Below are 114,129 nucleotides of genomic sequence, written 5' to 3' on the forward strand. Positions count from 1 at the left end.
ACATCATTTTTGGTGTAATAGCATTCGTTTTGACAACACATGTTGTGTATCGATCAAACACCGCACCGCATGTTGTTTCACAATCGAAATCGTTGTCGCCAGTCCCCCGTATCGTGGCGGGGGCATCGCCCATCACTGCGGAGAAAACCTATGGGACGTCGTTCCTTCCTGATGTCTGTCGTTGCAATCGCAATGTTCGGCACAAGCATCGCCCACGCGCAAAACAAAGAACTGATCGTCGGCACCGACACTTCCTTCATGCCGTTCGAATTCAAGCAAGGTGACAAATACGTCGGCTTCGACCTCGACCTGTGGGCCGAAATCGCGAAAGACCAGGGCTGGACCTACAAGATTCAGCCGATGGACTTCAGCGGCCTGATTCCCGCGCTGCAGACCCAGAACATCGACGTAGCCCTGTCGGGCATGACCATCAAGGAAGAGCGCAAGAAAGTCATCGACTTCTCGAGCCCGTACTACGACAGCGGACTCGCTGCGATGGTGCAGACCGATAACACGACCATCAAGTCCATCGACGACCTGAACGGCAAGGTCATCGCGGCAAAGACCGGCACCGCAACCATCGACTGGATCAAGGCCCACCTGAAGCCCAAGGAAATCCGCCAGTTCCCGAACATTGACGAAGCGTATCTGGCGCTGGAAGCCGGCCGTGTCGACGCGGCCATGCACGACACGCCGAATGTCCTGTATTTCGCCAACACAGAAGGCAAGGGCAAGGTGAAGCTAGCCGGCGATCCGGTCAGCGGCGACAAGTACGGCATCGGCTTCCCCAAGGGCAGTCCGCTGGTGCCGAAGGTCGACGCAGAACTGGTCAAGCTCAAGGCGGACGGGCGCTACGCCAAGCTTTACAAGAAGTGGTTCGGCTCCGAGCCGCCCAAGTCGTAATCGTCTGAAAACGGGGGCGCGGCGGCCATAGTTGCCGCGCTGCCAGTGAAACAACAGGAGCGGTTTGTGGAATTCGATTGGTCTGTTATCTGGACGGCGCTTCCAGACCTACTGGAAGGCGTGAAGCTAACCGTATTTATTGCATTTGTAGGACTGCTTGGCGGATTCCTCGTCGGCATGATTGCCGGCATGTTTAGAGCCTACGGGCCGGTTGTGCTCAATGTACTCGCTCAGGTCTATGTCGAGCTGATTCGAGGCACGCCGATTGTCGTGCAGGTGATGTTTCTCTATTTCGCCCTGCCCTTGCTGGCGCACATCCGCATCGACGGACTGAGCGCCGCCATCATCGCGATCACGGTCAATTCCGGCGCCTACCTTGCCGAAGTGGTGCGCGGCGCGCTGCTGTCGATTCCCAAGGGGCTGATGGAAGCCGGTCTGGCCATGGGACTCTCCATGCCGCGCGTGCTGCTGAAAATCGTCGGGCCGCTTGCCTTCCGCCGGCTCATTCCGCCGCTTGGCAATCAGTGCATCGTCAGTCTTAAAGACACCTCGCTGTTCATCGTCATCGGCGTTGGCGAACTGACCCGCCAGGGACAGGAGATCATTGCCGGAAATTTTCGTGCGGTAGAAATCTGGACCGCGGTCGCCCTGATCTATCTGGTTCTGACCGGTGTGATGACAATCACGCTGCGTCTCGTTGAAAAGAGGATGCGCATACTATGAGCATGGTCGAATTCCAGGGCGTCTCGAAGAGCTTTGGTCACGTGCCCGTCCTGAAGGACATCGATCTGCGCATCGACAGCGGTGAAGTCGTTGTGGTGGTGGGTCCGTCGGGATCGGGAAAGTCCACCATGCTTCGTTGCATCAACGCGCTCGAAAAGATTACCAGCGGAGAGTTGCTGGTCGACGGCCAGAGCGTCAAGGGCAACGCTTCCGTCATTCGCACCATTCGTCTGGAAGCGGGGATGGTGTTTCAGCAATTCAACCTGTTCCCGCAGATGACGGCGCTCGAGAACGTCATGTTCGGCCCGATTCAGGTACGCGGCTCGTCGCGCACCGAGGCACGTGACCAGGCCATGGCACTGCTGGACAAGGTCGGTCTCGAATCGCGTGCCAATCACTACCCCTCTGAACTGTCCGGTGGTCAACAGCAGCGTGTGGCGATTGCGCGAGCGCTCGCCATCCGGCCCAAGCTGATGCTCTTCGACGAGCCGACCTCCGCACTGGACCCGGAACTGCGTCACGAAGTGCTCAAGGTCATGCAGGATCTGGCAAGTGAAGGCATGACCATGATTGTCGTGACGCACGAGATCGGCTTTGCCAAACGGGTCGGCACGCGTCTGCTGTTCATGGACCAAGGCGGGATTGCCGAAGATGGACAGCCGGGCGAGCTTATCGATAACCCGCCCACGCAGCGGTTGAAGGACTTCCTGAAGCACGTGTCATGAAAAATCCCCCTTGGTATTAGCGAACACCAAGGGGGATCGTGACGGCGAACGGCTTGCCGTCCTACCTGCGAGTCATCACCGAAGCTTCATCTGCTTCAGCACCTCATCCACAATCTCATCCGGCGACAGCTCGATACTCACCGTAATCGCCTCATCCGGGCCCGGCTCTTCCAGCGTATCCAGCTGGCTCTGCAGCAACGACGGATCGAAGAAGTGCCCGGTACGCGCCCCCAGGCGCTCGTGCAGCATTTCGTATGAGCCCTTCAGATAGACGAACACCACATCCTTGTCGCCACCGCGCAGGACATCACGATACGAGCGCTTCAACGACGAGCATGTAAACACCGCCGTCTCGCCCGCGCGCTGCTTCTCCTCGATCGCCGCGCGTATCGTCTTCAGCCACGGCCAGCGGTCCTCGTCGGTCAGCGGAATGCCGTGGTGCATTTTGTCCTTGTTGGCCGCGCTATGAAACGCGTCTCCGTCGGTGAAGCTGCATTGCAGGCGTTCCGCCAGCATTTCGCCAATCAGCGTCTTGCCGGCGCCCGACACGCCCATTCCGATCAGAATCATTCAATACTCCTTACACGACCGTCGCGAGTGCGAAGGTCAAAGCCAAGCCCAATACGGAAATGATGGTTTCGCAGAGCGACCAGGTCTTGAACGTCTGCCCCACCGTCATTCCAAAGTACTCCTTGATCAGCCAGAAGCCACCGTCGTTGACGTGCGAGAAAATCAGCGAACCGGAACCCGTAGCGAGCACGAGCAATTCCGGCGTCACCTGCGCCCCACTGGCCGCCGCGATAGGCGCAACAATGCCGCACGCGGTCGTCATGGCAACCGTTGCCGAGCCGGTAGCAAGACGGATCAGCGCCGCCACCAGCCAGCCGAACAACAGCGGCGACAGATGCGCCGAGGTCGCCACGTTGACGATCTCCTTGGAAATGCCGCTATCCATCAGCACGCGGCCAAAACCGCCGCCGGCGCCGACGATCAGCGTAATCCCCGCAATCGGCGCGAGACAGTCGCCGCAGAACTTCTGGATCTGCGCACGGTTGAAGCCGCGCTGGGCGCCGAAGGTCCAGAAGCTGACCAGCACGGCAATCAGCAACGCCACATCCGAGTTGCCGACGAAGTGCAGCAGATTGTTCGGCAAGGTTTTGGGCGTGAACACCAGGTCCGCCCAACTGCCGATCAGCATCAGGATGACGGGCAGCAGGATCGTGAACAACGTAATGCCGAAACCCGGCAGTTCGCGCTTGCTCGCAGCGTCTTTATTCGCTTCCGCAGACCCGAGAAACTGCGCAGCGAGCGGGTTGTGCTCCGGCAGCTTGATATAGCGGCTGACGAGGAGCGCGAACAGCGGCCCCGCGACGATCGCCGTCGGCACGCCGACGATCAGCCCGTAGGCGATCGTCTTGCCGATATCGGCGTGATACGCCTGGACGGCGAGCATCGCCGCCGGGTGCGGCGGAATCAGGCCGTGGACGACTGAGAGACCTGCAACCATCGGCAAGCCCACCAGCAGCAGCGATTTATTGGTACGCTTGGCGACGTTGAACGCAATCGGAATCAGCAGCACGAAGCCCACTTCGAAAAACACCGGCAAGCCGACGATGATCGCGACGACCATCATGGCCCAGTGAATGTGCTTTTCGCCGAAGCGCGCAATCAAGGTCGTGGCAATGCGTTCCGCACCGCCCGATTCGGCCATCATCTTGCCGAGCATCGTGCCAAGGCCCACCACGATCGCAATGTGGCCAAGCGTGTTGCCGTTGCCGGTTTCGAACGACTTGACGATCGTGTCCATCGGCATGCCGGATACCAGCCCGAGCAGCAGCGAAACGATGATCAGGACGAGGAACGGATAGACCTTGAAGCGCGTGATCAACAGGATCAGCGCGGCGATCGCGATCACCGCGTAAATCAGCAGCAAGCTGCCATGGCTAGCTCCCATGGAGCTCCTCCTTTGTCATTGTTGGTTCTGGACAAAAACGCAAGATACAGATGCTGTCGCGCTGCCTGTCTCTACGTCTCACGCGAAGCCGGACCCTCCCGGCAAATGCGCGGACGCTGAATTTTACTGTTTGTTCGCGTGATGAGCGCGTGAAACGCCCAAGATAAAAAAGGGGCCTCGTTGTCGCAGTCCGAATAGCTGCAACAACGAGGCCCCTTCATATGCAGTCCGCGCTGACATGGCTTATCTGCGCCGTCAGCCGCTTACGCGCACACCAGGCGCATGGCCAACTGCTTGGCCAACCGCATGGCCCACACTGACAACATGCCTCGTGCGCGAATCAACCTGCTGCAGACTCAATGCGCGGGCGCCGCGAGTTCGCTCGCCGCACGGGCGAGACGCGTGACCTCGTCCCAGTTCTGCGCAGCAAGCGCCGACTTCGGCGTGAGCCACGAGCCGCCCACACAGACGACGTTCGGCAGCGCGAGGAAATTGGGGGCAGTTTCAGCCGAGATGCCGCCGGTCGGGCAGAACTTCAGCGTCGGGAACGGGCCGTGAAACGCCTGCAGCATCGGCACGCCGCCCGCTTGCTGCGCCGGGAAGAACTTGACGATCTCGTAGCCCAGCTCGAGCGCGACAATGATGTCACTCGGAGTCATCACGCCCGGCAGCAGCGGCAGACCGGCGTCCTGCGCGGCTTTGTGCATGTCCTTCGTGAGGCCAGGCGAGACGCCGAACTGGGCGCCGGCCTTCTTCGCTTGCGCGCAGTGCTCAGGTTTCGTGATCGTGCCGACGCCGACGACGATGTCTTCCGCCAGTTGGCTCGCACGTTCGATGGCTTCCAGACCCGCCGCAGTGCGCAGCGTGATTTCCAGCACCTTCACGCCGCCCGCGTGCAGCGCACGCGACACGTTCTCGCCCTGTTCAACCGAGTCGAATGCGAGCACCGGAATCACCGGGCCAAGGCGCACGATATCGCTTACTTTCTTTGCCGTCATAGTCAGACTCCTTGTTTCTGCAGCGCGTGGCTTGCGTGAACTTCACCCACCATCGGGCCAAATACCGAGGCGCCCAACTCCGCCGGCGCAGCGGCCGCACGGAACACGCCGAACAGTTCGCGGCCAAAGCCGACTTCGTTTTCCGCCTGATGCTGCGGCACGGCCTCCGGCCGCGCCGCCCATTCGGCCGCATCGATTTCCATGTCGAGCACGCCGGCTTCAGCGTCGATCACCAGCATATCGCCCGTGCGCACCTTGCCGATAGGCCCTTCCAGCAACGCTTCCGGCGACACGTGAATCACCGCCGGCACTTTGCCCGAAGCACCCGACATGCGTCCGTCGGTGACGAGCGCGACATGGAAACCCTGATCCTGCAACACGCCGAGCAGTGGCGTCAAACGGTGCAGCTCGGGCATGCCGTTTGCGCGGGCGCCCTGGAAGCGCACCACGGCCACGAAATCGCGCTTGAGCTCACCGTTGTCGAACGCTTCCTGCACCGCTTCCTGCGAATCGAACACGATCGCGGGCGCCTTCACCTTGCGATGCTGCGCCGCAACCGCCGAGATCTTGATGACACCACGCCCCAGCTTGCCCTGCATCAGACGCAAGCCGCCGTCCGGCTGGAACGGCTCGTTGATGCCGCGCAGCACGGCCGTTTCCTGGCTCTCCGTGACGCCCGGCACCCAGGTCAGCTTGCCGTCGAGCAGCTTCGGCTCTTCAGTGTAGTGATGCAGCCCCTTGCCGGCCACGGTATTGACGTCTTCGTGCAGCAGACCGCCTTCCAGCAGGTTGCGCACGAGGAACGCCACGCCGCCCGCTGCGTGGAAGTGGTTCACGTCGGCCTTGCCGTTCGGGTAGATCTTCGCGAGCAACGGCACGTTCTGCGACAGTTGATCGAAATCGTCCCAATCGATCACGATGCCCGCTGCCCGGGCAATCGCCACGAGGTGCAGCGTGTGGTTGGTCGAGCCACCCGTTGCGAGCAGGGCGACGATACCGTTGACGATCGCCTTTTCGTCGATCACGTGACCGATCGGGGTGTAATTACCGCGCTCCACCGTCAGGTCGAGTACGCGGCGCGCGGCTTGCGCCGTGAGCGCATCGCGCAGCGGCGTGTGCGGGTGCACGAACGCCGAGCCCGGCAGATGCAGGCCCATCACTTCCATCAGCATCTGGTTGCTGTTGGCGGTGCCGTAGAAGGTGCAGGTGCCGTGGCTGTGGTACGCGGCGGCTTCCGCTTCGAGCAGCGCGCCGCGGTCGCACTGGCCGGTGGCGAACTGCTGGCGGATCTTCGCTTTGTCGTCATTGCCAAGACCGCTCGTCATCGGGCCTGCCGGGACGAAGATGGTCGGCAGATGGCCGAATTGCAGTGCGCCGATCAACAGGCCCGGCACGATCTTGTCGCAGATGCCCAGGCACAGCGCCGCGTCGAACATGTTGTGCGTCAGCGCGACCGCCGTGCTCATCGCGATCACTTCACGCGAGAACAGCGACAGTTCCATGCCCGCGTTGCCTTGCGTGACGCCATCGCACATCGCCGGCACGCCGCCCGCGAATTGCGCCACACCGCCGTTTTCACGAGCGGCCTGCTTGATGAGGTCGGGGTAATTTTTGTACGGCGCGTGCGCGGACAGCATTTCGTTATACGACGACACGATGCCGATGTTCGGCTCGCGGATCTGCTTGATCACGAGCTTGTCATTGCCTTCGAGGCCGGCAAAGCCGTGCGCGAGGTTTGCGCAGGACAGCGCGCCGCGCGCCGGAAACCTGCCTTGAGCCTGATCGATACGCGCCAGGTAGGCTGCGCGAGTGGGCTTGCTGCGCTCGATCACGCGTTGCGTGACCTTGAGCAATTGCGAATGCGGGGAAACCATCGGAGCTCCTTCGTCGCTGGCTCGGGCGAACACGCGCAGGGCCAGGTGGGGATCGCGGGGACGTCGGACTGAGCCGACGTCAGGATATTAGTAGAAAAACTACATGACCGCAACATCGACGATCTCAACTGCAACGGTGTTCGTCCTGCGCCGCAGTGCACCATCTGGCGGCGCTATCGCCTAAAATCACAAAACCTAGGGAATACACCTACAGCGCGAAATGTAGTTTTTGTACAAATCCGGCGATGGGCTATAGTCCACGCATCTTTCAGCATAGTGCGAGTTTTCCAATGATGCTGTCCCAGGTGGCAGAGATGCGCGAGCAGTTGCGCCCTTCCGAACGCAAGCTGGCGGACTACGTAATCGAGGCGCCGCGTGAGGTGCTCGATCTGTCGATGAACGAGGTGGCGGCCCGCGCGGGCGTGAGCCAGCCGACCATTGCCCGCTTTTGCCACGCGCTCGGCTTTTCCGGTTTTCGTGAGTTCAAGATCCGGCTCGCGCAGGGCATCGCGGCAGAGGTGCCGGTCGTCTACCGTGACGTCCGGCCCGATGAGCCAACGCCCGGCGTTGCCGCCAAAGTGCTCGACCGGACCATCGGCGCGCTGATCCAGGTGCGCAACAACCTGTCGTCAGACAGCGTGGCGGCGGCCATCGCGTTGCTGGCGCAGGCGCGGCGCATCGAGTTTTACGGCGCGGGCGGCTCCGGCATTGCGGCACTCGACGTGCAGCACAAGTTCTTTCGCCTCGGCATGCCGAGCGTCGCTTATTCAGATCCGCACACGTTCCTGATGTCGGCGCCGCTGCTCGGTGAAGGCGACGTGGTAGTCGCGATTTCGAACACCGGGCGCACCCGCGACATCATCGATGCGGCGAAGTCGGCGCTCGCCGCCGGCGCCAGGGTGATTGCCATCACGCACGGCAATTCGCCGCTTGCGCGGCTCGCCACCGTAGGCCTCTTTGCGAACGTGGATGAGGATACAGATATCTTTTCGCCGATGACGTCGCGCGTTTCGCATCTGGCGATCGGCGACATTCTGGCGGTGGGGGTGGCGCTGAGCCGGGGACCGGAACTGGTGGAGAAGATGGCGCAGGCGAAGGAAGTGATCAACCGCAGGCGGGTCGATCCGCACGCCTAAAACGGCTTCAACACCACCAGCGCCACGGCCGCCAGCATCCCCAGCACGGGTAGCTCATTGAACATCCGATACCACTTGTGCGAGCGGCGATTCTCGCCACGCTCGAACGTGGCGAGGAGCCGCCCGCAAGAGAAGTGATAGACGATCAGCAGGACCACGACGCCGAGCTTCGCATGCATCCAGCCCTGCCCACGCCCGATGCCAATGACGAGCCACAGCCATAGCCCGCACGCGAGAGCTGGAAAGGCGATAAACGTCATGAAGCGATAGAGCTTGCGCGCCATGATGAGCAGGCGCGCCGTGGCCGCGGGTTCGGTCTCCATCGCCAGATTGACGAAGATGCGCGGCAGATAGAACAGGCCGGCAAACCAGGAAGCAATCAGAATGATGTGAAACGTTTTTACCCAGAGCATCAGCGGCCCTCGTGCGATGTGTTGTCGTTATTGCCTGATGTCACGTAGCGACCTCGGGGTCTACTGCCGCCCCTCGCCGTGCCCCAGCACAACGTATTTCAGCGACGTCAGTCCGTCCAGCCCCACCGGCCCGCGCGCATGCAGCTTGTCGTTCGAGATGCCGATCTCCGCGCCAAGGCCGAACTCGAAGCCATCAGCGAAACGCGTCGACGCATTGACCATCACACTCGCCGAATCCACTTCGCGCAGGAAACGCATTGCGCGGTCGTGATCTTCGGTGACGATCGCATCCGTGTGGGCGGAGCTGTAGGTGTTGATGTGTTCAATGGCCGCATCGAGCCCGTCGACCACCTTGATCGCCAGCACCGGGGCAAGATATTCGGTACGCCAGTCTTCCTCGATCGCATCGACCAGCGGGCCGACGCGCGCCGCTTCGAGCACCTCACGGGCGGCCGGATCGACGCGCAGTTCCACTTCCTTGCCGCGGTACAAGCGCCCCAGCGGCGGCAGCACTTCATGCGCAATATCGCGCGCCACCAGCAGCGTTTCCATCGTGTTGCAGGTGCCGTAGCGGTGCGTCTTCGCGTTGTCGCAAACGGTCAGCGCCTTCGCGACATCTGCGCGATCGTCGACATACACGTGGCAGATACCGTCGAGGTGCTTGATCATCGGCACGCGCGCCTCTTCCATCAGACGCGCAATCAGGCTCTTGCCTCCGCGCGGCACGATCACGTCGACAAATTCCGTCATGGTGATCAGCACGCCCACCGCCGCACGATCGGAAGTCGCCACGACCTGCACCGCGTCCTGCGGCAAGCCCGCCGTCTCCAGACCCTCGCCGATCAGCTTTGCCAGCGCGGTATTGCATTCGAGCGCTTCCGACCCGCCGCGCAGGATCGTTGCATTGCCTGACTTCAGGCACAGCGCGGCGGCGTCGATCGTCACATTGGGACGCGATTCGTAGATGATGCCAATCACGCCGAGCGGCACGCGCATCTGACCGACCTGAATGCCGCTCGGGCGGTATTTGAGGTTGCTGATCTCACCAATCGGATCCGGCAGCGCCGCGACCTGGCGCAGGCCCTCGACCATCGTCTTGAGCGCCTTGTCCGACAGCGTCAGGCGGTCGATAAAGGCGGCGTCGAGCCCCTTCTCGCGCGCCCGCGCCACATCGCGCGCATTGGCTTCCTTCAATTGCGCCGCCTCGCGTTCGATTGCGCGGGCCACCGCTTCGAGCGCGGCGTTTTTCGCCGCCGTCGACGCGCGCGCCATCGCACGCGAAGCGTGACGGGCGCGGCGGCCGAGGTCGGTCATGTACTGGTCGATATCCATGGTGATTCTCGTGGTGCCGCGCGCGTCTTCGACACGCGGCGGGCAGGCAGAATTAGCGAAAGATCAAACGATTGTAAGTCGGGTTGACGCGGCTTGCTCGATGCGCAGTCAACCAATGCTCACGGAAAGACGGCCGGCTGGCTCATGCTGCGCCCGGCACGACCGCAGCCGCCGTCACACGGAGTCTGGTTCAGACTGGCCTGCGCGCGGGTGCAGCAGGTGGCCTTGGCCGGCCTGGCAACCCGGTTGGCCCAGCCGCGGATTTCGCCGGCGAAGCCACCGTCATCGCCAGTTCGAACAGCCCGTCCCATGGATCGGGCGGTGGATCGTTGCGATGATTGCCCGGCGTACCGCCGGACAGTCCCTTCACCTGACGGTCGAGTCTGGCCGCGAGGGCAAGCGCTTTTTCCAGCGCCGTCTCGGTCACGCGGGAGAGCGCCGGTCCGATCAGCCGTTCACGCGGCCCCCACACGCGGTTCTCGCGTGTGAGCATCGCGAGCGGCTTGCCGGCCGCGACACCGCGTTTGATGCGCAAGAGCGTGCGCACTTCCTCGACGACCGCCCACAGCACCAGCACCGCGGCCTCGCCTTCGCCGCGCAAGCCGTCGAGCATGCGTGCAAGCCGGCCAACATCGCCCGCCAGCATCGCTTCATTCAACTTGAAGACGTCGTAGCGCGCCACATTGAGCACGGCGTCCTGCACCTGCTCAAAGCTCAGCACACCAGCCGGGTATAGCAGCCCGAGCTTCTGGATTTCCTGATGCGCGGCAAGCAGGTTGCCTTCCACGCGCTCTGCAATGAACTGCAGCGCGCGGCGGCCTTCCTCTCCAGCGGCGACGCGCTGGCCTTGTTGCGACAACCGTTGACCCACCCAGTTCGGCAACTGCGCGCGCTCGACCGGATCGATTTTCAGCGCCACACCCGCCTCGGACAGCGCGGTAAACCACCCTGCCTTTTGGGTAGCGGAGTCGAGGCGCGGCAGCGTGATCATCGTCAGCGCATCCGGATTCACCGCGTCGGCGAGCGATTTCAGCGCATCGGCGCCTTCCTTGCCCGGCTTGCCCGACGGAATCCGCAGCTCGACCAGTTGTTTATCGCCGAACAGCGACATCGACTGGCTCGCGCCAAGCAGCGAACTCCAGTCGAAACCACGCTCGACCGTGAACACCGTGCGGTCGGTATAGCCGGCCGCACGCGCCGCCGCACGGATGCGATCGCCGGCTTCCTGGGCGAGCAGGTGCTCGTCGCCGTACACGACGTACAGGCCGGCGAGTCCCTTCGCGAGGTGCGTTTCGAGCGCGTCAAGTCGCAGTTGCATGGCTACACGTCAACAAGAATGGCGGGAATGGCGAGCAGAGCGCGCGTTCAAAGCGGCGGCGGCGGCAGCGGAGCGCGCGGCGCCACGGCTGGCGCACCCTGGCCCGGCGCCGGATGCAGCGAATGCACCACGGCCAGACGGCGCGTCAACTGATCGACGGCATCGTTCTGCATGTCCGCGAACAACAGGTCCGATTCCGCGGATTTCGCCTGTGAGTACTGATCGCTATAGGTCATGGCGCGATTCAGGGAGATCACACTGCCCGGAATCAACACCGTACCGTCCGCACCAAAGAGCGTGTAGTTCAGCGAGTAATTCATTTGATATTCTTCGACGACGCCGAGCGAGTTCATCGTCAGCACGCTGGTGCCGCGATTTTCGGAAACACGCAAAACCGCGTCGGCGTTGGCCGTCGAATTGACGATCACGGTGTCGCTGCCGCCCTGTACCTGGCGGCTCAGACGTCCCATAAGCGAGGCCGGTGCCCCGACCACGGCAAGCCGCTTGAACGGATAGTCCTGCTGGCCGCGTAGCTGGAAGCCACAGGCAGACAACACCATCACCCCACACGCCAGCGTCAAAAACGATCTGCGAGTCACATTAGCTCCTGGTTCGCAGTAAATCCTGTCCTACCTGGGCGCGCCGCCGCGACCTGCGACGGCGCCCCGCTCATTTCCGGCCGAGCCTCAGACAACAACATTCACGAGACGGCCCGGCACGACGATGATCTTCTTCGGCGCATTGCCTTCAGCGAACTTGACGAACATCTCGTGAGCGAGCGCAGCCTGCTCGATGGCATCGCGCGGCGCATCCTTCGCAACCTTGACCGCACCGCGCACCTTGCCGTTCACCTGCAACACCAGTTCGATCTCGGCCTGTTCCAGCGCCTGTTCGTCGACCTTCGGCCACGGTGCGTCGAGCAGCGGACCAAATTCGGCGGCATAGCCGAGTTCCTGCCACAACTGGAAAGTGGCGTGCGGCACGACCGGGTACAGCACGCGCAGCAGCACACCGTAGCATTCGCGCAGCACGGCCGGGTTGGCACCCTTGGCGCCGTCGAGTGCGTTGAGCATCTTCATCGCCGCCGACACCACCGTGTTGTACTGCAAACGCTGGTAGTCGAAGTCGGCCTGCTTCAGCACGCTATGGATTTCGCGGCGCAGCACCTTGTCGGTCTCCGCGAGTTGCGCGGCGTCGAACGAAGCGCGTTCGCTCAAGGCCGCTTCGTTCGCATGACCGAAGCCCCACACGCGGCGCAGGAAGCGGCTCGCGCCTTCCACGCCCGCACCGGACCATTCGAGCTGCTGCTCGGGCGGTGCGGCGAACATCACGAACAGACGCGCGGTATCGGCGCCGTACTGGTCGATCAGCACCTGCGGATCGACGCCGTTGTTCTTCGACTTCGACATCTTCTCGACGCCGCCCAGCACCACCGGCTGACCGTCTGCAAGCAAAGTGGCGCCGATCGGGCGGCCCTTGTCGTCATGCGTGACGGTGACGTCTGCCGGGTTGTACCAGGTCTTCTTGCCCGCTTCGTTTTCGCGGTAGAAGGTTTCGTTCAGCACCATACCCTGCGTCAGCAGGTTCTTCGCGGGCTCGCTGAAATTGACGAGGCCCATGTCGCGCATCACCTTCGCCCAGAAGCGCGAGTACAGCAGGTGCAGGATCGCGTGTTCGATGCCGCCGATGTACTGGTCCATCGGCGCCCAGTAGTCGGTGCGCTCGTCGACCATGGTCTTTGCATCCGGCGCCGCATAGCGGTAGAAGTACCACGACGAATCGACGAACGTGTCCATCGTGTCGGTTTCGCGCTTTGCAGGCGCGCCGCACTTCGGGCACGTGCAGTTCACGAACGCTTCGGACTTCGCGAGCGGATTGCCCGTGCCGTCCGGCACGAGGTCTTCCGGCAGCACGACCGGCAAGTCCTGCTCGGGCACCGGCACGTCGCCGCAAGCCGGGCAGTGGATAATGGGAATCGGCGTGCCCCAGTAGCGCTGGCGCGAGACACCCCAGTCGCGCAGACGGTAGGTGATCTGCTTGTCGCCGAGGCCGAGGTCCTTCAGGTCGCTCGCAATTGCATCCACGGCCTGCGTGTAGGTCATGCCGTCGTACTTGCCGCTGTTGATCAGCGTGCCGTCCTTGTCGCCGTACGATTCTTGCCAGGCATCGGTCGAGAATGTCTTGCCTTCGTGCGCCACCACCTGCTTGACCGGCAGGCCGTATTTCTTCACGAACGCGAAGTCGCGCTCGTCATGAGCGGGCACGCCCATCACGGCGCCTTCGCCGTAGCTCATCAGCACGTAGTTGCCGATCCACACTTCGACCTGCTCCTGCGTCAGCGGATGCGTGACGTAGAAACCGGTGCCCATGCCCTTCTTTTCCATCGTCGCGACATCCGCCTCGGCGACGCCGCCGCGCTTGCATTCTTCGATGAAGGCCTGCAGTTCCGGCTTGTCCTGCGCAAGACGCGTGGCGAGCGGATGCTCGGCGGCCACGGCGCAGAAGGTCACGCCCATGATCGTGTCGGCGCGCGTGGTGAACACGCGCAGCACTTTCTGCTCGCCGTCGATCTCATACGGGAAGCCGAAGTTCACGCCGAAGCTCTTGCCGATCCAGTTCTGCTGCATGATCTTGACGCGCTCGGGCCAGCCGAGGCCTTCGAGGTCGTTCAGCAGTTCGTCGGCGTACTGCGTGATCCGCATGTAGTACATCGGGATCTCGCGCTTTTCGACCAGCGCGCCCGAGCGCCAGCCGCGCCCGTCGATCACCTGCTCGTTGGCGAGCACGGTCTGGTCGACCGGGTCCCAGTTCACCGTGCCGGTCTTCTTGTACGCGATGCCCTTTTCGAGCATCTTCAGGAACAGCCACTGGTTCCACTTGTAATAGTCCGGGCTGCAGGTGGCGACTTCGCGCGACCAGTCGATGGCGAGGCCCATCGACTGCATCTGCTTCTTCATGTACGCGATGTTCTCGTACGTCCACTTGGCCGGCGGCACGTTATTGGCCATCGCGGCGTTTTCCGCCGGCATGCCGAACGCGTCCCAACCCATCGGCATCAGCACGTTGTTGCCGTTCATCCGCAGATAGCGGTACATCACGTCGTTGATCGTGTAGTTGCGCACGTGCCCCATGTGCAGCTTGCCCGACGGGTACGGCAGCATCGAGACGCAGTAGAACTTGGGCTTGTCGGCGGATTCCGTTGTCTTATAGGCGTCGCTGGCGCGCCATTGCCCTTGCGCGGCGGATTCGACGTCGGAGGGAACGTATTTTTCGTGCATGGTGTGATGGGATCGCTGGGTTCGGTGCTTTCGCACCGGGCCTGGTGCTCTGCTTGATGAAATGGCGTCGTTTCCCCGTCTGCAGGGGAAAAGATTGATTATACCGTTCGCTGCGGGGTCTGCCGCGCACCGGGCGGCAGGGCTACTGTGGCTTTTAGTGGTTCACCGCGGGCGGCGGCGGGTCCGTCACAAAGCCGATCCGCTCGAGCCCCGCCTGCTGCGCCGCGCCCATCACCTGGGCGATCACTTCGTAGCGCGTCGAGCGCTCGGCGCGTAGCTGGATCTCAGGCTGCTCCTGCTGCTTGCCCGCTTCGGCGAAGCGTGCGCGCATCTGCTCGAGCGTCAGGGCGTTGCCGTTCCAGTAGATCTTGCCGGCGGCATCGATTGAAAGCGTGACGGTCTGCGGCGTCTGGCGCGCCGGCTCGGCGGCGACCTTCGGCAAATCGAGCCGGATGGCGTGCGTGAATAAAGGCGCGGTAATGATGAAAATCACCAGCAGCACCAGCATCACGTCGATCAGCGGGGTCATATTGATCTCCGCCATCGGCGCCGCGGTTTGCCGTTTTTCGAGTCCGCCGAATGCCATGTCGAGCTCCTGCCTGAGTGATGCTTGAATGGTGCCTGAGTGATACCTGAGCAACGCCGGCTTAACACCAGATTAACGCTGACGCGCCCTGAACTGGACCGGGTCGGACCGGAGCGCCTTGAGTCGGACCGGGCTGGCCTGAACCGCCCTGATCCGGCCAGCGGAACCGCTCAGGCGGGCGCGCAGACGTAGGCGTGCAAGTCGTGCGCGAAGCCGTCCAGTTCCTCGGATAGCTGTCGCACCATCCGGCCAAGCACGTTATAGGCGAGCACGGCGGGAATCGCGACCACGAGGCCGAAGGCCGTCATGATGAGCGCCTCGCCGACCGGTCCGGCGACGTTTTCGATCATCGCCTGGCCACTCGCGGCAATGCTGCCGAGCGCGTGGTAGATGCCCCACACGGTGCCGAGCAAACCGACAAACGGCGCGGTGCTGCCCACCGACGCCAGCAGCACCTGGCCGAACTCGAGCCGCCGCTGGGAGGTGGTCAGCGCCTGGCGCAGCGCCCGCAGCACCCGTTCGCTGCGCTCGACGCGCGCGAGCAGGACGCCGGGGATATCCGCTTCGGCGACGTGCAAGGCGGCTTCGGCTAGCGGCGTGAAGACCCGCTCGCTATCGACGCGCCGCAACGCCGCGACGCCGTCCGACAAGGTGGGCGCTTGCCAGAACTGGGCAATCGCGCGCGCCGACTGGCGCTTTGCGCGGCCCAGCATCCAGCTCTTGACGATCAGGAAGCACCAGCTCGCCACCGACATGGCCAGCAGCAGATAGGCTACGCCATGGGTGATCGTGTCGCTGGATTGCAGGTAGTGAAGAATGCCGGTGCCTGCCATTGGACCTCGCTGTCGAAAACTGTGCGCAGCGCGGGCTTGCCGCGCACGCTGAACGGAATGCGCGCTCAGCGCAGACCGAGCACGTCCTGCATGTCGAAGAGACCATTTGCGTGGCCTTCGAGGAAGCGCACCGCGCGCAACGCGCCCTGTGCATAGGACAGCCGGCTCGCCGATTTGTGCGTAATCTCGATGCGCTCGCCAATCCCCGCGAACAGCACCGTATGGTCGCCGACGATATCGCCGCCGCGGATCGCCGAAAAACCGATGGTGGACGGATCGCGCTCGCCGGTGACGCCTTCGCGGCCGTACACCGCGCAGTCGTCAAGGTTGCGGCCAAGCGCCCCGGCAATCACTTCGCCCATCGCCAGCGCGGTGCCGGACGGCGCGTCGACCTTGTGGCGGTGATGCGCTTCAATGATCTCGATGTCGTAACCGGTTGCGAAATGGCGCGCGGCGTATTCGAGCAGCTTCAGCGTGACGTTCACGCCCACGCTCATATTGGCCGCAAACACGATGCCGATCTTTCCGGCAGCGGCGTGCAGTTGCGCCTTCTGCTCGCTGTCGAAACCTGTAGTGCCGATCACCATCTTGACGTTGTGGCGCTGCGCAGCCGCGAGGTGCGTCAGCGTGCCCTCAGGGCGCGTGAAGTCGATCAGATAGTCGGACTCGGCAAACACCTGCTCGATGTCGTCCGTCAGCAGCACCCCGGTCTGCTTGCCGAGGAACGCTCCGGCATCCTGGCCGAGTTGCGCCGAACCGGCGCGGCCGAGTGCGCCGGAAAGCCTGACGCCAGAATCGTTCAGGACGGTTTCGATCAGCATGCGGCCCATACGGCCCGATGCACCGGCAATGGCAATGTTCATGGCAATCAATGTACGAAAGACGGCGCACAGGCGGCGCCATCTGCGCCGCCGAAGGCGCCTAAACGGGCGCCAGATCGGGCACCGCCGCGGGCGCCACGAAAGGCGGAAACAAACACAAATGACGGGCTCGCGCGAAGCACGCGGCCCGTCATTGTCAGGGACAGCGTATTTAGCTACCCGTTCCCGAAGCCGCCGGCGACGACGTCAGAGGTGCGTTGTAGGTCGGTCCGTTGCTGCTCTGCGAGCCGGCCGGTGCCGGTCCAACCGGGTTCTCCTGCGGCGTACCCGGCACCGTGGGCGGCGGCGGACGCGTGAACTGGAACTGCGGTTGCCCAGGCGTCGTGGTGCCTTGCGGCACGACGCCGCCGTTCACGGTCGGGGCACTGGCCCGCGCCGACGACGTGATCTTGCCGGCCGGCGCCTGCACCGCGTCCGTGGCGCGGTTGGCCGCCTGCGCGGCCTCGGCGTTCGGATCCATGGACTGCGCGGCCGCCGCGGCGGCGTCCGGCGGCGTGGCCGCTGCCGGCGCAGCAGCGGCTGCGGCCGCAGCCGAGGCGGCAACCGGCGCACTCGCAGCCGCTACCGGAGCGGCCTTCTTGCCACGCTTGTCACCGTCGATTTCAGCGAGCAGTTCGAGGTTGGACGGCAGATCTTCGCCACCCGACCAGCTCGCGACGCGCTCACCCGCGAAATTCACGACGAAGTCGCGCTGCTGCACCACGCTCGTGTTGCCGCGCTTGAAATAGAACACGTAGTCCCAACGGTCGGCGTGGAACATGTCCGCGAGGAGCGGCGTGCCCAGCAACTGGCGCACCTGGTCGCGCGACATGCCGACCTGCATCTGGGCAGCCGCCTCAGCCGAGACGAAATTGCCCTGCACAACGGTAATCCGATATGGCGTGATGCTTTGGGCGATTCGCTGCGTTACGCTGTCATAGGTCGAACATCCGGCAAGCACCGCGACAGTCGCTGCAGCAATCAAGGTACCCCGCATGCGGCTCCCCCGGTAGATCAATAGAGATTTTGAAATCATTTCACTCACCGTGCGGGCCCTGCCAGTGGCGAGCCGCGCGAGTTTCATTGCATCGAAGATGACCTGAACAGCGAAAACACATTACTATTAGAACCCTGCATTGTACTCTAGGGATCCCTTGCCATGACCAATCCAACCGATCTGAAAAATATCGGCCTCAAGGCGACCCTACCGCGCCTCAAAATTCTGGAGATTTTCCAGCACAGCCCGGTGCGTCACCTGACCGCTGAAGATGTCTACCGCAACCTGCTGCACGAGGAACTCGATATCGGTCTCGCTACCGTGTACCGCGTGTTGACGCAGTTCGAACAGGCCGGGTTGCTGTCGCGCAGCAACTTCGAATCCGGCAAAGCCGTGTTCGAACTGAACGAAGGCACCCACCACGATCACCTGGTGTGTATCGACTGCGGGCTGGTCGAGGAGTTCTTCGACCAGGAAATCGAATCCCGCCAGCAAGCCATCGCGAAAGAGCGCGGTTTCAAGCTGCAGGAACACGCACTGGCGCTGTACGGCGCCTGCACGAAGGAAAAGTGCCCGCACCGTAAGCACTGATGGCGGGCATTATCGTCGCGCGCCTTGAGGTTCGCGAGCCTCGCAGGTAAGAAAGAGAAACCCGGTCGTCGAAAGCGGACCGGGTTTTTTTACAGCCACGATGATCGAGACGCCGTTGCAGGGGGTGCCAGGCGCCTCGCTGAGCAGACGCCACGCGGTAAAAAACCGTAACCGCCATGGCGAGCGGAACGGTGGGCGGCCGCGGCAGCAAGCGTGCTATCGCGCATCGACAAGTGCTCGAACAACCAGTGCGATGCGTGCATCACGCGCGCTGGGCCTGATTCTGCCTGACCGTTCAAGTTCGACGAGCCCATGAAGGGCTGCCCAAAAAGTCTCGGTCGCGGCCTCTACATCGACGCAAAACGGCGCTACGGCCGTCGCAAGCGCTTCGAAACCAGCCCGCAGTTCCGGTCTGGTTTCAGCTTCAGCGAACCGCAGATCGGTCGGCAGCACGAACATCGCCTCGTAGAGTGCGGGACAACGGAGCGCAAAGCCGAGATAGGCCATGGCGACACTCTCGAGGGCGTTTCGTTGTCCGGTCGATCCACGCGCCGCTTCCTGAAGAGCCACCGCGATCTCCTGGAAACCCTCGACTGCAACGGCCGTAACAATCGCATCCCTGTTTTCGAAATGCGAATAGAGGACTGGCTGGCTATATTCAATCTCTTCGGCCAGGCGGCGAACCGTTACGGCATCCCATCCGTCGCGCTCGGCGATTACACGCGCCGCCGCGATAATGCGCGACTCGCGCTCAGCCCGTTGCCTGCCTTTACGCTCGGCGATACTCAACCTTCGATCTCCCTGACCAGGATGGCCGACATGTCTTGCGATGATACTGAGGCTTGATAATCTAGCAATGCTAGATTATATTCTATCGCCATGACATCAGACATAGGACGCTGCGATGCATGGGCTTGCGATCGGACTGGCGCTGTTCCTGGCTCTCGCGATCATCGCGATCGGCACCCAGTATCTTGTGAACCCAAGGGCCGCGACCCGCAGTTTCGGCCTGCCGCTTCCTGAAAGCGGCGCCAACATCGCCTGGTGGCTCCGCCTCAAGGGTGTGCGCGACATTGCGTCGGGATTGGCGGTACTGGCGTTCATGGCATGGAGCACCCCTCTTGGGGTCGGCATCATGCTGCTTGTGGAAGCCGTTATCCCGGTCGGCGACATGCTGGTCATTCTTGGAGCGAAAGGCTCCACCAAAAGCGCCTTCGGCATGCACGGCGCTACGGCCGTGCTTATGGTCTTAACAGCTGTTTTCGTGATGATTGGCGGGCACTGAGATGGTCAATACTCTTTCTGTCTGGCTCCTCGTTGCCGGCTTCCTTGGCGCAGGCCTCGTTAATGCGATCGGCCCCGCCGCAACGCGAAGCGATTTCGCCCGGTGGGGTTACCCGCGCTGGTGGGGCCGTTTTACCGGCGGACTGGAGATGGTGAGCGCCGTTCTGATTGCGCTTCCGGTCAGCCGTGTTGTCGGCCTCGCGCTTGGGGCGGCAATCATCGCGGCTGCGGTTTTGACCGTTCTGCGCCACCGCGAATTCAAGCACCTCGCGCCACTCGGCGTCTTTGTTGCCGTGATCGCGCTCGCAGGAATCTCGTCCTGAGAACCGGGAGCCGCTCCAGCACCCGCTCACCCCACGGCCGGCACGGGATCAGGCGCGATCACACCGCCCGGCCCGCCTACCAGCCGCCATGTTTCCGCCAGAGCAAGCTCGTCGCAATTGGGCTGCGTGCCGCCGCGGTCCACCACTACAAAATCACTAACCCTTTCTAGTGCGAGCAGCGGGTGGTGCCAGACCCCTTTTGCGTAGTTGACGCCCTGCCAGCCTTCGGTCCAGAACGCGCGCATCTGCGCCGGATCGAACTCGCCCGCCGGCGCCACCACGACAAGGTAGCTCGCCGCCGCAAGCGGAAGGAAGGCCTGGCTGCCGAGCGGGTGACGCTCCATCATGCCGATCTCGACCGGCAGCGCACGCGGTTGTGCACGAAACAGGTTGATCAACGGCCGGCCGTCCTGCCCCGCTATATCGACCTTCGCAAGATCGTGGTAACGCTCGGTCGTGCCGCCGTTGATCGGGAAGTGGCGCGCGCCGTCCAGTTCGATCACGTCGCCGAACGGCGCGAAGGCCGCGCGCGTCAGGCGCTCCATCTGCAGGGTCTTCATCGCTGCGTCTTCCTTGCTGTCTGCCGTTACGCCAGCTCGCCCCACAGACGCAGGCGCGAGACGCCGCCGTCCGGGAAGATATTGAAACGCACATGGGTGACCGGACCGAGCGAGGCCAGTTCGGCTTCGAACGGATGAACATGGTCCATCTGCAGCTTCTGCTCGCCCATCAGCACCGGCCAGAACATCGCCTGGGTGATCAGCGAGTCGTCCGTGCCACCCGTCACGCTCGCTGCCTGCAGCGAGCAGCGATCGGGGAAGTTACCCTTGAAGTAAGCCGTGTCCACTTCGACCTTGCGAATCACGCCTGGCCGCGCCAGCGCGACAATCGCCCAGTCGTTGCCCGGCTCGCGGCGGCGGCGCGTTTCCCAGCCGTCGCCCATGTTGACGCCGCGTCCCGGCATCAGCATCTGCGAGGCGGGTCCGAAATGCTGGTTGTTCGCGGCAACGAGGTAAGCGCCGTTTTCGATCGCGGCCAGGTCAATGAGGCTGCCGTGCTCGACGCGCTCCCAGTCGCGCTTCGGCTGCCCGTAGACACGCAGGCGGGCCAGACCGCCGTCCGGGTACAGGTTCACGCGCAGGTGCGTAAAGGCGCGCGCATCGCTGACTTCGACATAGTGGTGTTGATTGCCTTGCAGCGTCATCGCCGGTACGACCACTTGCCAGTCGGCGTTGTCGGGCGGAATCTCGCTGTCGGCGTAGCAGCCCTCCAGAGACGCCGCCGGCGGGAAATTGCCGGTGAAGTGGCTCGTATCGAGGTCCACGCCATGGATCACGCCCGGCCGCGCGAGCCGGACCACGCAGTAGTCGTGTCCGGTGGTGCGCTTGCGGCGGGTCTCCCAGCCGTCCATCCATTTACCGTGATCGTCGTACTTGCCGGGGATGAACACCGCCGGCTGCGGGTCGAGCATGCGCTCCTTGGGCGCGAAGAACTCGTCGCTGGCATAGAGCGCCTTCGCACCGAGGCGCGGGTCGGCCAGATTCATGTAACGGCGCGTGAAGGCGGGAGCGTTGGGGTCGAGGATCAGAGTAGCCATGGTCTCGGTCTAACGGTAAGGAGGTGGAAGCCGGCGGGCGCGGCAACCTTGGTTGCCTGTAGTGCTTGCTGCGTCCGCCGGTTGGGTGGTGTGCTGGCCGGGCTTGGGCGCAGCTTAGACGGCGTGCGCAGGATCGACGGATAGGCCCGGAAGATTCGTTTCTTCGCCGGCAGGAACATAGAGGAACGCGGCTTCGCGATTCAACACGCTGCGGGCGCGAGCCTTGTCGATGTCGTTTTCCCAAACCGCCACAACAACCGTGGCGACGCAGTTGCCAATCAGGTTGGTCAGCGCGCGCGCAATGCCGACGAACCAGTCCACCGGCAGGATCAGCACAAGGCCCAGCACCGGAATGGCAGGAATTGCGGAGAGCGTGGCGGCGAGAATCACAATCGCCGAACCCGGGATACCGTGCGCCCCCTTCGAGGTAACGAGCGACACCAGCACCACCACGATCAGATCATGCAACGACAGCGGCGTGTTGGTGGCCTGGGCGATGAAGATCACCGCGAGCGTCAGGTAGATCGAGAAGCCGTCCAGGTTGAACGAGTAGCCGGTCGGGATCACGAGGCCGACCGTCGAATCCTTCACACCCATCCACTCGAGCTTGCGCATGACCTGCGGCAAGACGGCATCCGAAGAAGCCGTGCCGAGCACGATGGACATTTCCTCGCGCAGATAGCGGATCAGCTTGAAGACGCTAAAGCCGGCCATGCGCATGACAATGCCCAGCACGAGCGCGACGAACACGATACAGCTCGCGTAGAACACCACCACCAGCAAGCCCAGTTGCTCGAGCGACGAAACGCCGTAGGTACCGGTGGTAAAAGCAATCGCACCGAGCACGCCGAGCGGCGCCAGCTTGATGATGAAGCTCATCACGCGGAAGAACACCTGCGCCAGCTCGTCGATCAGGCTGCTCACCTTCTGCGCCTTGTCACCGAGCAATGACAGCGCCGAGCCGAACAGCACCGAAAACACGAGAATCTGCAGGATGTCGCCGGTGGCGAACGCGTTGAACGCGGTGTCAGGGATGATTTTCAGCAGGAATCCTGCGGTGTCCTTCAGGTCTTTGGCGTGCTCGGTGTAGGTGCTAAGCGATGCGGCATCGAGCGAATGCAGGTTGACGTTCATGCCGACGCCGGGCTTCGTGACATACGCCAGCACCGCACCGATCAGGAGCGCGATCGTCGTCATGAACTCGAAGTACACCACCGCCTTCAGACCGACCCGCCCCACTTTGCGCAGATCTCCGGCATGCGCCATGCCGCTCACCACCACGCAGAACACAATGGGACCGATCACCATCTTGATCAGCTTCAGAAAACCGTCGCCGAGCGGGCGCAACGATTGGGCGAAATGCGGAAACAGCGCGCCGATCACGATGCCCGCCACAAGGGCAATCATCACCCGGCCAAACAGCGAATTGAAAAACTTCAACACGGCCTTCTCCCGGTTACGGTTTTCATCTGTTCATACTGGTCCGACCAGTACTGTTATGGTGGATAGTAGGAAGCCGATATAGTCGAGTCAAGACAGAAAATAATAGTGTTTACCCGGCTAATTTTGCGGCGTTTTGAACGTTTTATGTCAGAAGATTGTTTCCGCAGTGCGCACGCCAAAGCCGGGGATTACAATGCCGGTCAGACCACGCGATTGAGTGGAGGATCATGAAGAACGTCCCGCACACTGTCACCGATTCCGCTATTGCCACCATCCGCGAACGGATAGAGGGCGGCGTGTATCCCGTGGGCAGCCTGCTGCCGGCGCAACGTCAGCTCTCCGAAGAACTCGCCATCAGCCGCGCGTCGTTACGCGAAGCGCTTTCCACACTCGAGGCGCTCGGCATGCTGATGATCCGTCCGGGCAAGGGGGTGTATGTCGAGAGTGCGCAGGCGTCCGCTGCGAACCCGTGGCGTTTCGCGGAACAGTCTTCCCTGCCGGATACTTATCAGATGCGTTTCGCGCTTGAAGGCTTCGTCGCGCGCATGGCGGCGCTGGCGATCAGCGACGCCGATCTTGCATGGTTCGAGCAGAATATAGAGGCGATGCATGGCGCGCTCGCCGCCAGCGAACTCGACGAAGCAGCGCAACTCGACTTCGACTTTCACATGCGCATGGTGAGCATTGCCGGCAATGCAGCGATCGAGTCGATCCTGCGCAGCAGTTCGGACATCATGAAGGAGAGTCAGCGCATGCCGTTCTTCAAGCGCGAACTGGTGCTCTCCACGTACCACGAGCATCGCGCGATTCTGGACGCGCTAAAGACGCGAGATTCCGCCGCGGCAGGTAAAGCGATCGAGACGCACATCACCAATGCCGCGCAGCGTGCAGGCGTGTACTTCCCGGTGCCGAAGGCCTAAAGCCTGACCGCTGTCGAAGCATGAATGAAGCCGCGCCAGGCGAAAACCGGGCAAAAAAAAACCGCTCCGAAGAGCGGTTTTTCGTATGCGGCGCCCGAGACGTGAGACGCAGCGGTAGTGCGGCTTACTTCGCGTTAGCGAGCGCCACAGCCGTGTCCAGCATGCGGTTCGAGAAGCCCCACTCGTTGTCGTACCAGCTCGACACCTTCACCAGACGGCCCGACACCTTGGTCAGCGTCGCGTCGAACGTCGACGAAGCCGGGTTGTGGTTGAAGTCGATCGACACCAGCGGCGCCTTGTTGTAGCCGAGGATACCCTTCAACGCGCCTTCCGACGCTTCCTTCATGATCGCGTTGACTTCATCCACCGTCGTGTCGCGCGAGGCGATGAACGACAGGTCGACGATCGACACGTTGATGGTCGGGACACGAATGGCGTAGCCGTCCAGCTTGCCGTTCAGTTCCGGCAGCACGAGGCCGACAGCCGATGCAGCACCCGTCTTGGTCGGGATCTGGCTGTGCGTGGCCGAGCGCGCGCGGCGCAGGTCTTCGTGATACACGTCAGTCAGAACCTGGTCGTTCGTGTAGGCGTGGATCGTGGTCATCAGACCGTTTTCCAGGCCGATCTTGTCGTTCAGCGGCTTGACGAGCGGCGCCAGGCAGTTGGTCGTGCACGATGCGTTCGAAATGACCGTGTCCGATGCCTTCAGCACGTGGTGGTTCACGCCGTAGACGATCGTTGCGTCCACATCCTTACCGCCCGGTGCCGAGATGATGACCTTCTTGGCGCCGCCCTTGATGTGCGCGCTGGCCTTTTCCTTGGTCGTGAAAAAGCCCGTGCATTCCAGCACGACATCGACGTTCAGTTCGCCCCACGGCAGTTCAGCCGGGTTACGGTTGGCCAGCACGCGGATACGGTCGCCGTTGACGACCAGGTAGTCGCCGTCCACCGACACTTCGCCCGGGAACTTGCCGTGGGCCGTGTCGTATTGCGTCAGGTGAGCGTTGGTGTTGGCATCGCCCAGGTCGTTGATGGCGACGATCTGGATGTCGTGCTTCTTGCCGTTTTCATAGAAGGCGCGCAGCGTGTTGCGGCCGATCCGGCCGTAGCCGTTGATTGCGACGCGAATCGTCATGGTCTATCTCCTGATGGCTGAAAAAAATACGTCCATGCTGGCTCTGCGGAGCCGGTTCCCGCCGGGCGTGGAGCGCACGCAGCGGGAACCGGGCACTCGTCAGCCCAGTGCGGCTTTAGCCGTCTCTACGACGTGCTCGACGGTGAAGCCGAAATGCTTGAACAACACGCCAGCCGGGGCCGACTCGCCGAACGTGTCGATCCCGACCACGCCGCCTTCCAGGCCCACGTACTTGCGCCAGAAATCGGTCACGCCCGCTTCGATTGCGACGCGGCGCACGTCCTTCGGCAACACGCGCTCGCGGTACTCGGCGTCTTGCCGGTCGAATACGGTCGTGGCCGGCATCGACACCACACGCGCTGCGATCCCTTCACGCGCCAGCGGCTCGACCGCCTTCAGCGCCAGCTCGACTTCCGAACCGGTGGCGATCAGGATGATCTTGCGCGCAACGATCTCGTCGTTCCAGTCGCGCAGCACGTAGCCGCCCTTGGCGATGTTGGCGATCTGCGCGTCGGTGCGCTCCGAGAACGGCAGGTTCTGACGGCTGAAGATCAGGCACGAAGGACCATGATGCTCGACCGCCTGGGTCCAGGACACCGCGGTTTCGACAGTGTCAGCCGGGCGCCACACCTGCAGATGCGGAATCAGACGCAGGCTGGCGACGTGTTCGATGGACTGGTGGGTCGGGCCGTCTTCACCGAGGCCGATCGAGTCGTGCGTGAACACGAAGATCGACGGCGCTTTCATCAGCGCGGCGACGCGCAGCGCGTTGCGGCTGTAGTCCGAGAACGTCAGGAACGTGCCGCCGAATGCCTTGAAGCCGCCGTGCAGCGCGACGCCGTTGATGGCGGCGCTCATGCCGAACTCGCGCACGCCGTAGTTGACGTAGTTGCCGGCTGCGTGGCCTTCCGCGTTGACGCGCACCGGCTTGGCCGCCTTCCAGTTGGTCAGGTTCGAGCCGGTCAGGTCAGCCGAGCCGCCGAGCAGTTCCGGCAGCACGGTCGACAGGCCTTCGATGGCCTGCTGCGATGCCTTGCGGGTTGCGACGGTTTCCGCGCGCTCGTTCGCGCCGGCGATGATGGCTTGCGCCTTCTCCGCCCAATCGGCCGGCAGTTGCTTGGCCATGCGGCGCGTGAATTCAGCGGCTTCCTGCGGATACTTGGCCTGGTACGCGGCGAATGCCTTGTCCCACTCAGCCTCGTTGCGCGCGCCCGCTTCCTTCGCGTCCCACGCTGCATAGACTTCCTGCGGGATCACGAACGGCTCCCACTTCCAGCCGATCGCCTCGCGCGTGGCGGCAATTTCCTTGTCGCCGAGCGGCGCGCCGTGCGAATCGTGGCTGCCGGCCTTGGTCGGCGCGCCTTCACCGATCACGGTCTTGCAGCAGATCAGCGTCGGCTTGTCCGACAGCTTCGCTTGCTTGATTGCCGCGTCAACTGCGTCGACGTTATGGCCGACCACATTTGGGATCACGTTCCAGCCGTAGGCCTCGAAACGCTTCGGCGTGTCGTCGTGGAACCAGTGCACCACTTCGCCGTCGATCGAGATGCCGTTGTCGTCGTAGAAAGCGATCAGCTTGTTCAGCTTCAGCACGCCCGCGAGCGAGCAGGCTTCATGCGAGATGCCTTCCATCAGGCAGCCGTCGCCGACGAACACATACGTGTGGTGATCGACAATCTTCGCGTCGGGCTTGTTGAATTCCGTGGCGAGCAGCGACTCGGCGAGCGCCATGCCGACTGCATTGGCCAGACCCTGGCCGAGCGGGCCGGTAGTCGTCTCGACACCCGGCGTGATGCCGTATTCCGGGTGGCCCGGGGTCTTCGAGTGCATTTGACGGAAGTTCTTCAGCTCTTCGATCGGCAGGTCGTAGCCGGTCAGATGCAGCAGCGAATACAGCAGCATCGAGCCGTGGCCGTTCGACAGCACGAAGCGGTCGCGGTCGGCCCACTGCGGGTTCTTCGGGTTGTGGCGCAGATGGCGCGACCACAGCGCAACGCCGATCTCGGCCATGCCCATCGGCATGCCGGGGTGGCCGGAATTCGCTTGTTGAACAGCATCCATAGCCAGCGCGCGGATCGCGTTGGCCATCAGGGAAGTGGGGGCGGGAGACGGGGTCGTCATGTCGAGTCCGGAGAACGAGTCCAAAAAGCGGGGCGCGGGCGGCGGGTCCGGAAGCTCGGCGGCCAGTCTGCTACGGCGCACGGTGCGGCGCCTGGAGACGCGATACGGGCAGAGCAAACGGACAAGGCTGCAAAGCGTCACATTCTAACAGATGGTTGTGGCCTTTCCGGCCGCGAACCGCGCGGGGCGGCGCGGCGGAGATTGGGGCCGGAACTCGGCCCGGCGCCGCCCGCGCCTCTATAATCCGAGCATCGCCAACTCGCCGCGCCCGAGCGCGCCCCGCCCACCGTGAGCGCCCCGCTGCTTTTCCAGCCGACCCCATACGCCCTGTATGGCTTCCCGAACGCACGGCGCCTCGCGAGCGTCACTTCGCCCTGGCAACTTATCGAGGTATGGGATACGCCGCAACTCGGGCGGCTCTTCACGCTTGACGGGCGTCCGATGACATCGGTCGGCGACGAGTTTATCTATCACGAATGCATGGTCCACCCGAACGCTCTGGCTCATCCGGCGCCACGCGCCGCTCTGGTACTGGGTGGCGGCGACGGCGGCGCGGCACGGCAGCTACTCAGGCATCCCGGCATCGCGAGAATCGTGGTGGCCGAACTGGATGCGCAGGTGGTGCGCCTCACGCGCGAGTATCTGCCTCAGGTGCATGGCGGCGCCTTCGACGATCCGCGGGTAGAACTGGTGATAGGCGACGCCGCCGGTTTCGTTGCCGCTACCGGGGAACAGTTCGACCTGATCGTATTTGACCTGACACCGCCCGACTCGCCGGCGGCGAGCCTCTACACCCCGGCGTTCTACGCCCAGCTCAAGCGCGTCATGACTCCGGACGCAGCCTTGTCGCTGCACCTGGGCGCGCCGTATTTTCATGGAGCGCGCGCAGCAACGCTGCTCGACGGACTACGCGGCGCCTTTGCCGTGGTGCGCACGATGGGGGCATTCGTGCCGCTGCACGGCTCGCTATGGATGATGGCCACCGCCAGCGACACGCTCGACCCCGCCGCACTCACTGCGGACGTCGTCGCCCGGCAACTCGCCGCCCGTGGGATCGCCGGACTTGGCTGGTACGACGAGCATGCGCACGCCGGTCTGTTCTCGGCATCTCGTGCCGTGCGCGATAAACTAAGTCAATTCTTAAAGCCAGCACGGTAACGCGGCGGCACAATGTGCGGTTTGGTTGGCGCGGAAGTTTCGTGCGCCGACCGCCTGGCTGTGCTGCACACGCCCCGCTGACCCTAGCCAGATCCGGAGAACTCCATGACCGCCTCTCGCCCGGCCGGTGTGCCTTGGTTGACCCCCTATCTGACGGTACGCGACGCGCGTGCCGCCATTGCATTCTTTGAGGCGGCATTCGGCTTCGAGGTGCGTGACAGCGTCCAGGATGATGGTGTCGTCATGCACGTCGAGATGGTTTACCAAGGCCAGTTGATCGTCATGTTTGCGCCGGAAGGCGCGTTCGGCTCGACGGCGAAGACACCCAAAAGCGCCGGTGCGATTGCCCCGCAATCGTTTTATGTTTATGTCGACGATGTCGACGCGGTTTATGCGCGGGCCCTCGCGGCCGGCGCCAGATCGCTGAGCGAGCCGCAAGATCAGTTCTGGGGTGACCGTTTTGCGCAGGTCGAAGACCTGGACGGCTACCGATGGGCGCTCGCTCGCCACCTTTCGTAAACCAATGAGTATTTTCCTGATGCCTCGCTTCTTCGTCGGTACGGCACTCAAGCCCAACGACATCATGCAGCTTCCCGATGACGTCACACGGCACATCCTGGTCCTGCGCCTGCAACCGGGGGACTCGGTCGTGCTTTTCAACGGTGAAGGCGGCGAGTACAGCGCTGAGCTCGTCGAAGTCGAACGCCGCTCGGCTACGGTCAAGATTCGCGAATTCCGAGATATTGAGGTGGAGCCGCCTTATCGCCTGACGCTCGCACAAGGCATCGCCAGCGGCGACAAGATGGATTGGCTGATCGAAAAGGCCGTCGAACTGGGCGCCTCCAGTTTCGTGCCGCTGACCACCACGCGCAGCGTCGTGCGCCTGTCCGGCGAGCGAGCGCAACGGCGCCACATGCACTGGCAGGGTATCGTGCGCTCTTCGTGCGAACAGTGCGGGCGCAATCGCCTGCCCGAAGTCGCAACGGTGCGCGAGATCGCCACATGGCTCGGCGCGCTGCCTCGCGCGCCCGAAGAAGGGGAGTTGCGCCTGCTGCTTTCGCCCCGCGCGAGCATCAGCTTTGCGGCTTTGCCGGCCACCCCGCCGCACGGCCGCGTGACGCTGCTGATCGGGCCGGAGGGCGGTTTTTCAGCGGCCGAAGAAGCCGCAGCGACCGACCACGGCTTCACGGCAGTGGGTCTCGGTCCGCGCGTATTGCGCACCGAAACAGCCGGGATCGCCGTGCTGGCCGCGTTGGCCGCGCGCTGGGGCGGGTGGTAAAGCCTCGAGAGGTCAGCGCCGCACATTAGCCACCCTAACCACCTTTGAGCTCGGGGCCGTGCAGGTCCAACCAACACCCAACGCTCAGGACACCGCAAAGACGTCACCGCAAAGCAAAGGCCCGCCAATCGGCGGGCCTTTGCTTTGTTAAGTCATCCGTACTGCCACCGTGCCTGGCGCGGCTAATTTGGCTTCACCCCGCTCCACACACCGCCGGCACGCTCAGGCGAACGAATAAAACACGCGGAACGCAACCTTGCGCTCGGCCCAGAATTCCGCAGCCTCGCGGAACACGTCGAGCAGCGTTTCCCGCCCTTCCTTGTCGAATTTCTGCGCTACCGGCAACGCCTCCAGCACGATCACGAAGCCCGGTTGCGTGCCCGCCTTCGCGACCAGGTCGGTCAGGCAATCGTAGAGGGCGTCGTAATTCTTGCCGAAATGTTTCGGAAACAGAAACGAAGTCGCAATCGTTTCGAGGACTTCTTGTTTGGACTGCGCATTCGCGCAGAACGCATACAGAAAGTGCTGGCCGAGCTGGCTGGCCTCGTCAGCGAGATCCTGCACGCGAAACGCGCGGATCGACTGTACGATATTCGGTCGTACGGTCTTGAAAAGACTCATAGGCCCCTCGTTCGATGAAAGCACAGTGCTGGCTTCGCTCTGGGTGTCCCGTCCGTCACCGGCGGTGCGCATCTGCATGACACGCTGAAACAGATTGCCGTCGCCGGCCGCGAAAAGATCCGTCGCGACTCCGGAGTCGTGCGCGTAGATGTTGTCGCTCATGCCGTTCATCCCGATGTCATTCAACAATACGATTAAAACTGGTGTAGTGGTCGTCTGAGTAGTAGCAATTATCAGTATGCTGGAGCGGACCCCCACAGACAATGCGACGTGCGCCGCGATTGCGGGCACGCGGCGTAGGAACGGTGTATTCGTGATAATAGCCGCGCCGATGCGGTGGCAGCAGCCCTTCGCGGTTGCCGAATACGATCCCGTCCTTCTCATACGGGTAAGGCCCGCCTGCGGCAATCAAGTTCAAAGTATTGACTGCTTCACGCGGCAATTGCGCGACCGCGATGGTGCCTTGCACCTGATTGTCGCTATTGCCGGGTGCCGAATAGTCCCGCGCGAACGCGCCGGTGACCAGACTCCCGCACAAACTGCCAAACGCCAGGGCGCCGATAAGCACGCCGTTGCGGAGCCACTTGCGTGCCATGAATCAGGGTTCCCGCTGTTAGATCACGAGTTTGACGACCATGAAAGACGTAAGGGTATCGCTAATGGCCCCTGGAATCAACGTTCGTTCGGCAAACGAAAGGTTCCATTGTTGATGGATTGCGCCACCCAAGCAATTTTGACAACTCTTGACAGATTATTTTATCTCGTTCGAGTTAAAATTTACTCGACGGCGCAGTCCGGGGTAATTGAGTGAGGCTCGGTTTATTTTCGGACAATCTGAGGTGGATGCCGTCGATTCGTGCCTTTATTGGGTGGCAATCCCCTGTTCGCCCACAGGCGTGCCCGTTGCGGGCACGCCTTTTTTTCGCCTGTCGGCGTTATGTGGATGGCCGCTTAACGGGCCGCGATCACGTCGGCAACCAGCAGTGCCGTCATATTGACAATCCGGCGCACCGTGGCCGAAGCCGTCAGCACGTGCACCGGCTTGGCCGCGCCCAGCAGGATCGGGCCAATCGCGATGTTATTGCCGGCAGCCGTCTTCAGCAGGTTGTACGAGATGTTGGCCGCATCGATATTCGGCAGCACCAGCAGGTTCGCATCGCCTTCGAGCGTGGAGTCGGGCAGCACTTCGCGGCGCAGGTTGTGGTCGAGCGCAACGTCGCCGTGCATTTCGCCGTCTACTTCCAGGTCCGGCGCGCGTTCACGCAAGATCTCGAGCGTATCGCGCATCTTCTGGGCAGTCGGCGCATTGCTCGTGCCGAAGTTCGAATGCGACACCAGCGCGATCTTCGGCTCAATGCCGAAGCGGCGCACTTCTTCCGCCGCCATGATGGTGATCTCAGCGAGCTGCTCGGGCGTCGGGTCGACGTTCACGTGGGTATCGACGAGGAAAATCTGCCGGCCCGGCAACACCAGCCCGTTCATCGCCGCGTAGACGTTGCGGCCTTCCTTCTTGCCGATCACCTGGTCGATAAAGTGCAGGTGGCGGTGCGTCGTGCTGACTGTGCCGCAGATCATGCCGTCCGCTTCACCTTTCTTCACCAGCATTGCGCCGATCAGCGTGGTGCGGCGGCGCATTTCGAGCTTGGCCATCTGCTCGCTGATGCCCTTGCGCGACATCAGCTTGTGATACGCCTGCCAGAAGTCGCGGTAGCGCTCGTCGTGATCCGTGTTGACCACCGTGTAGTCCTGACCGTTGACGAGACGCAGGCCATAACGCGCAATGCGCTGCTCGATGACCGCCGGACGGCCGATCAGGATCGGCTTGGCCAGCTTTTCGTCGACGATGATCTGCAGCGCGCGCAACACGCGTTCTTCTTCGCCTTCCGCGAACACAATGCGCTTCTTCTCCGGCTCGACACCCCGCGCGAGCTGGAAAATCGGCTTCATGGTCGTGCCGCTGTGGTACACGAACTGCTGCAGATGCTGCTCGTACGCCTCCATGTCTTCGATCGGACGCTCCGCCACGCCCGAGTCCATCGCCGCCTTTGCCACGGCCGGCGCGACCTTGACGATCAGGCGCGGGTCGAACGGCTTCGGAATCAGATAGGACGGCCCGAACGACAGATCCTGGATGCCGTAAGCCGTCGCGACGATATCGCTCTGCTCCTGGCGCGCCAGTTCGGCAATCGCGTTGACCGCGGCAATTTCCATTTCCCGCGTCACCGTCGTGGCGCCCGCATCCAGCGCGCCGCGGAACAGGAACGGGAACACCAGGACGTTGTTCACCTGGTTCGGGTAGTCGGTGCGGCCCGTGCACAGCACGGCATCTGGGCGCACTTCGAGCGCCAGTTCCGGCAGGATTTCCGGGGTCGGGTTGGCCAGCGCGAGAATCAGCGGCCGCTCCGCCATCTGCTTGACCATGTCCTGCTTGAGCACGCCGCCAGCCGAGAGGCCGAGGAAAATGTCCGCACCGCCAATCGCTTCCGCCAGCGAGCGGGCGTCGGTTTCACGGGCGAAGCGCTCCTTGTCCGGGTCCATCAGTTCGGTGCGGCCCTTGTAGACCACGCCGGCCAGGTCGGTCACGATGATGTTCTCGAGCGGCAGGCCGATGTCGACCAGCAGGTCCAGACAGGCGAGCGCCGCGGCGCCGGCGCCCGAGGCGACCAGCTTGACCGTCTTGATGTCTTTACCGACGACCTTCAGGCCGTTGGTGATAGCGGCCGCGACAACGATGGCGGTGCCGTGCTGGTCGTCGTGGAACACCGGAATCTTCATGCGCTTGCGGCATTCGCGTTCGACGATGAAGCAGTCCGGCGCCTTGATGTCTTCCAGGTTGATGCCGCCGAAGGTGGGTTCGAGCGCGGCGATCACGTCGACCAGCTTGTGCGGGTCCGACTCGTTCAGCTCGATATCGAACACGTCGATACCGGCGAACTTCTTAAACAGCACGGCCTTGCCTTCCATGACCGGCTTGGAGGCGAGCGGGCCGATGTTGCCGAGGCCCAGCACCGCCGTGCCGTTCGTCACGACCCCGACGAGGTTGCTGCGCGCGGTGAAGCGGGCGGCATTCAGCGGATTCTCGACGATTTCCTCACACGCGAACGCCACGCCGGGCGAATACGCCAGCGCGAGGTCACGCTGGTTGATCATCTGCTTGGTCGGCGCGATCGCGATCTTCCCGGGGGTCGGGAATTCGTGATAATCGAGAGCGGCTTCGCGGAGTTTGCTATTGACGGGATTCGACATAAGGCGGGCTTGGAAGTGCGGATTAGAATAGGTGTTCGACGGCATTGTAGCGCCATTCCCTAACGCAATTCCTTCAAAAAGGGTACAGCTGCCGCGACTGAAACAGAGTGAAAGGTTGCGCGCCCTCTCATCAGGACACATTGCGGCGACGCAGCAATATCACCGTACAATGCGCGCCGTTAGCAGCCACTCAGGTGCTTTTGCGCGCACGGACCCTCAATATGCTCTCCGAATTTTCGCTGATCGACCGTTTTTTCGCGCGCCGGGCCGGCAGGGCGCGCATCCCCGACGATGGCTCGCTCGGCATTGGCGACGATTGCGCCTTGCTTGCGCCGCGTCCCGGCGAAATCCTGGCGATTTCGACGGACATGCTGGTAGAAGGCCGTCACTTCTTCCCCGATATCGATCCACATGCCTTGGGACACAAAGCCCTGGCGGTCAACCTGTCGGATCTGGCGGCCATGGGCGCGCAGCCTCAGGCGTTCACGCTGGCGTTCGCGCTGCCGCAAGCACGCGAGGACTGGCTGGCAGCGTTCAGCAATGGGCTCTTTGAAATGGCCGAACGCTACGGATGCGACCTGATTGGCGGCGATACGACGGCTGGGCCGCTCAACCTGTGCATTACCGTGTTCGGCAGCGTGCCGCCCAGGCTGGCGTTGCGCCGCGACGCAGCCAAGGCCGGCGACGACATCTGGATTTCCGGCACGCTCGGCGACGCGCGAGCCGGACTCGGTGTGCTGCGCGGCGAGTGGCCGGCCGACGCGAGCGACACTGCGACATTTCGCCGCGCCCTCGAACGTCCTGAACCGCGTGTCGCGCTGGGCCTGGCATTGCGCGGCATTGCGCATGCAGCGCTGGACCTGTCCGACGGGCTCGCCGGCGATCTGCTGCATATTCTTGAGCGCTCGCAGCTGGCAGCGCAGGTCGATATCGATGCCGTGCCACGCTCGGCCGCACTGCGCAAGCTGCCCATCGATGTGCAAAGACGCTGCACGCTGGCCGGTGGCGACGACTACGAGCTCTGCTTTACCGCGCCGGCGCCGGCTCGGGCAGCAGTCGAGGCAGCCGGCCGTCAGGCCGGAATTTCGCTGACCCGCATCGGTACAATAAGCGCTCTCAACTCGGCGGCGGAAAAGCCTGCAATCAGTTGGCATGATGCAGCCGGTACCCCGCTCACCTTGACCTTGCAAGGCTTCGACCACTTCCATGCAGACTGAACCTTCGCTCGGCCCCGCCGACGACCTTGCCGACGACCCGTCACGGGGCGGCCCGCCGGACTCGCCCGAGCCGAGCCCCGTGCGGCCGCGCCGTGCGACTGCACGCTTCATGCTGTCGCATCCGCTGCATCTGATTTCGCTCGGCTTTGGCAGCGGCTTGTCGCCGGTCATGCCGGGCACGGTCGGCACGCTGTTCGCCTGGGCATCGTTTGCCGTGCTCAACCGCTATCTGACCGTGCTCGACTGGGGCGTGCTAATCGTGGTTGGCTTCTTCGCCGGCATCTCGATTAGCGGCTTCACGGCAAAAAAGCTCGGCATCGACGATCCGTCGCCCGTCGTGTGGGATGAGATCGTTGCGTTCTGGCTGGTGATGCTGATGGTGACGCCGGTGTCCTTCGTCGGCCAGGTGTGGACCTTCGTCGTGTTCCGCTTCTTCGACATGGTGAAGCCTCCGCCGATCCGTTACTTCGACCGCAGACTGAAAGGTGGTTTTGGCATCATGTTCGATGACCTGGTCGCGGCGTTTTTCACGTTACTGGTGATCGCGCTGTGGCGCATGACGGTCTGACCGTCTCACGTTTTTCGGACATACGCATGGCTACCGATTCCGTCGTCCACCAACTCGCTATTCGCGTGAGCAACAAGCTGCGCGACGAGCGCCTGATGCTGGCGACCGCCGAATCCTGCACGGGCGGCATGGTCGCGACCGCGATCACCGACATCTCCGGCAGCAGCGGCTGGTTCGAGCGCGGTTTCGTCACTTATTCGAACCAGGCCAAAAGCGAGATGATCGGCGTGCCCGCGGATCTGATCGAAAAACATGGCGCGGTCAGCGAACCGGTGGCCCGTGCGATGGCCGAGGGCGCGCTGCGCAATAGTCGCGCGCAGGTGGCGTTGTCGATTACCGGAGTGGCCGGCCCGAGCGGTGGCACGGAAACGAAGCCGGTGGGAACGGTGTCGTTCGGGTGGAGCAACCGGCTGCATACGGAGGTGGAAACGATGGTGTTCAAGGGCGATCGCGAGAGGATTCGCGTGCAGGCGGCGGCGCATGCGCTGCGCGGGCTGCTGGCGTTGCTCGACGAGCGCGAGCGCTAACCATGCCGGCTCAGGAATTGGCGAGGGATGAACTGATCCGGCGCTTTGAGCTGACGCCGCATCCCGAGGGCGGTTTTTTCCGCGAGACTTATCGCTCGGCTGTGAGCGTGAACCGCGATGGATCGGGCGAGGCGCGCTCGGCGTCGACCGCCATTTACTATCTGCTTTGCGACGGCGCGCATTCTGCGTGGCATCGGATCAGGTCCGATGAAGTCTGGCATTTCTATGCGGGTGAGCCGTTGCTGGTACACGTGCTCGATGAGGCCGGGAAACTGGTGACCCACCGGCTCGGCAATCCGCTGAGCCATCCGGGCACCGTGTTTCAGGCTGTGGTATCAGCGGGGTTGTGGTTCGCCGCGGAGTGCGCAGATCCGGCGACATTCGCGCTGGTAGGCTGCACGGTGGCGCCGGGATTTGAGTTCGGCGAATTTGAGCTCGCTGATGTCGATGCGCTGGGGAGCGCCTATCCGGCGCATGCGGAATTCATTGCGCGGCTGGGACCGGCGGAACGCGTCGATTAGCAGCTAAGCCGCTTCCAGTTCGACATGCACTCGCCGACCTAGCGCAGTAGCAATGTTGACCAGTGCATCCAGCGAAAAACGGGACACGCGACCGCGCAGCAAATCGTTGATACGCGGCTGCGTCACGCCGCAGTGTGTGGCGGCTTCCGCTTGCGTCCATCCGCTTGATTCAACAAGCGCGGCGATCTGCTGCATCAATTCCGCACGAGTACGCAGATTGGCCGCCTGCTCCGGCGTGTCAGCAAGTGCGTCCCAGACGCTGGCGTAGGTTTCCGCTTGAGTCATTTCACACCCCTCATCAGTTCGTTATATCTCGCCTTGGCAACGTCAACATCTCGTTGTGCCGTGGCCTGAGTTTTCTTCTGGAAGGCATGCAATACATACACCGCTTCGGCGAGTCGGGCGGTGTAAACGACACGGTAAGCGCCCGACTCATCCCAAACACGAATCTCCTCCACGCCCCGCCCAATCGATGGCATGGGCTTGAAGTCGTCCGGCTGGTGACCTCGTTGCACTTTGTCTAGTTGATAACCCACGTCGTGCCTGGCGTCCTCCGGGAACTCACGCAAGCACTTCAGCGAGTCTCCGAGAAATCGCACTGGCTTCATATCGTCAATTATATCCAAACGGATATAATTCGCAAGGTTCTATCGGCTGGCAAATGCGAGGCCCAATTCAATCTGAGGCGCCTCGCACACCCCTCACCGATACGCATTGATCCGATCCCGCGTCTCCTCAGCAGCCTTCGCCGCCGCCTGCGCGTAGTCTTCGCCCTTGCCGGCGTAAATAATCGCCCGCGACGAGTTGATCAGCATGCCGGTACCCGCCGCCGTGCGGCCTGCATTCACAGTAGCCTCGACGTCCCCGCCCTGTGCGCCAATGCCCGGAATCAGCAACGGCATGTCGCCGACAATCCCGCGCACCACTTCGATTTCCTTCGGGAACGTCGCGCCCACCACCAGCCCAAGCTGCTCGCTCGCGTTCCACTTCTGCGCCGCCAGTTGCGCGACCACCTGATACAGCGGACGCCCCGCCGTATCGAGAAACTGCAGGTCCGAGCCGCCCGGGTTCGAAGTCCGGCACAGCACGATCACGCCCTTACCCTTGTGCTCCAGATACGGCTCGATCGAATCGAAACCCATGTACGGGTTCACCGTCACGGCATCCGCCTGATAGCGCTCGAACGCCTCGCGGGCGTACTGCTCGGCCGTGCTGCCGATATCGCCGCGCTTTGCGTCGAGAATCACCGGCAGGCCCGGATGGTTGCGATGAATGTGCGCAATCAGTTGCTCAAGCTGGTCTTCCGCGCGATGCGCGGCGAAATAAGCAATCTGTGGCTTGAATGACGACGCATACGGCGCGGTCGCGTCGACGATCGTGCGGCAGAACTCGAAGATCGCATCGGCGCGGCCGGCCAGCGTGCCCGGGAACTTCGTCGGCTCAGGATCGAGGCCGACGCACAGCAGCGAATTGGTACGCTGCCATGCGTCGTTGAGTGTCTGGATGAAAGTGGACATGGTGGTGCTCGCGGCGGGCTGATTAAAGAAGTGGCCCGTATTTTACCCGCCAGCGCCTGCTACCGCCGCGAACTCCGCGCCCCAGCCGCCGCGCGCAAGCCAGTCCGCTCGACGGTAAACCGGAATGACCGGCTCAGGCGCTCGCCACGCGCCAGCATGGTCATGCCATGCGCCGCCGCGCCGCCCGGCAGGTTCATCGCATTGATCGGATGATCGACCGGCTCGAAGCAGAAAAAGTCTTCGCCCGGCGGCGTGTAGAGCACGTAGTAATCGGTATCCGAGGCGACCGTCAGCGAAAGCCGCCGTTTCGGCCACACCACCGCCGCCTGGCCGCTCCAGCCGGTAAAAGCATGATTGACGATGGTCTGCGGCAACGGATACGCCACGCCGAACTGCCAGGCCGGCGGCGCCGGCACATGACGCACCGGCAGCCAGTCGTCGCCCTGCAGCCAGAGTCCCGCGGCGGCGGCCGACAATTCGGTCTGCGCGTCGCGCACCAGGAACGGATGAATGCCGAGCCCAAACGGCAACGCATCGCGGCCGGTGTTTTCGACCTCGAGCGAAATCACGAGACTCGGGCCTTCGAGTGCATAGGTTTGCATTGCGCGGTACGCGTAGGGCTTGCCGTCGCTGCGATCGAGCGTCAGGCGCACGCTGTCACGCTCTGTCGCGGCCACCTGCCAGTGCGCCAGCCAGCCGTCGCCGTGAATCGGCAGCGGCTCGGCTGCGCGATTGCACGGCACGTCGATACGCCGTCCGCCCACGCCGAAATGGCCGCCGCCGATGCGGTTCGAGTATGGCAGCAACGGATAGCAGGACAACTGGTTCGGATCAGTATCGGCGGCAACATGCCGGCAGCGGCGAAAGATCGGCACCAGCGCGCCGTCGCTGCGCCAGTCGAAACGGGTGATGCCGCCGCCGAGCGACGGCGCCACGTCGAGCCGCAAGTGCGTATTGGCGAGCGTCACGCACGCGACGTCGCCCGCGCTCGTCTCGCCGACCGCCACCGCCGATGTGCTCGGCCCCGCCAGCACCGGATTGGCGGCCGCCGCCAGCCGGGCGCGGCGCGTCTGCGCGGCCTGGGTACTCTGTGAAGAGGAAGCGAGATTCGCGACAGTCATTTCGGGCTCCATCGAGAGGCGTGAGACGATATCGTCATCGCTGACGAATGTTTATATGGGCGCCTGAACCGGCCGCCTCTTTGAATCCTCGACTCCTTGAGTCTTGCGGTGCGCGTGCTAACCGTCATGCGGCGCAATGCGCAACTCGCCACGACTCAACCTGCTCACAGCACCACGGCCCGCATCTGCGTGCCACGAAAAAACTGGCTTACTCACCCGCTTTATGCGGCAGCGGCGCGCCCTGGAAGAGCGCTTCCGGCAAGCCGCGCGGCCCGGGCACCGCAGCGAACACGCCGCCAGCGTGTGGATCGCCGGCGAGCGCAGCCGCGTCCAGATCGACACGCGCGCTCGTGATGTAGAGCGTCCCTAGCTCAGGACCGCCCAGCGCCACGCAACTCGGCTGCACGGTCGGCACCGCCACGCGTGCGGTTTCGTGCCCGTCCGGGCCGTAGCGGACCACCCGTGCACCGCCCCATTGCGCATTCCACAGGCCGCCGTCGCGATCCACGGTCGAGCCGTCCGGCTCGCCGGTCGCATCGGTCAGCGTCGTGAACACGCGGTCGTTGGCAATGCTGCCGTCCGCACCGTAGTCGCACGCACGAATCTCCCGCGTCGGCGAATCGCAGTAGTACATCGTCGCGCCGTCCGGACTGAAGGCGATGCTGTTCGAGATCGCGGGCGCCGGCAACGGCAGGCGCTCGAGCGACAGATCGCGGTTCAGACGGTAAAACCCACCTACTGCGCGCAAGGGCGAGCCCTCATCCTTCGTACCGAACACAAAGCGCCCCTGACGGTCGCAGCGGCCGTCGTTCACGCGCGTGTTCATGTCCGGTTCGACATCGACAATACGCTCGGTCTCGCCGGTTGCAAGGTCGAAAAACGCGAGATGCGTGGCGAGTCCGAGTAAAAGGTAGTTCGGATCGGCGCAGAGCGCAAATGTCGCGAGGCGCTCGGGCATCGCCCAGGAGGTGCTGTGCCCGTCCCGCGGGTCATAACGCCACAGCCTTGCACCTTCGATATCGGTCCAGTAGAAGCGGCCGCTTCGTTCGCACCAGGTCGCGCCCTCGCCCAGCGTGCATTGCGCATCGACCAGCAGGGTCGCGCCCGTGCCGGGCATCGCTGCGCTCACGCCCAGCCTCCGTCGACGATGATGTCTTGCGCCGTGATCAGCCGGCTATCGTCGGCAGCAAGGAAAAGCGCCATGCGAGCCAGATCGTCAGGCATCAGCTCGGCGTCGATGCACTGGCCCTCCTTGATGGCGCGCCGCCCGGCATCGTCGAGCCACAGGCGCTTTTGTTTTTCGGTCATCACCCAGCCCGGCGCCAGCGTATTCACGCGGATATTGAAGTGGCCAAGATCGCGCGCGAGACCGCGCGTGAGCCCTTGCACGGCCGACTTCGACATCACGTAGACCGGATAGCCGCCGTTTTTCAGCATCCAGCTGATCGAGCCGAGGTTGATGATCGAGCCACGCCCAGCCGCTTTCATATCGCCCATCACGGCCTGCGCCGCGAAGAACTGATGACGGATGTTGACGGCAATGCCCGCATCGAACGATTCGGGCGTGACCTCTTCGATCTGGTGACGCTTGTCGTTGGCCGCGTTGTTGACCAGCACTTCGATCGGGCCCAGCGCCGCCCTGACGTCGGCGATCGCTTTGCGCAGCGCGTCGATATCGGTCAGGTCGCACGGCAGGAACAGCGGCTTGTGGCGAGAATCGCCCAGTTCGTCGGCGAGCGCTTCGCCGGCGCTCACGTCGATATCGAAGAACGCGACACGCGAGCCCTGTGCCGCGAAGTGCTCCACGAACGACGCGCCGATCCCGGTCGCGCCGCCCGTAATCAGCACCGCGCGGTCTTCAAGGCTCGGATAACGCGCATATACGTTGTCCGCCTGGCGGGCGTTTGCATTAGCAGGAGACGACATCGTTCGATTCCTCTTCAGACAATTTGGTCAGACGCCGCGCGTCAGTCGCGCGAGCCGCGGTTCTTCAACTGGTCGAGCAGCACGGCGGCGAGCAGGATCGCGCCACGCACCAGGTACTGGTAGAACGCGTCGATATTCAACAGGTTCATCACATTCTCGACCGTGCCCATGATGAGCACGCCGATCACCACGCCCGAAATCGTCGCCCGGCCACCCAGCAGCGACACGCCGCCCAGCACGCACGCAGAGATCACGTTCAGCTCGAAGCCTTCCGCGGCGTTCGGCTGACCCGAGGTGATACGCGAGGCGAGAATCACACCGGCCAGCGCCGTCACCGCGCCCTGCACGAGGAAAATATAGACGCGGGTGCGCTCGACGTTGATACCGGCGAGACGCGAGGCTTCCGGATTGCCGCCGATGGCCAGCGTATTGCGGCCGTACACGGTCTGGTTGAGCATCACGCCGAACACGATGAAGCACAGTAGCGTGACCCAGATCGGCAGCGAGACGCCGAACATCGACAAGCCGCCAAGCGCAATAAACGTATCCGAGGACACGCCCACCGCCTGACCGTGCGAGACGATAAAGCCGAGGCCACGCACGATTTCCATCGTCGCCAGCGTGGTAATCAGCGCGTTGATGCGCAGATACGCAATCACCGCGCCGTTGATAAAGCCGATCACACCGCCCGCCACTACCGCAGCAATAATCGCAATGAACGTATTGCCGGTCGCGTTGAGCACCATCGCGCACAGCACGCCGGCAAACGCCACGGTGGAACCCACGGACAAGTCGAAGTCGCGCGAGGCGAGACAGAACATCATCGTGCAGGCGACCATGCCGATCTGCGAAATCGACAGCGCGAGGCCCAGCATGTTTTCGATCGAGAAGAAGTGATCGACGGTCAGCGACATCGTGATGAACATGATCGCGAAGATCACGATCAGGCTGTAGTCGGTGACCTGCTGCCACCATTTCTGCTTGTCGCTGCGCTGCGGAATCAACGCGTCGGCTGCACTCTTGGCGGCCTGTTGCGTGAGGTTTTCTCTGGCTTGCATTTGAATACTCCTCCCGTTTTCGTCACGGGCTGACGGGTTATTGGGGACTTGCGTCCGGTCAGTGTCAGGCCGCCTGCGGCGCTACGGTTTGCGGTGCGGTCGAGCTTTGCGGCAAGGCAAGGCTCAGCACCGCCTGTTCATTCGCTTGGCTGCGCGGCAGTTCGCCGGAGATCCGGCCTTGCCGCATCACCACGATCCGGTCGGACACGCCAAGCACTTCCGGCAGTTCGGACGAAATCATCACGATGGCGCAGCCGCGTTCCGCGAGCTGATAGATCACGTTATAGATCTCGTGCTTCGCGCCGACGTCGATCCCGCGCGTCGGTTCGTCGAGAATCACCACTTTCAGATCCGGCTCCGCGAGCCAGCGCGACAGAATCGCTTTCTGCTGGTTACCGCCCGAGAGGAAGCGGATCTTCTGGCGGCGGCTCGGCGTCTTGATCTTCAGCAGCTTGATAAAACTGTCCGCCGTTTCCGCTTCCTTCTTGCGGTTCAGGAAGAAACCCGCGCGCAGGTAGTGGCGGCGGCAGCTAATGTTGATGTTCTCGGACACGGTCGCCATGGCGACGATGCCTTCTTCCTTGCGGTCTTCCGGGCACAGCACGATGCCATGGCGAATCGCTTCGCCGGCGCTGCGGACCTTGATCGGCTTGCCGTCGAGCACGATCTCGCCGCTTTTCTTGTGATCGGCGCCGTACACGAGGTGCATCAGTTCGCTGCGGCCCGCGCCCACCAGACCGAAGAAGCCGACAATCTCGCCGCGCCGCACTTCGAAATTGGCCGGCTCCTTGAGCGCATGCCCTTCAATCGCCCTGGCGGCAAAACGCACTTCGCCCAGTTCGCGTGGCTTGTAGCTATAGATATCCGTGATTTCACGGCCGACCATTTCGCTCACGATCGTGTCGCGCTTCACCCCTTCGAGGGACGGATGCGACGCCACCTTGCGGCCGTCACGGAAAATCGTGCACGCGTCGCACAACTCGTAGATCTCGTCCATGCGGTGCGAGATATAGATCATCGCCCGGTTGTCGGCGCGCAGATCGCGCACCAGCTTGAACAGCACTTCGGTCTCGCTATGCGACAGCGAGCTGGTCGGCTCATCCAGTGCAATCACGCGCGCGTTGCGCAGCAGCGCCTTGCAGATTTCCACCATCTGGCGCTGCGCGATCGAGAGCTTGCGCAGCTTCGCGTTCGGATCGAGCGCGACGCCCATCGCTTCCAGCCGCTCGCGCACGAAGCGTTTGGCTTCACGTTTGTTGACCCAGCCGAGCGAGTTCGGCAACTGGCCAAGCAGCAGGTTTTCCGCGACCGTGAGATCGGGCACGTATTGCAGTTCCTGGTGAATCACCGCGATCCCGGCTGCAATCGACGCGGCCGCGCTGCCGAAGCGCACCTCGTTGCCGTCGATCATCACGCGGCCCGAATCCGGCTGGTATTCACCGCCGAGTATCTTCAGCAGGGTCGATTTCCCTGCGCCGTTTTCGCCCATCAGGCCGTGCACCTGGCCGACGTTCACGTCGAAGGACACGCCGTCGAGCGCACGCACGCCTGGAAAGACCTTACCGATATTGTCAAAACGCAGCGTCGCTGACACTTCGCCTCCTGTTGCATCCTGTGAACCGTACGGTCGGGCATGGCTTGGCGCCGTGCCGGCACATCGGTCTGTCTCAACTATTGTTGCTCCTGCCAGCCCGCGCGAGTCAACCCTCTCCTGCGCGCGCTGCCTTCGCGGCCAGCCGCCGTGACCCGCAGGTCCGGCGGCTGGCCGCTGCACTTCTCTTCAATACGGCTTACTTCGATGCCAGGCCCATCTTTTCACGCACGTCCGCGACGTTGTCACGCGTGGCCAGCATGCCGGTCGTCAGCGTGAGCGCCGGCGGTTGCTTGCCTTGCGTGATCCAGTCGTACATCAGCGTCGAGGTTTCTTCGCCGTGGCGCTTCGGGCTGATGATGACGGTGCCGTAGAAGCCCGTCGGCGACGGCTTCTTGAACTCGTTCAGCGCGGAGTCCGAACCACCGATACCAATACCGATCATGTTGTCAGCCTTGAAGCCGCGGCCTTCCGCTGCACGCACGGCGCCCAGCACCGCTTCGTCGTTCAGACCGTAAGCGATCCAGTGCTTGTACTGCGGGTTCTTGGTCAGCGCGATGTTGGCGGCGTTGAAAGCGTTTTCCGTGTCGGTCTTCGCCTGCGGAGCTTCAACCACGTTGGCCTTCGGGAAACCGGCGGCGACCAGCGCGTCGGTGGCACCCGTGGTGCGGTCGACTGCGGTCGGCAACTGGTTATAGGTCACGTCGATCGCGCCGACGTCCTTCACGTCCCAGCCACGCTTCTTGATTTCCGCAGCCAGCCCTTCGCCGACCTGCTTGCCGATGTTGTAGGCCGAAATGCCCATATGCGGCACCGAAGCGATCGGTTTGCCCGCGCCGTCGACGAGGCGGTCGTCGACCGTCATCATCTTCAGGCCGTCAGCCTTCGCCTTGGCGACAATGCCCGGTCCAAGCTTGACGTCAGGCGTGCAGATAATGAAACCTTGCGCCTTTTGTGCCGCGAGGTTGTCGATTGCGCTCATCACCTTCTCGCCCGAGGGTGCGCCGATTTTCACCAGCGTGAACCCCTTCTCCTTGGCGGCGATCTCGGCAAACTTCCACTCGTCCTGGAACCACGGTTCTTCCGGCTGTTTCACCAGGAAGCCGATCTTGACTTCGTCAGCCGCCTGGACGACCGGTGCGTTGAACAGCACACCCGCTGCTGCGGCTGCCAGCGTGAGGAAAATTCTACGTTTCATGTTGCAGTCTCCTGACTAATTAGTAGATAACGAGAAGGTATCGGCCGCGTCTTCTTATCCGGTCCTGACACACGCGGCCAGCGCGTCAACCGGTTCAAACTGGGCGTGGCGCTCCATGGCGCTGCGCATTGTTTCGCTCTGCTTCCTTGCGGTGCGCGTTCCACGACGCATCGCAAGCTGTTTCTGGTCTGCGGCCAGTCAGTCGTGGTACAGCGCCGAGCGGCCGCCATCCACCGTGATACAGCTCGCGTTGATAAACGGCGCCTCGTCCGATGCGAGGAACACCGCCGTCATCGCCACTTCTTCCGGGCGGCCGATGCGCTTCATCGGCTGCAGGTCGAGCGTCGCCTGTTTCGCCGCGGCGGGATCGGGCTGACCGTTCCACCAGTCATGCGTCAATTGCGTTTCGATGTAGCCCGGCGCAATCGCATTGACGCGCACGTTGCGCGGCGCGTATTCGATGCCGAGCGCCCGGGTCAAGCCAATCACGCCATGTTTCGCCACCGGGTACGGGAAGCAGCCCGGGATGATCTTGAAAGCGTGCGTCGAAGCGATATTCACGATGCTGCCCGAGCCGCGCTCGACCATCCCCGGCAGGACCGCGCGGCAACCGTTCCAGACGCCGTCCAGATCGACCGCGAAGCAGCGCCGCCAGTCGTCGTCGGTCATTGTCAGCGGGTCGCAAAACACGTTGATGCCGGCGTTGTTCACGAGGATGTCCACCGCGCCGAACGCTTTTTCCGCTTCGCGCACCGCGTGCTGCACCGAGGCGGATTGCGTCACGTCGGTCTGCACGGCGAGCACTTTCGCGCCCGCTGCGTGAGCGCTTGCCGCACTCGCGCCATTCGCGCTGCCGGCGCCGCTTGCCTTGCACGCCGCTTCAATATCCCGCGCGGTGCGCTGCGCGGTTTCGATATCCAGTTCTGCCAGCACGACCGCCGCACCCTCGCGCGCAAACGCCAGCGCAATGGCCGCACCGATGCCGCGACCGGCGCCGGTGATCAATGCGACCTTGTTGGCGAGCCGGTTCATTTCTTTGCGCCCGCTCTCGCAATCCGCAGGCCGTTGATATAGGCCCGCGCATGCGAAGCCGTCGCCGCCGCGCTCTGGCCCGGCTTGTACAGCGCTGAGCCAAGGCCGAAGCCGTTCGCGCCGACGCTCAGAAACGGCCCCATGTTGTCCGGCGTAATGCCGCCGACCGGAACCAGCGGCACTTCAGCGGCAATCACGGCGCGCCATGCCTTCACGACCTGGCAGCCGAGCTGTTCGGCTGGGAACATCTTCAGCACGTCGGCGCCGTTTTTCAGCGCGAGAAACGCTTCATTCGGGGTGGCGACGCCCGGCGCGCAAGCCAAGCCCTGGGCCTTCGCGGTGCTCACCACTTCTGCGTCGCTATGCGGCATCACGATCAGCTCGCCGCCCGCCGACTTCACGTCGTGGACGAAGCTCGCATGCAGCACCGTGCCTGCACCGACAATCGCATCGGCCGGCAGCGCCTTGCGGATGGCCGCGATGCTGTCGAACGGCTGCGGCGAATTGAGCGGCACCTCGACGATCCGGAAGCCTGCTTCGTACAGCGCCTGGCCATGCTCGGCGGCATCCGCGGGCGTGACGCCGCGCAGGATGGCGATCAGCGGGCACGCCGCGAACGCCGCCATCAGACCTGCATGGGGCGAATACGGAGCCGGTAGATTGATGTGAGGCTGCATGTCGATTCCTTGTGTATGTCGTGCGCGGCGGCGCCTCAGTTGGCGCGTGCGGCGCCGGAGGCCGGCGTCAGCGCGGGTGCCGCCGCCGGTGCCAGCAGCCCTGCCTGAGTCGCGATGCGCCACAGGCCGCGTTCGGTGGCTTGCCGGACCAGCTTCGCCTCGGCACAGCCGAATTGCGTCAGCGCGAGCTGATAACGCTCGCACAAAGCTTCATTGCCGATCAGACGCAGCGCCTGGCCCGCGAGGCCGGTTTGATGTTGCGCGAGCACCGTGCCGAGGCCGGCGAGTTCGTGGCCGATCAGGAGGCCCGACAGATAGTCGGGCTGCTGCTGGCCGGTAAGCTGTCCGGTCAGGCCGAGCGTGCGTGCGCTGAACACCGTCGCGAGCACCCCCGCCTGCCCTTTCAGACGCGCGATGTTCACGCCGCGCAGAAATGCATCGGTATCCAGACGATCGGGCGTCACCATCGTGCGGCCGAGAATCGTGTGCTCGCGCAACGCCGCGAACACCTCGCCGGTCATGAAGGTATGAAACCGCTCGATGCGACGGGCACGCACCACCACCCATTTCGCGTGAGTACCGGGCAGTCCGATCAGCTCGGGGCGCGCCTCGTCAGCCGCGGCGGGATCATCGCCGAGCGCGCCGAAAATCTGCGTTTCCTCGCCGCGCATGACGTTCGGCAGTTCGCCGCGCTCGAGCACGCCGGGCACAATATGCAGGGTCACACCGCGGGCGGTCTGCACACGGACGATGCCGGCGACCAGCGCTTCGGCATTCGCCGGCGCATCCACGTATGGCGCTTCGAGCCAGCCTTGCGCGCTGCCGACCATGCCTGCTGCGATCACCGGCAGGCCGGGGACGCGTGCGAGCCATGCGCTACACACCGACTCGAAGGCGTCATCGAAACCACCGTCGGCGGCCGCGCGCGGCAAATTCATGATGCCTGCGGTCGACTCGCGCGCCGCCAGCACGTTGCCGGCTGTGTCGAACAGGTAGGCCCGCAATGATGTCGTGCCCCAGTCGAGCGCGACCAGCGCGGCCTGATCGAAGCTCGCGGCGCCTGCTTGCGGCAGCACGCCGACACCTGCGGCATGCTGTTCGCCAGCGCCGTTCGTGACGTTGTCGACGGCGGCTACGGTGTCGACCGGCATGGGAGAACCCGCTTGCGTCATCGTTTGATCCTGCGCGTCGCCGGCTGCGGCACACGCCAGCCGAGTTCCTCCGAGATGGCGCGCGCTTCACGCTGCACGACCGTAATCAGTTCGTCCATCCGCTCGAGCGACATATACGGGATCGTGCTCGCCACCGACAGCGCCGCCACGATCGAACCGGAAGCGTCGCGCACGGGCGCTGCGACGCAACGGATCGACGCCTCGTTTTCTTCGAGGTCGAACGTGTAGCCGCCTGCCGCGTAGTTGGTCATGCGCTGCATGAAGGTCGGCAGATCGGGACGGTTATCCGGCTTGAAGCTGACGCCTGCCAGCGCGCGGCGCGAGGCGTCGAACAGCGACTGCCAGGAATCCGGTTTGAGGTCGAGCATCATCGCCTTGCCGATGCCGGTCGACGCCAACGGCATGCGATGCCCTACCCGCGAGCGCATTTCCAGACCGCGCGTGCCGGGGATCTTGTCGATGTAGAGCACGTCGTCGCCGTCGCGCACGCCGAGGTGGATCGTGTCGAGCGTCTGTTCGGCGAGCGACTCGAGATGCTGGCGCGCCACCGCGGTGAGCGGCATCTGTTCGAGCGCGATGGTGCCGAGCTCGATCAGCTTCGGCCCGAGCAGATAGCCGCCCTGCACCTGGCGCAGATAGCGCGCCTGCACGAGGCTGCTGACGAGCCGATGGGTGGTGCTGCGCGTCGTACCGAGCGTGGCGCCGAAGGTGCGCAGATCGCGCACGCCGCTGGCGGCGGCTTCGAGGATGGCGAGGCCGCGCAACAGCGTTTGCGTGCCGGCTTGCTGCGGCGTGATGTCGAGCAGCGTGCTCGGCAGCGCGATTTCGTCGGCGGGCGGGGGCGAGCCTGCAGTGCCGTTCATGGTGCGGGCGCGCGGCGACGCTGCGGCTTCATCCCGGGCGACGGATCCGGAGGTGGCGTGAGTGGACATCGCTTTGTTCATGGCGATTGGGCGAAGAATGGGGGATTACCGCGCGGAGCCGGCCTGACGGCCAGCAAAACGGGACAGAACACGACGCGTGTGCGCTTGCTGCCTGACGGTGGTGGGCATGGCTGATTGTCTCCGTTTGTTCGGTCCACGCTGGGCCGCACGGTGTGCGGGGGTGGGACTTTTTTTGCCTCGCTGGCGGGTTGCGCTTGTCGCTTGTCTTTGCGCAGTGCCTCGCGGGCTTGGTGTTTCGGATTGTAGGGCGGTTTTTTTCAAATCTCCAATATGTGAGTGTTGGATTCATATAATGGGATTTGGGGCTTTGCTAGGGTGTGTGATTGCCTGCGGCGCCTTGTTGTTTGGTTGTTCTTATGGTGTTGGCCTTTCCTTGTTGTGTTATTGGTTTATTAGCGTCGCCCCTGTGCGGGGCGGCCCCTACTTTTCTTTGCCGCCGCAAAGAAAAGTAGGGGCGGTTTCAAGATGCAAGTGCAACAGCACCCGTTTAGGATGCGTTGGATGGGACAGACATACGAACAACTGGGCGCCGAGGAACGCGCCGTGATCCTCGCGATGAAACTCGAGAGCAGGAGTGCACGTGAGATTGCACGAGCGCTGCGGCGCTCACCGAGCACAATTAGCCGTGAACTGAGGCGCAATGGGTGGAAACCTGCTCATGAGCGAGGCGTGATGGGCCGGCCGGCCATTGCGGGCGGTTATGATGCGGTACGCGCGGGCAGGCGTGCAGGACGGCTTCGACGCAAGCCACGCGTTGAACGTAAGCTGCACTTTGATGGAACGCTATGGCCTGAGGTGCGTCAACATCTGGACCGGTGTCTTTCGCCTGAACAGATTTCAGCCCAACTCAAACGTGCCCATCCGGACAAGCCTGCCTTGAATGCCTCGCATGAAACGATTTATAACGCGATCTATGCCGCGCCGCGCGGAGAGCTAAGGCGAGAACTGGTCAGCCTGCTCAGACAGGGCCGTGGGGCGCGCCGGCCACGCACACGGGGAGACGATCGGCGGGGCAAGCTGGTCGATATGGTCAGCATTCACGTGCGTCCGCCCGAAGCCAACGACAGGCTCATTCCCGGTCACTGGGAGGGCGATCTGATCAAAGGCATAGCCAACCGATCGGCAGTCGGCACGCTGGTCGATCGCAGCACGCTCTTCGTGATGCTGGTGAAGATGGATGGCAGCACCGCCGAGGCCGCGCTCAAGGCGTACAGTGCTGCGTTTGCCCCACTGGACGAAGAATTGCGCAAGACGCTGACCTACGACCAGGGCAAGGAAATGGCGTTACATAAAGAGCTGGCCGAGGCGACAGGCATCCGGATCTACTTCTGCGATCCCCATAGCCCCTGGCAACGCGGCATTTGCGAGAACATCAACGGACTGCTGCGACAGTTCCTGCCCAAAGGCACGGATCTGTCCGTGTTCTCGCAGCGCCAGCTTGATGCGATTGCACTGAATATGAACACGCGGCCTCGCAAGACACTCGGCTGGCGCACACCCGGCGAAGTGTTTATCGAGAATTGTGCGAAGCAAGGAATTGTGATCGACCCCGCTGTTGCACTTGGAGTTTGAAACCGCCCCTACTTTTCTTTGCGGCGGCAAAGAAAAGTAGGTGCCGCCCCGCACAGGGGCAACGCTAATAGACCAATAACACAACAAGGAAAGGCCAACGCCCTAAAAACAACCACCAAAGCGCCGAGCAGGCAAACCAAAAACCAAAACCTTCATTCCGGCAACTCAGCCGCCCCCATCCGATGAGCAATCACCCCCGCGCGCTGCGCAAGATACGCCGACCCCCGATGCTCATCAAAATACTTAGGCCTGGGCAACATCACCGCCAGCCGTGCCGCCTGCCACCCAGTCAACTTCGCAGCCGTCGTCTTATAGTAATACCGCGCCGCAGCCTCGGCGCCATAAACCCCATTACCCCACTCAACCGAGTTGAGATAAATCTCGTAGATCCGCTCCTTGTCCATCAAGGTCTCGAGCATCCACGTGATAATCAGTTCCTGCCCCTTGCGGATATAACTCTTCTGCCGCGATAGAAAAAGATTGCGCGCCAGTTGCTGCGAAATCGTCGAACCGCCCGCCACAATCTTGCCGCGCGTCTTGTTCTTCTCCCACGCCTGCAGGATCGCGTCCGTCTCATAGCCGTTGTTGTTGACGAAGTTCGCATCCTCGGACGCAATGATCGCCCGCTTGAGATTGCGCGAAATCTGCTCGTACGGCACCCACGTATGCTGGATCGACAGATCGGGCCGGTCCTCGGAAAGCGTCCACGCGTCCGAACGCATGAATGCCGTCGACTGTGGATTCACGTAATTCCAGATGCCGATCTGCACGAAGTAGAACAACTGCGTCGCAATCCAGGCAATCGCAACCACCGCGCCAACGTAAACAACCCAGCGGGTCGGTCCCGGCCGGGTGGCTCCCCTCGTTCGCGTCATCGTGGTCAAGCCGCGCTCTGCGCCGCCAGCATCTGGCGCAGTTGCGCCAGCACCGCCGCGCCATCGGGACGCACTCCGCGCCAGATATAAAACGACTCTGCCGCCTGCTCGACCAGCATCCCCAGACCGTCCGCGGTTCGCGCGCCCAGCCTTTGCGCGTGCTGCATGAAAACCGTCGGCTGGGCGCCGTACATCATGTCATAGGCGAGTGTGCCGTTGCCGAATGCATCGTCGTCGCACTCGGGCAACGCGGCATCCAGACTGCCTGCGGTGGCATTGATGATGACGTCGTAAGCACCTCGCTCGATGACTGCCGCACTACCTCCGGTCAACCCGCATCCGGCCGCTTGCGCTGCGGCGCTGAAGTGGTCAACCAGCGCGCTCGCCTTCGCGGCGGTCCGGTTGACGATCGTCAGCGTGTGCGGCGCGCGCTCCAGCATCGGCAGCACCACGCCTCGCGCGGCGCCGCCCGCGCCCAGCAGCAGGATGCGAGCACCCTTGAGCGGTGTGGCCAGATTCACTTCGATATCGCGCACGAGGCCGAAGCCATCGGTATTGTCGCCATAGATGCCGTCGGCGTCGAAGCGCAACGTATTCACTGCGCCTGCCGCCGCCGCACGCGGCGAGAGCGTCGTCGCCAGCGCGTGGGCGTCCAGCTTGAACGGCACCGTCACGTTGAGGCCGCGCCCGCCGGCTTCCATAAAAGCGCGTACATGCGGCACGAACGCATCGACCGGCGCCAGCAAATGCGTGTATTCGATCGGCTCGCCAGTCTGCTCGGCAAAGCGCGTATGAATGAACGGCGACTTGCTGTGGCCAACCGGATTGCCGATCACCGCATAACGGTCACGCTCACCGCCCGCGGTCCTCGCGCTCTCGTGAGTCGTCTGGCTCATGATTGTCCCGGCTCGCCCGCATGCTGAGCGGCGGGGGCGGTCTCAGCCTCGCCGTCATTGCCGTCCGCGTTGTCCGCTTCGGCGTCCGGAAGTGCCTCGGCCTCAGCTTCCGCTTCGGTCTCGGCGGAATCGTCCGCGGCGTCGAGCAGCGCTTCTTCGCCCTCGTCCGCTTCTTCCGCCTCAGTACCGCTCGCGACCGTCGGTGCATCGAGCACGTGCAGCATCCGAACCGACGCTTCCACCGTCAACTCATCAATCGACATCACTTCCATCAGCAGACGGGTGCCGCGTGCATGCACGCCGAGTGCCGGCACGTGCAGCAGCAGCGGAATTTCTTCGAGACGCACGAGGTCGTCCTTCACCACCGACGCCACCACCTGCTTCTTGTTCTCCTGCTTCAGCCAGCGCAGGCACCAGAAGTACTCCATGCGGCGCTGGTGATCGGCATAGGCCGAGTAGGTATCGTCAAAACCCTGCACCACCGCGAACAGATCGGCGTCCTTCGGCTTGAACGGCGCGGCCAGCTTGGCGGTCACGCCGTGCTGCACGCACGCGAGCAGTTGCCATTGATTGACCAGGTCGACATAGCGGCGCAGCGGCGAGGTGCTCCACGCATACTGCGTCACACCGAGACCTTCGTGCGGCGCTGCACTGGTCTGCATCCGCGTGCGCTTCGGGCCCGACGGTGTGCCAAACGCCCGCTGCGTGCGGTAAATCCCCGGCACGCCGTGGTCGTGCAGGAACGCGCCCCACGACGAATTGGCGAGAATCGCCAGTTCCGCGACGATCGTGTCGAGCGGCGATCCGCGACGGCGCGGCGTGATCGTGATGTGCTCGCCGTCCACGTAAAAATTGAAATCGGTATTGCGCTGCACTTCGCGGCGCAGACCGTAACCCGCCCGCGCCTGCTGGCGTTTCTCGAACAGGGCCAGCGCGAACGGCCACAGCACCGCAATGTCTTCCTTGTGCGGATATTCGCCGCTGCCGGCAGCCAGTGCCTCTTCGGTGACCAGTTCGTCGAGCGTGTTGTGGCGCAGGTTGTTCTTCACGAACACGCGCTCGGCGCGCGTCTCGCTGGCGACGATTTCCTGAGTCTCGCGATTGACGATCACATACAGCGACAGTGCCGGCCGCAAGCCGCCCTCGGCCAGCGTGAACGCCTCGACGACGCTGTCCGGCAGCATCGTGATCTTGTCGCCGGGCATATAGACCGTCGAGAGGCGCGTGCGGGCAATGTCGTCCACCTGATCGCCGCGCTGGATGCCAAGCGCCGGCGCCGCGATGTGCACGCCAATCCGCACGCGGCCATCGGCGAGATGCTCGACCGAAAACGCATCGTCGATCTCGGTGGTGGTCACGTCGTCGATCGAAAAGGCGTCGACATCGGCTTGCGGCAAATCCTCAGGCAAAAGGCCCGGCGTCACCGGAGGAAAGCCAGTGCCATGCGGGAAGAATTCGGCGAGAAAGCGCGCTTCATGCAGCGCCCGCGCCGACGCAATCCCGCCGCATTCGAGCATCAGACGCGCCTGCGAGACGCCGCGTGCCGCGGCCGCCGCCTCAAGCGCCTTGTATTCGATGGTGTTCTTGTCCGGCCTGGTCAGGAGGCCCAGGGCCTTGCCGGCGAGCGCTTCGGGCAAACGGCCGGCCTTCAGCTCTTCTTCGTACTCCGCCTGCACCAGCCCCTGCTGACGCTTGCGCTCGAGCGAGGCGAGCGCAAGCTTGAGCTGCTCCTGCGGCGCGCGCTGATACTGGCCCCGGCCCTTGCGACGGAAGTACACCGGCGCGCTATGCATGCGCAGCACCAGCGCCGCACGTTCTACCGGGCCGAACGACGCGCCGAAGTAGTCGGCGCCCAGCGTCGCAAACGGGAATTCGTCGTCGGGCGCGCATTCCCACAGGAAATCGAGATCGATCTCCTGCGCTGCAGCATCGGCCTGCTGGATCAGATCGCCCGCGCTCGGCTTCTCGAATTCGATCAGCACGTCTTTTGCCCGCACCTTGGCGCGCCGGCCGCCCGGCAGCTCGACCTGAAACGCATCGCCCTGGCGCGACAGCACGCTGCCCGCCTTGAAACTACCCGATTCCTCAAAGAAAACGTTCACTCAATACTCTCGTTCTGACTTGCATCTGCCGCAGCGCCTGGCGTTGAAAACCGGCCCGCGCGTCGGCAACGTGTTCGTGGTGGTGGGTCCGTCGCGCTCGTGCTGGGCGCTAACGGCATGAATCAATGAATCAGGCCGCCGCGCGTGGCGCCGGCGGTTCCAGATTTTCCGCGTCGCAAAAGGCGAGCACGTCGTCGACATACTGCTCGAACTCGCTGATCGCGTGATCGCTGCCTTCAATCAGCGTAGTGCGGGCGCCCGGATAGTGCCCGAGCATCTCGCGGTAATCGAGCACTTCGTCGCCGGTCGCAGCTATCAAATAATAGCGTTCGGGCCGCGTGATCGATGCGACCCCGAGTGCGCGCAACTCGTCCAGATGATGCGGCTCGACGACGATGCTGCCGCCGCCGTGCCACAGCGGCTGCTCGCCGAGATACTGGCTAAGATCGCGCTGCGGCACAACCGCTGGATTCAGCAGCACCGCCGGCCAGCCGTGCTTTTCCGCGAGGTGCGTGGCGAAATAGCCGCCCAGCGAACTGCCGACTACTGTCACGCGCTGCGTGGCCGCCGCAGCTGCCAGCGACTCGGCCAGCGCGATCGTCTCGAGCGGCGAGACCGGCAGCATCGGGCAGCACCACTCCGCCGAGCGCCCGAGTTCCGTCAGACGCGCCGCCATCACGCGCGCCTTGAATGAATTGGGCGACGAGCGAAAACCATGCAGATAGAGAATCACGCTGCGCCCCGCGCCGGTGAGTCCGGCAGCGCCTGAGCCGGCCGCGCCGAGAGCGCATCGAGCAGCTTCTGATGGACGCCGCCAAAGCCGCCATTGCTCATCACCAGCACCTGGTCGCCGGGCTGCGCGGCCGCTACAACCGCCTTCACGAGCGCATCCAGATTGTCGAAGGCCTTGGCCTTGTCGCCAAGCGGCGCCAGCGCTTCGCCGAGATCCCAGCCCAGCGCGTCGCGCCCGGTCGGCGCGCCGTAACCGAACACGAGGTCCGCGTCGGCGAGACTCGCCGGCAACTGCGCTTTCATCACGCCGAGCTTCATCGTGTTCGAGCGCGGTTCCAGCACGGCGAGAATCCGCGTGCGCTCGCGGCCGACGCGCGTGCGCAGTCCGGCAACGGTTGTCTCGATCGCGGTGGGATGGTGTGCGAAGTCGTCGTACACCGTCACGCCGTCGACGCTGCCGCGCACTTCCATGCGGCGCTTCACATTGCGGAAGCCCGCGAGCGACTGTGCGGCCTGGGCCGGCGGCACGCCAACACTACGCGCGGCGGCAATCGCCGCGATAGCGTTCATGCGGTTGTGTTCGCCCTGCACCTGCCAGTCGACCACGCCCACGCGCGCCCCGTTGTGATACACCGCGAAGCGCTCGTCGACGGGCACGCCGTCTTCCGCCGGTAGCGCCTGCCACCCACCCTGTACGCCGAAGCGCTCCACCTCGCTCCAGCAGCCGCGCGCGAGCACCCGGTCGAGCGCGTCCTCGCGGCCGTTGGTCACGATCCGCCCAATGCCTGGCACGGTACGGACCAGATGGTGGAACTGCGTCTCGATAGCGGCAAGATCCGGGAAAATGTCAGCGTGATCGAACTCGAGGTTGTTCAGGATCGCCGTGCGCGGGCGGTAATGGACGAACTTCGAGCGCTTGTCGAAGAACGCGGTGTCGTACTCGTCCGCTTCGATCACGAAGAAGCTCGAATCGGTCAGCCGCGCCGACACGCCAAAGTTCAGCGGCACGCCGCCAATCAGGAAGCCCGGGTTCAGGCCAGCGTCCTCGAGCAGCCAGGTGAGCATCGAACTGGTGGTCGTCTTGCCGTGCGTGCCCGCCACTGCCAGCACCCACTTGCCGTTCAGGACATGCTCGCCGAGCCATTGCGGGCCCGACACATACGGCAGGCCGCGGTCGAGGATCGCCTCCATCAGCGGGTTGCCGCGCGACACGACATTGCCGATCACGAACAGATCGGGGTTCAGATCGAGCTGCTCCGCGCCGTAACCCTCTATAAGACGAATGCCCTGAGCCTCGAGCTGCGTGCTCATGGGCGGGTAGACGCCGGCGTCGCAGCCGGTGACCGTGTGCCCGGCGCCGCGCGCGAGTACCGCGAGACCGCCCATGAACGTGCCGCAGATTCCGAGGATGTGGATGTGCATAAGCCTGTCGTGCCGCGCGGGCGAGTTTTTGCGTGGGAGGAGATGCGCAGGAAGGGCCGAAAAGGTCCGTCCGCAAAGGACGCTATTGTAACCGACACCCTCCGGTTGCCCTGCCCTGGACGGGAGCGCGCCGGACCCAAAAGGACGCCCATCAATCTCTAGTATGATTGTGAGATGGTTCGCAAATCACATTTCGATCCGCAGCGGGTGCGCGAGGAAATCGCCATCGCCGCTGCGAGAATGATCGCCGAGGACGGTCTGGACTACTCGACGGCCAAGCGCAAGGCTGCGCGACAGGTCGTCGGGGAGACGCGCGTCGCCGGCGAATGGCTGCCGGATAACGACCAGATCGAAGAAGAAATCCGCGAGTACCAGTCGCTCTTCCAGGGCGACAGCCAGCCGGCCGTGCTGCGCCGGTTGCGCGGCATCGCACTCGACTGGATGCAACGGCTCGCGCCGTTCAACCCGTATCTGACCGGCGCCGTGCTGAACGGCACGGCGGGCGAACACTCGGATGTGTATCTGCAGGCGTTCTGCGACAACCCCAAGGACGTCGCCATCTACTTCCTCAACGCCAACGTGCAATACGACGTCTCGGAGACGCGCCATTTCGCCGGCCGCGGCTATGTCGAGACCCTCAGCTTCATGTGGCGTCCCGAGCGCGAGGCGCATGGCGCCGAGCCGGTCGGCGTGCACGTCGCGCTGTACAGCACGGACGACCTGCGCGGCGCGGTGCGCGCCGATTCGCGCGGCCGTCACGCGCGGGCGAGCGTCCAGGCCGTGCAGGCGCTGCTCGACGAAAGCGGCGTGACCTCCCCTAACAATTGATCGGAAAACAATGAAGACCAAGCGGATACTCGCCTGTGCAGTCGTAGCGATAATCGCCGCGGGCGTGGGCCTGCTCACCGGCCACAGCGTGCTGGAAGCGGATGGCGTAGACGTGGCGCAGGCAGCCCAGCCGGCGCCCCAAAGCGCCGTGACGCAGTTGTGGGCGGCGCCCGTCACCAATCCCGACGGCAAGCCGCAGTCGCTGAGCCTGTTCAAGGGACACCCGGTCGTGATCAACTTCTGGGCCTCGTGGTGCGGGCCGTGCGTCGAGGAAATGCCGGCGCTCGCCCAGCTGCATCGCGAGTACGCGAAGAAAGGCATCGAGTTCGTCGGACTTGGCGTCGACTCCGGCAAAAATGTGAAGACTTTCCTGCAAAAGGTGCCGGTCGACTATCCGGTCTATGTGATCGGCTTCGGCGGCGCTGACCTCGCCCGGGCGTTCGGCAATAATGCGGGCGGACTGCCGTTCACGGTCGTCATCGACGCAAAAGGTAACGTTCGGTCGACAAAATTAGGTCAAATTCAGCCGAACGAGCTCAGACACACGCTCGACGCGCTGTAAACTTCACATTCTCCCAAGGTTTAATTGCGCCCGGAACAGGCCGGATTGCGCGCAGATTGCATAAAATTGCGAGAAGATGCGCGTCCCGCTACCCGGCCGAAAGCGGCCGGGATCAATCCTTCTGCGCGTGAAACTAGACAAGTTTCTCTAATCAGCGCTAAAGTGCGGCCAATTCCACGGAAATAGAAGTAACCATGACGCGACTGCTGGTACTGCACGGACCTAACCTCAACCTTCTCGGCACCCGGGAACCGGAGGTCTATGGTCACGTGACGCTGCCACAGATCGATCAGGCGCTGGCCGACCGCGCAGCGGATGCCGGCGTCGATCTCGCGTCGTTCCAGAGCAACCATGAGGGCGCCCTGGTCGATCGCATCCAGTCTGCGCGGATCGAAAAAACCGATTTCATTCTGATCAATCCCGCTGCGTACACGCACACCAGCGTGGCGATTCGGGACGCACTGGCGGGGGTCGGCATCCCGTTCGTCGAGATTCATCTGTCGAACGTGCATCGTCGCGAACCGTTCCGGCATCATTCGTATTTCTCCGACCAGGCAGAAGGCGTGATTTGCGGCCTAGGCTGGAAGGGATATCTGTACGCACTCGAGTTCGCACTCGACCGGCTTGCCGCCGGCTCGTCGCGCGGCTGATTCCAACAAACTATCTTGCGCCGGCAGGCAGCGCCGCCGGCACTTCATGCATTGAAAGGGGATGTGCCCAATGGATCTACGTAAACTGAAGACTCTGATCGACCTCGTCTCCGAGTCCGGCATTTCGGAACTGGAAGTGACCGAAGGTGAAGGCAAGGTCCGCATCGTCAAGAATGCGCCGCCGGTTTACGTCCAGCCGTCCGCTTCCTACGCGCCGCAATACGCCGCGCCGGCACCGGTTGCGGGCGCGCCCGCAGAAGCGCCGGCAGCCGCAGCGGCGGCTGCGCCCGCTGCTGCGGCCGCACCGCAAGGCCACGTGGTGACCTCGCCGATGGTCGGCACGTTCTACCGCGCGCCGTCGCCGGGCGCCGAGCCGTTCGTCCAGGTGGGCGACACGGTCAAGGAAGGCCAGACGATCTGCATCATCGAAGCCATGAAGCTGCTCAACGAGATCGAGTCGGACAAGTCCGGCGTGGTCAAGGAAATCCTCGTCGACAACGGGCAAGCCGTCGAATACGGCCAGCCGCTGTTCGTGGTCGGCTAACGCGGCACGCTTTGCGTTTGCCGTCCGCGCGCCTGCTGGACCGGGGCGCGCGACCGATCCTCTGAGGCAGCCGCTTCTGGTGGCGCCCATTGATGAGTCGAAAACCCGCTATGTTTGAAAAAATTCTCATTGCCAATCGCGGCGAGATCGCGCTCCGGATTCAGCGCGCGTGCCGCGAGCTCGGCGTCAAAACTGTCGTCGTCTATTCCGAGGCCGACAAGGAAGCCAAGTATGTGAAGCTCGCCGACGAGGCCGTCTGTATCGGCCCCGCGCCTTCCAACCTGAGCTACCTGAACATGCCGGCGCTGATCAGCGCGGCGGAAGTCACCGACGCCGAGGCGATTCACCCCGGCTACGGCTTCCTCTCCGAGAACGCCGACTTCGCCGAGCGCGTCGAGCAGTCCGGCTTCACCTTCATTGGCCCGCGTCCGGAAACCATCCGGATGATGGGCGACAAGGTGACGGCCAAGCAGACCATGATCAAGACCGGCGTGCCTTGCGTGCCGGGTTCTGAAGGCGCGTTGCCGGAAGATCCGAAAGAGATCGTGAAAATTGCCCGCCAGGTGGGCTATCCGGTGATCATTAAGGCAGCCGGCGGCGGCGGTGGCCGCGGCATGCGCGTGGTCCATACGGAAGCGGCGCTCGTCAACGCGGTCAACATGACGCGCGAAGAAGCCGGCCGTGCCTTCGGCAACCCGCAGGTCTACATGGAGAAATTCCTGGAGAACCCGCGGCACATCGAAATCCAGGTGCTGTCCGACTCGTTCAAGAACGCCGTCTGGCTGGGCGAGCGCGACTGCTCGATGCAGCGCCGTCACCAGAAAGTGATCGAGGAAGCGCCGGCGCCGGGTATTGCGCGCCGCCTGATCGACCGTATCGGCGATCGTTGCGCCGATGCCTGCAAGAAGATGGGCTACCTCGGCGCGGGTACGTTCGAGTTCCTCTACGAAAACGGCGAGTTCTACTTCATCGAGATGAACACGCGCGTGCAGGTCGAACACCCGGTGACCGAACTCATCACGGGCGTCGACATCGTCCAGGAACAGATCCGCATCGCGGCCGGCGAGAAGCTTGCCTTCCGCCAGCGCGACATCGTGTTCCGGGGCCACGCCATCGAATGCCGGATCAACGCCGAAGATCCGTTCAAGTTCATCCCGTCGCCGGGGCGCCTGACGTCGTGGCATATGCCGGGCGGTCCTGGCATCCGCGTCGATTCGCACGCCTACAATGGCTATTTCGTGCCGCCGAACTACGATTCGATGATCGGCAAGCTGATCGCTTACGGCGCAACCCGCGAGCAGGCCATCAAGCGGATGCGCATCGCGCTGTCGGAAATGGTGGTGGAAGGCATTCAGACCAACATTCCGCTGCATCGTGAACTGATGCTCGACGCGAAGTTTGTCGAGGGCGGCACCAGCATTCACTACCTTGAAAACCGGCTGGCTGCAAAGCTGCAGGCCGCACCGGAAGAAGCGTAAGTCATGAGTTACCGGGAACTGATCGTCGAGCTGGCACGCGAGCACGCAGAGGAGCTATCCGATGCGCTGCTCGATCTGGGTGCCTTGTCCGTATCGGTGGAAGATGCGGATGCCGATACGCCCGACGAGCAGCCGCTCTTCGGCGAGCCCGGTCTCACGCCTGATCGCACGGCCTGGCAGCGCTCGCGCGTGATCGCGCTGCTGGCGCCGGAACACGACCCCGCCGTACTGTTGACGGCGGCGGCCAATGAACTCGGCCTCACGCCCGCCCCCACGTTTACCGTGCGCGAAGTCGAGGAGCAGGACTGGGTGCGGCTCACGCAGTCGCAGTTCGATCCGATTCCGATCGGCGAACGCATCTGGGTCGTGCCGTCCTGGCACGATGCGCCGGACCCTGATGCGCTGGTGCTCGAACTGGACCCCGGCCTCGCCTTCGGCACCGGCAGCCATCCGACCACGCGCCTGTGCATGGAGTGGCTGGAGCAGGCGGTGGCGCCGAACCAGTCGGTGCTCGATTATGGCTGCGGCTCCGGCATCCTCGCGATCCTTGCGAAGAAGTGCGGCGCGAACCCGGTCTACGGTATCGACATCGACCCGCAAGCCGTCGAATCCGCTCGTCACAACAGCGAGCGCAACCGCGCCGAAGTGACCTACGGGTTGCCTGAAGACTGCCCGGCCGGCGAATTCGATATCGTCGTCGCCAACATTCTGTCCAATCCGCTCAAGCTGATGGCGTCGATGCTGTCGTCGAAGGTGAAGCCGGGCGGCCGCCTCGCGCTGTCGGGCATCCTTGCGCGCCAGGCAGAGGAAGTCGCGCGGGTTTATCAGCAGTGGATCGACATCGCCGTCTGGCGTGAACATGAAGGTTGGGTGTGCCTGACGGGAACCCGTCGGGAAAGCCATTAGAATAAGACGTATTGTCCAACCAACGGCCTTGCGGCCAACCGGCTCAATATGCTCCTGGCGACCCGCTGTCCTTTCTGCGAAACGGTCTTCCGGCTCCAGGCCGCCCAGCTTGCGCTGCGCCGCGGTCTGGTGCGCTGCGGGCATTGCCAGGAAGTGTTCGACGCCTCGAGCGGCTTGTACGAAACCGTCGAAGGCGCCGACTTCTCTACCGCCACCCCGGTTTCCGCAGCGGAACTCAGCGCGCTGACCGCGCAAGGGAATGCGACTGCGCCGCCCACGGCACCGAATTTCAGCGCCGAGGCCTGGAACCCGTGGGCCCCGCAGCCCGACGCCGCCATCGACCAGAGCCTGCTCCACAACGCGACCAATCTGCCGCTGGCACCCGTTGCTGCCAGCGTCGCGGTTACGCCGCGGCATGCCGACGAATCGGAGATGCGCCCCGCAAGTGTCGAAGCGGACGCGGCGCTCGACCGGGAGCCCGTGTTTGCGCCGCCCTCCAGGTCACCCGAGCCGCTCGCCGCCGCGAGCCAGCAGGATGCGGCCGAAGCGAAATCGCACGCCGAAGCCGCCGCTGAGCCGGCGCCAGTATGGCGGCCGCTGGAGCCGCCCGAGGACGAACCCAGGTTGCAGGACACGCAGGCCGCTGCTGCCGCGCTGCGCAGCGCCCCGGATCAGGAACCCCATTTCGGCGCGGCGGCGGCCACCGCCCCGTTCGCCGTCAATCCGCCTGCGGATGAAGCCGACCCGTTTCCGGTCGTCCGTGAAACCCGTGCGCCGGCACCGCGCCGCCTCGGCTGGCGGATCGTCGGCACACTCGTCGCGTTGCTGCTGTTGCTCGGTCTGCTGGCCCAGCTCGCGTGGTGGCAGCGCGAAACGATCATGGTGGACTGGCCGGACTCCGAGGCGCTTTACGCCCAGGCTTGCGAGCCGCTCGGCTGCACGGTGATGCCGCCGCATGCGATCGACGGTCTGCAGGTCGAGCCGTCCGATCTGCGCCAGATCGACGGCCCGCACAAGCTCGAACTGAAGATGCCGCTGCGCAATCGCTATAACGTCGCGCTGGCCTACCCGGCCATCGAACTGACGCTGCTCGACGATCAGAACAACGTCGCCGTGCGCCGCGTGCTGTGGCCGCAGGACTATGTGAAGCCCGGCACGCCGATCGCGGCCGGATTGCCCGCTCGCACGACCCAAACCATGATCGTGCATCTGGATACGGGCAACACAGTCGCATCGAATTTCCGGGTACAGATTTTTTACCCTTGAACCAGCTGCAGCATCCTCGCGCACCCGGACCACCGGGCGCGTTTTACCGTCAATCCCTGACGAATCTTCGGAGCACAACATGAGTCAAGTCACGCTGGGTGGCAACCCGATCGAAGTAGCCGGCACGTTCCCGACCGTCGGCCACAAGGCACCCGCCTTCTCGCTGGTCGGCAAGGATCTCAAGCCGGTCACCCTCGCCGATTTCGCCGGCAAGCGCAAAGTGCTGAACATCGTGCCGAGCCTCGACACGCCGACCTGCGCCACCTCCACGCGCAAGTTCAACGAAGCCGCCGGCAAGCTGTCGAACACGGCTGTGATCGTCGTTTCGGGCGACCTGCCGTTCGCGGCCACGCGCTTCTGCACGACCGAAGGCATCGAAAACGTCCTGACCGCATCGACCTTCCGCGGCCATGAATTCGCTCAAGCCTACGGCGTCGACGTTACGAGCGGCCCGCTGACGGGCCTGACGGCGCGCGCCGTGGTCGTCATCGACGAAAACGACAACGTGGTTCACGCCGAACTCGTTGGCGAAATCAAGAACGAACCGAACTACGACGCAGCGCTCGCCGCACTGAAGTAAGCGTCTCGCGCCCGATCCAGCGCCGCGCTTCGAGCGCGGCGCTTTCGCATGTGAAGAAAACGCCGGGCCGCTCCAGGTTTTCTTCTTCCCCTCGGGGGAGCTGGCGCAAAGCGCCAGGATAGGTGGCGCTCTGATGTGATTTACCTTTGTTAAGTGCCTTATCCAGTTCGACTTCTACAGGACCACTCGCCTTGGCTACGCTGATTTGCGGCTCGCTCGCATACGACAACATCATGACCTTTGAGGGCCGCTTTCGGGAGCACATCCTGCCGGAGCAGGTCCATATCCTGAACGTGAGCTTCCTTGTGCCGACGATGCGCCGCGAATTCGGCGGCTGCGCGGGCAACATGGCTTACTCGCTGCACCTGCTGGGCGGCGACGCACGCATCATGGGCACGCTCGGCGCAGTCGACGCGCAACTCTATGTGGATCGCTTCGACCGGCTCGGCTTGTCGCGCGCACACGTGCTCGTCGTGCCGGACACCTATACGGCGCAGGCGATGATCACCACCGATCTGGAAAACAACCAGATCACCGCCTTCCATCCGGGCGCGATGATGCAGGCGCACCTGAACCACGCGGATGAGGCAAAAGACATCACGCTCGCCATCGTGGGACCGGACGGCTATCAAGGCATGATCCAGCACTCCGAACGACTGGCGGCGGCCGGCGTGCCGTTCATCTTCGATCCGGGTCAGGGTTTGCCGCTGTTCGACGGTGCGTCGCTGCGCCGCATGATTGAACTTGCTACTTACGTAGCTGTCAACGATTACGAAGCCAAACTGGTGAGCGACAAAACGGGCTGGTCGACCGAAGAGATCGCCAGCCGGGTCGAAGCGCTGATCGTGACGCGCGGCGAGCATGGTTCGCAAATCCATCATGCAAACGGCATCGAAGAGATTCCCGCTGTCACGGCCAAACAGGTGCTCGACCCGACCGGTTGCGGCGACGCCTTCCGCGGCGGCCTGCTCTACGGTATCGAGAAGCAGCTTGGCTGGGCCACCACGGGCCGCCTGGCAAGCCTGATGGGTGCGCTCAAGATCGAGCATCAGGGGCCGCAAAACTACGCGCCCACGCGGGCGGAAATCAACGAACGGTTCAAGCAGGCGTTTGGATACGACCTGCCGTAAGGCCGAAGAGCTAATTTGGAGTGAGGGAATGAAAACAACGAGTCGTCTGGTAGTAGCCGCCTTGATCGTCGGCTCACTGGTTATGTCGGGTTGTGCATATAACAGCAGTTCGGCCGACGTCTATACGGCATCGCAGGCGCAGCGCGAAGAAACGGTCCGCATGGGCACCGTCGACAGCGTGCGCGCCGTCAAGATCAGTTCGAACAACGGCCAGCCGAGCGGCCTTGGCGCCATCGGCGGCGGCGCGTTGGGTGCAGTGGCCGGCAGCGCCATCGGCGGCGGCCGCGGCTCGATCGTCACGGGCATCATCGGCGGTATCGCCGGTGCAGTGGCCGGTAACGCGGTCGAGAACGGCGTCGCAATGCGTGACGGTCTCGAGATCACGGTGCGCCTCGATAACGGCGACATCCGCGCCATCACGCAAAGCGCAACGGGCGAGGTCTTCCAGGCCGGCGACCGCGTGCGGTTGCTCTCCAGCGGCGGCGTGACCCGCGTCACCCACTAGCTTTCCCCTGTGCCGCCTGCGCCGTTGCTCGGCGCTGCGGCAACCTCAAACGCATGTGCTCCCCTGTGCATGCGTTTTTTTTCGCCCATAGCAAACGCTGTGCGGCAATACCGATGAGCTCGTGCAGGTGAGCTCACACAGCAGGCAAAAAAAATCCCGCCGCCGGAAACCCAGCGACGGGACGGTGATTGAGCAGCGAGACTGACGGGCTACTCAATCATCGGACACACCGAAATGTGCCTAACGACTCGTCAGCGAATTACGGGCGGCTGCCGGTCGGGAACGGCCATGCTGCAGCCGGATTCAACGCGGTCTTCACCGTAGCTGCCGGTGCTGCGCTCGTTGCAGCGGGAGCAGCAGGTGCCGGTGCAGCCTTCTTCGCCACAGCCTTCTTCGGAGCAGCAGCCTTCTTCGCAGGTGCAGCGGGGGCCTTGGCGGCCTTCTTCGCAGGCGCCTTGGCAGCCTTCTTCGCAGCAGGAGCCTTGGCAGCCTTCTTCGCAGGCGCCTTCTTGGCAGCGGCCTTCTTCGCCGGTGCTGCCTTCTTGGCAACCTTCTTGGCTGCAACCTTCTTCACTGCAACTTTCTTCACCGCAACTTTCTTCGCAGCAGCCTTCTTGGCCGGTGCTGCCTTCTTCGCTGCAACCTTCTTCACGGCGACTTTCTTGGCTGCAACTTTCTTCGCTGCGACCTTCTTAGCCGGTGCTGCCTTCTTCGCTGCAACCTTCTTCACAGCGACTTTCTTGGCTGCGACCTTCTTCACTGCAACTTTCTTTGCAGCGGCTTTCTTTGCCGGTGCTGCGGCTTTCTTCGCAGCAACCTTCTTCACAGCGTTTTTCTTGATGGTGACCATCATTTTCTCCTTCAGGTTTTCAGATGAGAGTTAGTTCAAACTACACCCTTCGTCAAAACCCGCTTCCCGCGGACGCTTCTCAGGGCGCGCGCTACGAAGCGGGCTATTCATCGGCGTACGCAGGTGCTGCGCGCTTACGCTAATGAATACGGTAAGGCGCGCCGTGCCATCGGGCACCGCGCGCCAAGTCCAGTCAGCGTCGGATCTCGACGCCGGCAATCGTTTGATCGGGCCGCCGGCCATCGGGCCAGCGGCTTTTTCCGGGGGGAAGTTTGCCCATCCCACTGAAGGGTTCGCAAAGAGCCTGTCATATTTGTGGGCCGCGAAGGCACGCGGCGCACCGGGCATGCTTTGCATCAGGCGGTTCTGCTCCTAACCATAATTGCCGCGGCCTCGGCCGGCGGCATCCCCATCAAAGAGTTCGCATTCCAACTGCGTTCAACCGCAGCGCACCCGGGATTACTCCCAGCTCAGTGCACCGCCGGTCTGATATTCGATCACTCGCGTCTCGAAGAAGTTGCGTTCCTTCTTCAGGTCGATCATCTCGCTCATCCACGGGAACGGGTTTTCCTCGTTCGGGTACAGCGGATCGAGGCCGATCTGCTGGCAACGGCGGTTGCAGATGAAGCGCAGATAGCTCTTGAACATGGACGCATTGAGGCCGAGCACCCCGCGCGGCATCGTGTCTTCTGCGTAACGATATTCAAGGTCGACCGCTTGCTTGAAGATTTCGCGGATTTCGGCGCGGAATTCAGCCGTCCACAAATGCGGATTTTCGAGTTTGATCTGGTTGATCAGGTCGATGCCGAAATTGCAATGCATCGACTCGTCGCGCAGGATGTACTGGTACTGCTCCGCGGCGCCGGTCATCTTGTTCTGGCGGCCAAGCGCCAGGATCTGGGTAAAACCGACGTAGAAGAACAGCCCTTCCATCACACAGGCGAACACGATCAGCGAGCGCAGCAGCGTCTGGTCTGCCTCGACGGTCCCGGTCTTGAAGGCCGGATCGGTCAGCACGTGGATGTACGGAATCAGGAATTCGTCTTTCGCGCGGATCGAGGAAACCTCGTGGTACGCGTTGAAGATCTCGCCTTCGTCGAGACCCAGCGATTCGACGATGTACTGGTAAGCGTGCGTGTGGATCGCCTCTTCGAACGCCTGGCGCAGCAGGAACTGGCGGCATTCGGGCGCCGTGATGTGGCGGTAGGTGCCCAGCACGATGTTATTGGCGGCCAGCGAATCCGCCGTAACGAAGAAACCGAGGTTGCGCTTGACGATGCGGCGCTCGTCTTCGGTCAGCCCGTTCGGGTCTTTCCACAGGGCGATGTCGCGGGACATGTTGATTTCCTGCGGCATCCAGTGGTTCGCGCAACCGGACAGATACTTCTCCCACGCCCACTTGTACTTGAACGGCACCAGCTGATTGACGTCAGTCTGGCCGTTGATGATGCGCTTATCGGCAACATTCACGCGCGCTTCCGACACAGCGGACGGAGCGGCAGCGGCGCCTTGAGCGGCAGATTGGGTAGCGGCGCGGGCGGCGACAGGAGCGACAGCGATGTCGTTCGCGAAGACTTCCTGAGCCGAGGGAGCGTGAGGAGCGGGACGCGTTCCGACTTGCGTACCGACAGCCGATCCCGAAGCGTTGCGCAACTCGTTCAGTTGCGTAGCGCTCGAGGGAGTTACGGCAGTGATCTCGTCATCCCAGTTGAGCATAAATGTCACCATCAATTTAGAACGGTTTGTACCATCTTTTCACGAGCGACAAAAGAGTTCGCTGATGAAAAATCCTGTTTTCGATTCGCGTTGCTACGTTCATACAACACTTTGGTCAACAGACTGTCTCTGACGCCTCATGCGAAGCGATCAAAACATGTGTTGTCGAAGTGCTTCGCTGTCTCGAGTGAGCATCGAATCGAAGTGATTTCGATGCACTGCAAAGTGTGTTGCCTGGCTTCTGTGCGTCGCCCTGGCTGTTGCTGTTTCGTCAGCACGAACAAGGCGAAGTTCAATCAGTTGCGAGAGCTGGCGAGCCTGGGTGGCTCATGTGCCGAGCGCTTCATGTCGAGCGCTTCGTGTCCGGGTACTGCCTGTTGCTGCCTTGCTGTATCGGCTGGTTGAGCGATGCGGCTACGGTCTGCGCCGCCACGCCGCTCAACTGCCTGCTCTACCTGTTCTTGCGCGCCCCGCTCTCTGCCTTGTTTCGTTCGGGTAACTACTCGGTAGCCGCGCGGTCACTGCGGGTCACTGCGGGGTCACGACTGGAAGATCACCGCGGACCACCAACCAGACAGAAGCTCGCGCAAGACGAGTGCCCGGTCGATACCCGGCGAATGCCAGGCATCGACACGTGCGTGTTACTGGCAAGCCTCGCATTCATCGAAGCCCGGATCGCCAGGACGCATCATGCACACCGGACCGTCGGCTTCCGGAGCCGCTTCGACTGCGACTGCCGGCGTTGCTGCCGCCGCCTGCAGACCGCCCGACGCTGCGCCGCCGGCAATGCCGAAGCCGCCTGCCGCGCCGCCGCTCACACCACCCGCGCCGCCCGAGCCTTCACCGCCGCCCGACGACACCGCGTTCAGCGCGCCGTGCGCCACCGTCGACTTCTCGACGTGGGTCGCCGCCATCGTGCGGAGGTAGTAGGTGGTCTTCAGGCCGCGCAGCCATGCGAGCTTGTAGACCTCGTCGAGCTTCTTGCCCGACGCGCCGCCCATATAGATGTTCAGCGACTGCGCCTGGTCGATCCACTTCTGACGGCGCGAAGCTGCTTCGACCAGCCACTTCGGATCGACTTCAAACGCCGTGGCGTAGATCGCGCGCAGGTCGGCCGGGATACGGTCGATGCGCGAGAGCGTGCCGTCGAAGTACTTCAGGTCGGCGACCATCACTTCGTCCCACAGGCCGCGCGCCTTCAGGTCGCGCACCAGGTAGTCGTTGACCACCGTGAATTCGCCCGACAGGTTCGACTTCACGTACAGGTTCTGGAAGGTCGGTTCGATGCAGGCCGACACGCCGATGATGTTGGAGATCGTCGCCGTCGGCGCGATGGCCACGCAGTTGGAGTTGCGCATACCGTAGTTGGCGATGCGCGCACGCAGCTCCGTCCAGTCCATCGACTCGCTCGAATCCACTTCCACATAGCCGCCACGCGCTTCGGCGAGCAGCTTCAGCGTGTCCTGCGGGAGGATGCCGCGATCCCACAGCGAGCCGCGGTAGCTCGAGTAGCGGCCGCGTTCCTGAGCCAGTTCCGTGGACGCGTAATAGGCGTAGTAGCAAACCGCTTCCATCGACGTATCCGCGAACTTGACCGCCTCTTCCGACGCGTACGGCGTGCGCAGCAGGTGCAGGCAGTCCTGGAAGCCCATGATGCCCAGACCCACCGGACGGTGCTTCAGGTTCGAGTTACGCGCCTTGGCAACCGCGTAGTAGTTGATGTCGATCACGTTGTCGAGCATGCGCATGGCCACGCTGACGGTGCGCTTCAGCTTGTCGTGGTCGAGCGACAGGGTGCCGTCCGCCTGTTCCTTCAGGTGGGCGACCAGGTTCACCGAACCCAGATTGCAGACGGCGATTTCGGCGTCGCTGGTGTTCAGCGTGATTTCCGTGCACAGGTTCGACGAGTGGACGACGCCCACGTGCTGCTGCGGCGAACGGATGTTGCACGGGTCCTTGAACGTGATCCACGGATGGCCGGTTTCAAACAGCATGCCGAGCATCTTGCGCCACAGTTGCGCCGCCGGGATCTTCTTGAACAGCTTGATCTCGCCGCGGGCAACCTTGTCTTCGTAAGCTGTGTAAGCTGCTTCGAACTCGGCGCCGAACTTGTCGTGCAGATCCGGGCAGGTGGACGGCGAGAACAGCGTCCAGTCGCCGCCTTCGTGCACGCGCTTCATGAACAGGTCGGGAATCCAGTTCGCCGTGTTCATGTCGTGGGTGCGGCGACGGTCGTCACCGGTGTTCTTGCGCAGCTCGAGGAATTCTTCAATGTCCAGGTGCCACGATTCCAGGTACGCGCACACCGCGCCCTTGCGCTTGCCGCCCTGGTTCACGGCGACCGCCGTGTCGTTGACCACCTTCAGGAACGGCACGACGCCTTGCGACTTGCCGTTGGTGCCCTTGATGTGCGAACCGAGCGCACGCACGCGCGTCCAGTCGTTGCCGAGACCGCCGGCGAACTTCGACAGCAGCGCGTTTTCCTTCAGCGCTTCGTAGATGCCGTCGAGGTCGTCATCCACCGTCGTCAGGTAGCACGACGACAGTTGCGAGCGGCGCGTACCCGAGTTGAACAGCGTCGGCGTGGACGACATGAAGTCGAAGCTCGACAGCACGTTGTAGAACTCAATGGCGCGCGCTTCGCGGTCGATTTCGTTCAGCGCGAGACCCATTGCCACACGCATAAAGAATGCCTGGGGCATTTCGATCCGCACGCCGTCGCTATGCAGGAAGTAGCGGTCATACAGCGTTTGCAGGCCAAGGTAGCCGAACTGCAGGTCGCGCTCGGCGTCGAGTGCGGCGCCGAGACGCTTCAGGTCGAACTGCTGCAGCTTCTCGTCGAGCAGCTCGGCTTGCACGCCGCGCTTGATGAAGTTCGGGAAGTACTCGGCATAGCGCGTGCTCATTTCCGCCTGCGTGACTTCCTCTTCGAGGATCTCGCGGCGGATCGTGTGCAGCAGGATGCGGGAGGTGACCTGGCTGTACGCCGGGTCCTTTTCGATCATCGTGCGCGCCGCGAGGATGGCCGAGTCGTAGACCTGGCTCATCGGCACACCGTCGTACAGGTTCTTGACCGTTTCCGCGACGATCGGCTCGGCGCTCACAGCGTCGCCCAGGTTGGCGCAGGCGGACTCGATGATGCCGCGCAGCGCCGCCATATCCAGCGGACGCACCACGCCACCGTCGGTGACCGTCAGGCCCGGCGTGCCGGCCGGCGCGTCAGCCGCGTCATGACCGCGTTCCTGGGTGCGCTTCTCGCGATACAGCACGTACGCACGAGCGACGTTATGCTCGCCGCCGCGCATCAGCGCGAGTTCGACCTGATCCTGGATGTCCTCAATATGGAAGGTGCCGCCGTTCGGACGGCTGCGCAGCAGTGCGCGCACCACGCTTTGCGTGAGTTGCTCGACCAGTTCGCGCACGCGTGCCGACGCTGCGCCTTGACCACCGTTGACGGCCAGGAAGGCCTTCGTCACGGCAATGGCGATCTTCGACGGCTCGAACGACACGACGCTGCCGTTGCGGCGGATCACCTTGTAGTCGGCGAAGGTCGCCTGCGGGGCGAGCGCCTGTGCGCCCGGCGCCTGGCCGCCGAAGGTCTGGCCAGTGGTTGCGCCCTCGTACCGGGTCGATACGTTATCGGTGGTTTGCATGTGCAAAGCTCCTGGTCCTGGAATTGTGCGAAGAGGATTCGCGGATTAGTACGAACGCTGCGCCGCCGCGAGCGCAAGCGATGGGTTGCAGGAAAAAGGCTGGCTGAGCCAGGTGGCGGGATGCGACAACAATGAAGCCAGGTTCGAATCGTTGGTGGTCTTCATTGTCGGTGTCGCGATCACTTGCTAAGCCTCTTTCCTGAATGCTTCTGGATGCCGCCGGTTCTTGACCGGCTGCGCCGCAGGAATGTTTTTTTCGCTGTCTGGAAGGCTTGCGGCGCCATGCTCGGTGAGCGGGGCGCCGCCTGACAACACAAGATATAGTGCAAAACTGAATCCCTAGCACCAAGTATAGTGTAGTTTCAGGACAGCGCAAATTGATTTATTTGGCCTTGCGGGGTTGACTTTTCATCTCACGCCGCATCACGGCGCTGCCCGGAGAACGAAGCTGTGCCTTGCTCTGCGCATATTTCACGCAAGTTGAAGAGGTGTCGCGCGGGGTCGCTACGGCGCGTCGGGAGAAAACTTGAGATAGGGGAAATACCGATCGGTGAGCGCGCTGTCGCGCTGCAGGCGGGGCCACTCGAAATGCGGCCCAGGATCGGTCTTGCGGCCCGGTGCAATGTCCGAGTGACCGGCGAGCGCCTCGACCGGGTAGCGAGCCGCCAGCGCCTTCACCAGCGCGCCGAGCGTCTCATATTGCGGCGCTTCGAATGCGGTTGCGTCGCTGCCTTCCAGTTCGATGCCGATGGAAAAGTCGTTGCAGCGCTCACGGCCGAAAAAATTGGACGCGCCGGCATGCCACGCGCGCTGATCGCACGAGACATATTGTTCAAGTGCGCCGTCGCGGTGGATCACGAAATGCGCGGACACGCGCACGCCACGCAGATGGCTGTCGTAGTACGGATGCGCGTCGCAATCGAGACGGTTCAGGAACAGCTCAGCAATCGCCGTGCCGCCGAATTCGCCGGGCGGCAGACTGATGTTGTGCACCACGATCAGACTCGGCACCGCGCCTTCGGGACGCGCCTCGAAGTTCGGCGAGGGCAGCTTGCGCGCGGCGCTCACCCAGCCGTCGGCGTCGACGGTGAAGCCAACGCTCATCGGGCGTCGCGTCCGGTCGGCCGCGCAGCGTGACGTTGCGCGTGGGCCGGGCAGCAGAACGGCTCGCCTGCGACGACCACCGAGTCGCTCGCCGGCGCATGCACGCCGCACTCGACGCAACGGATCATCGGCTCCGCCAGTTGCGGCGCTTTTGCCGGGCGGGCTTGCTGCGCACCGGCGCCGTTACCTGCGGTCGCGCCATTTCCGGCAGCCCGGCCGCCGGCACCCGCAGCGCCGGTGCGCTGCGCGTTTTGTGCTTCGGCGCGACGCAGCGCCTTCACCAGCCATTGGCCGATGACGAACATCAGGATCAGCAGAAAAATTTGTCGCATGGAACGATCACACCACAGGACGGTGCAACAGCACCTCGAATACGAAACGGCTGCCGACGTACGCGAGCAGCAGCGCCACGAACGACGCCAACACCCAGCGCAACGCCGCGCGGCCGCGCCAGCCCGACACCTTGCGGGCCGTCAGGAGCGCGCCGAACATCAGCCACGAGAGAATCGCGAACACCGTCTTGTGGTCGAGCCGCAGCGCGCGGTCGACCAGTTGTTCGCTGAACAGGATTCCCGAGAGCAGGGTCAGCGTGAGCAGCACAAAGCCGGCGCTGATCAGGCGGAACAGCAGCTTTTCCAGCGTGAGCAGCGGCGGCAGCGTGTCGAGCCAGCTCGACAGCCAGCCATTGCCGGCCGCGGCGCTTTGACGCTGCAGCACACCGCCGCGCATCGCATGCAGACGCCGCTCCACCAGCAGCATCAGCACCGCATGCAGCGCCGCGATCGCGAACAGGCCGTAGGCAATGTTGGCAATCAGGAAGTGCAGCTTGAACATCGGAGCGGCCGAATACGACAGCACCCGCACACCGCCGAAGCCAAGCGGCAGCAGCGAGGCCACACAGGCGAGCGGCAGCACCAGCAGGCGCAGGCCGTCGAGCGGGAAGAAAAAGCTCTCAATCCAGTAAATGCCGGCGCCGAGCCAGAACATCGCGGAGAGCGCGAACGCAAAACCGAACACCATGGCGTTCTGCGGGAAGATGGTGGTGTGCAGCAGCACGCCGTGCGCGAGCAGCGCGACCAGCAAGAGCAACCGGCCCGGCGCGCTGAACGCCGCGACCGCCGGCGTGCTGGCGGCGGCCGGCAGCGCCGGCACGCTCTCCAGCACCGGGCGCAACGCGGTGTGCCGGTGCGAGCGCCAGCCTGCGACGGCGAGTCCGCCGTACAGGAGCGCAGTGAGGGCATACAGTACAATATCCATATTCGAAGTTTACACTAGGCCCCAGTTCCGCGACGTAACCCGCGTCGCGCCCCGCTCCGGCCGCACTGTTCATCGCTCCCCATGCTCGACAATCTGACTCAACGGATGGCGCGCGTCGTCAAGACGCTGCGCGGCGAAGCCCGGCTCACCGAGGCGAACACCCAGGAGATGCTGCGCGAAGTGCGCCTCGCGCTCCTTGAGGCCGACGTGGCGCTGCCTGTCGTGCGCGAATTCATCGCCAAGGTGAAAGAAAAAGCGCTCGGCGAGGAAGTCATCAGCAGCCTCTCGCCCGGCCAGGCGCTCGTCGGCGTGGTGCAGCGCGAACTGACCGCGATCATCGGCGGCGACTACGAAGGCAAGGCGGTCGAACTCAATCTCGCCGTCACCCCGCCGGCCGTCATCCTGATGGCCGGTCTGCAAGGCGCCGGTAAAACCACCACGGTCGGCAAGCTCGCCAAGCTGCTGCGCGAGAAGTACAAGAAGAAGGTCCTCACCGTTTCGTGCGACGTCTACCGCCCCGCTGCTATCGCGCAGTTGAAGACGGTGACCGAGCAGGTGGGCGCAGACTTCTTCCCGTCGGAACCCGATCAGAAACCGGTGGACATTGCGCGCGCCGCAGTCGACTGGGCCAAGCGCCACTATCACGACGTGCTGCTGGTCGACACCGCCGGCCGTCTCGGTATCGACGAAGCAATGATGCAGGAAATCGCCGCGCTGCACAGCGCGTTGAAACCGGCGGAAACATTGTTCGTGGTCGACGCCATGCTCGGCCAGGACGCGGTCAACACGGCAAAGGCGTTTAGCGACGCGTTGCCGCTCACCGGCGTGGTGCTGACCAAGCTCGACGGCGATTCGCGTGGCGGCGCCGCGCTGTCGGTGCGTCATGTGACCGGCAAGCCGATCAAGTTCGTCGGTGTCGCCGAAAAACTCGACGGCCTGGAAGTGTTCTATCCGGACCGCATGGCGAACCGGATTCTCGGCATGGGCGACATTCTCGCCCTCGTCGAAGAAGCGCAGCGCGGTGTCGACGTCCAGGCCGCGCAGAAGCTCGCCGACAAGGTCAAGAAAGGCGGCGACTTCGATCTGAACGATTTCCGCGCGCAGCTCACGCAAATGAAGAGCATGGGCGGTCTGTCCTCGCTGATGGACAAGCTGCCCGCGCAGTTCCAGCAGGCGGCGGCGGGCGCCAACATGGGCATGGCCGAGTCGCAGATGCGCCGCATGGAAGGCATCATCAATTCGATGACCCCCGCCGAGCGCGCCAAGCCCGAGCTGATCAAGGCCACCCGCAAGCGCCGCATCGCGGCCGGCGCAGGCGTCCAGGTGCAGGAGGTCAACCGGATGCTGAATCAGTACGAACAGATGCGCACCATGATGAAAAAGCTCAAGGGCGGCAACCTGCAGAAGATGATGCGCGGCATGAAGGGCATGCTGCCCGGCATGCGCTAGAGCCAGCAGGAGCTGGATGGACCCGGTCCGCCGGGCCATCTCTACGACCAGGGCGCGCGCTTCGGGACGCACGGGTATATGCTGTAGCGCGCGCCGTCGTTCTCGCCGTCGTTCTTTTCTACACTAATGTATACAGATACTCCCCGCCAGACGTCATGAATCGCGAAGAAGCTCTCCACATATTCCGCCACTCCGAAGAAATCGTGTCGGCCCACGACGTCACCGCGTCAATCAGCGGGATGGCCACGGCCATCGCTGCCGAAATGAGCGAGGAGTTCCCGCTCGTGCTGTCGGTGATGGGCGGCGCGGCGGTGTTTACCGGCATGCTGTTGCCGCACCTCGATTTCCCGCTCGAATTCGACTACATCCACCTCACCCGCTATCGCAACACCACCAAGGGCGGCAGCGAGATGCAGTGGCGCGTGGCGCCGGCCGAATCGGTGAAGGATCGTGTCGTGCTGGTGCTCGACGATATCCTCGACGAAGGCGAGACCATGGCGGCAATCCGCGACCGCATCCTCGAGATGGGCGCGAAGCGCTTCATGAGCGCCGTGCTGTGCGAAAAGATCATTCCGAAGGCCAAGCCTTTGCGCCCGGATTTCTGCGGCTTCGAAGTGCCGGACCGCTATGTATTTGGCTGCGGGATGGATGCGAAGGGATATTGGCGCAACCTGCCCACCATTCGCGCGTTGACGGACGGGGCATAAGCGACGGCGGAAAAGACGCGGCAGGATCGATCAGCACGCGCAAACAAAAAGCGGCCCGCGGGCCGCTTTTTGTTTGGCGCAGCGCTCACTTGCCAGTGCTGCGCGGATAGAAACTCACTGTTCGTCACTCACAACTGGTGAACGAACGAGCGGATCCCGCCGAGAATCATCTCCACCGAGATCGCCACCAGCACGAGTCCCATCAGCCGCTCGAACGCCATCATCGTGCGCTCGCCGAGCCACTTCTGGATACGCTCCGCCAGCATCAGGACAATCGCGCAAGCCAGCATCGTCACCGTCAGCGCGGCAACCCATTCCAGCGTCTTGCCGGGCGCCTGCGAGGTCAGCAGCATCACCGTCGCCAGCGCCGACGGACCGGCTAGCGCCGGAATCGCGAGCGGCACGATCAATGGCTCGCCGCCGCGTGTGTCGTTGCCGAACGGGCCGTCCGGATGCGGGAAGACCATGCGGATCGCAATCAGAAACAGCACGATCCCACCGCCGATCCGCAACGACTGGTCGGTGAGATTCATCATCCGCAGAAAGCGATCGCCCACCACCATGAACACCAGCAGGATCACGAAAGCGATCGCCACCTCACGGAGGATGACGATCGCGCGCCGCTCCGGCGCCACCCCGCGCAGGCAACTGATGAAGAGCGGGATGTTGCCGAGCGGGTCAGTGATCAGAAGGAGCAGGACGGTCGCAGACAGGAAGTTGTACTCCACCGTCCGCTCCCCTTAGTGCGCGAGTGCTGCGCGGACCTTCTCCGTCACCGTCAGCGCTGCACCTTCAACCGGCAACAAGGTCGCTTCGGTGTCGCGCCGGCCCTGATACTCGATCTTGCCTTCCTTCAGGCCGCGATCGCCGATCACGAGACGGTGCGGCACGCCGATCAGTTCCCAGTCGGCGAACATCACGCCCGGACGCTCGCCGCGATCGTCGAGGATCACGTCCACGCCCGCTGCAACCAGCTCCGCATACAGCTTGTCGGCCTGCTCGCGCACGGCTTCGCTGCGGTCGTAGCCCATCGGGCACAGCACCACTTCGAACGGGGCAATCGCTTCCGGCCAGATGATGCCCTTGTCGTCGAAATTCTGTTCGATCGCCGCGCCGAGAATACGCGACACGCCGATCCCGTAGCAGCCCATTTCCATCGGCTGCGGCTTGCCGGTCTCGTCCAGGAACGTGGCGTTCATCGCTTCCGAATACTTCTTGCCGAGCTGGAATACGTGACCCACTTCGATCCCGCGGCAGATGTCGAGCACGCCCTTGCCGTCCGGCGACGGATCGCCCTTCTTGACGTTGCGGATGTCCGCGACGACCGGCTCAGGCAGATCGCGGCCCCAGTTGACGCCGGCGATGTGGTAATCCACCTCGTTCGCGCCGACCACGAAGTCGCTCATGTTCGCGACCGTGCGGTCCGCGACCACCTTGACCGGCTTCCTGGTGTTGATCGGACCGAGGTAACCCGGCGGCGTGCCGAAGGTCTCGACGATCTCAGCCTCCGTTGCCATACGGAAGTCGGCAAGACCCGGCAGCTTGGCCGCCTTGATCTCGTTCAGGTCGTGGTCCCCACGCAGCATCAGCAGCCAGATGGTCGGCTCGGCGCCTTCGTTTTCGGTGGCGAGCACGATCGACTTGATGGTGCGCTCGAGCGGGATGTTCAGCAGCTCGGCCACCGCTTCGCACTTGGCCTTGCCGGGCGTCGCCGTTTTTTGCATCGGCTCGGCCGCGGCTGCGCGCCCGGCGATCAGCGGCAGCGCTTCGGCCGCTTCGACGTTGGCGGCGAAATCCGAAGTCGGGCAATAGGCGATGGCGTCTTCGCCGGTGTCGGCAATCACGTGGAACTCATGCGACCCGCTGCCGCCGATCGAACCGTTATCCGCCGCCACCGCGCGGAAATCGAGACCGAGACGCGTGAAGATGCGCACGTAGGCGTCATACATCTTGCGATACGACTCCTTCAGACCGTCCTGGTCCTTGTCGAACGAGTACGCGTCTTTCATGATGAACTCGCGGCCACGCATCACGCCGAAACGCGGGCGGATCTCGTCGCGAAACTTCGTCTGGATCTGGTAGAAGTTCACCGGCATCTGCCGGTAGCTCTTGATCTGATTGCGAGCGATGTCCGTGACGACTTCCTCGTGCGTCGGTCCGATCACGAAGTCGGTCTGCTTGCGATCCTTGAAGCGCAGTAGTTCCGGCCCGTATTTTTCCCAGCGGCCCGATTCCTGCCACAACTCGGCGGGCTGCACCGCCGGCATCAGCAACTCGATGCCGCCGGCCCGGTTCATTTCTTCGCGCACGATGGCTTCCACCTTGCGGATCGAACGCAAGCCAACCGGCAGGTAGTTATAGATGCCGCCGGCCACGCGACGGATCATGCCGGCGCGCACCATGAGCTTGTGACTGACGATTTCGGCGTCGGCAGGGGCTTCCTTCAGGGTGCCGATAAAGAAACGGGTGGCTTTCATTCAGAATTTTCCAAAAGCGGCGGCGCCGGAGCGACCGCCCGAAAGGTGAAAACGGTGGGGATTCGACAAAGGCGCGACAAGGACGTCACGGACACGCGGCAAGCCTACGGAAAACCCTTAGGCCGAAGCCGCCGCAGTACCTGCGACGGCCATGCCGCTGCGCCGGATGGCCCACAGGCTACCGCAAACGCGCCGCCTTTGCGGCGAATCGTTCCAATCTGGTGCGATTCGGTGCGTCAGGCCCGTTATCTGTTTATAATCAAAGCAATTTTAAAGGATTCGAAGGTGGTTGTATGCTGGATCGTGAAGGCTTTCGCCCGAACGTCGGCATCATCCTCTTGAACGCGCACAACGAGGTGTTTTGGGGCAAACGGCTCCGTGAACATTCCTGGCAGTTTCCGCAAGGGGGCATCAAGTATGGTGAGACCCCCGTGCAAGCGATGTATCGGGAGTTACACGAAGAAACCGGCCTGCTTCCGGAGCATGTCAAGATTATCGGTCGCACGCGCGACTGGTTGCGCTATGAGGTGCCGGACAAGTTCATCAAGCGTGAAGTACGCGGTCATTACCGCGGCCAGAAACAGATCTGGTTCCTGCTTCGGATGGTTGGGCGCGACTGCGATATTTGCCTGCGCGCCTGCGATCATCCGGAGTTCGATGCGTGGCGCTGGAACGAGTACTGGGTGCCGCTAGACTGTGTGATCGAGTTCAAGCGGGATGTATATCAGTTGGCGTTGACGGAATTGTCCCGTTTTCTGCGCCGTGCTGCGCCGCGTCCGGAAAAACCCGGCGGCCATCACGGGCCGCGCTATCCCCGGATAGCGTCGACCGTGACGGAATTGCAGGAGGTGTCTGCCACGACCGTCACGGTCGAGACTACGATTCGCACAACGATCGAGTCCGACTGTGGGGCCGTCGACACCTCCCTGACCCAGCCGGGTCTGCGCGATTAAACCCGATGCGGCTTTCAGCGCCGCATCTGCCGGCGCGGCTCTTCGTGAGCCGCGCCGGCGTTTCGAGGAAATCATATTGAAAGCACTTGCTCTCGTCGTGGCGCTGGCTGCCACCGGCGCCCTGCTGGCTGGCTGTTCGAGCACCCCCAAACCCAGCAACAAGGATGACAGCGCGTTTACGTATCTGTTCGACCGCAAGCCCAACTGGACGGAAAACAAGGTCGACACGCTGCCCTCGCTGCCGCTGGCTGCCAATCTGGTCCCGTTCGTCGTCTCGGGCAACACCCCGCTTACCTTCGCGCTCGACTCCAAGTCGCTCAGCGTCGGCGACGACGGCGTGGTGCGGTACACGGTGGTCGTGACGAGCCCGAGCGGCGCGCACAACGTGAACTATGAAGGGATTCGCTGCGACACGTACGAGTGGCGCCAGTACGCGGCCCTCAACGCGGATCACGACGGCTGGGACGACACGGTCGCTACGCCGTTCGCACGGATCGAGGACAGCACGCTGAACGGGTATCAGGCAACGCTGTATCAGGACTACTTCTGCGCGAACAAGATTCCGACCGGTAAGGCGCAGCAGATTCTGGACAACATGCGTCTTGGAAGGACTGCGGCGTCGCAGCTTCATTGAACCGACGGGTCTTGCCGCGTGGCGCTTGCAGTTGCGTGCAGTTCCGGCAGCGCCGGGATTAAAAAAAGCCGTTCCAACCTGAGTTGGAACGGCTTTTTTGCAGGCGAGATCCGGATCGTGAGTGTGGTCTGGAAGCGCCGTTTCGGTTCGCTGCCTGGCTTCGTCTTTTGCGCCCGCAGCGGCCGTCTGCCTCAAACCAGCACGAGGTTATCGCGGTGAATCAGTTCCGGCTCCAGCATGTAGCCGAGCACTCCTTCAATATCACCGCTTGGGCGACGCTGAATCAGCTTGGCCTCGGCGCTGCTGTAATTCGTCAGACCGCGCGCCACTTCACGCCCCGCCGCGCTCAGGCAGGCAATCACCTCGCCGCGCGCAAACGCACCCTGTACGCCGATCACGCCAATCGGTAGAAGGCTCTTGCCCCCTTCCGTCAGCTTTTCGACGGCGCCGTCGTCAATCACCACGTGGCCGCGCACCTGCAGGTGGTCGGCCATCCATTGCTTGCGCGCCGCCATCCGCGCGGTGCGGGCAATCAACTGCGTGCCGATCGCCTCGCCGATGGCCAGACGCGCCAGCACGTCTGGCTCGCGGCCGCTCGCGATCACCGTGTTCGCGCCGCTATGGGCCGCACGCTTGGCCGCGAGAATCTTGGTCAGCATGCCGCCGCGGCCCAGGCTCGAACCGGCACCGCCGGCCATCGCCTCGAGTTCCGGCGCACCGGCATCGGCTTGCTGGACCAGCGTGGCCGACGGGTCCTTACGCGGATCAGCAGTGAAGAGACCTTGCTGATCGGTGAGGATGATCAACGCATCGCCTTCGATCAGATTCGCGACCAGCGCGCCCAGCGTGTCGTTATCGCCGAACTTGATTTCGTCGGTAACGACCGTGTCGTTCTCGTTGATGATCGGCACCACGCCCAGACGCAGCAGCGTCAGCAAGGTGGAACGCGCATTCAGGTAACGCTCGCGGTCCGCCAGGTCGGCATGGGTCAGCAGAATCTGCGCCGTACGGATCGAATGCTCGGCAAAGCGGCTTTCGTACACCTGTGCAAGCCCCATCTGCCCGACTGCGGCCGCGGCCTGCAACTCGTCGATCTCGCGTGGACGTTTGGTCCAGCCAAGCCGCTGCATGCCTTCGGCGATCGCCCCCGAGCTCACCAGCACGACCTCTTTGCCCTGCGCGCGCAACGCGGCGATCTGCGCTGCCCAGCGGCCGATCGCGGCATGATCGAGGCCCCGGCCGTCGTTGGTGACGAGGCTTGATCCGACTTTCACTACCAATCGCCTGGAGTCTGCGATGACGGAACGCATTGTGCGCGGTCTCCCAAGATAATCCGTGATGCCGGCCGGCGGCCCGATGCAGGCACGCCGGCGCTCAAGCCATACCCGTTATTCCTGCGGCCGAACCGGGTCGCCCTGCGCGCCCGACCCGCTCGAAGCCGCGCCTTGCTGCTTTTCGCGAAAGCGCACGTCGGCAGCGAGATCTTCGGCCTCGGCCTGGCGCTGTGCATCCGAATGCGCCGCGATATGGTCGTAGACCGCATAGACCAGCGCTTCGCAGCCCTGCCCCGTCAGCGCCGAAATTTCGAACACCGGGCCGTCCCAGCCGAAGCCCTCGAGGAACGCGGCCACGCGCGCCTGACGCTCGTCTTCGGGCACCATGTCGAGTTTGTTCAGGACCAGCCAGCGGGTTTTCTCGAACAGCAGTTCGTCGTACTTGCGCAGCTCGTTGACGATTGCCTTGGCTTCGGCGACCGGATCGACCGCGTCGTCAAACGGCGCGACATCGACGATGTGCAGCAACAGGCCTGTGCGCTGCAAATGGCGCAGGAACTGGTGCCCAAGGCCCGCGCCTTCGGCGGCGCCTTCGATCAGACCGGGAATGTCGGCGATCACGAAGCTGCGGCTCGGGCCCACGCGCACCACGCCCAGATTCGGCGCAAGTGTGGTGAAGGGGTAGTCGGCAATCTTCGGCTTCGCGTTCGACACCGACGAAATGAAGGTGGACTTGCCGGCGTTCGGCATGCCGAGCAGGCCGACGTCTGCCAGCACCTTCAGTTCGAGGCGCACCATACGGCGCTCGCCCGGCTTGCCATCGGTCTTCTGACGCGGCGCGCGATTCGTGCTGGACTTGAAATGCAGGTTGCCGAGGCCGCCCGCGCCGCCCTGGGCGATCTGCACGCTCTGATTATGCTCGGTCAGGTCGGCGATCAGCTCGCCGGTTTCCATGTCCGAGATGATCGTGCCGACCGGCATGCGCAGCGTCACGTCGTCGCCGCCCTTGCCGTAGCAGTCCGCGCCGCGGCCGTTTTCGCCGTTGCGCGCCATATGCTTTTTCGCGTAGCGGTAGTCGATCAGCGTGTTGATGTTGCGGTCTGCCACAGCGTAGACGCTGCCGCCGCGGCCGCCGTCGCCACCATCCGGACCGCCGAACGGGACGAATTTCTCGCGGCGCATCGACGCGCTGCCATCCCCTCCGTCGCCGGCGATGACTTCAATCCTCGCTTCGTCAATGAACTTCATGCGTAACTCCGTCCCGTGTTTTATCGCTATTTTGCCGCGCCCGCGGTGCGTTGAACAATCGGCCGATTGGCCATCCGCGCGGGCTCACGACAACAATGTCAGCCATCAATGTGCAATGAAAAAGGCCCCGCCAACTTCGCGGGGCCTTTGTTCCGGTCCTGAAGCCCGTGCCTGAATAGACTCAGACTGCTGCCGGGACGACGTTGACCGTGTGCTTCTTGGCTGCGCCTTTCGTCGTGAACTTGACGTGGCCGTCCGTCAGCGCGAACAAGGTGTGATCCTTGCCGATACCGACGTTTTCGCCCGGGTGCATGCGCGTGCCGCGTTGACGCACGATGATGCCGCCAGCGTTGATGGCTTGACCGCCGTAAACCTTCACGCCGAGACGCTTCGACTCGGAGTCGCGGCCGTTACGTGACGATCCGCCTGCCTTTTTGTGTGCCATTTAATAGCTCCTTAACCGTTGCGCTTACGCGTTGATCGCGTCAATGCGCAGTTCGGTGTAGTTCTGGCGGTGGCCGCCATGCTTCTGGTAGTGCTTCCGGCGACGCATCTTGAAGATGGTCACTTTGGCGTGACGACCTTGCGATACGACGGTAGCCTTGACGGAAGCCCCACTGACCAGCGGCGTACCGAACTTAATCGATTCGCCTTCGCCCACTGCGAGAACCTGGTCGAGCGTGATTTCAGCGTCAATGTCTGCCGGTATCTGTTCTACTTTAAGTTTTTCGCCGACGGCAACTTTATACTGCTTGCCACCGGTTTTTATGACCGCGTACATTGAGAACCTCACTCTGTGTTCATTTTCTCCACGCACCACGCGCGGAAACCCGTGATTATACATAGAGTTAGCTGCGCGGTCAAAACTCATTGACAGGCGCGGCAAGTCCCCGTAGAGCCCCGCCACACGGGCGGCCGCGCGTCGATCCCGCAGGCTGCGGCACGGAACTGTCGCGATTCGCCTTATAATTCGCGGCACTACCCAATTCAGCCATCATGTCGTCGACTGCCACTCCCTCTCCCAACGCCGCCAGCCTGCTCGCTCCGATTGCCGAAGACATGGAGCAGGTGAACCGCGTCATCCGGCACCGCCTGGCGTCCGAGGTGATGCTGATCAACCAGATTTCCGAGTACATCATCAGCGCCGGCGGCAAACGCCTGCGTCCCGCGCTGCTGTTGCTGGTGGCGGGCGCGCTGGGCGAAACCACCGGGTACCGGCACGAACTGGCTGCCGTGGTCGAATTCATCCATACGGCCACCCTGCTGCACGACGACGTGGTCGACGAATCCGACCTGCGGCGCGGCCGGCAGACCGCGAACGCCCTGTTTGGCAATGCCGCCAGCGTGCTGGTGGGCGATTTTCTGTACTCGCGCTCGTTCCAGATGATGGTCGGGGTCGGCAAGATGCGGGTGATGGAAATTCTCTCGGAAGCGACCAACATCATTTCCGAGGGTGAAGTCCTGCAGTTGCTGAACATGCATGACGCCGACGTGGACGAAGCCCGCTACATGCAGGTGATCCGCTACAAGACGGCCAAGCTGTTCGAGGCAGCGGCCCAGCTCGGCGCCGTGCTGGCGGGCGTGGATGCAACCACCGAGGCGGCAGCGGCGGAATTCGGCCGGCGCATCGGCACGGCCTTCCAGATCATGGACGACTGGCTCGACTACACCGGCACGGCCGAATCCATGGGCAAGAATGCCGGTGACGACCTACGCGAAGGCAAGCCCACGCTGCCGCTTATCTATCTGATCGAGCGCGGTACGCCGGAGCAGTCGGCGCTTGCGCGTGAGGCGATCGAGCAAGGCGGTACAGACCGCTTCGACACCATTTTCGAGGCGATCACGCGCTCGGGCGCGCTGGATCACACGCTGGAATGCGCGAAGAAGGAAGCGCAGGCAGCCGCAGCAGCAATTTCTTCGTTTCCGGATTCCATTTTCAAAGATAGCCTGCTAGAATTATGTTTTTACTCGACGGCAAGACAGTCTTGAACGAGACTTAAATGCCGGATTAGTCTGAATCGAGTCAATGCAGTACAAATCGGGGTGTAGCTTAGCCTGGTAGAGCGCTACGTTCGGGACGTAGAGGCCGGAGGTTCGAATCCTCTCACCCCGACCAGATTTTGAAAAACCGCGCAGATTTGCGCGGTTTTTTTTCGTCTGTCGTTTTCTGCCAAAGTGCAGATACGTGCAGATGCACCGCGAATCCGGGCCGTCCTATGCCTTCTGGCCAGGCGGGCGAGTGCGGCACCCTCTGCTATATTCTCCCCATCCCGCCCCCTACCAGTTCGCGACACGTGGAACAACTACCCTTATGGGCGCAGATAGGCGCCGTCTTCCTGCTGCTTGTCTGCTCCAGTTTTTTCTCTATCTCCGAAACGGCGATGATGGCGCTCAACCGCCACCGCCTGAAGCACCTCTCCAATCAGGGCGTTCTCGGCGCCAAAACCACGCAAGGATTGCTCGCACGCACCGACGAGTTGCTGAGCGTGATCCTGATCGGCAACAACCTGTTCAACACGATCATCCCGGTACTGACCACCTCGGTCGCATTGCATACGTTTGGCCGCAACAATCTCGTGCTGTCGATCGCCACCGGCATCGTGGCGTTCCTGATCATCGTGTTCGCTGAGATCACGCCGAAGATCGTCGGCGCCACCTTTCCGGAAAAGATCGCGCTGCCGGCGAGCCTGCTGATCGCACCGCTCATGCGTGCGACGAGGCCTATCGTCTGGTTCGTCAACCTGTTCGCCAACACCATCCTGCGCATCCTGCACATCAACACGAAGGGCGCGCACGAGCAGCGCCTTTCAACCGAGGAGCTGCGCACCATCGTGCTGGAGTCCGGCAGCTTCATGCCGACCAAGCACCGCAGCATCCTGCTGAACCTGTTCGATCTGGAGAACATCTCCGTCGACGACGTGATGATTCCGCGCCGCCGGATCGAGGCGCTCGATTTCGATGCGCCGTTCGAGCAGATCCTGCATCAGCTCGAAACCTGCTATCACAACAAGCTGATCGTGTATCAAGGCGACATCGACCGTGTGCTCGGGGTGCTGCATGTGCGCAAGACGCTCTCAGCGCTGCATAACCAGGAACTCGAGCGAGAGACATTGCGCGAACTGCTCGCCGAACCGTACTTCGTGCCGAGCGGCACGCCGGTGTTCCAACAGTTGCAGTACTTCCAGGAGAGCCGCCACCGTACCGCGCTGGTCGTCAACGAATACGGCGAACTACAGGGGCTGGTGACACCGGAAGACATCATCGAGGAGCTGATCGGCGAGTTCACCACGTCGATCCCGCGAGGCGCGAATTCGCGGGGCGGCTGGAATGAGGACGGCGAGTGCATCGTCTCCGGCAGCATGCCGTTGCGCGAACTGAACCGGTGGCTGCAGCTCACGCTGCCGACTGACGGACCGAAGACACTCAACGGGCTGATTCTCGAAGTGCTCGAAGAGATTCCCGACGGCGATGTGTGCGTGCAGATCGGTGAGATCAAACTCGAAGTGATGCGCAGTGACGATCAGGCGGTCCGGACCGTCAAGATTTTCAAGCCGGGATCGCGCTCGGGGGCGAAGAAGGGCAGCAAGGCGCAGCGCGGTTGAGCTGGCGGGTGCACGGCGCATCTGGCCATCCGGCCGAATGGCGCTGGCGAGCGGCGTAACGGATGATGGAGCCGTCATGTTCTACAGGCGGCTCCCGGCCGGTTATCTTCGATGTCATCCTCCCGCCGTTCCGTGCCTGCTATTTCAGCGCAGCGCCTCGCAGATACAGTCAGCCAGGCTGGCGCACCGTATCGCGGCAGCCCTGTTAAAGCCAGACCGGCCGCTGCCTTAACCACTTCGGCGCCGTCTGCGTCGCCTGTTCTCTCCGCTGTCGGCCCCGCTGCCAACGCCACTGCCGGCCCCTTTGCCGGCGCAATCCGCGACGACACGCCCGGCCAAAACACCACGCCCGGACTCGCCGACGCTGACAACACACCCGCCGTCCGCCTGCTGAGCGATACCCTGCGCGAAGCTACGCGCCGCAACGCATCGGATCTGCATATCGAGCCCGCAGAGCAAGGCTGGCGCATGCGTCTGCGCATCGATGGCGTACTGCACGCCATCGCCCCACCGCCCGCGCATCTGCGCGATGCCTTCATCACGCGGGTGAAAGTGCTGGCGCGCATGGACATCGCCGAGCGGCGCGTGCCGCAGGACGGGCGGCTACGCATTGCCACTGGCCCCGGCCGCTTCGAAGACTATCGCGTCAACTCGCTGCCCACGCTGTTCGGAGAAAAGCTGGTGCTGCGCCGGCTCGACGCGCTGCCCGCCACCCTCTCGCTCGATTCCCTTGGTCTGAACCCCGCTCAGCGTGCGTCGCTCGAGGCGGCCATTGGCGCACCGCACGGGCTGGTTCTGGTGACAGGTCCCACGGGCAGCGGCAAAACCCTCTCGCTGTACTGCTTCCTGCAGATGCTGAACGCGGAGTCGCGCAATATCTGCTCAGTCGAAGATCCGGCGGAAATCCAGTTGGCCGGCATCAACCAGGTCAGCGTGCGCGAGAAGGCCGGTCTCACGTTTGCAGTCGCGCTCCGCGCGTTCCTGCGCCAGGATCCGGATGTGATCATGGTCGGCGAGATTCGCGATGAAGAAACCGCCGATGTCGCCGTCAAAGCCGCGCAGACCGGCCACCTGGTGCTCTCTACGCTGCACACCAACGACGCGCCGGCGGCTGTTGCCCGATTGATCGACATCGGTGTCGAGCCGTATAACCTCGCCGCCGCATTGCGCATGGTGACCGCGCAACGGCTCGTGAGGCGGCTCTGTGCGGCGTGCCGGACACCGGCGCCGCAATCGGCGGCGGCGCTGCATGCAGCCGGCTTCGCCGACGGCCAGCTCGAAGGCTGGCAGCCTTACCGTTCGGTGGGCTGTGACGCGTGTCATGGGATCGGCTTTCGCGGGCGGATCGGCATTCACCAGGTGATGCCGGTATCGGACGCAATGCGCGAGCTGATCGTCGCGAGCGCGGGCAGCCATGCGCTGGCGCGCCTGGCGCATGCCGAACATGTGACCACGCTGCGCGACGCCGCGCTGACGCTCGTGAAGGACGGCACCACCAGCCTCGCTGAAGCGCTAAGCGCCACTGAGGTCGCATGACGATGGCGGCTCGTGTACCCGGGACCGATGCGCCAGAGCTGCGCTTTGCGTGGCGCGGCGTCGACGCGGCAGGCACGCCGCACAGCGGCATGCTGATTGCGCCCGACGCAGATGCCGCGCGCGCGGCGCTCAAGCGCGACAAACTGTTCGTTGTCGAACTCACGATGCGCGGACCGGCGCCGCGTCCTCAGGCACGTGCCGCAGAGGTGACCCGCTTCACGCGTCAGTTGGCCAGCCTGCTGCGCGCCGGGCTGCCGCTCGCCCCCTCGCTCGACCTGCTGGCGCAAGCCCCTGCGCCACGCCAGCGGGGCATGTCACGCATCGTCGCCGCGTTGGCCCGCGACATCACCGGTGGCCTGAGCTTCTCAGCCGCGCTGGCGCGCCACGCCGCGCAATTCAACGCGCTCTATTGCCAGCTTGTCGCGGTCGGCGAGACGGCCGGTGCGCTGCCCGCTGTGTTGGCCCGCATCGCCGACGACCGCGAGCGGAGCGCCGCACAACGCGCCAAAGTAAAAGCCGCGCTCACCTATCCGGTCGCCATTCTGCTGCTGGCGCTCGGCATCACCGCCGCGCTGCTGATCTGGGTGGTGCCGACCTTCAAGCAGATCTTCGACGGCTTCGGCGCGCGCTTGCCGGCGCCCACGCAAATCGTCATGGCGCTGTCCGCCGCTGCCGCGCGCTGGAGCGTGCCGGCGCTCGCGCTGGCAGTGACGGGTGGATTCGCGCTGAGTTATCTGTTGCGGCATTCGGACAAGGCGCGCCTGGCAATGGCTCGCATATCGCTGCGCCTGCCTGTCGCGGGCCCGCTACTCGCCACACTGTGCGCCGCCCGCTGGAGCCGTGCGCTCGGTACGCTGCTCTCAGCCGGCACACCGCTCGCCGACGCCTTCGATTCACTCACACACGCTACCGGCAACGCCTGGTTCGATCGTGCGACCGTCGACATCGCGGCCCGCCTGCGGCGCGGCGAACGCCTCGCCGCCGCGATGCGCGCCGTCCATTGCTTCCCGGCTGAAGTGGTTCAGCCTGTGGCCGTCGCAGAGGAGTCCGGTGCATTGGATACCATGCTGATCGACGTCGCGTCGCTCAGCGATCGTCAGGTTGACGAAAAGATCGGCACGCTTGCGAGCCTGTGCGAGCCGCTGGTGATCATCGTGCTGGGGACGCTGGTCGGCGGTCTTGTTATTGCGATGTATCTTCCCATTATTCAACTCGGCAACGTGGTGTAGCATCGCAGCCGAATCCAACTCTTTCGCCATGCCAGCTAACTACGCGACCGTGTCAGAAACTTCCTTCAGCGCGCTTCATGGCCACTTTGCGGCTGGCCTCGGCGCCAACTTTGGCGCTTTGCCGGCCGGCGTGCAGCTCACCTTTGCAATCGTTTTCGGTCTGGTGATCGGCAGCTTTCTGAGCGTGGTTGCCCACCGCCTGCCCATCATGCTCGAACGCGCCTGGCGTGAAGAAGTCTGCGACGCCACTGGCCAGGCGCTCGAGGACGATGGCCTGCCGGCGCGCTATAACCTGTGGCTGCCGCGCAGCGCGTGCCCGCACTGCGGCCACGTGCTGAGGTCGTGGGAAAACATTCCGCTCGCGAGCTACCTGCTGCTGCGCGGCCGATGCTCCGCATGCAAGGCTCCGGTATCGGCGCGCTATCCGTTGCTCGAAATCGCCAGCGCCGCCTGCGCCGCGGGCGCACTGCTCGTATTCGGCCCAGGCGTCATGGCGCTCGCCGCGTTCGGCCTGTGCGCGGCCTTGCTTGCCATGAGCGCCATCGACATCGACACGCACCTGCTGCCCGACTCGCTGACCCTGCCGCTGCTGTGGGCCGGCCTGATCGTCAATTTCAACGGCATGTTTGCGAGCCTGCACGATGCGGTGGCAGGCGCGATCGCCGGCTATCTTGTACTGTGGGTGGTGCACTGGCTGTTCAAGCTCGTGCGCGGTGTCGAAGGCATGGGTTACGGCGACTTCAAGCTGCTCGCCGCGCTCGGCGCGTGGCTCGGCTGGATCGCCTTGCCGCAGATCGTGCTGATCGCGGCAGTAGCCGGCGCCGTCGTGGGACTCGCGGCAACGTGGCGCGGCCGCATGCGCTTCGAGGAGCCGCTGCCGTTCGGCCCGTTCCTCGCAGCCGGCGGCGCACTTACGCTGTTTCTCGGCACCCCTCTCTATCTGGCATTCGGAGGCTGACGCATGTTTGCTGTGGGACTGACAGGCGGGATCGGCAGCGGCAAGTCGACCGTCGCCGACCTGTTTGCTGCGCACGGCGTGGCGATCGTCGACACCGATCTGATCGCCCATCAGATCACCGCACCGCATGGCGCGGCGATAGCCCAGATCGCCCGCGAATTCGGCGCTGCGTTCGTTGCAGCAGACGGTTCACTGGACCGCGCCCGCATGCGCACGCTGATCTTCAGTGACGAAGACGCACGTCGGCGTCTCGAAGGGATCACTCATCCGTTGATTCGAACCGAGACCGAGCGCGCGAGGAACGAGGCAAGCGGACCGTACGTGATGCTGGTGGTACCGCTGCTGGTCGAGTCAGGCACATGGAAAACCCGCGTAGACCGAGTGCTGACCGTGGACTGCAGCGTCGAGACGCAGATCGCACGGGTTATGCGCCGCAACGCCTTCAGCCGTGAACAGGTGCTGGCGATCATCGCGCGTCAGGCAACCCGCGAGGCGCGCCTCGCCGCCGCCGACGAAGTCATCGTCAATGACAACACCTCAATGGAGGAACTCAGCGCACAGGTAGAGGCCCAGCATCGTCTATACCTGTCGCTGGCGGGCGTGTGAGCGTTGGGCGTGGCAGGGAAACAGCGAGACACGCAGTGCCAACACAGCCCGCTCCCGCTGTCTCACTAAAGAACGGTGACCACACTCAAACAGCGGCAAAACGCGCGGAAAAACCTGCGATAGCGCAGCAAGAAAGTGTGTGATTGCTAGGGTAGTCTCACGGCATTAGAATGTTCTGCATTCCCGTCACCGACCACGCCCGAGGCGAGCCCGCTTGATCCTTTACGAGTATCCCTTCAACGAGCGAATCCGGACGCTGTTGCGCCTCGAAGACCTCTTCGAGCGCTTCACGTTCTTTCTGACTCAGGAAGATGCCAGGGAACATCATGTCGCGTTGACGACGTTGTTTGAAATCTCTGAGGTCGCCGGTCGCGCGGATCTGAAGTCGGATCTGATGAAGGAACTGGAACGGCAGCGGCAAACGCTTGCGCCGTTTCGCGGCAATCCGGGAATCGAGCAAAACGCGCTCGAAGCGGTGCTTGGCGAAATCGAGCAAACACTCGCGGGGCTCTCGCAGATGCAAGGCAAGACTGGCCAGCATCTTGCAGACAATGAGTGGCTGGCCAGTATCCGCAGCCGCGCCATCATCCCAGGCGGCACCTGCAAGTTCGACCTGCCGTCTTACTATGCATGGCAGCAAACCCATCCGGATCAGCGCCGCCAGGACATCGCCAAGTGGGTCATGCCCCTCCTGCCGTTGCGCGACGCTGCCACTATCGTGTTGCGCCTCGCTCGCGAGTCGGGTCAGGCGTCGAAGGTCATGGCCATGCAGGGAAGCTACCAGCAGATGCTGTCTGGCCGCTCGTATCAGCTGATGCAGGTGCGCGTCGCGCCGGAGTTGCGGGTAATTCCCGAGGCGAGCGCCAACAAGTACATGCTGTGGGTGCGCTTCACGGTTCAGGACGGCGACCTGCGGCCGCGCGCGGTGGATGTGGATGTGCCGTTTCAGCTCACCCTGTGCAGCCTGTAACCCGGCCTTCGCGCCTGTGTCGACGGGCTTGCCTTTCAAGCAGCGAAAATGCCCCTATATTAGAGACTTGTCCCGCTTCCGATTGACTGCCTGACCGAATGATTACTGTCGTTAAATGCCCAACCTGCGCGAAGGAAGTCCGCTGGACGCCTGAAAACCGCTTCCGCCCGTTCTGCTCCGAACGCTGCAAGCAGATCGACCTCGGTGCATGGGCCGCTGAGAAGTACAAGATCGGCGGCACCGACGAAGAAGCGCCGTCAGACGACGAGCCAACCGGCGACTACAACCCGCACTAAGCGTGGTTCGCCACGCGCGCGCCGAGCCTCACACGCCCCCGCCCGGCTCGAGTCGAGGGTTGCACGCTCCCAAATCACCTGATGCAGTCGGGGCAGGTGTCAGGGGCGCAGCCTGAGGCTGCGCCCCACTCGACCTTCTTGATCACCACTATTCCGCGGCAAGCCACTCCAGCACCGGAATGGTCGCCGGCAACAACGGCGATACCTCCGCAGGCAGCGACTGCCAGACAAACGCCTGGCCTTCGCGGCCGTGCGGCTCGCCCGTCCACTGCGTCACCTTGCAGAAGTACAGCCGCACGTAGGCATGCGGGTAATCGTGCTCGAGCGTATGCCAGCGGTGGCTCGCGGTGACCTCGATACCCAGTTCCTCGTGCAGTTCGCGAGCCAGCGCCGCCTCGACCGATTCGCCCGGCTCCAGCTTGCCACCCGGAAACTCCCAATACCCCTCGTAAGGCTTACCGGCTGGCCGTTGGGCGAGCAGATAGCGCCCGTCCGGCTGGACGAGCACGCCGACCGCCACTTCCGTGACCGGCCGGCCTTGAGGGTTTGCGATAGCTGCCTCGGTCGTATCCGTCATGCCTGCGACTTCCGGCCGGACCAGTCACGGGCGAACTGCCATGCCACACGCCCCGAGCGCGAGCCGCGTTCGAGCGCCCATACGAGCGCATCGCCGCGCGCCGATTCGATTTCCGCGGCATCGCAACCGAAGTGCTGCAACCAGTGCCCGACGATCGACAGATAGTCGTCCTGCTTGAACGGATAGAAGCTGACCCACAGCCCGAAGCGCTCGGACAGTGAAATCTTTTCTTCGACCACTTCCCCCGGATGAATCTCACCATCGGACGTATGTTTGTACGTCTCGTTGTCGCTGATGTATTCGGGCAACAGATGGCGCCGGTTCGAGGTCGCGTAGATCAGCACGTTATCGGACTGCGCGGCCACCGAGCCGTCCAGCGCCACCTTCAGTGCCTTGTAGCCGGACTCGCCTTCCTCGAACGAGAGATCGTCGCAGAACACCACGAAGCGCTCAGGACGCTGCGAGATCAGATCGACAATGTCGCCCAGATCGTGCAGGTCGTCCTTGTCCACTTCGATCAGACGCAGGCCGTCCTTGGCATATGCGTTCAGGCAAGCCTTGATCAGCGAGGACTTGCCGGTGCCGCGCGCGCCCGTCAGCAGCACGTTGTTGGCGGGCTGCTTGAGGACGAACTGGCGGGTGTTCTGCTCGATCAGCCCTTTCTGGCGATCGATGTTCTGCAGGTCGTCGAGCGTGATGTCCGAGATAGCCGGAACCGGTTGCAGGTAGCCGCGCCCCTGGCGCTTGCGCCAGCGAAACGCCACCGCCGCCGACCAGTCCACCTCCGGCGCCGCAGGCGGAAGCACGGCTTCCAGGCGGCCGAGCAGCGCTTCGGCGCGGGTCAAAAACTGTTCGAGTTTATCCATGACGAAAAATGAAAGCGAAGCGGCAGCCTTGGGGGCCGCTTACGAACGATAGTCGGCGTTGATGCTCACGTACTCATGCGACAGGTCGCAAGTCCAGATCGTGGCTTGCGCGTCACCGCGGCCCAGCACGACGCGAATCAGGATCTCCGCCTTCTTCATCACCCGCTGGCCGTCTTCCTCACGGTACTCCGGATTGCGGCCGCCCGCCTTCGCCACCAGCACGTCGTCCAGATACAGGTCGATCTTGCCGACATCGAGATCCGTCACGCCGGCATAGCCGATGGCCGCGAGAATCCGGCCGAGGTTCGGGTCCGACGCGTAGAACGCCGTCTTGACCAGCGGCGAATGGCCGATCGCATAGGCGATCTGGCGGCATTCGGCCACGTTCGAACCGCCTTCCACCTGCACCGTCATGAACTTGGTGGCGCCTTCGCCGTCACGGATGATCAACTGGGCGAGCGTCTGTGCGAGTTCGGTCACCGCTTCGCGCAATGCAGCATAGGCAGGCGAATCGGTGGACGTCACGGCCGGCAGGCTCGACTTGCCCGAGGCGATCAGGATGAACGAGTCGTTGGTCGAGGTATCGCCGTCGATCGTGATGCAATTGAACGAGCGGTCCGCGACATGCTTGACCAGCGCGTCTAGCACCGGCTGCGAAACGGCGGCGTCGAAGGCGAGGAAACCGAGCATGGTGGCCATGTTCGGCTTGATCATGCCCGCCCCCTTGCTGATGCCGGTCATCGTCACCGTGTGGCCGCCGATCGTCACCTGGCGCGACGCGGCTTTAGGCAGCGTGTCGGTGGTCATGATGGCTTGCGCCGCGTCGTACCAATGCGCAGCCTGGCGGTTCTCCAGCGCGGCAGGCAGGCCAGCCTTCAGGCGCTCGACCGGCAGCGGTTCGAGAATCACGCCGGTCGAGAACGGCAGCACCTGTTCCGGCGCGATCCCGGCGAGGCGCGCCAGCTCGACGCAGGTTTCGCGAGCATGGGCGAGGCCCGGCTCGCCGGTGCCCGCGTTGGCGTTGCCGGTGTTCACCACCAGCGCGCGAATCGCCTTGCCGCCGGCACGAACGTGCTCCAGATGCTCACGGCACACGGTCACGGGCGCCGCACAAAACCGGTTCGACGTGAACACGCCGCTCACCGTCGCACCTTCTTCGACGGAAATGACCAGCACGTCCTTGCGGTTCGGCTTGCGAATGTTCGCCTCAGCCCAGCCTAGCGTGACGCCAGCGACGGGGTGAAGTTGGGCGGGATCGATCGAGGGAAAATTGACAGCCATGGTCGCGACCTGTCTAAGTTGAAAATGCCGGCATGGAGCCGGCATCGGAAAATCACAAGAGAATGAGGCGCCGAGCGCCCCACCACCGCGGAATCACCAGCAAGGAGCTGGGTAAAACGACGCGGCGCGCTTGACGCGCGCCGCTGGTTCAATCTCAGGCAATCTTGCCGTGGCACTGCTTGTACTTCTTGCCGCTGCCGCACGGGCACGGGTCGTTGCGGCCTACCTTCGGCACACCGTCGCCGAGCGGTTCGACCGGCGCATGCGCGTGACTCATCGCGTCGCCGATCATCGCGGCCGTCGCTGCCTCAGCCGCCACCGGAGCCGCAACCTCGGCGAATTCGGCGTGGCGGAATTCGACGTTCTCGAGGTGGCTGCCCTGCTCTTCATACTCCTCGGCCGCCTGCTCAAGCTGCTCCGGCGACTGGATCTGCACGTTCATCACCACCCGCGTGACTTCGAGCTTCACTGCATCCAGCATAGCCGCGAACAGTTCGAACGCCTCGCGCTTGTACTCCTGCTTCGGGTTCTTCTGGGCGTAACCGCGCAGATGAATGCCCTGGCGCAGGTGGTCGAGCGCGGCAAGGTGTTCGCGCCAGCTACGGTCCAGCGTCTGCAACATGATCGAACGTTCGAAGCCGCTGAAATTTTCGCGGCCAACCTGCTCCACCTTCGATTCGTACGCTTCATCCGCGGCAGCAATCACCGCTTCGAGGATCTCGTCCACGCTGATCGACGACGACTCGTTGATCATTTCCTGAATCGCCAGATCGAGCTGCCACTCATTGCGCAGCACTTCTTCCAGCTCGGGCACGTCCCACTGCTCTTCAATGCTGCCAGCCGGCACAAACTGATGAACGATATCGGTAATCACGCCATGACGCATGGCGCCGATCGTTTCCGCGATATCGTTCGCCTCAAGCAATTCATTGCGCTGCTGATAGATCACCTTGCGCTGATCGTTCGACACATCGTCGTATTCGAGCAATTGCTTACGAATATCGAAGTTGCGCGCCTCGACCTTGCGTTGCGCCGATTCGATCGACCGGGTGACGATGCCCGCCTCGATCGCCTCGCCTTCCGGCATCCTCAGGCGGTCCATGATGGAACGCACGCGGTCGCCGGCAAAAATACGCAGCAGCGGATCTTCCAGCGACAGATAGAAGCGCGACGAACCCGGGTCGCCCTGACGGCCGGCACGGCCGCGCAACTGGTTGTCGATCCGGCGCGATTCGTGACGCTCGGTGCCGATAATGTGCAGACCGCCCGCGGCCTTCACCTGGTCGTGCAGCGCCTGCCATTCGTCATGCAGCTTCTGGATGCGGCGCTGCTTTTCGTCATCCGGGATTGCCGGATCGGCTTCAATGAAGGCCGCCTGTTTCTCGGCGTTGCCGCCCAGCACGATGTCGGTACCGCGGCCGGCCATGTTGGTTGCAATCGTCACGCGTTGCGGACGGCCCGCTTCGGCCACGATCTCCGCTTCGCGCGCATGCTGCTTGGCGTTCAGCACTTCGTGCGGCAGGCCGGCCTGCTTGAGCAGGTGCGACAGCAGTTCAGAGTTTTCGATCGAGGTCGTACCCACCAGCACCGGCTGGCCACGCTCGTGACAGTCGCGGATGTCGCGAATCACCGCGTCGTAACGTTCCTTCGCCGTCTTGTAGATCTGATCCTGCTTGTCGATCCGCTTCGGCGGACGGTTGGTCGGGATCACGACCGTTTCCAGCCCGTAAATCTCGTTGAACTCGTACGCTTCCGTATCCGCCGTGCCGGTCATGCCGGACAGCTTCGCGTACATGCGGAAGTAGTTCTGGAACGTGATCGACGCGAGCGTCTGGTTTTCGCTCTGGATCTTGACGTGTTCTTTCGCCTCGACGGCCTGGTGCAAGCCATCCGACCAGCGGCGGCCCGACATCAGGCGGCCGGTGAATTCGTCGACGATCACGACTTCGTTGTTCTGCACCACGTAGTGCTGGTCTTTGTAGAACAGCGTGTGCGCGCGCAACGCGGCGTACACGTGGTGCATCAGCGTGATGTTCTGCGGCGCGTAGAGGCTCTCGCCCTCGCCGATCAGGCCCCATTCGGCGAGCAGGCGCTCCGCCTTTTCGTGACCCGATTCCGTCAGGAACACCTGGCGGCCCTTTTCGTCCAGCGTATAGTCGCCCGGCTTTTCGACGCCCGTGCCGTCTGCTTTTTCTTCGCCAATCTGGCGCTCGAGCAGCGGCGGCAGCGCATTCATGCGCACATACAGCTCGGTGTGGTCTTCGGCCTGGCCGGAGATGATCAGCGGCGTACGCGCTTCGTCGATCAGGATCGAGTCCACTTCGTCGACGACCGCGAAATTCAGCGAGCGCTGCACGCGCGCGTCGGTCTCGTAGACCATGTTGTCGCGCAGGTAGTCGAAGCCGAATTCGTTGTTGGTGCCGTAGGTAATGTCCGACGCGTAGGCCTGCTGCTTCATGGCGTGGTCCATCTGCGACAGGTTGATGCCGACCGACAGACCAAGGAAGTTGTAGAGGCGCGCCATCCATTCCGCGTCGCGCTGCGCCAGGTAATCGTTCACTGTCACGACGTGCACGCCGCGCCCGGCCAGCGCATTCAGATACACCGGCAGCGTGGCGACCAGCGTCTTGCCTTCGCCGGTGCGCATTTCGGCGATCTTGCCGTAATGCAGCACCATCCCGCCGATCAGCTGCACGTCGAAGTGACGCATCTTCAGGACGCGCTTGCTGGCCTCCCGGCAGACCGCGAAGGCCTCCGGCAGCAGCTTGTCGAGCGATTCGCCGCTGGCGATGCGCTGGCGGAATTCACCCGTTTTGGCGCGCAGTTGGTCATCCGTCAATTGCTCGATCTGCGGCTCGAGCGCATTGATCGCCGTGACGGTCTTTTGATATTGCTTGACTAGCCGCTGATTGCGGCTGCCAAAAATCTTTTGTAGAAAACCGGTGGTCATCGGATCGTTGTCTGCGTCGCGGCTTCAGCCGGGTCCCGGCATGCGGTTTGGCCACATGGCGGGTCCGGGTTGGAGGTGCCTCGGCGGCTTAGTCCAAGAGTGAATTCGAATCGGGCATTTTAGCACGCGCCCCAGCGCGCGCCTGTGACACAGGCGCGACGCCGGAACACGGTGCCTAGCCCCTGCCGGAGCCCATCGGAGCCGGCCGGGAGCACATCCCGCGCGGTACAATCCCGGCGTGGTGGCGCATTGGGCGCACTCACGCCTTACTATCGTACATGAGCCGCTCCCCGTCGTTTTCAAGGCCGCCGCCGAAGCAGTTCAACGCGCGCCGACCCCAGCCGGTCGCCGAGGTGCTCAACCGCACCGACGCATTTGCCGCCCTGCGCGCCGGAGTGGAGCAGATCGCCGCGCTGGAGCGTGATCTGCGTCAATTGCTGCCCGACTACCTTGCCTCGAGCGTCGAACCCGGTTTCATCAAGGACGGCGTACTGGCACTATTTGCCGCGCACAATGCGCTGGCAGCCCGCTTGCGTCATCTGGAGCCGCGTCTGTTGTCCGATTTGCAGCAGCGCGGCTGGGCGGTCAACTCGCTGCGGATCCGCGTGCGGCCGCAAGCGGCGAAAGAACCGCCGCCCATCAAGCAGGCCCGTATGACGCCGGCCGGTGCCGATGCATTGCATGCGCTGAGCGAATCGCTCGCACCCTCGCCTTTGCAGGCAGCGCTGGCCAGGATGGCGGCGCGGCACCTGCGAAACCGCGAACCCAAAAAATAAGCGGCCCCGAGGGGCCGCTTATTTTTTATACGCTTGCTTGAATCACGCGCTGGATGGCTTATGGCGCTCCCAACGAATCAGGCAAACGCCGTTTGCGTATCGAACGCAAAACCACGCGGCGCCTTCTGCTTGTCTTCGAAGGTCACAATTTCGTACGCATCCTCGTGCTTCAACAGCTCGCGCAGCAACGCGTTGTTGAGCCCGTGACCCGACTTGTACGCCGTGTACGACGCGAGCAGCGGGTGGCCGGCCACGTACAGGTCGCCGATCGCATCGAGCATCTTGTGCTTCACGAACTCGTCGTCATAGCGCAGGCCGTCGTTGTTCAGGATGCGGTACTCGTCGAGAGCGATGGCGTTGTCCAGGCTGGCGCCGCGGGCGAGGCCCAGTTCGCGCAGCATTTCCACTTCATGTGCATAGCCGAACGTGCGGGCGCGGGCAATATCACGCACGTAAGAGGTGTGCGCGAAGTCCACTTCCAGCGCCTGGCCGGTCTTGTCGACTGCCGGATGGCGGAAGTCGATCGTGAATTTCAGCTTGAAGCCGAAAAACGGGTCCAGCCGGGCAAACTTGTCGCCTTCGCGGATTTCGACCGGTTTCTTGACCTTGATGAACTTCTTCGCCGCGTTCTGCTCCTCGATGCCCACCGACTGAATCAGGAACACAAACGTAGCCGCGCTACCGTCCATGATGGGAATTTCTTCGGCGGTGACGTCGACATACAGATTGTCGATCCCCAGACCCGCGCAAGCCGACATCAGATGCTCGATGGTCGAGACACGCACACCGTCCTTCTGGAGCACGGAGGCAAGGCGCGTGTCGCCGATCGACGTCGTGGCCGCAAGAATGTCTACCGGGGTCGGCAGGTCCACACGCGTGAACACGATGCCCGTGTCAGGACCGGCCGGACGGAGCGTCAACTCGACCTTGCGGCCCGAGTGCACGCCGATGCCGACAGTCTTGACAATCGATTTGATAGTGCGCTGCTTCAACATGGTGATCTTCTGTTCGATTGAAAATCCCAATCGGGACTTTTTATTCCATAGCCCAGAGTATACTCCATTACCCTAAGGAGCGTCGCTGCGCTGACGGTATCAATCTGTTTCGCTGCATTACCCAGCTTACCGAACGGGTAAAGCGTGACGGGCCGACGCCCGGAACGGAGGCGTTTCCGGTCATCAGCCCGCGTTACGACTTGTCACACGAATGCCTTCTGGCCGTTGCCCTGGCACAACGAGGCGCCGGGAAAAAGCCGTTCAGCACTCCCGAACTAGCTCAACGTAGCGAGGATACTCCCTGCATCGCTGACTTCGAACTTGCCGGGTGCCTCGACGTGCAGCGTCTTGACCACGCCGTCGTCGACCACCATCGCGTAGCGCTGGGAACGGATTCCCATGCCGCGCGCCGACAGGTCCTGCTCCAGACCGAGCGCCCGCGTGAAAGCCGCACTACCGTCCGCCATCATGCGCACCTTGCCCGAGGTGTGCTGATCGCGTCCCCACGCGCCCATGACGAACGCGTCGTTGACGGACACGCACCAGATTTCGTCGATACCGGCAGCGCGCAACTGCTCGGCGTGCCCGACATAACCCGGCACATGCTTGGCCGAACAGGTCGGAGTGAAAGCGCCCGGCAGTCCGAAGATCACCACGCGTTTGCCCGCCGTCTGTTCGCGCACGTCGAAGCTGTTCGGCCCGATCGTGCAGCCCGCACGCTCGTCCTCGATTAATTCGAAGACGATTGCGTCGGGTAGCTTTTCACCTACCTTGATCATGCTCAGTCCTTCACATCGATGCGGAGCGTGCCCGCACGTTGTCGTGCCGCAGTGGATCGCGCAGTGAACCGGAAAGTCGCGCACCTGCCCCTACTTTTTGCGCTATCCGCCGGCGACAGCCGCCCCTTCCGCTTCGCGAATCCGAAGAGGACACCTGTCCTTGCCGCTTTTCTGACGAAAATGCGGCCTGCTTGTCCGTTCCACCCGCCACGCTCGTGCATTTCCTGCTGGCACGTAGCAACTGCCGTGCCGCAGCGAAAGCCTGCCCGTGTGCGTTAGTCCGCCTGCTTGCGCAGGAATGCCGGAATATCGTACGTATCGACGCCCTTTTCCTGCAGCGCCTGCACGTGCGAAGCCGCCGTGTCACGCGAAGTGCGCCACACTGCCGGCGTGTCCAGCGCGCCGTAGTCTGCCGTGCTTGCGTGGTGTTGCGGAGCGTACGCGTGTTGCATTGCGCCGATCGGCTGGTTGTCCGTGCCGGTGCGCAGCAGCGTCATCGGAGCCGATTGCTGCTTCTTCGCCGCACGGCCCAGACCCGTTGCCACCACCGTCACGCGCAGCGCGTCGCCCATTGCGTCATCGTATACCGCGCCGAAAATCACGGTTGCGTCTTCCGCCGCGTAGCTCTTGATGGTGTTCATCACTTCGCGGGTTTCCGACAGGCGCAGCGAACGGCTCGACGTGATGTTGACCAGCACGCCACGTGCACCCGACAGATCCACGCCTTCCAGCAGCGGGCTGGCCACAGCCTGCTCAGCGGCGAGGCGCGCGCGATCGACGCCGGCAACCGTCGCCGTGCCCATCATCGCCTTGCCCTGCTCGCCCATCACCGTCTTCACGTCTTCAAAGTCGACGTTCACCAGACCGTCGACATTGATGATTTCGGCGATGCCTGCAACTGCGTTGTTCAGAACGTCGTCCGCGCACTGGAAGCACTTGTCCATCTCGGCGTCATCGCCCATCACCTCGAACAGCTTGTCGTTCAGAACGACGATCAGCGAGTCGACGTGATCCTCCAGTTGCTGCGAACCAGCTTCTGCCACACGCATGCGCTTGCCGCCTTCGAATTCGAACGGCTTGCTGACCACGCCAACAGTCAAGATACCCATTTCCTTGGCGATCTGCGCCACGACCGGAGCTGCCCCCGTGCCCGTGCCGCCACCCATGCCTGCGGTGATGAACACCATGTGCGCGCCGCGCAGTGCGTCTGCGATACGCTCACGTGCTTCTTCTGCTGCCGCGCGGCCCATTTCCGGCTTGGCGCCAGCGCCCAGACCGGTGTTGCCGAGCTGGATCACCGCGGTGGCGCGCGAACGCGACAGAGCCTGTGCGTCCGTGTTCATCACGATGAAGTCGACGCCTTGCACGCCGCGGTTGATCATGTGCTGAACGGCATTGCCGCCAGCGCCACCGACTCCGACCACCTTGATGATGGTGCCGTTGGTTTCGGTTTCCAGCATCTGGAATTCCATGTTGCCTCCGTCAAGATAAAAAATTGCAGCCACTCGGCCGTTATTCGGCAGGAGATCGGGCAACCCCCTGTCGCGCGCCAGCCGCCGGCACCAGCGCGTATTTTGAAAACCTGTTCGTACGGCGAATGCTTTAGAAATTACCGAGGAACCAGTCCTTCATCCGTGTGAAGACCTGCCCCATCGAGCCGGATTGCACCGCCACCTTGCGGCCGCGCATCCGTTGCGAACGTCCTTCCACCAGCAGGCCCATCGCCGTCGAATAGCGCGGGTTGCGCACTACATCTGCGAGACCGCCCGCATATTCGGGCACGCCGATGCGCACCGGCTTCAGGAAGATGTCCTCACCCAGCTCGACCATGCCGATCATCATCGACGCGCCGCCGGTCAGCACCACGCCGGAGCTCAGCAGTTCCTCGTAACCCGACTCGCGCACCACCTGCTGCACGAGCGAAAACAGTTCTTCGACACGCGGCTCGATCACCGCCGCCAGCGCCTGGCGCGACAGCGTGCGCGGACCGCGCTCGCCCAGACCCGGCACTTCGATCATCTCGTCCGGATCGGCCAAGGCCTGCTTGGCGATGCCGTAGTCGACCTTGATGTCTTCCGCATCCGGCGTCGGCGTGCGCAGCGCCATGGCGATGTCGCTCGTAATCTGGTCGCCGGCGATCGGAATCACGGCGGTGTGGCGAATCGCGCCTTCGCTGAAAATCGCAATGTCCGTCGTGCCGCCGCCGATGTCCACCAGCACCACGCCCAGTTCCTTCTCGTCCTCAGTCAACACCGCCAGCGACGACGCCAGCGGCTGCAGGATCAGGTCGTTCACTTCGAGCCCGCAGCGGCGCACGCACTTGACGATGTTCTGCGCCGCGCTCACCGCGCCGGTCACGATATGCACCTTCACTTCGAGGCGGATGCCGCTCATGCCGATCGGCTCACGCACGTCTTCCTGACCGTCGATGATGAATTCCTGGGTCAGGATATGCAGCACCTGCTGATCGGTCGGGATGTTGATCGCCTTGGCCGTCTCGATCACGCGCGCGACGTCCGCCTGCGTGACTTCTTTCTCCTTGATCGCCACCATCCCGCTCGAATTGAACGAGCGGATATGGCTGCCGGCGATCCCGGTAAACACGTTCGTGATCTTGCAGTCGGCCATCAGCTCGGCTTCTTCGAGCGCACGCTGAATGGACTGCACGGTGGCCTCGATGTTCACCACCACGCCTTTCTTGAGCCCCTTCGATTCGCTCTGGCCGAGGCCGATCACCTCGTAGTGACCTTCGCCCTTCAGCTCGGCGACGATGGCCACGACCTTCGACGTCCCAATGTCGAGGGCGACCAGCAGATCCTTGTAGTCTTTACTCATAGCGTGCTCATTGCGTGTGATGTTCCGTTACTTCTTGCCTTTGTCGGGTTCGCTGATAAAGCGCATACCTGCTGCGCGAATCGCGAAACCGTTCGGATAGCGCAAGTCCGCATACTCGATATCCTTCCCCCAGCGTTGCGTCACTGCCGCCCACGCCGCCGTCAGGCGCCGGCTGCGATCGAACAGCGTCTGCTGATTGCGCTCGCGCCCCAGTTCCACCTGCGTGCCGTTGGACAGCTTCACCGTCCAGGCGTAACGCGGCGACAGCGTCACTTCCTCCGGCGTCGCGCCCAACGGCGCAAACCACTTCTTGAAGTCGCGATAGCGTGCGACCACTTCCTGCGCCGTGCCGTCGGGACCGTCGAAGGCCGGCAAATCCTCTTCGAGCTCGCCCTGGTTCGCGGTGAACAGTTCACCGTCCACGCTCACCAGTTGATCGCTGCCCCACGTTCCAAGCGGTTTGTACTCTTCCAGCGTGACAGCCAGCGCATTCGGCCAGACGCGCCGCACACTCGCGTGACGCACCCACGGCATCTGCTCGAAGGCCTGGCGCGCCGCGTCCAGATCCACGGTAAAAAAGTTGCCCTTCAGGCGGCCCACCACGCCGGCGCGCACCGTCGGCGAATTGATGTGCTCGGTGTCGCCGTCGATGCGGATTTCACGCAACGCAAAGTTCGGGCGCTGCACCAGCCAGATTCCGCCTGCCGCCAGCAGCACGAGCACCAGCAACGCGTGCAGCGCGTTGGCGGCGAAATTGAGCTGGCGAACGTTGTTCCACATAGCGATGACGTCAGTCCTTCAGCGTGAGCGCCAACACGCTCACGACCAGTTCTTTGTAGCTGATACCCACCGCGCGCGCCGCTTTCGGCGGCAGCGAGTGGTCGGTCATGCCCGGCGCCGTATTCACTTCGAGGAAATACGGGTTGCCCTCACCGTCCAGCATGAAATCGGCACGGCCCCAGTCGGTGCAGCCGAGCACGTCGAAGGCGCGGCGCGCCAGCGCCTTCAGGCGCGCTTCCTCGGCCGGCGCCACACCGCACGGAATCAGGTACTGCGTGTCGTTGGCGACATACTTCGCGTGATAGTCGTAGAACTCGCCCGCCGGCACGATACGGATCACCGGCAAATCCAGGTCGCCCGCGATGCACGCGGTGTATTCGCCGCCGCCTTCGATGCTCTTTTCCACCACCACGATCTTGTCGAACTTCGCGGCTTCTTCGAGCGCGGCCGGCAACGCGTCGGCGCTCTTCACCTTGATCACCGCGACGCTCGAGCCTTCGCTCGCCGGCTTCACGAACAGCGGCAAGCCCAGCCTGGCGACGATGTCCGCGGCGCGCGCCGCATAGTCGTCACCACGCAGCACGGCTTCGAACGGCGGCGTCGGCACGCCCAGTTGCTGCCACACGAGCTTGGTGCGGAACTTGTCCAGACCGAGCGCCGAACCCAGCACGCCGCTGCCGGTATAGCGAATGCCATAAAAATCGAGCGCGCCCTGAATCTGGCCGTTCTCGCCATAGCCGCCGTGCAGCGCGTTGAACGCGCGCACAAAGCCCTCCTCCTTCAATGCCGCGAGCGGACGCTCAGCGGGATCGAACGGATGCGCGTCGATGCCGGCCTCGCGCAGTCCCTGCACCACGAGCCGGCCCGAGTTGAGCGACACTTCGCGCTCGGCGGATTCACCGCCGAGCAGCACGGCCACTTTGCCGAACGTCTTTGGATCGATACTGCTCATTTCACACCTTCGTTTTGCGCGAGACGGCCCGGCACACCGCCGATCGAACCCGCGCCCATCGTGATCACCACATCGCCTTCGCGCACGAGCGCCGCAAGCGCGTCCGGCACTTCATCCACCGTTTCGACAAACACCGGCTCGGTCTTGCCCGCCACGCGGATCGCGCGCGCGAGCGCCCGGCCGTCGGCCGCGACGATCGGCGCTTCGCCCGCCGAATAGACTTCCGTCAACACCAGCGCATCGACGGTGGACAGCACCTTCACAAAATCTTCGAAGCAGTCACGCGTGCGCGTGAAGCGGTGCGGCTGGAACGCCAGCACCAGACGCCGGTCAGGGAACGCGCCGCGGGCCGCGGCAATCGTCGCGGCCATTTCAACCGGGTGATGGCCGTAGTCGTCGACCAGCGTGTAGGTGCCGCCAGACGTCGCCGGCACTTCGCCGTAGCGCTGGAAGCGCCGGCCTACGCCGTTGAAATCCGCCAGCGCTCGCTGGATATCGGCATCTTTCACCTCAAGTTCAGTCGCAATCGCAATCGCGGCCAAAGCGTTCTGCACGTTGTGCGTGCCGGGCAGGTTCAGCACGATGTCGATCGGCGCCGCATCTTCGCGCATCGCCGTGAAATGCATCCGGCCGTCGTGAGCCTCGACGTTCACCGCGCGCACCTGTGCATCCGGCGCGAGACCGTAGCGGATGATCGGCTTCGAGACGAACGGCAGGATCTCCTTCACATTCGGATCGTCGACGCATAGCACGGCGATGCCGTAGAACGGCAGGCGATGCGTGAACTCGATAAACGCCTGCTTGAGCCGCGCGAAGTCGTGACCGTAGGTGTCCATGTGATCGGCGTCGATATTCGTGATGACTTCGATCACCGGGAACAGATTCAGGAACGACGCATCCGACTCGTCCGCTTCGGCGACGATGAAGTCGCCAGTACCCAGACGCGCGTTCGCGCCCGCACTGATCAGCCGGCCGCCGATCACGAAGGTCGGATCCAGGCCACCCGCTGCGAGCACGCTCGCCACCAGCGAAGTGGTCGTGGTCTTGCCGTGCGTGCCGGCAATCGCGATGCCCTGCTTCAGACGCATCAGTTCCGCGAGCATCACGGCGCGCGGCACGATCGGGATGCGTCGATGCCGCGCGGCCAGCACTTCCGGGTTGTCACTGCGCACGGCCGTCGAGACGACCACGGCGTTCGCGCCTTCGATGTTGCCGGCGTCGTGACCGATTGCAATGCGCGCGCCGAGCGCGGCGAGCCGGTCGGTCACGGCGTTCTTCGCGAGATCCGAGCCGCTCACCTGATAGCCGAGGTTCACCAGCACTTCGGCGATGCCGCTCATGCCTGCGCCGCCGATACCGACGAAATGAATATGTTTAACGATGTGTTTCATTGTTGCCTTCCTTCTGTGCTCGGGCTCTGGCTCGGGATGACACCCGCCACGTTCGCGCAGATCTGCGCGACCTGTTCCGTGGCATCGGGTTTCGCGAGCGAGCGCGAACGCTCTGCCATTTCCGCGAGGCTCTCGCGGGTCTGGCTGCGCAACCAGGCGGCGAGACCGTCCACCGTCAGATCGCGTTGCTGCACGACGAGCGCCGCGCCTTGATCGGCGAGAAACGCTGCGTTGGTTGTCTGGTGATCGTCCACCGCGTGCGGGAACGGCACGAAAAACGCCGCCACGCCCACGGCCGCGATCTCGGCGACCGTCATCGCGCCGGAACGGCAGATCACCAGATCCGCATTCGCGTAGGCGCTCGTCATGTCGTCGATGAACGGCACGAGCCGTACGTTCGCGTCTTCACCTGCCTCACCGGCCCCATCATTGGCGGCCAGCAAACCTGCTTCCACATAGTTCGCTTTCAGCGCGTCGATATGCTTCGCGCCTGCCTGATGCACGATGCGCGGACGTTCCCTTGGGTCGAGCAAGGCCAGCGCACGCGGCACCACTTCGTTCAGCGCCGCCGCCCCCAGACTGCCTCCAACCACCAGTACATTCAGCGGACCGCTGCGTTGCGCGTAGCGTGCTTTGGGTGGCAATGCGCGCGCAAGTTCCTCACGAATCGGATTTCCGGTCCATTCAGCGTGCGGCAAGGCATTCGGGAACGCTACGAGCACACGTTTCGCGACTTTCGCCAGCACCTTGTTGGCGAGGCCGGCGATCGAATTCTGTTCATGCAGCACCAGCGGACGGCCGCTGAATGCGGTCATCAACCCGGCCGGGAACGTGATGTAACCGCCCATGCCGAGCACGACGTCGGGCTTCACGCGCCGCAGCACGCTTAAGCTCTGGGCGCAGGCGCGCAGCAGGTTGACCGGCAACATCAGCTTGGTCTTCAGGCCCTTGCCGCGCAGACCGCCGAAGCGCACGTATTCCATCGGGATGCCATGCCTGGCAACGAGCGAAGCTTCCATCCCCGCGGGGTTGCCGAGCCATACGACCTTCCAGCCCCACGCCTGCATCAGATGGGCGACCGCGAGCCCCGGGAACACATGTCCCCCGGTGCCTCCGGCCATCACCATCAGTGTGCGTTGATGCGTGGGCGTCATACCTTCCCTCCGCGCATCAGCACCCGGTTCTCGTAGTCGACGCGCATGAGCACCGCAACCGCCACGCAGTTCAGCAAAATGCCCGAACCGCCGTAGCTGACGAGCGGCAGCGTAAGACCCTTGGTCGGCAGCAAGCCGAGGTTCACGCCCATATTGATGAAGGTCTGCGCGCCGAACCACAGGCCCACGCCCTTCGCTACCAGGCCTGCAAACGTGCGATCGAGCGCCAGCGCCTGACGGCCAATTTCGAACGAGCGGCGCACGATCCAGTAAAACATCAGGATCACGACCAGCACGCCCACGAAACCCAGCTCCTCGCCGATCACGGCAAGGATGAAGTCGGTATGCGCTTCCGGAAGGTAGTTGAGCTTTTCGACACTGCCGCCGAGGCCCACGCCAAACCACTCGCCGCGCCCGAAGGCGATCAGCGAGTGCGTCAATTGATACGCCTTGCCCTGTGCGTAACGGTCGTCCCACGGATCGAGGTACGCGAAGATCCGCTCGCGACGCCACGGTGACGCCCACACCAGCAGGCTGAAGGTGCCGACCGCAGTCGCCACCAGGCCGCCGAACAGCTTTCCGTTCACGCCGCCGAGGAACAGCACGCCCATCGCGATCGCCGCGATCACCATGAACGCACCCATGTCCGGCTCGAGCAGCAGCAGCGCACCGACCACGCCCACGGCAAACGCCATCGGCAAAAAGCCCTTGGCGAAGCTATGCATGTATTCCTGCTTGCGCACGGTGTAGTTCGCCGCGTAGATCGTCACGGCGAGCTTCATGATTTCCGACGGCTGCATGTTCGTGATACCGAGCGGAATCCAGCGGCGCGCGCCGTTCACGCCCTTGCCGACGTGCGGAATCAGCACGATCACGAGACCCAGCAAAGCCAGCAAAAACAGCTTCGGGGCGTACTTGTCCCAGGTCGAAACGGGAATCCGGAACGCGATCACGCCGACCACCGAGCCCATCACCACGAAGATGATCTGGCGGACGAGGAAGGCCCAGTCGCGGTACGACGAGTACTTCGGCGAGTCCGGCATCGCAATCGACGCCGAGTACACCATCACGATGCCGAGACCCAGCAGCGCAATGACCACCCACAGGAGCGAATGGTCGTAATCGAGCATGCGCGAGCGCAGCGGACGCACGCCGTTGACGGCGCTCGCGAGGCCGCTCGAACTGCGGCCCACGCTGGCATCGCCGACGGAGCCGCGCTGCTTGGCGAGGCGCGAACCGAAGCGTTCCGACCAGCTCATATCATCGTCCCCCGTTCGGCCGCGATATCTTCAACCGTGCTGCGGAACACAGCCGCACGATGCGCGTACCCCTTGAACATGTCGAAGCTCGCACAGGCCGGCGACAGCAGCACCGCGTCGCCTGGTTGCGCGAGCGCTGCCGCGGCGCGCGTGGCTTCTTCGAGCGTGGTGTGATCGGTCAGCGCGATGCCGGTGTCGGCGAGTGCGGCGCGGATCAGCGGCGCATCGCGGCCGATCAGCATCACCGCGCGGCACCAGCGCATCACCGGCGCGGCGAGCGGGTCGAAGTCCTGCCCCTTGGCATCACCACCGGCAATCAGCACCGCGCGTTGCGCAAGGCCATCGAGCGCCGCGACGGTCGCGCCGACGTTGGTGCCCTTGCTGTCATCCACATAGTCGATGCCGTCGATCGACGCGATCAGTTCCACGCGATGCGGCTCGCCACGGTACTCGCGCAAGCCATGCAGCAACGGTGCGCCCGGCAAATCGATTGCCCGCGCCAACGCGAACGCCGCAAGCGCGTTGGCGGCATTGTGCAGGCCGCGGATGCGCAGCGCGTCGGCCGGCATCAGGCGCTTCAGCGCGATGCTTGCCGGCGCGACGGACTCGCTCTTGCGGCGGCGGGTTGGCACCGGCTCATCCGTGGCGTCACGGTCATGTGCTTCCACCAGCCAGATAATTCCGTTATCGCGCATCAGGCCGTAGTCGCCCGGGCGGGTCGGCTCGGTCAGGCCGAAGGTGACCACCGGCGCCGCGCTGTCGGCGGGAGGTGTGAGCGCCATCACGCGAGCGTCATCGCGGTTCAGCACGCGCACGGTATTCGCCGCGAAGATCCGGCCCTTCGCGGCCGCGTAGGCGTCGAGGCCGCCGTGCCAGTCGAGGTGATCCTGCGTGATGTTGAGAACGACCGCCGCATCCGGTGCGAACGTGTGCGCCGTCTCCAACTGGAAGCTCGACAGTTCGAGCACCCAGACATCGGGCAGCGCGGTGTTGTCGATCGCTTCGGTGAGCTTGTCGAGCGCGGCCGGGCTGATATTGCCCGCCACCGCGACCTTCTTGCCCGCGCGTTCGCACAGAAGGCCGGTCAGACTCGTCGTGGTGGTTTTGCCGTTGGTGCCGGTGATCGCGATCACTTTCGGCGCATAGCCGCTCTCGCCGAGCGTCTTCAGCGCCTGGGCGAAGAATTCGAGTTCGCCCCACACGGGGATGTCCTTCTCGCGCGCTTCGGTAATCAGCGGCAGCAGATCGGCGGCGAGCGGCGACAAACCGGGGCTGATCGCCACCAGTTCGACGCCATCGAGAAGTACAGGCGAAAACGGGCCGCCGACAAAATCGGCATCGATGCCATGCGCTTCCAGCCCGGACAGGTTCGGCGGCACCTCGCGCGTGTCCGCCACGCGCAGCCGACACCCGTGCCGCGCGCACCAGCGCGCCATCGCGAGACCCGATTCACCGAGTCCCAGCACGAGCACCATCGGCTTTTGCCGATCCCGAAACTTCTCGCCAAACATCGCTTTCCCTTTTACTTCGTCAACTGCTTAACGCAACTTGAGCGTGGACAAACCGAACAGACACAGCATCAACGTGATGATCCAGAAACGCACGACAACTTGCGTTTCCTTCCAGCCGGACAATTCAAAGTGGTGGTGCAGCGGCGCCATCTTGAAGAGGCGCCGGCCTTCGCCGTAACGGCGCTTGGTGAACTTGAACCACGTCACCTGCAACATTACGGACAGCGTCTCCGCCACGAAAATGCCGCCCATGATGAAGAGCACGATCTCCTGACGCACTATCACCGCGATCGTGCCGAGCGCGCCGCCCAGCGCCAGCGCGCCGACGTCACCCATGAACATCTGCGCGGGGTGCGTGTTGAACCAGAGGAATGCGAGCCCTGCCCCACCCATCGCGGAACAGAAAATCAGCAGTTCACCGGCGCCGGCAATATGCGGGAACAGCAGGTATTTCGAGTACACCGAGCTGCCCATCACATACGCGAACACGCCGAGCGACGCGCCCACCAGCACGACCGGCATGATCACCAGGCCGTCGAGGCCGTCGGTCAGATTCACGGCATTGCTGGCGCCGACGATCACCAGATACGTCAGCACGATGAAGCCCCACACGCCGAGCGGATAGCTGATCGACTTGAAGAACGGCAGCATCAGGTCGGCGTGCGGCGGCAGGCCCATCGACAGGCCGCTGCGCACCCACGCCATGAACAGATCGTAGACACGCACGTTGCTCGCTTCGGACACGCTGAAGGCGAGATACACGGCGGCGAACAGACCGATCACCGATTGCCAGAAATACTTCTCGCGCGACGACATGCCGCGCGGGTCCTTGTAGACCACCTTGCGGTAATCGTCGACCCAGCCGATCACGCCGAAACCGAACGTGACGAGGATCACGATCCAGATAAAGCGGTTGGTCAGATCGGCCCACAGCAGCGTCGACACCGCGATGCCGAGCAGGATCAGTACGCCGCCCATGGTCGGCGTGCCGGATTTGACGAGGTGGGTTTGCGGGCCATCTTTACGGACGGCCTGGCCTACCTTCATGGCAGTCAGCTTGCGGATCACCGCCGGGCCGCAGACGAGCCCGATCAACAGCGCGGTGATCGTGGCCGCGACAGCCCGGAAAGTCAGATAACTGAACACGCGCAAGAAGCTTGCGTCATTCTGCAGCCATTGCGCCAGCGCCAGTAGCATGCTTCGGTCCTTCTATTTCAATGTGCACCGGGCGCTGCGCCCGGTGCGGTGGGTTGTGGACTCGTTACGGCGTCCACCACGCGTTCCATTTTCATGAAACGCGAGCCTTTCACGAGAAGCGTTACTGCAGCGCCGTTTCCTGCTGACTGCGCGGCCTGCAGCAGTTGCGCGACGAGCGCAGCGACGTCATCGACGTGATGCGCACCCGCGCCATACGCGGTGCAGGCATCGCGCGACGCATCGCCGAGCGCGTACAGCGCGTCGATGCCGCGTTCCTTGGCGTAAGCACCAATTTCGCGGTGGAACGCCGGACCGTTGTCGCCGACTTCGCCCATGTCGCCCATCACCAGCACGCGTGGGGACGGCCGGGAAGCGAGCACGTCGATAGCAGCGCGCATCGAATCGGGGTTGGCGTTGTAGGTGTCGTCGATCACGGTGGCGCCGGCAAGCGCGCCGAGCGCTGCGTGCTTGACCTGCAGACGCCCTTTCACCGCGCCGAACGATTCGAGCCCGCGCCGGATGGCGTCGAGCGAGACGCCCGCCGCGAGCGCAGCCGACGTGGCGGCCAGTGCGTTGTGCGCGTTGTGGTCGCCGAGCACCTGCAGCGTGACATCGAGGTGGCCTTCCGGCGTGTCGATGCTCAGCAGGTTGCCGGTGAACGTGCCCGTTACGGCGGCTTCGGTCGAACGATCCGCCGAGTTCAATGCGAAATCGACGATGCGGTTGCCGGTCGCGGCAACGCGCCAGATGCTCGCGTAGGCGTCATCCGCCGGAAACACCGCGACGCCGTCGGCAGAGAGCGCATGAATCACGCTGGCATGTTCCAGTGCGACCGCTTCGACCGTCGCCATGAATTCCTGGTGCTCGCGCTGCGCGTTGTTCACCACGGCCACCGTCGGCTCGGCGATCTTGCCGAGCAAGGCGGTTTCGCCCGGATGATTCATGCCGAGTTCGACCACCGCCAACTGGTGCGTGGCGGTGAGACGAAACAGCGTCAGCGGCAAACCGATGTCGTTGTTGAAGTTGCCGGCGGTCGCAAGGCGAGCGTCTGCGCCGACCGCCGCTGCGAAAATCGACGCGATCATTTCCTTGACCGTCGTCTTGCCGTTGCTGCCCGTCACAGCCACGAGCGGCATCGCGAAGCGACGACGCCAGCCGCGTGCGAGCGCGCCGAGCGCGACGCGCGTGTCGGCCACTTTCAATGCGGGTATCGGCCAATTCGCAGGCGTGTGCGTCACCAGCGCCGCCGCGATGTGGCGTGCGGCCACGTCCGGCAGGAAGTCGTGCGCGTCGAAACGATCGCCCTTCAGCGCGACGAACAGATCGCCTGGACCGGCCGTGCGGCTATCCGTCGAGACATGCTCGAACGTGACGCTATCGTCTCCAATGACGGTCGCGCCCGGGATCAGCGCGGCGGCTTCGCGCAGCGAAAACATCGTCATTCGCCACCTCCGCGAGCGTGCGTCGCGCGGGCAGCCAGCGCGAGGCGTGCGTGATCCTGATCGGAGAAAGCGCGTTTCTTGCCCATGATTTCCTGTGTTGCTTCGTGTCCCTTGCCGGCCAGCACGATCACGTCTTCACACGCCGCGCTGCGAATCGCCTGCAGGATGGCGCTCGCACGATCCTCGATGCGGCGCGCCTTCGACGCGTCTTTCATGCCGGCGGCAATCTGGTCGAGAATCGTCTGCGGGTCTTCGCTGCGCGGGTTGTCGCTCGTCACGATCACGCCGTCGGCCAGCTTTTCCGCAATCGCCCCCATCAGCGGGCGCTTGGTCGCATCCCGATCACCGCCGCAGCCGAACATGCAGATCAGCTCGCCGCCGCGCGCTGCCGCCATCGGGCGCAACGCTTCGAGGGTCTTTTCCAGTGCGTCCGGTGTGTGGGCGTAGTCGATCACGACGAGCGGCTCGTCGTTTTGCAGCCGGCCGCCGAGGCGTTGCATGCGGCCGTTCACCGGCTCGAGCTTCGCCAGTTCGGCCAGCGCGGCGTCGAACGGGATGTCGGCCGCGAGCAGCGCGCCAAGTACGCCCAGCAGGTTGCTGACATTGAATGCGCCGAGCGTCTGCACTTCGACCTCAGCGTCACCCCAGTCGGAGGTGGTCAGGTAAAACGCCGTGCCGGTCGCGGTCGCGCGCACGTCGGCCGCGTGCAGCCAGGCGTCGGCCTGCGGTGCTGCGATATCCGCTGCCTCGGCCCGCGTGCCGAGACCATAGGCGATCGTGCGTACGTGACCCCGGGTGCCGGCAAGCAGTCGTTGACCGGCTGCGTCATCGTGATTGATCACCGCGCAACGTAGCTCCGGCCACGCGAACAGGCGCGCCTTGGCAGCCTCGTAGGCGGCGAAGGTGCCGTGGTAATCGAGGTGATCCTGAGTGAGATTGGTGAATACGGCGATATCGAACGCCGTACCGTTCACGCGTCCCTGATGCAGCGCGTGCGATGACACTTCCATCGCCACGCCCTTGGCTCCCGCGTCGCGCAATTGCGCGAGGCTGCGCTGCAATTGCGGCGCGTCGGGTGTCGTGAAGCCCGTGTGCACGAGGTGTCCCGGCATACCGCTGCCCAGCGTGCCGATAATGGCGCAGGGCGTGCCGAGCGCGCTCAGCGCGGCAGCAATCCACTGGCTGCACGAAGTCTTGCCGTTGGTGCCGGTCACGCCGACTACCCGCATCGAATCGCTAGGGTCGCCATACCAGTTGCTTGCAATCGAACCCGCCAGTTCGTTCAGCGCAGGCACAGCCAGCGCCAGTGCGGGGTCCGGCGAGCCTGTGAAATTCTCGGGCTGGAACAGCACCGCAGCCGCGCCGCGTTCGATTGCGCTGTCGATAAACGGGCGGTTGTCGGCGCCATCGACGGCATAGGCGAGGAACACATCACCCGCCGCAAGCGAGCGCGTGTCGGCGTGCAGGTGAGCACCTGGCTGGACGCGAGCGCGCAGCCAGGTGAGTGCGTCGGCGATTTGCCGGTGCGCTGGATGCTTCGAACGTAGCGCACTCATCGAACCACTCCCGGATGGCTTTTCGCGTTGGCCGCGATGGTCATTTTCTTGGCGCCGCCACCCGTAGCGAGTTTCTTGGCGGCCGGCGGCGGCAGCGTCGGCGCGGCCGGAGCAACCGGCGCCGAATCATCCGAGACCACCATCTGCTTGACCGGCATGTCCGGCGGAATGTTGAGCGAGCGCAGGGTGTCACCGGCGATTGCAGAAAACACCGGACCCGACACCTGACCGCCGAAGTGGCTGCCGGCCGTCGGTTCGTCCACCGACACGGCCACCACGATGCGCGGATCCGGCATCGGCGCCATGCCGACGAACGACGCGCGGTACTTCGATTTGTCGTAACCGTGCGCGCCGTGCTTGTAAGCCGTGCCGCTCTTGCCGCCTACGCGGTAGCCCGGCACCGCCGCGTCCGGCGAGGTGCCGCCAGGCGCAACCACGGTTTCGAGCATCGCGCGCACTTCGCGAGCGGTGACCGGCGAGAAAATCTGCGGCCCGTTGACCGGCTGGTCGCCAGGGTTGCGGAAGATCGTCACCGGTAGGATTT

Annotated in this window: 110 protein-coding genes and 1 tRNA gene (1 of these 111 only partly in view); 41 read left to right on the forward strand and 70 right to left on the reverse strand. The window is 63.5% G+C overall.

The features are described 5' to 3' along the window. Positions 1-150 precede the first annotated feature (150 nt). The 3 genes from glnH to glnQ all read left to right on the forward strand — a co-directional run bounded on the left by glnH (position 151) and on the right by glnQ (position 2,351). A complete protein-coding gene (glnH, locus tag FFS45_RS18925) occupies positions 151-903 on the forward strand; it encodes a glutamine ABC transporter substrate-binding protein GlnH (protein WP_137956162.1) in 753 nt (250 codons plus the stop codon). A 66-nt stretch (positions 904-969) separates the two neighbouring features. Continuing rightward, positions 970-1,626, forward strand: coding sequence for a glutamine ABC transporter permease GlnP (gene glnP / locus FFS45_RS18930; RefSeq protein ID WP_137956163.1), 657 nt, complete (start codon positions 970-972; stop codon positions 1,624-1,626). Further along, positions 1,623-2,351 (forward strand): glutamine ABC transporter ATP-binding protein GlnQ, encoded by a 729-nt coding sequence (glnQ, locus tag FFS45_RS18935; protein WP_171029684.1) that lies wholly within the window; start codon positions 1,623-1,625, stop codon positions 2,349-2,351. The genes glnP and glnQ overlap by 4 nt, the downstream gene beginning before the upstream one ends. 75 nt (positions 2,352-2,426) lie before the next feature. Here glnQ and FFS45_RS18940 read toward each other — a convergent pair whose 3' ends face one another. From FFS45_RS18940 to edd, 4 genes are all read right to left on the reverse strand, one after another. Then, on the reverse strand, positions 2,427-2,921 hold the full coding sequence (locus tag FFS45_RS18940; RefSeq protein ID WP_137956164.1) for a gluconokinase: 495 nt from the start codon (positions 2,919-2,921) through the stop codon (positions 2,427-2,429). A 10-nt stretch (positions 2,922-2,931) separates the two neighbouring features. Next, positions 2,932-4,305, reverse strand: a complete 1,374-nt coding sequence (locus tag FFS45_RS18945; protein ID WP_137956165.1) for a GntP family permease — start codon at positions 4,303-4,305, stop codon at positions 2,932-2,934. A gap of 356 nt (positions 4,306-4,661) precedes the next feature. After that, on the reverse strand, positions 4,662-5,303 hold the full coding sequence (eda, locus tag FFS45_RS18950; protein ID WP_137956166.1) for a bifunctional 4-hydroxy-2-oxoglutarate aldolase/2-dehydro-3-deoxy-phosphogluconate aldolase: 642 nt from the start codon (positions 5,301-5,303) through the stop codon (positions 4,662-4,664). Between the two features lie 2 nt (positions 5,304-5,305). Continuing rightward, positions 5,306-7,177, reverse strand: coding sequence for a phosphogluconate dehydratase (edd, locus tag FFS45_RS18955; protein WP_137956167.1), 1,872 nt, complete (start codon positions 7,175-7,177; stop codon positions 5,306-5,308). A gap of 290 nt (positions 7,178-7,467) precedes the next feature. Between edd and FFS45_RS18960 the strand changes: the two genes are divergently transcribed. After that, a complete protein-coding gene (locus tag FFS45_RS18960; protein WP_137956168.1) occupies positions 7,468-8,313 on the forward strand; it encodes a MurR/RpiR family transcriptional regulator in 846 nt (281 codons plus the stop codon). On the opposite strand, the gene FFS45_RS18965 is transcribed toward FFS45_RS18960, so the two are convergent. The 9 genes from FFS45_RS18965 to FFS45_RS19005 form a co-directional block, all read right to left on the reverse strand. Then, positions 8,310-8,726 (reverse strand): CopD family protein, encoded by a 417-nt coding sequence (locus FFS45_RS18965; protein ID WP_137956169.1) that lies wholly within the window; start codon positions 8,724-8,726, stop codon positions 8,310-8,312. The genes FFS45_RS18960 and FFS45_RS18965 overlap by 4 nt on opposite strands. Positions 8,727-8,786: 60 nt before the next feature. Beyond that, positions 8,787-10,058 (reverse strand): glutamate-5-semialdehyde dehydrogenase, encoded by a 1,272-nt coding sequence (locus FFS45_RS18970; protein ID WP_137956170.1) that lies wholly within the window; start codon positions 10,056-10,058, stop codon positions 8,787-8,789. Between the two features lie 190 nt (positions 10,059-10,248). Further along, positions 10,249-11,376, reverse strand: coding sequence for a DNA polymerase III subunit delta (gene holA / locus FFS45_RS18975; RefSeq protein ID WP_137956171.1), 1,128 nt, complete (start codon positions 11,374-11,376; stop codon positions 10,249-10,251). Positions 11,377-11,423: 47 nt separating this feature from the next. Then, positions 11,424-11,975 carry an LPS assembly lipoprotein LptE gene (gene lptE, locus FFS45_RS18980; protein ID WP_137956172.1) on the reverse strand — a complete coding sequence of 184 codons (552 nt, stop codon included), beginning with the start codon at positions 11,973-11,975 and terminating at the stop codon, positions 11,424-11,426. 87 nt (positions 11,976-12,062) lie between these two features. Continuing rightward, complete coding sequence (gene leuS / locus FFS45_RS18985) at positions 12,063-14,654, reverse strand: leucine--tRNA ligase (RefSeq protein ID WP_137956173.1); 2,592 nt, start codon at positions 14,652-14,654, stop codon at positions 12,063-12,065. Positions 14,655-14,808: 154 nt separating this feature from the next. Continuing rightward, the gene (locus FFS45_RS18990; RefSeq protein ID WP_137956174.1) at positions 14,809-15,240 is read right to left on the reverse strand and encodes a biopolymer transporter ExbD; all 432 of its coding nucleotides are present in this window, start codon (positions 15,238-15,240) and stop codon (positions 14,809-14,811) included. Positions 15,241-15,410: 170 nt separating this feature from the next. Further along, the gene (locus FFS45_RS18995; RefSeq protein WP_137956175.1) at positions 15,411-16,073 is read right to left on the reverse strand and encodes a MotA/TolQ/ExbB proton channel family protein; all 663 of its coding nucleotides are present in this window, start codon (positions 16,071-16,073) and stop codon (positions 15,411-15,413) included. A 65-nt stretch (positions 16,074-16,138) separates the two neighbouring features. Then, on the reverse strand, positions 16,139-16,936 hold the full coding sequence (dapB, locus tag FFS45_RS19000; protein ID WP_137956176.1) for a 4-hydroxy-tetrahydrodipicolinate reductase: 798 nt from the start codon (positions 16,934-16,936) through the stop codon (positions 16,139-16,141). Between the two features lie 169 nt (positions 16,937-17,105). Then, complete coding sequence (locus FFS45_RS19005; protein WP_137956270.1) at positions 17,106-17,930, reverse strand: outer membrane protein assembly factor BamE; 825 nt, start codon at positions 17,928-17,930, stop codon at positions 17,106-17,108. A 162-nt stretch (positions 17,931-18,092) separates the two neighbouring features. On the opposite strand from FFS45_RS19005, the gene fur reads away from it, so the two are divergent. Beyond that, positions 18,093-18,521, forward strand: coding sequence for a ferric iron uptake transcriptional regulator (fur, locus tag FFS45_RS19010; RefSeq protein ID WP_074302488.1), 429 nt, complete (start codon positions 18,093-18,095; stop codon positions 18,519-18,521). A 216-nt stretch (positions 18,522-18,737) separates the two neighbouring features. Here fur and FFS45_RS19015 read toward each other — a convergent pair whose 3' ends face one another. After that, positions 18,738-19,310, reverse strand: coding sequence for a TetR/AcrR family transcriptional regulator (locus tag FFS45_RS19015; protein ID WP_137956177.1), 573 nt, complete (start codon positions 19,308-19,310; stop codon positions 18,738-18,740). A gap of 115 nt (positions 19,311-19,425) precedes the next feature. Between FFS45_RS19015 and FFS45_RS19020 the strand changes: the two genes are divergently transcribed. Continuing rightward, positions 19,426-19,806, forward strand: a complete 381-nt coding sequence (locus tag FFS45_RS19020; protein ID WP_137956178.1) for a DUF4267 domain-containing protein — start codon at positions 19,426-19,428, stop codon at positions 19,804-19,806. Position 19,807: 1 nt separating this feature from the next. Beyond that, a complete protein-coding gene (locus FFS45_RS19025; protein ID WP_137956179.1) occupies positions 19,808-20,128 on the forward strand; it encodes a DoxX family protein in 321 nt (106 codons plus the stop codon). Positions 20,129-20,154: 26 nt separating this feature from the next. Here the strand turns inward: FFS45_RS19025 and FFS45_RS19030 are convergent, their stop codons facing one another. The 3 genes from FFS45_RS19030 to FFS45_RS19040 all read right to left on the reverse strand — a co-directional run bounded on the left by FFS45_RS19030 (position 20,155) and on the right by FFS45_RS19040 (position 23,168). Further along, a complete protein-coding gene (locus tag FFS45_RS19030; protein WP_137956180.1) occupies positions 20,155-20,688 on the reverse strand; it encodes an ureidoglycolate lyase in 534 nt (177 codons plus the stop codon). A gap of 26 nt (positions 20,689-20,714) precedes the next feature. Next, positions 20,715-21,725 carry an allantoicase gene (gene alc / locus FFS45_RS19035; protein WP_137956181.1) on the reverse strand — a complete coding sequence of 337 codons (1,011 nt, stop codon included), beginning with the start codon at positions 21,723-21,725 and terminating at the stop codon, positions 20,715-20,717. Between the two features lie 114 nt (positions 21,726-21,839). Further along, positions 21,840-23,168: a C4-dicarboxylate transporter DctA gene (locus tag FFS45_RS19040; RefSeq protein ID WP_137956182.1), complete on the reverse strand. Its 1,329-nt coding sequence runs from the start codon at positions 23,166-23,168 to the stop codon at positions 21,840-21,842. 227 nt (positions 23,169-23,395) lie between these two features. On the opposite strand from FFS45_RS19040, the gene FFS45_RS19045 reads away from it, so the two are divergent. Beyond that, positions 23,396-24,088 carry a FadR/GntR family transcriptional regulator gene (locus FFS45_RS19045; RefSeq protein WP_137956183.1) on the forward strand — a complete coding sequence of 231 codons (693 nt, stop codon included), beginning with the start codon at positions 23,396-23,398 and terminating at the stop codon, positions 24,086-24,088. A gap of 124 nt (positions 24,089-24,212) precedes the next feature. Here FFS45_RS19045 and gap read toward each other — a convergent pair whose 3' ends face one another. Further along, positions 24,213-25,223, reverse strand: coding sequence for a type I glyceraldehyde-3-phosphate dehydrogenase (gene gap, locus FFS45_RS19050; protein WP_137956184.1), 1,011 nt, complete (start codon positions 25,221-25,223; stop codon positions 24,213-24,215). Between the two features lie 99 nt (positions 25,224-25,322). Further along, on the reverse strand, positions 25,323-27,344 hold the full coding sequence (gene tkt, locus FFS45_RS19055) for a transketolase (RefSeq protein WP_137956185.1): 2,022 nt from the start codon (positions 27,342-27,344) through the stop codon (positions 25,323-25,325). A gap of 288 nt (positions 27,345-27,632) precedes the next feature. Between tkt and speE the strand changes: the two genes are divergently transcribed. From speE to FFS45_RS19070, 3 genes are all read left to right on the forward strand, one after another. After that, entirely contained in the window at positions 27,633-28,502 is an 870-nt protein-coding gene (gene speE / locus FFS45_RS19060) for a polyamine aminopropyltransferase (RefSeq protein ID WP_137956186.1), read from the forward strand. 105 nt (positions 28,503-28,607) lie between these two features. Further along, positions 28,608-29,021, forward strand: coding sequence for a VOC family protein (locus FFS45_RS19065; protein WP_137956187.1), 414 nt, complete (start codon positions 28,608-28,610; stop codon positions 29,019-29,021). Between the two features lie 19 nt (positions 29,022-29,040). Then, positions 29,041-29,781 carry a 16S rRNA (uracil(1498)-N(3))-methyltransferase gene (locus FFS45_RS19070; RefSeq protein ID WP_137956188.1) on the forward strand — a complete coding sequence of 247 codons (741 nt, stop codon included), beginning with the start codon at positions 29,041-29,043 and terminating at the stop codon, positions 29,779-29,781. A gap of 222 nt (positions 29,782-30,003) precedes the next feature. Here the strand turns inward: FFS45_RS19070 and FFS45_RS19075 are convergent, their stop codons facing one another. The 3 genes from FFS45_RS19075 to FFS45_RS19085 all read right to left on the reverse strand — a co-directional run bounded on the left by FFS45_RS19075 (position 30,004) and on the right by FFS45_RS19085 (position 33,693). After that, positions 30,004-30,564, reverse strand: a complete 561-nt coding sequence (locus FFS45_RS19075; protein ID WP_137956189.1) for a barstar family protein — start codon at positions 30,562-30,564, stop codon at positions 30,004-30,006. 16 nt (positions 30,565-30,580) lie between these two features. Beyond that, entirely contained in the window at positions 30,581-30,997 is a 417-nt protein-coding gene (locus FFS45_RS19080) for a ribonuclease (protein WP_137956190.1), read from the reverse strand. Between the two features lie 356 nt (positions 30,998-31,353). Continuing rightward, positions 31,354-33,693 (reverse strand): NADP-dependent malic enzyme, encoded by a 2,340-nt coding sequence (locus tag FFS45_RS19085; protein ID WP_137956191.1) that lies wholly within the window; start codon positions 33,691-33,693, stop codon positions 31,354-31,356. A 176-nt stretch (positions 33,694-33,869) separates the two neighbouring features. Here FFS45_RS19085 and thiL point away from each other — a divergent pair, with 176 nt between their 5' ends. The 4 genes from thiL to FFS45_RS19105 are packed head-to-tail and all read left to right on the forward strand — an operon-like array spanning position 33,870 to position 36,481. Continuing rightward, entirely contained in the window at positions 33,870-34,865 is a 996-nt protein-coding gene (thiL, locus tag FFS45_RS19090; protein WP_137956192.1) for a thiamine-phosphate kinase, read from the forward strand. After that, positions 34,855-35,433, forward strand: coding sequence for a phosphatidylglycerophosphatase A (locus FFS45_RS19095; protein WP_137956193.1), 579 nt, complete (start codon positions 34,855-34,857; stop codon positions 35,431-35,433). Before thiL ends, FFS45_RS19095 begins: the two co-directional genes overlap by 11 nt. A 26-nt stretch (positions 35,434-35,459) precedes the next feature. After that, positions 35,460-35,960, forward strand: coding sequence for a CinA family protein (locus FFS45_RS19100; RefSeq protein ID WP_137956194.1), 501 nt, complete (start codon positions 35,460-35,462; stop codon positions 35,958-35,960). Positions 35,961-35,962: 2 nt separating this feature from the next. After that, the gene (locus tag FFS45_RS19105) at positions 35,963-36,481 is read left to right on the forward strand and encodes a cupin domain-containing protein (RefSeq protein WP_137956195.1); all 519 of its coding nucleotides are present in this window, start codon (positions 35,963-35,965) and stop codon (positions 36,479-36,481) included. Between the two features lie 3 nt (positions 36,482-36,484). Here FFS45_RS19105 and FFS45_RS19110 read toward each other — a convergent pair whose 3' ends face one another. From FFS45_RS19110 to FFS45_RS19170, 13 genes are all read right to left on the reverse strand, one after another. After that, positions 36,485-36,766: an XRE family transcriptional regulator gene (locus tag FFS45_RS19110; RefSeq protein WP_137956196.1), complete on the reverse strand. Its 282-nt coding sequence runs from the start codon at positions 36,764-36,766 to the stop codon at positions 36,485-36,487. Further along, a complete protein-coding gene (locus FFS45_RS19115; RefSeq protein WP_349292324.1) occupies positions 36,763-37,017 on the reverse strand; it encodes a type II toxin-antitoxin system RelE/ParE family toxin in 255 nt (84 codons plus the stop codon). Before FFS45_RS19115 ends, FFS45_RS19110 begins: the two co-directional genes overlap by 4 nt. Before the next feature lie 165 nt (positions 37,018-37,182). Further along, positions 37,183-37,998 carry an orotidine-5'-phosphate decarboxylase gene (gene pyrF, locus FFS45_RS19120; protein WP_137956198.1) on the reverse strand — a complete coding sequence of 272 codons (816 nt, stop codon included), beginning with the start codon at positions 37,996-37,998 and terminating at the stop codon, positions 37,183-37,185. A gap of 59 nt (positions 37,999-38,057) precedes the next feature. Further along, positions 38,058-39,119, reverse strand: coding sequence for an aldose 1-epimerase (locus tag FFS45_RS19125; protein WP_137956199.1), 1,062 nt, complete (start codon positions 39,117-39,119; stop codon positions 38,058-38,060). Between the two features lie 208 nt (positions 39,120-39,327). Continuing rightward, complete coding sequence (locus FFS45_RS19130) at positions 39,328-40,236, reverse strand: SMP-30/gluconolactonase/LRE family protein (protein WP_137956271.1); 909 nt, start codon at positions 40,234-40,236, stop codon at positions 39,328-39,330. An 8-nt stretch (positions 40,237-40,244) separates the two neighbouring features. Next, positions 40,245-41,045 carry an SDR family oxidoreductase gene (locus tag FFS45_RS19135; RefSeq protein WP_137956200.1) on the reverse strand — a complete coding sequence of 267 codons (801 nt, stop codon included), beginning with the start codon at positions 41,043-41,045 and terminating at the stop codon, positions 40,245-40,247. 41 nt (positions 41,046-41,086) lie between these two features. Next, positions 41,087-42,103, reverse strand: a complete 1,017-nt coding sequence (gene araH, locus FFS45_RS19140) for an L-arabinose ABC transporter permease AraH (protein ID WP_137956201.1) — start codon at positions 42,101-42,103, stop codon at positions 41,087-41,089. A 64-nt stretch (positions 42,104-42,167) separates the two neighbouring features. Next, positions 42,168-43,697, reverse strand: coding sequence for an L-arabinose ABC transporter ATP-binding protein AraG (gene araG, locus FFS45_RS19145; protein WP_137956202.1), 1,530 nt, complete (start codon positions 43,695-43,697; stop codon positions 42,168-42,170). A 196-nt stretch (positions 43,698-43,893) separates the two neighbouring features. Beyond that, the gene (locus FFS45_RS19150; RefSeq protein WP_137956203.1) at positions 43,894-44,892 is read right to left on the reverse strand and encodes an arabinose ABC transporter substrate-binding protein; all 999 of its coding nucleotides are present in this window, start codon (positions 44,890-44,892) and stop codon (positions 43,894-43,896) included. A gap of 198 nt (positions 44,893-45,090) precedes the next feature. After that, a complete protein-coding gene (locus tag FFS45_RS19155) occupies positions 45,091-45,924 on the reverse strand; it encodes an SDR family oxidoreductase (RefSeq protein WP_137956204.1) in 834 nt (277 codons plus the stop codon). Continuing rightward, positions 45,921-46,601 carry a 2-dehydro-3-deoxy-6-phosphogalactonate aldolase gene (locus FFS45_RS19160; RefSeq protein WP_137956205.1) on the reverse strand — a complete coding sequence of 227 codons (681 nt, stop codon included), beginning with the start codon at positions 46,599-46,601 and terminating at the stop codon, positions 45,921-45,923. Before FFS45_RS19160 ends, FFS45_RS19155 begins: the two co-directional genes overlap by 4 nt. A gap of 35 nt (positions 46,602-46,636) precedes the next feature. Then, the gene (locus FFS45_RS19165) at positions 46,637-47,773 is read right to left on the reverse strand and encodes a 2-dehydro-3-deoxygalactonokinase (protein ID WP_137956206.1); all 1,137 of its coding nucleotides are present in this window, start codon (positions 47,771-47,773) and stop codon (positions 46,637-46,639) included. After that, the gene (locus FFS45_RS19170) at positions 47,770-48,717 is read right to left on the reverse strand and encodes an IclR family transcriptional regulator (protein ID WP_137956207.1); all 948 of its coding nucleotides are present in this window, start codon (positions 48,715-48,717) and stop codon (positions 47,770-47,772) included. Before FFS45_RS19170 ends, FFS45_RS19165 begins: the two co-directional genes overlap by 4 nt. Before the next feature lie 501 nt (positions 48,718-49,218). Here FFS45_RS19170 and FFS45_RS19175 point away from each other — a divergent pair. Next, entirely contained in the window at positions 49,219-50,289 is a 1,071-nt protein-coding gene (locus tag FFS45_RS19175; RefSeq protein ID WP_137956208.1) for an IS30 family transposase, read from the forward strand. Positions 50,290-50,441: 152 nt separating this feature from the next. Here FFS45_RS19175 and mtgA read toward each other — a convergent pair whose 3' ends face one another. From mtgA to mpl, 5 genes are all read right to left on the reverse strand, one after another. Then, a complete protein-coding gene (mtgA, locus tag FFS45_RS19180) occupies positions 50,442-51,164 on the reverse strand; it encodes a monofunctional biosynthetic peptidoglycan transglycosylase (RefSeq protein ID WP_137956209.1) in 723 nt (240 codons plus the stop codon). A 5-nt stretch (positions 51,165-51,169) separates the two neighbouring features. Next, entirely contained in the window at positions 51,170-52,060 is an 891-nt protein-coding gene (gene aroE, locus FFS45_RS19185) for a shikimate dehydrogenase (protein WP_137956210.1), read from the reverse strand. After that, complete coding sequence (locus tag FFS45_RS19190) at positions 52,057-54,162, reverse strand: RNB domain-containing ribonuclease (protein ID WP_137956211.1); 2,106 nt, start codon at positions 54,160-54,162, stop codon at positions 52,057-52,059. The genes aroE and FFS45_RS19190 overlap by 4 nt, the downstream gene beginning before the upstream one ends. 130 nt (positions 54,163-54,292) lie before the next feature. Continuing rightward, on the reverse strand, positions 54,293-54,895 hold the full coding sequence (locus FFS45_RS19195; RefSeq protein WP_137956212.1) for a YqiA/YcfP family alpha/beta fold hydrolase: 603 nt from the start codon (positions 54,893-54,895) through the stop codon (positions 54,293-54,295). Further along, positions 54,892-56,316 (reverse strand): UDP-N-acetylmuramate:L-alanyl-gamma-D-glutamyl-meso-diaminopimelate ligase, encoded by a 1,425-nt coding sequence (gene mpl / locus FFS45_RS19200; protein WP_137956213.1) that lies wholly within the window; start codon positions 56,314-56,316, stop codon positions 54,892-54,894. The genes FFS45_RS19195 and mpl overlap by 4 nt, the downstream gene beginning before the upstream one ends. A 174-nt stretch (positions 56,317-56,490) precedes the next feature. Here mpl and FFS45_RS19205 point away from each other — a divergent pair, with 174 nt between their 5' ends. The 11 genes from FFS45_RS19205 to FFS45_RS42405 all read left to right on the forward strand — a co-directional run bounded on the left by FFS45_RS19205 (position 56,491) and on the right by FFS45_RS42405 (position 65,649). Then, positions 56,491-57,144: a UDP-N-acetylmuramate--alanine ligase gene (locus FFS45_RS19205; RefSeq protein WP_137956214.1), complete on the forward strand. Its 654-nt coding sequence runs from the start codon at positions 56,491-56,493 to the stop codon at positions 57,142-57,144. A 10-nt stretch (positions 57,145-57,154) separates the two neighbouring features. Beyond that, a complete protein-coding gene (locus FFS45_RS19210; protein ID WP_137956215.1) occupies positions 57,155-57,706 on the forward strand; it encodes a TlpA disulfide reductase family protein in 552 nt (183 codons plus the stop codon). A 194-nt stretch (positions 57,707-57,900) separates the two neighbouring features. Then, entirely contained in the window at positions 57,901-58,356 is a 456-nt protein-coding gene (aroQ, locus tag FFS45_RS19215; RefSeq protein WP_137956216.1) for a type II 3-dehydroquinate dehydratase, read from the forward strand. 70 nt (positions 58,357-58,426) lie between these two features. Next, positions 58,427-58,900 (forward strand): acetyl-CoA carboxylase biotin carboxyl carrier protein, encoded by a 474-nt coding sequence (gene accB / locus FFS45_RS19220; RefSeq protein ID WP_137956217.1) that lies wholly within the window; start codon positions 58,427-58,429, stop codon positions 58,898-58,900. 110 nt (positions 58,901-59,010) lie between these two features. Next, a complete protein-coding gene (gene accC, locus FFS45_RS19225; RefSeq protein WP_137956218.1) occupies positions 59,011-60,378 on the forward strand; it encodes an acetyl-CoA carboxylase biotin carboxylase subunit in 1,368 nt (455 codons plus the stop codon). Positions 60,379-60,381: 3 nt separating this feature from the next. Beyond that, entirely contained in the window at positions 60,382-61,284 is a 903-nt protein-coding gene (gene prmA / locus FFS45_RS19230; RefSeq protein ID WP_137956219.1) for a 50S ribosomal protein L11 methyltransferase, read from the forward strand. Between the two features lie 48 nt (positions 61,285-61,332). After that, the gene (locus FFS45_RS19235; RefSeq protein ID WP_137956220.1) at positions 61,333-62,550 is read left to right on the forward strand and encodes a DUF3426 domain-containing protein; all 1,218 of its coding nucleotides are present in this window, start codon (positions 61,333-61,335) and stop codon (positions 62,548-62,550) included. 79 nt (positions 62,551-62,629) lie between these two features. Beyond that, a complete protein-coding gene (tpx, locus tag FFS45_RS19240) occupies positions 62,630-63,130 on the forward strand; it encodes a thiol peroxidase (RefSeq protein WP_137956221.1) in 501 nt (166 codons plus the stop codon). A gap of 191 nt (positions 63,131-63,321) precedes the next feature. Then, a complete protein-coding gene (locus tag FFS45_RS19245) occupies positions 63,322-64,260 on the forward strand; it encodes a carbohydrate kinase family protein (RefSeq protein WP_137956222.1) in 939 nt (312 codons plus the stop codon). A gap of 28 nt (positions 64,261-64,288) precedes the next feature. Then, positions 64,289-64,765: a glycine zipper 2TM domain-containing protein gene (locus FFS45_RS19250; RefSeq protein WP_137956223.1), complete on the forward strand. Its 477-nt coding sequence runs from the start codon at positions 64,289-64,291 to the stop codon at positions 64,763-64,765. Positions 64,766-64,953: 188 nt separating this feature from the next. Beyond that, positions 64,954-65,649: a hypothetical protein gene (locus FFS45_RS42405; protein WP_249362850.1), complete on the forward strand. Its 696-nt coding sequence runs from the start codon at positions 64,954-64,956 to the stop codon at positions 65,647-65,649. Here the strand turns inward: FFS45_RS42405 and FFS45_RS19260 are convergent. The 6 genes from FFS45_RS19260 to ccsA all read right to left on the reverse strand — a co-directional run bounded on the left by FFS45_RS19260 (position 65,646) and on the right by ccsA (position 73,345). Continuing rightward, positions 65,646-65,972: a hypothetical protein gene (locus FFS45_RS19260; protein WP_137956224.1), complete on the reverse strand. Its 327-nt coding sequence runs from the start codon at positions 65,970-65,972 to the stop codon at positions 65,646-65,648. The two genes, FFS45_RS42405 and FFS45_RS19260, sit on opposite strands and share 4 nt — an antisense overlap. A 102-nt stretch (positions 65,973-66,074) precedes the next feature. Continuing rightward, the gene (locus FFS45_RS19265; protein ID WP_137956225.1) at positions 66,075-67,331 is read right to left on the reverse strand and encodes a ribonucleotide-diphosphate reductase subunit beta; all 1,257 of its coding nucleotides are present in this window, start codon (positions 67,329-67,331) and stop codon (positions 66,075-66,077) included. A 641-nt stretch (positions 67,332-67,972) separates the two neighbouring features. Next, positions 67,973-70,984, reverse strand: a complete 3,012-nt coding sequence (locus FFS45_RS19270) for a ribonucleoside-diphosphate reductase subunit alpha (protein WP_137956226.1) — start codon at positions 70,982-70,984, stop codon at positions 67,973-67,975. Positions 70,985-71,488: 504 nt separating this feature from the next. Then, on the reverse strand, positions 71,489-72,088 hold the full coding sequence (gene ampD / locus FFS45_RS19275) for a 1,6-anhydro-N-acetylmuramyl-L-alanine amidase AmpD (protein ID WP_137956227.1): 600 nt from the start codon (positions 72,086-72,088) through the stop codon (positions 71,489-71,491). Beyond that, on the reverse strand, positions 72,085-72,420 hold the full coding sequence (locus tag FFS45_RS19280) for a PP0621 family protein (protein WP_137956228.1): 336 nt from the start codon (positions 72,418-72,420) through the stop codon (positions 72,085-72,087). Before FFS45_RS19280 ends, ampD begins: the two co-directional genes overlap by 4 nt. A 7-nt stretch (positions 72,421-72,427) precedes the next feature. Next, on the reverse strand, positions 72,428-73,345 hold the full coding sequence (gene ccsA, locus FFS45_RS19285) for a cytochrome c biogenesis protein CcsA (protein ID WP_137956229.1): 918 nt from the start codon (positions 73,343-73,345) through the stop codon (positions 72,428-72,430). Between the two features lie 81 nt (positions 73,346-73,426). On the opposite strand from ccsA, the gene ffh reads away from it, so the two are divergent. Together ffh and FFS45_RS19295 are read left to right on the forward strand one after the other, a co-directional pair. Then, positions 73,427-74,794 (forward strand): signal recognition particle protein, encoded by a 1,368-nt coding sequence (gene ffh, locus FFS45_RS19290; RefSeq protein WP_137956230.1) that lies wholly within the window; start codon positions 73,427-73,429, stop codon positions 74,792-74,794. A 155-nt stretch (positions 74,795-74,949) separates the two neighbouring features. After that, positions 74,950-75,501, forward strand: coding sequence for a hypoxanthine-guanine phosphoribosyltransferase (locus tag FFS45_RS19295; protein ID WP_137956231.1), 552 nt, complete (start codon positions 74,950-74,952; stop codon positions 75,499-75,501). Between the two features lie 128 nt (positions 75,502-75,629). On the opposite strand, the gene FFS45_RS19300 is transcribed toward FFS45_RS19295, so the two are convergent. After that, entirely contained in the window at positions 75,630-76,229 is a 600-nt protein-coding gene (locus FFS45_RS19300; protein ID WP_137956232.1) for a MarC family protein, read from the reverse strand. Between the two features lie 12 nt (positions 76,230-76,241). Continuing rightward, positions 76,242-77,978, reverse strand: a complete 1,737-nt coding sequence (locus tag FFS45_RS19305) for a proline--tRNA ligase (protein ID WP_137956233.1) — start codon at positions 77,976-77,978, stop codon at positions 76,242-76,244. A gap of 293 nt (positions 77,979-78,271) precedes the next feature. Between FFS45_RS19305 and FFS45_RS19315 the strand changes: the two genes are divergently transcribed. Together FFS45_RS19315 and FFS45_RS19320 are read left to right on the forward strand one after the other, a co-directional pair. Further along, a complete protein-coding gene (locus FFS45_RS19315) occupies positions 78,272-78,931 on the forward strand; it encodes an RNA pyrophosphohydrolase (protein WP_137956235.1) in 660 nt (219 codons plus the stop codon). Between the two features lie 76 nt (positions 78,932-79,007). Beyond that, positions 79,008-79,565 carry a CNP1-like family protein gene (locus tag FFS45_RS19320; RefSeq protein ID WP_137956236.1) on the forward strand — a complete coding sequence of 186 codons (558 nt, stop codon included), beginning with the start codon at positions 79,008-79,010 and terminating at the stop codon, positions 79,563-79,565. A 191-nt stretch (positions 79,566-79,756) separates the two neighbouring features. On the opposite strand, the gene proB is transcribed toward FFS45_RS19320, so the two are convergent. The 4 genes from proB to rplU form a co-directional block, all read right to left on the reverse strand. Beyond that, complete coding sequence (gene proB / locus FFS45_RS19325) at positions 79,757-80,875, reverse strand: glutamate 5-kinase (protein ID WP_137956237.1); 1,119 nt, start codon at positions 80,873-80,875, stop codon at positions 79,757-79,759. A gap of 78 nt (positions 80,876-80,953) precedes the next feature. Then, the gene (cgtA, locus tag FFS45_RS19330; RefSeq protein WP_137956238.1) at positions 80,954-82,087 is read right to left on the reverse strand and encodes an Obg family GTPase CgtA; all 1,134 of its coding nucleotides are present in this window, start codon (positions 82,085-82,087) and stop codon (positions 80,954-80,956) included. A gap of 181 nt (positions 82,088-82,268) precedes the next feature. Next, a complete protein-coding gene (gene rpmA, locus FFS45_RS19335; protein ID WP_137956239.1) occupies positions 82,269-82,532 on the reverse strand; it encodes a 50S ribosomal protein L27 in 264 nt (87 codons plus the stop codon). A gap of 24 nt (positions 82,533-82,556) precedes the next feature. Beyond that, positions 82,557-82,868: a 50S ribosomal protein L21 gene (gene rplU, locus FFS45_RS19340; RefSeq protein WP_007180329.1), complete on the reverse strand. Its 312-nt coding sequence runs from the start codon at positions 82,866-82,868 to the stop codon at positions 82,557-82,559. Between the two features lie 215 nt (positions 82,869-83,083). Between rplU and FFS45_RS19345 the strand changes: the two genes are divergently transcribed. The 9 genes from FFS45_RS19345 to yacG all read left to right on the forward strand — a co-directional run bounded on the left by FFS45_RS19345 (position 83,084) and on the right by yacG (position 91,284). Continuing rightward, positions 83,084-84,076 (forward strand): polyprenyl synthetase family protein, encoded by a 993-nt coding sequence (locus FFS45_RS19345; RefSeq protein ID WP_137956240.1) that lies wholly within the window; start codon positions 83,084-83,086, stop codon positions 84,074-84,076. A 50-nt stretch (positions 84,077-84,126) separates the two neighbouring features. After that, positions 84,127-84,203, forward strand: a tRNA-Pro gene (locus FFS45_RS19350). 178 nt (positions 84,204-84,381) lie between these two features. After that, entirely contained in the window at positions 84,382-85,689 is a 1,308-nt protein-coding gene (locus FFS45_RS19355) for an HlyC/CorC family transporter (protein ID WP_137956241.1), read from the forward strand. Positions 85,690-85,800: 111 nt separating this feature from the next. Continuing rightward, a complete protein-coding gene (locus tag FFS45_RS19360; RefSeq protein WP_249362851.1) occupies positions 85,801-87,225 on the forward strand; it encodes an ATPase, T2SS/T4P/T4SS family in 1,425 nt (474 codons plus the stop codon). Next, on the forward strand, positions 87,222-88,454 hold the full coding sequence (locus FFS45_RS19365) for a type II secretion system F family protein (RefSeq protein WP_137956242.1): 1,233 nt from the start codon (positions 87,222-87,224) through the stop codon (positions 88,452-88,454). The genes FFS45_RS19360 and FFS45_RS19365 overlap by 4 nt, the downstream gene beginning before the upstream one ends. 28 nt (positions 88,455-88,482) lie before the next feature. Continuing rightward, positions 88,483-89,412 (forward strand): A24 family peptidase, encoded by a 930-nt coding sequence (locus FFS45_RS19370; protein WP_137956243.1) that lies wholly within the window; start codon positions 88,483-88,485, stop codon positions 89,410-89,412. A 3-nt stretch (positions 89,413-89,415) separates the two neighbouring features. Continuing rightward, positions 89,416-90,018 carry a dephospho-CoA kinase gene (gene coaE / locus FFS45_RS19375; protein WP_137956244.1) on the forward strand — a complete coding sequence of 201 codons (603 nt, stop codon included), beginning with the start codon at positions 89,416-89,418 and terminating at the stop codon, positions 90,016-90,018. Between the two features lie 214 nt (positions 90,019-90,232). Further along, the gene (gene zapD, locus FFS45_RS19380) at positions 90,233-90,988 is read left to right on the forward strand and encodes a cell division protein ZapD (RefSeq protein WP_137956245.1); all 756 of its coding nucleotides are present in this window, start codon (positions 90,233-90,235) and stop codon (positions 90,986-90,988) included. 98 nt (positions 90,989-91,086) lie between these two features. Continuing rightward, positions 91,087-91,284, forward strand: a complete 198-nt coding sequence (gene yacG, locus FFS45_RS19385; protein WP_090686760.1) for a DNA gyrase inhibitor YacG — start codon at positions 91,087-91,089, stop codon at positions 91,282-91,284. Between the two features lie 148 nt (positions 91,285-91,432). Here the strand turns inward: yacG and FFS45_RS19390 are convergent, their stop codons facing one another. The 4 genes from FFS45_RS19390 to secA form a co-directional block, all read right to left on the reverse strand. Then, on the reverse strand, positions 91,433-91,861 hold the full coding sequence (locus FFS45_RS19390) for an NUDIX domain-containing protein (RefSeq protein WP_137956246.1): 429 nt from the start codon (positions 91,859-91,861) through the stop codon (positions 91,433-91,435). After that, positions 91,858-92,727, reverse strand: a complete 870-nt coding sequence (locus FFS45_RS19395; protein ID WP_137956247.1) for an ATP-binding protein — start codon at positions 92,725-92,727, stop codon at positions 91,858-91,860. The genes FFS45_RS19390 and FFS45_RS19395 overlap by 4 nt, the downstream gene beginning before the upstream one ends. A gap of 39 nt (positions 92,728-92,766) precedes the next feature. After that, positions 92,767-94,008: a bifunctional glutamate N-acetyltransferase/amino-acid acetyltransferase ArgJ gene (gene argJ, locus FFS45_RS19400; RefSeq protein WP_137956248.1), complete on the reverse strand. Its 1,242-nt coding sequence runs from the start codon at positions 94,006-94,008 to the stop codon at positions 92,767-92,769. Positions 94,009-94,162: 154 nt separating this feature from the next. After that, entirely contained in the window at positions 94,163-96,958 is a 2,796-nt protein-coding gene (gene secA, locus FFS45_RS19405) for a preprotein translocase subunit SecA (protein WP_137956249.1), read from the reverse strand. A gap of 278 nt (positions 96,959-97,236) precedes the next feature. Here secA and FFS45_RS19410 point away from each other — a divergent pair, with 278 nt between their 5' ends. Next, a complete protein-coding gene (locus FFS45_RS19410) occupies positions 97,237-97,734 on the forward strand; it encodes a DUF721 domain-containing protein (RefSeq protein ID WP_137956250.1) in 498 nt (165 codons plus the stop codon). Positions 97,735-97,811: 77 nt separating this feature from the next. On the opposite strand, the gene lpxC is transcribed toward FFS45_RS19410, so the two are convergent. The 14 genes from lpxC to FFS45_RS19480 all read right to left on the reverse strand — a co-directional run. Continuing rightward, complete coding sequence (gene lpxC / locus FFS45_RS19415; protein WP_137956251.1) at positions 97,812-98,729, reverse strand: UDP-3-O-acyl-N-acetylglucosamine deacetylase; 918 nt, start codon at positions 98,727-98,729, stop codon at positions 97,812-97,814. A 275-nt stretch (positions 98,730-99,004) separates the two neighbouring features. Next, positions 99,005-99,508 carry a peroxiredoxin gene (locus tag FFS45_RS19420; protein WP_137956252.1) on the reverse strand — a complete coding sequence of 168 codons (504 nt, stop codon included), beginning with the start codon at positions 99,506-99,508 and terminating at the stop codon, positions 99,005-99,007. 275 nt (positions 99,509-99,783) lie between these two features. Next, on the reverse strand, positions 99,784-100,980 hold the full coding sequence (gene ftsZ, locus FFS45_RS19425) for a cell division protein FtsZ (protein WP_074302666.1): 1,197 nt from the start codon (positions 100,978-100,980) through the stop codon (positions 99,784-99,786). 130 nt (positions 100,981-101,110) lie between these two features. After that, entirely contained in the window at positions 101,111-102,343 is a 1,233-nt protein-coding gene (ftsA, locus tag FFS45_RS19430; protein ID WP_074262553.1) for a cell division protein FtsA, read from the reverse strand. A 27-nt stretch (positions 102,344-102,370) separates the two neighbouring features. Further along, a complete protein-coding gene (locus FFS45_RS19435; protein ID WP_090686766.1) occupies positions 102,371-103,123 on the reverse strand; it encodes a cell division protein FtsQ/DivIB in 753 nt (250 codons plus the stop codon). A 10-nt stretch (positions 103,124-103,133) separates the two neighbouring features. Next, positions 103,134-104,075 (reverse strand): D-alanine--D-alanine ligase, encoded by a 942-nt coding sequence (locus FFS45_RS19440; protein ID WP_137956253.1) that lies wholly within the window; start codon positions 104,073-104,075, stop codon positions 103,134-103,136. Then, positions 104,072-105,466, reverse strand: a complete 1,395-nt coding sequence (gene murC / locus FFS45_RS19445) for a UDP-N-acetylmuramate--L-alanine ligase (RefSeq protein ID WP_137956254.1) — start codon at positions 105,464-105,466, stop codon at positions 104,072-104,074. The genes FFS45_RS19440 and murC overlap by 4 nt, the downstream gene beginning before the upstream one ends. Continuing rightward, the gene (murG, locus tag FFS45_RS19450; protein WP_137956255.1) at positions 105,463-106,620 is read right to left on the reverse strand and encodes an undecaprenyldiphospho-muramoylpentapeptide beta-N-acetylglucosaminyltransferase; all 1,158 of its coding nucleotides are present in this window, start codon (positions 106,618-106,620) and stop codon (positions 105,463-105,465) included. Before murG ends, murC begins: the two co-directional genes overlap by 4 nt. After that, positions 106,617-107,879: a putative lipid II flippase FtsW gene (ftsW, locus tag FFS45_RS19455; RefSeq protein ID WP_137956256.1), complete on the reverse strand. Its 1,263-nt coding sequence runs from the start codon at positions 107,877-107,879 to the stop codon at positions 106,617-106,619. Before ftsW ends, murG begins: the two co-directional genes overlap by 4 nt. Then, positions 107,876-109,390: a UDP-N-acetylmuramoyl-L-alanine--D-glutamate ligase gene (murD, locus tag FFS45_RS19460; RefSeq protein WP_137956257.1), complete on the reverse strand. Its 1,515-nt coding sequence runs from the start codon at positions 109,388-109,390 to the stop codon at positions 107,876-107,878. Before murD ends, ftsW begins: the two co-directional genes overlap by 4 nt. Positions 109,391-109,417: 27 nt before the next feature. Next, on the reverse strand, positions 109,418-110,587 hold the full coding sequence (gene mraY / locus FFS45_RS19465) for a phospho-N-acetylmuramoyl-pentapeptide-transferase (RefSeq protein WP_137956258.1): 1,170 nt from the start codon (positions 110,585-110,587) through the stop codon (positions 109,418-109,420). Between the two features lie 17 nt (positions 110,588-110,604). Next, positions 110,605-112,029 (reverse strand): UDP-N-acetylmuramoyl-tripeptide--D-alanyl-D-alanine ligase, encoded by a 1,425-nt coding sequence (gene murF, locus FFS45_RS19470; protein ID WP_137956259.1) that lies wholly within the window; start codon positions 112,027-112,029, stop codon positions 110,605-110,607. Continuing rightward, complete coding sequence (locus FFS45_RS19475) at positions 112,026-113,585, reverse strand: UDP-N-acetylmuramoyl-L-alanyl-D-glutamate--2,6-diaminopimelate ligase (RefSeq protein WP_137956260.1); 1,560 nt, start codon at positions 113,583-113,585, stop codon at positions 112,026-112,028. Before FFS45_RS19475 ends, murF begins: the two co-directional genes overlap by 4 nt. Beyond that, on the reverse strand, positions 113,582-114,129 hold the final stretch of the coding sequence (locus FFS45_RS19480) for a penicillin-binding protein 2 (RefSeq protein WP_137956261.1). It continues 1,321 nt past the right edge of the window; the window shows 548 of its 1,869 coding nt (coding positions 1,322-1,869); the start codon falls outside the window, past its right edge; its stop codon occupies positions 113,582-113,584. The genes FFS45_RS19475 and FFS45_RS19480 overlap by 4 nt, the downstream gene beginning before the upstream one ends.

Source organism: Burkholderia sp. 4M9327F10 (genome assembly GCF_005503145.1).
In the GTDB taxonomy this organism is placed as follows: Bacteria; Pseudomonadota; Gammaproteobacteria; order Burkholderiales; family Burkholderiaceae; genus Paraburkholderia.

Coding starts and splice junctions, on each gene's coding strand:
- glnH (WP_137956162.1), top strand. CDS start 151: ATGGGACGTCGTTCCTTCCTGATGTCTGTCGTTGCAATCGCAATGTTC.
- glnQ (WP_171029684.1), top strand. CDS start 1,623: ATGAGCATGGTCGAATTCCAGGGCGTCTCGAAGAGCTTTGGTCACGTG.
- FFS45_RS18940 (WP_137956164.1), bottom strand. CDS start 2,921: ATGATTCTGATCGGAATGGGCGTGTCGGGCGCCGGCAAGACGCTGATT.
- FFS45_RS18945 (WP_137956165.1), bottom strand. CDS start 4,305: ATGGGAGCTAGCCATGGCAGCTTGCTGCTGATTTACGCGGTGATCGCG.
- eda (WP_137956166.1), bottom strand. CDS start 5,303: ATGACGGCAAAGAAAGTAAGCGATATCGTGCGCCTTGGCCCGGTGATT.
- edd (WP_137956167.1), bottom strand. CDS start 7,177: ATGGTTTCCCCGCATTCGCAATTGCTCAAGGTCACGCAACGCGTGATC.
- FFS45_RS18960 (WP_137956168.1), top strand. CDS start 7,468: ATGATGCTGTCCCAGGTGGCAGAGATGCGCGAGCAGTTGCGCCCTTCC.
- FFS45_RS18965 (WP_137956169.1), bottom strand. CDS start 8,726: ATGCTCTGGGTAAAAACGTTTCACATCATTCTGATTGCTTCCTGGTTT.
- FFS45_RS18970 (WP_137956170.1), bottom strand. CDS start 10,058: ATGGATATCGACCAGTACATGACCGACCTCGGCCGCCGCGCCCGTCAC.
- holA (WP_137956171.1), bottom strand. CDS start 11,376: ATGCAACTGCGACTTGACGCGCTCGAAACGCACCTCGCGAAGGGACTC.
- leuS (WP_137956173.1), bottom strand. CDS start 14,654: ATGCACGAAAAATACGTTCCCTCCGACGTCGAATCCGCCGCGCAAGGG.
- FFS45_RS18990 (WP_137956174.1), bottom strand. CDS start 15,240: ATGGCATTCGGCGGACTCGAAAAACGGCAAACCGCGGCGCCGATGGCG.
- FFS45_RS18995 (WP_137956175.1), bottom strand. CDS start 16,073: ATGGCAGGCACCGGCATTCTTCACTACCTGCAATCCAGCGACACGATC.
- dapB (WP_137956176.1), bottom strand. CDS start 16,936: ATGAACATTGCCATTGCCGGTGCATCGGGCCGTATGGGCCGCATGCTG.
- FFS45_RS19005 (WP_137956270.1), bottom strand. CDS start 17,930: ATGCGGGGTACCTTGATTGCTGCAGCGACTGTCGCGGTGCTTGCCGGA.
- fur (WP_074302488.1), top strand. CDS start 18,093: ATGACCAATCCAACCGATCTGAAAAATATCGGCCTCAAGGCGACCCTA.
- FFS45_RS19020 (WP_137956178.1), top strand. CDS start 19,426: ATGCATGGGCTTGCGATCGGACTGGCGCTGTTCCTGGCTCTCGCGATC.
- FFS45_RS19025 (WP_137956179.1), top strand. CDS start 19,808: ATGGTCAATACTCTTTCTGTCTGGCTCCTCGTTGCCGGCTTCCTTGGC.
- FFS45_RS19030 (WP_137956180.1), bottom strand. CDS start 20,688: ATGAAGACCCTGCAGATGGAGCGCCTGACGCGCGCGGCCTTCGCGCCG.
- alc (WP_137956181.1), bottom strand. CDS start 21,725: ATGGCTACTCTGATCCTCGACCCCAACGCTCCCGCCTTCACGCGCCGT.
- FFS45_RS19045 (WP_137956183.1), top strand. CDS start 23,396: ATGAAGAACGTCCCGCACACTGTCACCGATTCCGCTATTGCCACCATC.
- gap (WP_137956184.1), bottom strand. CDS start 25,223: ATGACGATTCGCGTCGCAATCAACGGCTACGGCCGGATCGGCCGCAAC.
- tkt (WP_137956185.1), bottom strand. CDS start 27,344: ATGACGACCCCGTCTCCCGCCCCCACTTCCCTGATGGCCAACGCGATC.
- FFS45_RS19065 (WP_137956187.1), top strand. CDS start 28,608: ATGACCGCCTCTCGCCCGGCCGGTGTGCCTTGGTTGACCCCCTATCTG.
- FFS45_RS19070 (WP_137956188.1), top strand. CDS start 29,041: ATGCCTCGCTTCTTCGTCGGTACGGCACTCAAGCCCAACGACATCATG.
- FFS45_RS19075 (WP_137956189.1), bottom strand. CDS start 30,564: ATGAGCGACAACATCTACGCGCACGACTCCGGAGTCGCGACGGATCTT.
- FFS45_RS19080 (WP_137956190.1), bottom strand. CDS start 30,997: ATGGCACGCAAGTGGCTCCGCAACGGCGTGCTTATCGGCGCCCTGGCG.
- FFS45_RS19085 (WP_137956191.1), bottom strand. CDS start 33,693: ATGCCGTCGAACACCTATTCTAATCCGCACTTCCAAGCCCGCCTTATG.
- thiL (WP_137956192.1), top strand. CDS start 33,870: ATGCTCTCCGAATTTTCGCTGATCGACCGTTTTTTCGCGCGCCGGGCC.
- FFS45_RS19095 (WP_137956193.1), top strand. CDS start 34,855: ATGCAGACTGAACCTTCGCTCGGCCCCGCCGACGACCTTGCCGACGAC.
- FFS45_RS19100 (WP_137956194.1), top strand. CDS start 35,460: ATGGCTACCGATTCCGTCGTCCACCAACTCGCTATTCGCGTGAGCAAC.
- FFS45_RS19105 (WP_137956195.1), top strand. CDS start 35,963: ATGCCGGCTCAGGAATTGGCGAGGGATGAACTGATCCGGCGCTTTGAG.
- FFS45_RS19110 (WP_137956196.1), bottom strand. CDS start 36,766: ATGACTCAAGCGGAAACCTACGCCAGCGTCTGGGACGCACTTGCTGAC.
- pyrF (WP_137956198.1), bottom strand. CDS start 37,998: ATGTCCACTTTCATCCAGACACTCAACGACGCATGGCAGCGTACCAAT.
- FFS45_RS19125 (WP_137956199.1), bottom strand. CDS start 39,119: ATGACTGTCGCGAATCTCGCTTCCTCTTCACAGAGTACCCAGGCCGCG.
- FFS45_RS19130 (WP_137956271.1), bottom strand. CDS start 40,236: ATGCCCGGCACGGGCGCGACCCTGCTGGTCGATGCGCAATGCACGCTG.
- FFS45_RS19135 (WP_137956200.1), bottom strand. CDS start 41,045: ATGTCGTCTCCTGCTAATGCAAACGCCCGCCAGGCGGACAACGTATAT.
- araH (WP_137956201.1), bottom strand. CDS start 42,103: ATGCAAGCCAGAGAAAACCTCACGCAACAGGCCGCCAAGAGTGCAGCC.
- FFS45_RS19150 (WP_137956203.1), bottom strand. CDS start 44,892: ATGAAACGTAGAATTTTCCTCACGCTGGCAGCCGCAGCAGCGGGTGTG.
- FFS45_RS19155 (WP_137956204.1), bottom strand. CDS start 45,924: ATGAACCGGCTCGCCAACAAGGTCGCATTGATCACCGGCGCCGGTCGC.
- FFS45_RS19160 (WP_137956205.1), bottom strand. CDS start 46,601: ATGCAGCCTCACATCAATCTACCGGCTCCGTATTCGCCCCATGCAGGT.
- FFS45_RS19165 (WP_137956206.1), bottom strand. CDS start 47,773: ATGACGCAAGCGGGTTCTCCCATGCCGGTCGACACCGTAGCCGCCGTC.
- FFS45_RS19170 (WP_137956207.1), bottom strand. CDS start 48,717: ATGAACAAAGCGATGTCCACTCACGCCACCTCCGGATCCGTCGCCCGG.
- FFS45_RS19175 (WP_137956208.1), top strand. CDS start 49,219: ATGGGACAGACATACGAACAACTGGGCGCCGAGGAACGCGCCGTGATC.
- mtgA (WP_137956209.1), bottom strand. CDS start 51,164: ATGACGCGAACGAGGGGAGCCACCCGGCCGGGACCGACCCGCTGGGTT.
- aroE (WP_137956210.1), bottom strand. CDS start 52,060: ATGAGCCAGACGACTCACGAGAGCGCGAGGACCGCGGGCGGTGAGCGT.
- mpl (WP_137956213.1), bottom strand. CDS start 56,316: ATGCACATCCACATCCTCGGAATCTGCGGCACGTTCATGGGCGGTCTC.
- FFS45_RS19205 (WP_137956214.1), top strand. CDS start 56,491: ATGGTTCGCAAATCACATTTCGATCCGCAGCGGGTGCGCGAGGAAATC.
- FFS45_RS19210 (WP_137956215.1), top strand. CDS start 57,155: ATGAAGACCAAGCGGATACTCGCCTGTGCAGTCGTAGCGATAATCGCC.
- aroQ (WP_137956216.1), top strand. CDS start 57,901: ATGACGCGACTGCTGGTACTGCACGGACCTAACCTCAACCTTCTCGGC.
- accB (WP_137956217.1), top strand. CDS start 58,427: ATGGATCTACGTAAACTGAAGACTCTGATCGACCTCGTCTCCGAGTCC.
- accC (WP_137956218.1), top strand. CDS start 59,011: ATGTTTGAAAAAATTCTCATTGCCAATCGCGGCGAGATCGCGCTCCGG.
- prmA (WP_137956219.1), top strand. CDS start 60,382: ATGAGTTACCGGGAACTGATCGTCGAGCTGGCACGCGAGCACGCAGAG.
- FFS45_RS19235 (WP_137956220.1), top strand. CDS start 61,333: ATGCTCCTGGCGACCCGCTGTCCTTTCTGCGAAACGGTCTTCCGGCTC.
- tpx (WP_137956221.1), top strand. CDS start 62,630: ATGAGTCAAGTCACGCTGGGTGGCAACCCGATCGAAGTAGCCGGCACG.
- FFS45_RS19250 (WP_137956223.1), top strand. CDS start 64,289: ATGAAAACAACGAGTCGTCTGGTAGTAGCCGCCTTGATCGTCGGCTCA.
- FFS45_RS19260 (WP_137956224.1), bottom strand. CDS start 65,972: ATGCAAAGCATGCCCGGTGCGCCGCGTGCCTTCGCGGCCCACAAATAT.
- FFS45_RS19265 (WP_137956225.1), bottom strand. CDS start 67,331: ATGCTCAACTGGGATGACGAGATCACTGCCGTAACTCCCTCGAGCGCT.
- FFS45_RS19270 (WP_137956226.1), bottom strand. CDS start 70,984: ATGCAAACCACCGATAACGTATCGACCCGGTACGAGGGCGCAACCACT.
- ampD (WP_137956227.1), bottom strand. CDS start 72,088: ATGAGCGTTGGCTTCACCGTCGACGCCGACGGCTGGGTGAGCGCCGCG.
- FFS45_RS19280 (WP_137956228.1), bottom strand. CDS start 72,420: ATGCGACAAATTTTTCTGCTGATCCTGATGTTCGTCATCGGCCAATGG.
- ccsA (WP_137956229.1), bottom strand. CDS start 73,345: ATGGATATTGTACTGTATGCCCTCACTGCGCTCCTGTACGGCGGACTC.
- ffh (WP_137956230.1), top strand. CDS start 73,427: ATGCTCGACAATCTGACTCAACGGATGGCGCGCGTCGTCAAGACGCTG.
- FFS45_RS19295 (WP_137956231.1), top strand. CDS start 74,950: ATGAATCGCGAAGAAGCTCTCCACATATTCCGCCACTCCGAAGAAATC.
- FFS45_RS19305 (WP_137956233.1), bottom strand. CDS start 77,978: ATGAAAGCCACCCGTTTCTTTATCGGCACCCTGAAGGAAGCCCCTGCC.
- FFS45_RS19315 (WP_137956235.1), top strand. CDS start 78,272: ATGCTGGATCGTGAAGGCTTTCGCCCGAACGTCGGCATCATCCTCTTG.
- proB (WP_137956237.1), bottom strand. CDS start 80,875: ATGCGTTCCGTCATCGCAGACTCCAGGCGATTGGTAGTGAAAGTCGGA.
- cgtA (WP_137956238.1), bottom strand. CDS start 82,087: ATGAAGTTCATTGACGAAGCGAGGATTGAAGTCATCGCCGGCGACGGA.
- rpmA (WP_137956239.1), bottom strand. CDS start 82,532: ATGGCACACAAAAAGGCAGGCGGATCGTCACGTAACGGCCGCGACTCC.
- rplU (WP_007180329.1), bottom strand. CDS start 82,868: ATGTACGCGGTCATAAAAACCGGTGGCAAGCAGTATAAAGTTGCCGTC.
- FFS45_RS19345 (WP_137956240.1), top strand. CDS start 83,084: ATGTCGTCGACTGCCACTCCCTCTCCCAACGCCGCCAGCCTGCTCGCT.
- FFS45_RS19360 (WP_249362851.1), top strand. CDS start 85,801: ATGTCATCCTCCCGCCGTTCCGTGCCTGCTATTTCAGCGCAGCGCCTC.
- FFS45_RS19365 (WP_137956242.1), top strand. CDS start 87,222: ATGACGATGGCGGCTCGTGTACCCGGGACCGATGCGCCAGAGCTGCGC.
- FFS45_RS19370 (WP_137956243.1), top strand. CDS start 88,483: ATGCCAGCTAACTACGCGACCGTGTCAGAAACTTCCTTCAGCGCGCTT.
- coaE (WP_137956244.1), top strand. CDS start 89,416: ATGTTTGCTGTGGGACTGACAGGCGGGATCGGCAGCGGCAAGTCGACC.
- yacG (WP_090686760.1), top strand. CDS start 91,087: ATGATTACTGTCGTTAAATGCCCAACCTGCGCGAAGGAAGTCCGCTGG.
- FFS45_RS19390 (WP_137956246.1), bottom strand. CDS start 91,861: ATGACGGATACGACCGAGGCAGCTATCGCAAACCCTCAAGGCCGGCCG.
- FFS45_RS19395 (WP_137956247.1), bottom strand. CDS start 92,727: ATGGATAAACTCGAACAGTTTTTGACCCGCGCCGAAGCGCTGCTCGGC.
- argJ (WP_137956248.1), bottom strand. CDS start 94,008: ATGGCTGTCAATTTTCCCTCGATCGATCCCGCCCAACTTCACCCCGTC.
- secA (WP_137956249.1), bottom strand. CDS start 96,958: ATGACCACCGGTTTTCTACAAAAGATTTTTGGCAGCCGCAATCAGCGG.
- FFS45_RS19410 (WP_137956250.1), top strand. CDS start 97,237: ATGAGCCGCTCCCCGTCGTTTTCAAGGCCGCCGCCGAAGCAGTTCAAC.
- lpxC (WP_137956251.1), bottom strand. CDS start 98,729: ATGTTGAAGCAGCGCACTATCAAATCGATTGTCAAGACTGTCGGCATC.
- FFS45_RS19420 (WP_137956252.1), bottom strand. CDS start 99,508: ATGATCAAGGTAGGTGAAAAGCTACCCGACGCAATCGTCTTCGAATTA.
- ftsZ (WP_074302666.1), bottom strand. CDS start 100,980: ATGGAATTCCAGATGCTGGAAACCGAAACCAACGGCACCATCATCAAG.
- ftsA (WP_074262553.1), bottom strand. CDS start 102,343: ATGAGTAAAGACTACAAGGATCTGCTGGTCGCCCTCGACATTGGGACG.
- FFS45_RS19435 (WP_090686766.1), bottom strand. CDS start 103,123: ATGTGGAACAACGTTCGCCAGCTCAATTTCGCCGCCAACGCGCTGCAC.
- FFS45_RS19440 (WP_137956253.1), bottom strand. CDS start 104,075: ATGAGCAGTATCGATCCAAAGACGTTCGGCAAAGTGGCCGTGCTGCTC.
- murC (WP_137956254.1), bottom strand. CDS start 105,466: ATGAAACACATCGTTAAACATATTCATTTCGTCGGTATCGGCGGCGCA.
- murG (WP_137956255.1), bottom strand. CDS start 106,620: ATGACGCCCACGCATCAACGCACACTGATGGTGATGGCCGGAGGCACC.
- ftsW (WP_137956256.1), bottom strand. CDS start 107,879: ATGAGCTGGTCGGAACGCTTCGGTTCGCGCCTCGCCAAGCAGCGCGGC.
- murD (WP_137956257.1), bottom strand. CDS start 109,390: ATGTTTGGCGAGAAGTTTCGGGATCGGCAAAAGCCGATGGTGCTCGTG.
- mraY (WP_137956258.1), bottom strand. CDS start 110,587: ATGCTACTGGCGCTGGCGCAATGGCTGCAGAATGACGCAAGCTTCTTG.
- murF (WP_137956259.1), bottom strand. CDS start 112,029: ATGACGATGTTTTCGCTGCGCGAAGCCGCCGCGCTGATCCCGGGCGCG.
- FFS45_RS19475 (WP_137956260.1), bottom strand. CDS start 113,585: ATGAGTGCGCTACGTTCGAAGCATCCAGCGCACCGGCAAATCGCCGAC.